Here is a 101,167-nt window from a genome sequence, read left to right on the forward strand (position 1 = left end):
CCCCAATGATCACGAAGCCCGTGCCTGCTCAGCTATGCCCCCCAACCAGTCACGGACCGACCAACCGCCCACCCCCGGAACTTGGCCAGGCCCTGATGTCGCACAGGACCGCGCAGGGAGGTGTCCGGCTCACGGTTCATCTCCACCTCCGGCCAGCGCGGCGAGGCGCCGTTCCGTGTGCAGCCACGCCGCGTTCCATCCGCGGCTGCGTCTGATCTCGTCGGCCTCGCGTACGACGGGGAGGCCCGACGGGTGGACTCCGAGCGCGAGGTCCAGCCAGCACAGCAGCAGGTGGTCGTCGGAGCCAGGTCGCCGTCTCCGCACCGCAGCCTGTGCCGCGGTGATCGCGGTGGCGAGCTGCGCGTCGGTGAGGAGGACGCCGGCGGCGCGGCGAAGAAGAGGTCTTGGAGCACGACATCGTGGAGGTAGATGTGCTGCCGGACCAGCGGTATCCGACCGCGACGCACGGCCAGTACCCGAACGGAGTCGGGGACCTGCACGTGGGGGTAGGCCACGGTGACGCCATCGGGGCGCACGGCCTGGTCGACGGTCAGCCGGACGCGGTCGCCGGGTCCTCCTTCGTAGAGGACCTGGCGATCTCGGGTGTGCTGCCACCTGCTGGTCATGGCGCCCACTGTGACGGTGTGGGCTTCGAGTTCGCTATCTGTCTGCGTGGAGCGAGCGCTGCCGGGTCGGCATGCCCGGGGCTGTTCGCCTCCCTGGTCCTCGGCTTCGTCACGTGGGTCGGGGCGCTGGATCCGGAGGGCCGGCGAGGGCCGCCTTGTTGAGCCCCATCATGAGTTCGCGGTTGGTGGCGCGGGCCGCCGCGAGGTCGTCGTTGCGTTCTTCCAGCTGGAGGCGGAGGTCGGCGCAGTCTTGTTCCAGGCTGGTGATGCGGCGCTGCATGGCGTCCATGTCGAGCACGGGGTCGCTTCCTGTCTGGGCGTCGTGCCACAGGTGCTGGCCAAGGACGCTGGAGAGCTTCTTCTCCAGCAGTCCCACCTGGATGGCGGTCAGCGTGTGCGGGGAGGCGGGGTGGATCACCGTGCCCGTGTCCTGTTCTCGGTGACCCACCCCGCCGGTGCCCGGGGGCGGCTGTCCCCCACAGAAGGCCGCCCCCGGGGGCTTCGAGCCGCCGGCTGCCGCAACAGCGCGCTATGGGAACATCGGTCTTGCCCTCACCGTTGCGGCATCCTTCGCCCTGGGCAGGCGCGACCGCCTGCGCGGCAAGGCTGGTGAATACGGATTCGATGAGGCCACGGCTGGCTTGAGTGAATGCTTCTACGGCTTCCGGGTCAGCGCCGAGGTCGGCGCAACCGCGACCGAATTCGATTAGTCCCTTTAGTGCTGTGGTGCATTGTTCGGTTGACGGCAGGGCAGGCATAGCCCCCATTCGGGCACCGACAAGGCGGTAAGAACGCTGGCCGTTGGGGGTGCGCTCAAGATCGCCGAGAGCGGCGAGCCGTTTGAAGTGATAGACCGTAGAGGACGTCGATTCGAGACCGACGGCGTCGGCGGTTTGACGGTGTGTGGGCCAGTTTCCGTAGGTACGGTGGTAGCTGCGGAAGAAATCGACAATTCTCTGCTGCCTTGGGGTGAGCACGTGGTCGGTGGAATTTCCGTGGTTCTCAGGCGGGTGTGTCATTGCGATTGCACCGTACTTGTGTCAGTGAAGTTGTCACGGTGGGCGGTTGCTCGGGTTCGGTTTTCAGATCTGGCGCGGTTGTCGAGTCGGCCGATTCGGCGGCGGCGTTTGGCAGGCCGCCTTTGTGCCCTGTCCCTGCCGTGTCGTCAGGGCGCTGCGGCCAGAGGTGGTGTCAGGGCGTCGATCAGCGCGTCGGCGTCCAGGCGCACACGCACGATGTGATGGTCGGACAGGTCGAGGGGGACTTCGATCACATCGACCGACGTGACAGCCGGCAGCAGCTCCCGTGTGGCGTAGACCCGGTCGATCCGCGAGGCCGGCCCGTGCGTGTCACTGGCGTTGACCGTCCGTGCCACCGCGCGTGGATCGCCGGCGAGGGCACGATGGCGGGCGACATCCTGCAGACCAGCGGTGCGCAGCGCTTCGTCCGGGCGCGTATCCATCCGCCGGGTACCGTCCGGGCCGATATAGGACCGGTGCAGGCGATGGGGCCGGTCCCGGATTTCTTCCAGTTCCGGTAGTGCCGGATCGCCGGGAACTCCCGGGACCGGAAAGGAGTTGTTGTCACCCCCCTTGAGCAAGGGCAAGGTGACGGACGGCCCGTGAGGAATCTGCCACTTCTTGTCGGCCCATGTGCTGAGCCACTCTGCCTCGGCGAGCCGATGGGACGGGCTGGCGTAGTTGAGGTGATAGGACACCGCAACGAAGGGAACCGCTCGCTCGCCGGCAGGCGTGTACCGCAGGGTCTGTGCGGTCGCGGGCAGCACGCACGGGAAACTGGTGGACCATTCCCGCACGGGCGTGAAGTCGTTGCTTGCGAAGATGGCCGTGCAACTGGAGGCGCCGAGGCAGCCTCGCATTCCGAGCAGGTCCTCGGCCTCGGACATGATCTGCTTGCCGTCCTGCCCCGCATCCCACATCTCCTGGCGGAACACCAGGTCCGGGCTCAGGCCGGCAAGCATCTGATAGCCATCACGGCGTCGCGCCGGATCTTTTTTCCCGTTGTCCTCGAAATTCCAGCTCAGGACAGTGATGACGTTCATGTTTCCCCCTCTGTTGAGGTTTTACTTAGCAGGGCAGGATTCAGTTTTCGTTGCGCCTTGCGCGGCGGACTGCGCCGCGCGGCCGGAAAGTCACTCCGGCTTCCTCAAGGAGCCTGTGTACGGTTCCGTAGGAGCGGCCGGAGGCGGCCACGAGGGTACGGATGCTCTGGTTGTTGTTGTTGTAGAGTTTGGCGAGTTCGGCCGCGTACTTCACGCGTGTTTCTCCGACTAGGGGTGTATTGGGGTCAGGTGGCGTGAATGCCATGGTGGTTTCCTTTTCCGTTGCGAAGGGGCGGAGGCTGCCGAATTCTGCATGTCAGGCGAGCCCGGCGCGGCTGGCCGGGGTTTCAGTTGATGAGTTCTCCATCGGCCAGGGGATCGATGGTCCGGCGCAGTGCTTCGACGAGCGCCGGCCGGGAGAGGATCACCTCAAGGGCGTGGTGGTCGCTGATGCCGGTCATGTCGATCACGTTGACGTCCTCTACGGCCTGCACGGTCCAAGCGTCCATGTAGCCGCGGTCGATGCGCCGGCCCCCGCCTTGACCGATGGCACGGTGCCCGGCGGTCGCGTTGAGGGCCTCTGGCTTGGTGTTGCGGCGTGCGGCGAAGCGAGCGGGGTCGTGCATGCCGCAGTCCGTCATCAGCTCGTCCAGGAACGTGCAGCTCTTCCACGTCCCGTCAGGCTGCCTGCGGGCTCGGTGACGCCGGTGCACGTGGTCGGTGATGTCAGGCGCGGTCCAGTCGGTCTCGGGTACGACCTCGCCGGTCGGTACCGGGTACTCGTTGGTGTCACCGAACAGCCAGCACCCGGCCCGGGTGCGGTCCGGGTCCCGGCCGTGCTGGGCTTTGACCTTGTCCACGAGGGCTGTCAGATCCTCGTACTCCCGCTCCCGGCCCTGGGGGGAGCAGAACGAGCCGTGGAAGGAGGCGGTGACGATCGGTGTCTCTGGCACCTCCGGCAGGCCGATGACCACGTTGGTGGGCGGGGTGCGCCAGATGAAGCGGTGTTCGTAGTCGGCGTGGATGGTGAACCTGCCCTCCCGGACGAACAGCCCGGTCGGGTTGCGGCTCTGCCCCATCGGCGCGCGGAAACCCCGCATGCCCAGGGTGCGTTGGGCGGCGTCCCACCGCCGGTTCGCGGCGGCGATGTCCTCGTCGTTCGCGTGGGGCCCGGTCTGGGAGTGCGTCAGCTCGGTGACCGCCAGCCAGTCGGGCTTCCTGGGCGCGAGGATTCCCTCGTACGCCTGACGCCACCGCGTAGGTAACACACCAGGGGAAGGTTCCGGCCCGCCGTCGTGCTCGACGTTGACCAGCATCAGACGCATCACGTCATCGTGCGTTTTCGTCATCAAAGCCCTTTCACTATGTGCGGCGCGCGGCTGCAGCTCGCCACGGCCTGGTGGACCTGATCGCGAGTGCGGCGCATGGCCGCCCCGCGAAGTTGAGCCTCTGGTGGACTCTTTGGTGTTCTGGTTCAACGGTGGTGCGGAGGGTCTGAGCTGCCGGTCGCCGGCCGCCGGCACACGAGGTGAAGGACGGCGCGTTGCTGCGGTGCCCCGCCGTCGAGAGCACCAAAGTGAGGCTGGTGGTTCACGCGCTGCCTCCGCCGACGATGCAGGGCGGTACGGGCTGGACGGATGGTGTTTCAGGCCGGGGGGCAGGTGGTGGCGAGATCGCAGCAGGACTCCGGCGCGGCGCGGGTGTGGACGGCTATGCGTGCCGGCTGGCGGCGCCGGCTGGCGCACCACCGGGTGGCCGGGCTTCACAGGTCGCAGTCCTGGTACGCCTCGCTCTGGACAGTCGATTGGGGGAAGTTCATCACCTCGGTATTGCGGACGAGGTAGCCGTCCCTGTAGCGGAGGCGGTCGTGGTCTACGCGTTTGCCCTGGAGTACCGCCAGGAGCTGCTCGGTGTACGAGGCGCCGGCGACATGGGCGTGGGCGAACGAGCCGGCGGCGGGTACGTCGTCGGCGTCGGTGAGGAATACACCCCCTTCGTCGCCTTCGCCGCGGTGGTGGATGACACCGGTCAGGTGGCACGCGCCGGTCAGGCCCAGCGCTTCGACGGCACGGGTGACCAGAGTGGTGACGTGGTTGTTGTGGAAAGTGGCACCGAGCAGGGACCGGCCGCCGCGGACCCACAGCCGGCGGCGCAGGATCACCGCGGTCCGGCCGTCGCGGTCGACCAGGCAGTCGGCGGTGAACTCATCGAACTCCTCCGAGCTGAAGTGCTCCTGGACGAAAGGTTCGGGCACGAGCTGGCACAGCACCGCGGCCTGGTCGCGGTGGTGGCAGGGGTAGACGGGGGCGTGGCCCCGACGGGGCCGGACCAGCAGCTCGGTCCCGTCCGGAATGGTGTGCAGGTCCGGCGGGTTCCAGAACCGTGGCGTGGGCAGGACCCGCGCGGTCAGTGCGGCCAGGAGCCGGGCCTTGTCGCCGCAGACGTCGATGGTCTGTTGCGAGGGCATCATGTGGCCCACGCCCGCGTCGGCCAGCGCGATCCGCATCTGCGAGAGCCGGCCCAGTTCGATAGTGCTCATCGGGATGATCGCATCCGGGCGGTGCTCGCGGCACAGGGCCACCAGCTCGGTCTCGTAGGCGGGGTCGGTTGCGTGCGGCAGGTGGTGCCGGCTCGCGCCGGGAGTCCACAGCCCGGGGGCACGCTCGTTGGCGTCGGCGACCAGGACGCGGGCGATGCGGGAGAACAGGGCCTGGGCGAGGTCGCCGCCGCCGACGGCGCCGACGGAAGTGACCAGGACTCGAAGAGAGTTGATCATTGCTCCGATTCAGAGAACGGGGAAGGTGGCCGCCCGCTGGCGGACGGCCGCTGCGGGCAAGTGGGTGATCAAGTGAGCTTCAGAAGAACGAGGGCGACGGCGAGGCTCACGACGGCGAGGATCGTGAACTGAACCGCGACCACGCCGACGCGGATGCGGCTGGCAGCCGGCGGGTCCCGGTCAGTCATCGCACTGCGCTGTCCGCTGCTGCGCGCAGACCGTCACCACGGCAGGATCAGGCGCGTGCATCGGACGACCCCCGCCTTACATCGGTGACGTGCCCCGGCGGTGCGGTTGCGAGAAGGTCCGGAAGTTGGGAGAAGTGCGCGAGGACCAGCGTGCCGTCGACCGCTACTGCCGGTGTGAGGTCGGGACTGGCCTGGGTATCGATCCAGGCAGCTCGCATACCTGCCTTGGTGGGCCCGAGCACATCGTTCTCCCGGTCATCGCCGACGACAAAATCCGGTCGGGCGGGACACCGGCGGCTCGGCTGACCTGGTGGTAGAAGCGGGCGTCCGGCTTTCCGTAGCCGACTTCGGAGGAGCACACCAGCCGCAGAAAGCCCAGGCCCGCGTCTTCCAGGGTCTGCTGCCGGAAGCGCTGGGGTCTGACCATGTTGGAGGCGAGGATCAGCGGCCACCCGCGGTCGTGAAGGTCCTGGGCTGCTTGCACCGCTCTCTCGTCCGGCGGGTGGTCTCCCACCCGAGGCCAGATTTCGGCGATCAGCCGGTCCATGTCGGGCAGTTCCACACCGTGGCGGACGGCGGTGGCATTGAGGAGGGACGGGATCGATTCGGCGATCGGGTCGGCGTAGGCGAGCGGCTTCGACAGGTCGAAGTCGGCTGCGAATCCGGCCGTGGTAGGAACGTCGAACGCGCTGCTGAGGATTTCCCGGATCATATCCCCTGTGGATTCCCGGCGGTCCTCCTGTGAGTGTCCGGTAGCACTCAACAGCAATTGCCTCGATCGGGCGGCGCTCCATTTCCCTCCTTGGTTTCCCATGCTTCGGCGGGTTACTGTCCGCGAGAATTTTCGCCAGTGCTTTCCATCGCGTATCCCCTGGGTTCAAGGTCCGAAATCACCGGGCAGCCTTCTCTTGCCCGGATACCCATGGCCTTGCTGTTCCTTGTTGCATTCCTGAGCTACGGGGCCAGTACGTTGTTGAGGAGGTCGAGCGTGAGCCAGTCGAGGCTGGACAGTACGGGCGTCCCGTCGGCCATGACCTCCGGAGGGCAGTTCGTGTCACGGCCGCGCTGGACGTGAGCGGCTTTCATTCCAGCCAGGCGCGGACGGGTCACGTCCCCGGTCCATGTTGTCGCCGATGAAAATGATGTGCTCGGGAGGAACACCGGCTGCCTGGATGACGGCGGTGTAGAAGGCGGAATCCGGCTTCGCGGCACCGATGTGGGAGGAGCACACCAGATCCATAAAGTCCAGCCCCGCAGCTTGCAGTGTCCGGGCCCTGAATTCCTTGGGCCGGCAGGTATTGGTGGCAAGCAGCATCGGCCACCCCGAGGCGTGGATTACCTGAAGCGCTTGAACGTTCGCCTCCGGGACCGGATGGTCACCGAGGTCGGTCCACATCCGGTGCAGCAGCGGTTCCATCGGCGGCAGTTCGACTCCCATGCGCGTGGCGACGGCCTGCAGGAGCCGGGCCATGGAGTCCGGGAGCGATTCCTCGTACCACGCCTTGCGGGACAGGTCGAAGCAGTCCGTGAACGCGTCTGGGGCGGGTATCCGGGTCCCGAAGTCGTTCAGGAGCTGCACGATGAACTCACCGTTTGGTCGGGCTCTTTTTTCCGGGTGGGTAAGGGTCCCGGCGAAGTCGACAGCGAGCATACGTGGACCTGATGATCCGCTCATGAAATTCCTCACTTCGGTTCATGGCCAGGCGATTGCGGAACCATGCGGCCGGCAAGATGCGGTCTCCCGTCGCCTGCCCAGGGCGCGGTGCCCGGTGGGCGCTAGTCGTCTCCGGCCGGCTTCGGGAGGGGAGCAGGGCCGAGGTCACCCATGACCGGCACCGTGTGGTTGGGTCTGTCCAGCCACACCCGGTGCGCTCCGTCGGTCGCGACAGCGGTCAGGCCGAAGCAGTCGGCCGGGGGCCGGCCCTGTTCGATCCACCAGTGAAGTGCCTGCTCGACGAAGATCCACACGGTGCGCGGGCCGTGGTGGCACACCGGGCCCGGGCCGCCGTCGGCGTCCCACGACACCGATGCCCAGGAGCGGTCGCTCAGGCTGTAGAGCGGGGCGTCGACACTGCCGTCGACCTAAGCCAGCCCAGCCTTGCCGCGCCTCGCGCCGGGGCGGCGCCTTCATGTGCTTGATCAACGTCAGGGTCCCTTCGGTGATTCGGGGTGCTCCGCCTGCCGGACGGAGCAGGCAGCAGGCAGCAGGCGGGGCCTTCCCCGACCGGGTGGGCGGTCACCCGGTCGGGGGCCCGCCCTGCCAGCGGCCGTGTCTACCGGCCCGCAGGGCGGGAGTTCAGTGCTCAGTGGGGGTCCGGGGGGTCGGATACGCGGTGGGACGCGGAGCGGGGGCGGGCCCCGCCGGCCGGTACGGGCCGGCGGCCCGGCAGTCCGCCGTCGCACCCCCACAGGGCGATCGGCACAGCCATGGTGTCCCCGGGACGCCCACCCGGCCGTCGAGCCGACCCCGAGGGTGTCGGCCGGTACGTCGTACGACGGGGCGCGTGCACCGCGAGGGCTGCGGCGGGTCGAGGACACAGCCGGGCGCCCGCGTTCCGCCGCTCGTACCAGCACGGGGGCGGGTCCGCTGAAGGTCGCCGGAGGGGGCGCGCGGTACGCCGTGTTGCTTCGGTGGACTGCTGCCGCGGGTCAGACACGGGCAGCGTGGTGGTGGGCGTTTGCGGGTGGGTGGTGGCCGCGCTGCTCCGGGTGACGCCGGGGATCGGCACGTCCGGAGCAGCGCGGTGGCCCGCGTGGCGGGCCGGTCCGCCCCCTACGGGGGGTTTGGGGGCGGAGTCTCGGTGAGGGAGGCGGGCGGCGGCCGGTGCCGCAGCGCAGAGGGAGGTGCCGGCGGCGCGTCCGGGCGCGGTGGGCCTAAGGAGCGCTGCCGTTGCGACGGCGGTGACGTCCGCGTGCGTGCGGGGGGTCATCACGGCGAGTGGACAGTTCACTTCGGCCCTGCTCCTCGGTTGTGGTGGATGGTGCCGGTGCCGGTTGGTTCAGCCTGGGCCGGACGTCGGTGGATGTGGGTCAGGACGCGAGGGTGGCCTTGATCGGTACGCGGGTCAGGCCGCGCAGGGTGTTGTTCAGGGCGCGTTGCGGATCGCCGGCGAGTTCGAGGGTCGTGCAGTAGGCGGTCACGGCGTTGAGCAGGCAGATGGCCTGCTGTTCGGCGAGGTGGCCGCCGGCGCAGCCGTGGGTGCCGAAGCCGAAGGCGAGGTGGTCGGCGGTGTACTTGCGCCGGACGATGAAGTCGTCGGCGCGAGCCCAGGTGCGTTCGTCGCGGTTCGCGGAGCCGAAGAGCAGCCAGACCTGGTCGCCGGCGGCGAGGTCGACGCCGTCGAGGCGGGTGTTGCGGGTGACGCGGCGGCCGAAGCCCTGGACGGCCGCGTCGTATCGCAACGCTTCTCGGAAGACGGCGTCGGCGGTGACGAGTCCGCCTCGGAGGGCGGCCCACTGCTGAGGGTGGGTGGCCAGGAGGTACAAGGTGGTGGACAGGGCGTAGATGGTGGTGTCCATGCTGGCCGTGGTGTAGGCGAGCATCAGCGGCAGGACGTCGCCTTCGTCTATCTCGCCGCGGTCGGCGGCCCGGTACAGGGCGTGCATCCAGGAGTCGGGCCGTACGGTGTCCGGGCGGACCGTGCTGCGCAGGAACTCGATCATCTCGAAGGCGACGGGTGTGGCGGTGCGCAGCCGCTGGTTGTCGGGGCCGAACAGGTCGAACATGGCGTGGGCGGTGGAGAGCAGCTTGTCGCGGGTGTCCTGCGGCAGGCCCATCAGGTCCATGACGGTGTCGGCGACGAGATTCCCGGCCAGTGCCGCGGCGTCGAAGGTACCGGGGACGTCCTGGTCGAGGTGGGCGTCGACCAGAACGGCGGCGCGCTTGTCGATCGAGTCACGCAGCCTGCGTACGGCGTCGGGACGTAGTTGGCGGGACAGCGGCTTGCGCAGGCGGCGGTGCTGAGGGTCGTCGGTGCCCAGCACCGTCCCGGCCAGGGCCGCTTCATTGGCCTGCTGGGTGAGTGCGACGCCGTTGTGGCTGGAGAATGTTTTGGGGTCGGCCAGCACAGCCTTGACCGCGCCGTGGCGGGTGATGGCCCAGATCTGGTGGCGGGTCATCCACACCGCGTGCCCCTGCTTGCGGAGGCGGGTGTAGCCGGGGTAGGGGTCGGTGAGCTGGTCGTCGCAGAACAGGTCGAGGCTGGACTGCGCGCGGGTCGCGGAGGTCATCGCGGCTCCTGTCCATGGTTCACGGTCGGGTGTCGGCCTGGAGGATGAGGTGGTCCAGCAGCTTCAAGAGCACGTCGCGGACCGCGGTCTTCTTGCGGGCGTCGACGGTCAGGATCGGAGTGCCCGGGTTGGTGTTGAGCGCGTCGGCGAGCTGAGTGGGGGCGAAGGGCTGCTGACCGTGGAAGGCGTTCGCGGCGACGACGAAGGGCAGGCCCCGAGCCTCGAAGTAGTCCACCGCGGCGAAGCTGCGCTCCAGGCGGCGGACGTCGACCAGGACGACGGCGCCGCGTGCGCCGGTAAGCAGGTCGTCCCACATGAACCAGAACCGTTCCTGGCCGGGGGTGCCGAACAGCATCACCGTGTCCTTGGCGAGGGTGATGCGGCCGAAGTCCATGGCCACCGTGGTGGCCGTTTTGTTCGGCACGCCCTGCAGGTCGTCGATGCCGGCGCCGATGGCGGACAGGCGTTCTTCGGTGCGCAGTGGGGGGATTTCGCTGACCGCGCCGACGAAGGTGGTTTTGCCGACGCCGAACCCGCCGGCGACCAGCACCTTCAGACCCTGGCCGGTGACGGCGGTGCCGCCGCGGCGGGTGGTGTCAGATGGCCTCAAGGCCACGGCGTACCCTCCTGAGGATTTCGATGTCGGCTATCTGGCCGGCCGAGGCGGGTTCCTGGCAGGTGACCAGGCCGCAGGCGAGGAGTTCGGCCAGCAGTGCGCGGGTCGGTGCCAGGCACATGCCCAGCCGGGCGGCGATCTCGGCGACCGCGACGCCCGGGCCGGTGCACCAGCGCAGTACCGTCTGCCACTCTGCGGGAGTGGCCTCGATGGCCACGGGTGAGGCGCTGGCGGTGATGAGCGTGTGCATCGACAACCCGGCCCCGCTGGCGCGGCCGGCCGCCAGGGCGTACGGCCGGGAGGCGCCCGCCGCTGATACGCCGTGGATCATGACCGGCGCGGGGCCGTGGCCATCTGGCTGCCGAAGGCGCCGGCGATCCGGATGATCTCGCCGATCGCCACACCGACTTTCGCTCCCCGGTGCACGTAGGCGATCAGGCTGCTGCCGTCTCCGCAGGACGTGGCGACGGCATGGTGCCCGTGCTCCCAGCTCAGCACGTTGTGCATCAGGGCCCCACTATCGAACGGGGCGGACAGACTCTTGCCCAGGCTGAGGATCCCGGAGCAGGATGCGGCGATCTTCTCCGCATCCTTTCTCTCCGTGCCGTAGGCGCAGGCGGCCAAGCCGTCTTTGGACAGCAGCACGATGGCGAACACGCCGGGGATCTGGGCGGCGTTGTTGCGCAGGTTGTCGTACGCACCCGCCATGCCCGGGTCGGCGACGGCGATGGCGTTGGACTGGTGCTGCAGACTGCCCGGGGCGCCCAGCGAGGACACAGTGGTGGTGTCGTTGTCGGGGGTCATCGGTGATCGGCTCCGTCAGGGGAAGGGGTGAAGTCGTCGGTCTCGTCGAAGGCGCTGAAGTCCGCGGCGATCTCCCGCGTGCTGCGCTGATCGGTTGGGGCCGGCCCGCGCACCCGCCGCCCGGGACGGCCAGGACGCCCAGGGGAAAGGTCGTGGCGCAGGGGCTCGGCCAGGTTCGCGCCACGCACCCGCCGCGGCAGCCCGTGCACCATGTCCCCCGCCAGACTGGCCGCCGCTGGCCCTGCGGCGCGGGGTAGGCGCATCTGCAGCCCGCCGGCCGTCCGCTGTGGTGCCGTCGTCGGTTCCGCTGCCGGCGCCAAGGGCGCGGCGGTGGGCGGTGCTTCGAAGTCGTGGTGCGGCTGGTCTTCCTCGGCGGCCGGCCGGGACACGAGCAAGGTGGTGGGCACCAGCACGACCGCGAGCAGGCCGCCGTAGACCGATTCGCGCAAGGTCACCTGGACGCCCAGCCGGTCCGCGAGCTTGCCGACCACGAACAGCCCGAGCTGCTGATCGCCCAGCTCCGCGAAGACAGCCTGCCGCCTCAGCCTGGTGTTGAGCTGCGCAAGGCGCTGCGGGTCCATCCGGCCGCCGCGGTCTTCGACCTCGACGGCCACGCCCGATGTCACCGGCACGGCACGGACGGTGACCTCCATCTGGGTGAAGCGCACCGCGTTGTCGATCAGTTCGGCGATCAGATGCGCCAGCGCTCCCGCAGCAGGCCCCGCGATCCAGCAGGCGGCGCCGAACTCCGGCTGCACCCGCTCCAGGTCATCCGACTCGCCGCGGGCGTTGACCATCACGTTCGCGATGTGCACCGGCTCGTCGTCGGGCAGGCTGAACTCGTGGTCGGAGTCGGACAGGATCAGCACGTTCTCCTGCAGCCGGCGGATCTTCGCCACCTGGTGATCCAGCTCGAAGAGAGCCTGCACCGCGCCGTCGTCGTTGCCGAAGCGGCGCTGCAGCTCATCCATCTGCGGCACTGATTGCCCGATGACGATCGCCAACGCGCGGTAGGCCAGGCCGCCGGCGAAACGGGCCACACCGCGACGCTCCTCATGGACCGTGCCGGCGGACTCGACGGCCTCGGCCGCTAAGGCGGCGACGGCGTTGTGGAGCTGGTCGAACTCATCGCGGACACCGCGCTCGGCCGGCAGCCAGGAGACATCCGCACGGCGGCCGTGCTGCATGTCCGCGACCACCTTCGGCAGCCGCACCTCGGCTACCTCAAGCGCCTCGGCGCTCACCTGCCGGCTGCGGCGGATGACGGTGCGCACCAGCCCGATAATCAGCGCTCCGATGAGGACGGCCACGGCAAGGCTGCCGCCGACCTTCCACAGCACCCCGGCGCGCACCTCATCCGCCTGCTGGTAGCCGGCGTCCAGCAGCCCCTGAGTACGGGAGGCGTTCAGCTCGGCGATCTGCTGCGCGACCGTCCCGTAGGCGGCGTCCCACTCCTCCAGCTCAGCCGGCAGGTCCTCCACCGCCCCGGTCGGCGTACTCGCAGGCGCGCTGATCAGCGCCTGCTCGATACGCTCCTTGGCCCGCCAGGCGCCGCTGCCGGTGATCTTCCGGTAAGCGGCCTTGTCCTCAGGTGGCAGGTACGGGCCGATCCACCGCCGGTACATCACCTCCTGCGTGCCGTACGCCTCCGCAAACGCCACCCGCAGCCGGGCACTCATCCGCCCCTCGGCACGAGCCTGCGCGATCAGCATGTCCTGCTGCGCCAACCCCTCCGACGCCCAGAACAAGCCCACCAACGGCCTCGTCTGCAGATTCAGCGCGGCATCGTCCATCTGGCTCAGCGCCTGATAGAACTCCACCATCGTGGCAAGCAGATCCGTGTAGTAGCCGGTGCTCTCCTCGACCGGCCCCCGGCGGGCATCGACCTGCCAGCGCACCTGTCCCAAGCGCTCAACCTCGGCGTAGATCCGCTCGACGTACTCCCACTTGCTCCGGTGCTCGTGTTCGAGGGCGCTGCCCGACAGCCGGCGGAACGACGCCAGGCCCTCGTCCGTCTTCCGCCGCACCTGCGCCAGCATCTTCTCCAGTTCCGGGCTCGGGCTGGGATCAGCCAGATACGCCGCAGTAACCTTCCGTTCCTGCTGCGCCCCGGTGAACAGCGGCAGGCTGGCCTTGCCCCCCAGATCACCGGTGCGGGTGTCGTTGCGCAACTCCACATGCCGCCGCCAGTCCGGCACCGCGCTGAGCAGCACGAAAAACACCAACCCGGTGATCGCAAGCACCGCGACCACAACTAGCCGGAACCGCACGTTCAAAACCGGCGCACGCCGCCGCCGGCGGTGAGAGCGAGGCTCAACAGCAGGAGTCGTCGTCATAGCTCCTCATACCCGGGAAAATTGGCCGTCAGCGGATCGGGCAGTAGCAGCCCGGCGAGCAGGCGCCGTGCTCGCAGCCGCCGTCAGCGCGGCAAACACAGCAGCCCGGAGCCTCCGCCAGCCGCCACCACGCCCTCGGCTCGCCAGCACCGGCCCGCCACCCGCGGGCCTCCCCCGCCAGCGTGTGCCCGCCATGCCCCACCCCCGCGCAGCGTTCACCGCGCCCCCAGCGAACCCGGCCGTGATCAGGAAGGCCGGCACAACCGGCTCCGGCAGCGGCATCATGCCGAGCGGCCCGACCGGCGCAGCCGGCGCAGGAGCGATCGGAACAGCCTGATCCCCGAAGGCGGCGCGGTCCTGGCCGGCGGCCGGGGCGGGCACCCCACACTGCGGTTCCACGTGACAAAACTCCGAAAGATATAGAAAAAGGGCGGCATAGGTGATGGGGTCTCAGGGTCGTTGGGTTCGGGCCTGAACACAGGTCAGGGCAGGGAAGCTTCAGCCGGCCGTCGGCCCGCGGGACACTGGTTCGACGGCTTGCATGTTGAGGTCTTCGGCCTGCCGATGGGCCTGAGCGATCGGCAGGTGCCGAGCCGCCTGCGGGTCGCCTCCTGCTCGGTGCGCGCGGGAGCCGGTCTCATCGACGACGCAGTAACCGGCGCCGTCGGACTCGGCCTCGATGACGTACGGCCCGCCGCTCCACTGCCGGCACCAGAGCACCAAGAGCCCTTCGGTGACGGCCCCGAGCCGGCGGGTGCGCTCCCACGCACGATCAGCGGAGAGATCGGCGAAAGAGAAAACCCCCATCAGCAGGTCCAGCCCTTCCCCCAGCAGATCCGCCCGCTTCTCCTCGTCCCGGTGCCCCGGAAGGCACTGCGCAAGGACGTTCAGATGATCAAGCAACTCGCGCGCATACCCGTACGTAACCCGCTCCGGCGGCGGCACCGTCCGGGGCACCGCCAGGCGGGCCAGCGTGTTCCCGATCACCGCCACACGCGGCAACTCGCCCACGACAACAGCCAGATCATCCGCCGGGCGCCACCGCGCCCCGGATGGCTCGATGCTCATGCTGCCGCTCCCCCGTCGCACCGGCCCAAGCCGCCGTATATCCATGCCCGCCCCGGCGAGCCGGCCTCAACCAGCTCCGGCCGCCACAGATCCACCGGCACCACACCCGGCTCCACCAGCTCACAGCCGCCGAAGAGCCCGAGGACTTCAGGATGGGAGCGGGTGGTCACCGACGCCGTCGCGTTGGACGACTCGTAGACCGCCGCTGCCGACCTGGCCGCAGCCGTGGCGAGATCCGCCGTGGCGTGCGAGAGCGCAAGATAACTGCCGGCTGGCAGGGGAGCCGACAGAGCCTGCACGACCTCGTGAGCCCTGACCAGGTCGGGCACAAAGTGCATGACAGCCGACATCACCAGCGCAACCGGGCGGGACAGATCGAGCGTGCCCCGCACTTCCGGGTGGGCCCAAATAGCCTGCGGGTCACGCATATCGGCGTCGATATAAGCGGTGCGGCCTTCATCCGTGCTGATCATCAACGCACGAGCGTGCGCGAGCACAATCGGGTCGTTATCGACGTACACCACCCGGCACTCCGCCGCGGCACCCTGCGCCACCTGATGCAGATTCGGCTCGGTCGGGATACCCGTACCGACATCCAGGAACTGCCGGATCCCCGCCTCCTCGACCAGGAAACGGACCATCCGGCGCATCCAGGCGCGGTTCGCCAGAGCCGACGGCCGCGCCCGCGGCGCGCGCCGCATCACGGCTTCCGCGAGATCGCGGTCGACCGCGTAATTGTCCTTGCCACCCAGGTAGTAGTCGTAGACCCGTGCAGGATGCGGCCGGGAGACGTCGATGGGATTGCGCAGCCGAGCCGACGGAAGATGGATCTTCCTCATGCCTCCGCCTCCCCTGGGCCAGCCGGCCGTCGCACGAGTCGGCCGCGGCGCGGCAGCACACCGTCGCTCCGCAGGCGTCCGGCCCGCACACCGCCGCTGTCGGCGACGTGCAGTCGAAGGGCTGTGAGATCGTCGGGGTCCACGCCGTGAGCATCTCGGGCGGGAGAGCGCAGCGGGATATGACAACCCGTGACACGAAGTTGATCACGGATGAGACGGTGAACCGGGCAGTGACCACCACGGGCACCCGCGCGATGCGGCATCGCCCGCACAGCGACTTCGCCGTCCCCTTCGGTGCCTACCTCGACCCCTTCGCCGCGGATGACGCAAGCGTCTTCTACCTCAGCGGGGCCAAGGGGATCAACGTCCTTGCCCTCACTTGGCTGGCCGAGGCCACGGGGGCTCAGCTCGTTGTCGTGGTACCAGGCACGCTCGACCAGCAACCCGTCGAGGCCCGCTCCGCTGTCAACTGCCGTCGAGGCGGCTAACGGCGGCTTTGGCTGCATGGTGCTCCCTCGTCTCCAACTCGGTTAACGGCACCACCATGTCGGGGACTTCGACTACGCACGAGGACTTTCAGGGGTCATACGAACGACCAGAAAGGGACTTTCCCTCATCTGTTCGAGAGCGAGCTAGCCATAAGGGGGGCGTGCTGCGACACTTATTGGACCGTACGTTTCGGAGGTACCGATGGCTCGACCGCCCGGCAATACGCGTCTCAAGTCCGCGCGCCTTGCAGCCGGTTACAGCTCCCAGCAAGCGCTCGCGGACGAACTCCGTGTCGGGGTGAGGCAGGTGAAGCGGTGGGAGTCCGCCAACCCCCCGTGGCCCCACCCGGAACTGCAGCAGGCCCTTACCCGCACGCTGGGGGTCAGCCTTGAGGCGCTCGGCTTCACACCACCCGCCGGCCACGACACCAGCCACCACGCGCGACGCGACCCCTTGACCGGGGTACCCAGCCTCGCTGCAGTGCCGAAGGCGGCATCGCAGACGCTCCAGCCCGCATCCGTCGCCGCGGACTTCAGCGCGGTCACCCAGTCACACCGGCACCTGTACTGGAGCGTGGCGCCCGCCACGCTTCACCCCGCCGTCGCTGCTCACGCTTCGCTCGGCTGTGCCCTGCTGGAAGAAACCGCCGGCGCGACACGCAAGGCCGTCGCGGCTGCGCTCTCCGAGACATGGCTCCTGGCCGGCCGGATCGAGTTCTTCGACCTGCAAGAACCAAGGCGCGCCGACGCAACCCTGCTGCGCGCCCTACAGGCCGCCGGTGAGGCGGACGACTCGCTGCTCGGCGCTGCCGTACTGGCGCACATGGCGTTCATTCCGGGCTGGTCGGGTGAGCGCGAAAAGGCCGTGGAACGCATGACGGCCGCGCGTACCTACGCCCGCCGCGCCGATGCCGCGGCCGAGTTCTGGGCGTGGCTGGATGCCGTGGAGGCGGAGTGCGAGACCCGGTGCGGGAACCCGCGGGCCGCACTCCACCTCATCTCTCATGCCGAGGACGTGCTCCGCGAGCCGAGCGGTGTGTGCCCGGAGTGGATGGACTGGTTCGGCAGGGCGCGGCTGGCCGCCTTCAAGGGCAATACGCAGTTGGCGGCCGGTCACCTCCCGCAGGCCCGCTCCACGCTCCTCGCAGTCCTGGACGACCTGTCACCGGATGCGGACAAGCAACGCACGGTCGTGCTCGGCGACCTGGCCGCCATCGAGGCAGCAGCCGAGAAGCCGGAAGAGGCTTGCCAGTACGCGATGCAGGCCCTGGATCAGCTACAGGTGACGTGGTATGCGACCGGCATGGACCGGATCCGTGAGTTGCGGCGGCAGCTTGTGCCACATCAGCACGAGCAGTGCGTACGGGAGCTGGACGACCGCCTCTACGGCTGGGCAACCACGGTTAGTGCCCTTGCCCGTTGAACCGGCGGATCAGCCCGGACAGTTCTAACAGAGACTCGACGCGGAAGGTTGGCAAGTTCAGAGCTTCCGGCGTGCTCCACTGGATGGTGGCCCACGGGCCGCGGTGCACGAGGGCAGTCTGCATGCCGGCGGCCACGGCAGGGCGTAGGTCGTTGTCGACGCGATCGCCGACGTACAGGATCTCGGCGGGCTCAACCGGAACGACGTCCGCGACGTGGTCGAAGAACGCACGGTCGGGCTTGCTGGCGCCCCAGTCGTCGGACGTCCCGATCAGTTCCACGTCTGCTGCGAAGAGGTCCCGCAGGATCTGGCCGGCACGCACTGTCTGGTTCCCGGCGATGCCGAGCCACAGACCGTCCGCACGCAGGGCGGCGAACGTGTCCCGCACGTCCGGATACAGATCCTCTTCGCCGAAGATCTCCGGGTGCCCCGCGGCGGTGCGCTTCTCGCGCTCCTCGTCGAGGTCGAAGCCGGGCCGGAATTCCTCGAACGTCTCGCGATAGTCGCGGCCCTGCGCGATGACGGCACCGAACATCGAGGCGAACGTGTGCCGGGGAATGCCAAGCCAATCTGCCCAGGTCCCGTACTCCCTTGTCTCGTCCACCAGGCATTCGCCGACATCGAAGACAGTTGCGCGAATCATGACGCGGATCCTAGCGGGGAGCGTTCACGGCGGTTACGGTGCATGAACCACCACGAGGCGCGCACGATCGGACACCGGCCCCACGGCGACTACACCTGGCTCTTCGACGCCAACCTCGCGCCCTACTTCGCCGACGGCGAGCGCGTCTTCTACCTCGGCGGAGCCCAGGGCACCGACAGCCTGGTCCTCCCATGGCTCGCCGAGACAACGGCGGCGCAGTTCGTCGTGGGCACATGCGAGTGACGGCTTTGCGGGTGCGGTTGGAGCGGATACCGTCCATGTGGTCGAGGGCGCGGTGCCAGGTAGCGCCCGGAGTTGGGCCGCCCGCCGAAGGTCAGGTTCTACCGCGCCGGCCGCGCGCCCATGCTGCGGATCCGCACTGCCGGCGCCTGGCGCGTCGGCATCTTGATGGCGCGACACGATTGGCCTGACGGCTTTATCGCCGTGCAGGTTGCGATCCGGCTTCCGGCGGGCGACCTCGGCGGCATGCTCCAGACGTTCTGCCGCACAACCGATGCGACCGCCGCACGACGCGCGTCCTCGTCGGTGGACGGTTCAGAGCGCACCGACACGGACAGCGAAGGCGCGTACGCCGGGTAGGTGGCGGTCGTGGCGCATCAGGCTCGCAGCGATGGTGCGTACGGAGCCGAGTCGGACTTCCTGGGGCGCTGCCTTCTCGGCGGCCAACAGCGCGTTGTAGCAGCGGCCGTGCTTGCCCCATTGGTCGAATGCACGGGCGACGTCGACGAAGTAGCGGGCCTGGCGTTCGGGGGTCGGCAGCGTGGCCGGGCGGATTCTGCGGGCGTGCTCGATGGCGGTGCCGGCGTCGCCCAGCAGGTAGCTGATGGAGATCTGGTGCAGGATCACCTGGCTGGGGCCGAACACCGCGCCGCCGGTGACCGCGTCGTGCCCTAGCTGGTCGGCGGTTGCGCCGGCTTCGGCGATCAGGTCGCGGGCCAGGTACCGGTCGCCCTGCTTGCCCGCGGTGTAGGCGGCGGTGGCGTACAGGTTGCCCTTCGCCGACAGCACTGCGGTGTCGTTGCTGCCGCCGGCGAGCTGCTGGGCGGCGGTGACGGCGACATCGGTAGCGCGGGTGTAGTGCCGGGCGCGGCGCCAGACGGAGGAGACCATGCGGTATGCCTCGGCGGTGGTCAGCGCTTCCGCGCCGCCGCGGCACGCGGTCAGCGCGCGGTCGGCGGTGGCGGCGGCCATCTCGTCCTCGCCGAGCTTGATGCACAGCCGGGTGGCGATGTTGTACAGCTCGGCGACCACGGTCGCGCCGGCCTCGGGGCGCCCGGCGCCGGTGAGGGCCTGGGCGAGGGCGAAGTGGCCGGGCAGCGCGCGGGCGAGGCGGTCGTAGCGGCAGGCGGCGAAGTCGCGCCGGGCAGCGTCGAGGGCCGCGGCAACCACAGCTGGCGTCGGCTCCGGGGCAGCCAGGGCCGGGGTGTTGCGGTAGAGGAGGACGTCCTCCAGGCCCGACAGGCTCGGCCGGGGCGCGGCGGTGGCCGCGGTAGGGGTGAGGATCACGCTGGTGGTGGCCCCGGCTACGTGGGCCAGGAGTTTGCGGCGTCGCACCGGGTCCTCATCCTCCTCGCCGATCGGCTCCCGGCCCACGCTATCGACGCCGCATGGGGCGGCAGGGCGGTATGAGACGATCGTCGCCTGATCGTGTCGCGGGGCAAGCCCGAGCAGACGCAGCGGGATGCCGGCCGGTGTTGTGAGCCGCTCGGTCGGTGTTCAGCCTGCCATTTCCCTGCGCAGTCGTGCAGTTCGGCGGACGCGGCGTCCTGGATGTCGGGGAGGGCGCCGCGGGTTGTGCACAGGATGCGCCGCAGTTGGTGTGGCAGGCGCTGGCGGGTGGCTTCGGTGATGGCTGCGGTCAGGCGGCCCCGGCCGCTCCGCTCTTCCACGCCCAGCGCAGCGCGACGGCGTGAGATTGCAGCACGACCGGGGCCGTGCTGCAGCCGCGCGCAATCGCGAAGCAGGTAGCCATGGGCATGATGATCATCTGCGGCTGCACTCGCGCTCGATACTCGAAGCAATGGCCGGCCACGGCGTGGGAAGCGGTTCGAAGGTCGTCCAATACTGGTGATAGGACCGGACGGCGGCGCTCACGCCCAGCCGCGCCTGCTCGGGCTCGATTGCGCGGATGACTCGGCGGGCTATTCCCCCAGCTCCTCGCGCGGCTGGGGCGATGCCGTTGCCGACAAGGAGCGTCGCCGTCCGGATCGCGTCCAAGGTCGCTGGAGGGGCAGTTCCTGATAGATGCGCGAAGACGAGTTGGTTCCAGTTCCCCATCACCTGTGCCCAGGCCAGGCGTTCAAGGCTCGTGCCGAGGTCGACCGCCAGGCGCTTTGGGTTGCCTGCGTTCCATAGGAGGACGATGTCGCCGAGAGTGAGATCGAGGTGTCGGAACCGCAGCGTGATTCCCGTGACCTGACGGCGCTGCCACACCGCGGTTCGGCCGTAGATGCTTATGTGCCGGGCGTGGAAGCCGAGCCGGGAGAGCACCGATAGCCATGCGTCGAGTGTCTCCCCGTACCCGTCGATGCCGTGGATGGGTTGAACGCAGGAGACGTTGACGAAAGACGTCAGGAAGCCGTCACGCAATTCGCCGGCCGCGGTGCGCTGGCCGGTGAAGCGCACGACAGGCTGAGGGATGAAACCCCTGCGGTAAGTGTGCCGGCGCCCGTCCTTGAGGAGGGGGTCGAGAGCCTGGACGGCCGAGATGGTTAGCTCCGTGTCTCGCCCCCACCGCAGGGGCAGACAGGCATCTCGCCGGATACCTTGCGCGGCGAAGCCCTCTTCGAGCGCCCGGAGCAGCTCTGCCCAGGAAGGCGGGCGACGGGGCGGGCGGTACGGGGTACCGCGATGGGGATGCCGGATCTCTAAGGCATCCCCATCGAGGGAGAATTCCCAGTGGGCCCCCAACGTGCGCCGGAGCGCCCCGGCTATCTGCGTGTTCGGGGCGCGGCTCAGCACGGGCGGGCTGCCATCGCCTCAAAGTGCCGTGCAGGGTCGAAGCGGTGTTGACCGATCGCCTGTACGTGGCGGTGGTCGAGGGCCTCGGCTTGCTCGATGGCGTCAGCGAGCCTGATCGCCGCCGTCTCGTCGTCTGCCTCAGGGTCGACGACCGTGATCGCCCCGGTCTGGTCACACAGGGCGGCCTCAGCACACGTACCCCCGCGCCACGCAAGGGCAGCGATCGGGGTTCCGGCTCGCAGGGATTCACCGAACACTGCGGCTCCGGCTTCCACGTACGTGCGCGCGCATGTGTAGACGAACGTGGATGCGTCTCGGAGAGCGGCGGTCTTCGCCGGGCCGCCAAGTTCGCCGGCCACCTCGACGTGGTCCGCGGCGAAGAGCTTGTGGTGGCGGTGTACGTAGTCTTCGTCGAAGACGGGACCCACGATGCGAATGCGACGGCCGAGTATCTGGGCTGCTCTCAGCGCGAGGTGCGGAGCCTTCTCTTCGTCTATGCGACCCAGCCATACGAGATCCCGCGCTGCGGCCGAGGGCGGTTCCTCCTCGTTGAGGCCGAGGTGAACGGCAAGCTCCGGGATCGGCTGGTGAGCTGCGTATCGCTCGGTCATCTCGGGCGAGTAGCAGTACAGCCGCGACCGTTTGCCGTCGAATGCCGTCTCGGTGTGCTGAAAGCCCGGCGAGTGCTGGAACGTGGCCACATCGCAATCGAGTTCGCCCCAGGTGCGGGCCCAGGGGGCAAGGGAGGGGTACTCGTGCCCGACTACGAGCAGGTCGTATCCGGCTCCGCGGAGGTCACGCTCTGCCTGGGATCCTGCGGTGACGTCTTCAAGGCGGACCGGCTTGCGGACCCATTCTGATTCGAGATCGGTGAGCCAGCCGGGTCCGAGGAGATGCACGTCGGCGCCTGCACGGCGGGCGCCTACGGCGACCGCCCATAGCCATCGTTCGATCCCGCCGTATCCGGCAGGGGGGAAAGCGTAGCTGCCTGGAAAGTCGCAGACGCCGACGAGCACTATGCCTCCGGGGTTCCGTCCGCCGAAATACGGCAGAAGCCGAGGTAGGGAACGAGTGATCCGGGCAGGACGATCGAGCCGTCTTCCTGCTGGCCCTGTTCCAGCACAGCAGCCAGGGTGCGGCCGACCGGGAGACCCGAGCCGTTAAGCGTGGCGACCGGCTTCGGCTTGCCGTCCGCGCCACGGGTACGGATGTTTGCACGGCGCGCCTGGAAGGTGCCGAAGTTCGAGACCGACGAAATCTCGCGGTACGTGTTCTGGCTCGGAATCCACACTTCCAGGTCGTACGTGAGCTGGGCGGAGAAGCCAGTGTCACCGGCTGCAAGACGGATCACACGGTACGCGAGGCCCAGCTCCTTCAGACACGCCTCAGCGTGGCTGATCATCTTCTCCAGCTCGGCGTCGGCTTCCTCGGGGTCGCAGATCCGCACCAGCTCCACCTTCGTGAACTGGTGCTGGCGGATCAGACCCCGGGTGTCGCGGCCGTATGAGCCGGCCTCCGAGCGGAAGCACGGAGTCTGGGCAGTGAGGGCGAGCGGGAGCGCGGCGGACGGGATGATCTCGTCAGCGTAGAGGTTGGTGAGCGGGACCTCGGCGGTCGGAATCAGGAACAGCTCGCGATCCGCGACCCCGGTCTTGAAGAGATCTTCTTCGAACTTCGGTAGCTGCCCCGTGCCGGTCATCGTCTTACGCGTGACCAGGTACGGAACAGAGTACTCGACGTAGCCGTGCCGGCGCGTGTGAATGTCGAGGAAGAGCGTGGCGAGCGCCCGCTCCAGGACTGCACCCGCTCCGCGCGAGACGGCGAAACGGGGACCTGAGAGCTTGGTCGCCCGAGTGAAGTCGAGGATGCCGGTGGTCTCGCCGAGGTCCACGTGGTCCTTCGGCTGGAACGTGAAGGCCGGCGGAGTTCCCTCGCGGCGGACCTCGACCGCGAATTCCTCCGAGTCTCCATCCGGAGCCCTGTCGTCGGGGATGTTCGGAATGCTGAGAAGGAGGTTGCGAAGCTCTTCCTGGACCTTCTCCTGGTCGGCCTCGACCTCCCGGACTTCGAGCTTGATCTCGCGAGCCCGCTCCGTCAGCTTGGAGATGTCTCCGCTCTGCTTCGCGGTCTGCTGGACTTCCTTGGCCACGCGCTTGGACTCTGCTCGCAGCTCGTCGGCGACGCGAATGCTCTGGATCCGCCGGGCCTGGAGGTTCTCAAGGGCGGGCAGGTCCAGGTCGTAGCCGCGTCGAGCGAGCCGACGTACCGCATCGGCCCCCATGTCGATCAGGGCGCGAGCATCATGCATGGCTGGGGTCCTTCTTCTCCGGGAGGTGGGCTACGGCTCAGACGGTAGCAACTGCCGGCAGGGCCTCGCCCCGCTACATCGCTGCGTCAACCCCGCCTATCCGGATCGTCGCGGCCCTCCGCATCAAGATCAGACAAGAAGCTCCGTGATCCAGTCGCCGAGCACGTCGTCCGTGACGTCGAGTGGCCGCACGCAGGGGGCCTCCGGGAAGACCAGCGGTAAGCCTCACCTCCGGAGCGTCCCTGCTGCCAGACCAGCACGGACAGGAGCAAGCCGTGGCCCACGACGAGCCGAGGGCCTGGGAGAGCCAGGTATTCCCTCAGCCCGCGGAGCGTCCGGCCGATCCCCTCCCGTTGTGATTCCGCGGCACCCGTGGGCCGGCGCCTCGCGCCATGTTGATCAAGCCAGTCGCCGTGAGTGAGCCACGGACCATCCTCGAACTCTCCGTAGTCCAGTTCGTTCAGCCGGGGCTCGACGACGAGCTTCCTGGCGGGTACACCCGTGAGCAGGACCGCGGTCTGCTGAGCCCGCGGGAACTCGCTGACCGCCCAGGTCTGCACGATGTCCAGCAGCAAGACTCCGAGGGGGCGCTGGCACGCCTGGACCCCCTCGTCGCGGAGCCGCACGAGGACCGTGGGGTCGCCATTGACGAGGTGCTTCGTGCTGTACTCCGTCTGACCGTGGCGCAGGACGTACGTCTTCACGACCTGCCTTCCACCCCTCCGGCCGGGAGGCGGGAGAGCACCTCCATCATCACCGGCGCCCGAGGATCACCGGTCTCCACGTAGTAGAGGAGGCCGTCCACGGACAGCAATCTGCACCACGCAGCCATCACGGGGACGGAGATGCGGGAGACCTGAGCGGCCTTCGTGAGCCGCTGGGCGGTCTGCCTGCCGAGGTCGTAGTACACGGTCCAGAAGGCCCAGTCGAACGCGGCGTCACCCACCATCGGAACCGGATCGATGAGGTGCGGACGGCCGTCGCTGTCGTACGGCACATTCTCCCGGTACAGATCACCGTGCAGAACGGTGGACCGCCCGGGCTCCTCCTTGAGGTCTGCGACTGCCCTGGAGGCTTCCACGACGACGGGTCGCCATGGTCCAAGATCGAGATTCAGCACCCGTTTCTCGATCCGAGGAAGCACCGCACAACGCAGGTAGTCGCTGAGAAGCGGGAGGCTGAGGGCGCGTGGCCAGTCCCGCCCGCGCAGGTGCAGTCCGCGCAGCGCGCCGGCCACCAACTGAGTCTCCCGCGGCCTCCACTCAGCCCCTCCGGGGCGTCCGCCCACCATTTCGAGGGCCGCCGCCGCGTGGTCGTCGTCCGCCTCCAACACATCGACCGTCGGCCCACCGGCCCACAACCGAAGGGCACGAATCTCGTGGTGGTGGCGCGCGGGATCAGCCCACGCCTTGATGAGCCGTGGACACCCGTCGGGGTTGGTTGCCGTGGCGATCACGGAGGCATGCCCAGCGTCGTGGTAGCCCTTGAGCGATAGATCCCAGCGGTGCGCCACCTGCCCCAGCACGCCGGGTACGGCGTCGAGCCAGCCTTCGATCTTCGGCCCGTAGTGCGCGATCAGCCGCTGCCGGCATCCTTCGGGCACCCGCCCGAGCGTCCGCGTAGTCATCAGCTCAGCACGATCCCGTCGTGGACGAGTTCGTCGGTGAGCGCCGGGAACTCGTCCAGGGCCCCGGTGACGAGAGCCTGCACTTTATCGATCTGGACATCGTGGCCGGTGAGGCGAACCAGGACCCTCCACGGCTGGTCCAGCCTCTGCCCGGTAGTGCTCACCAGGTGCACTTCGGCGTGCTCCCCCGTCGCTTCGTGGAGCCGGCGGGCCAACCGGAGCGCGGCGATGTTGTAGAGCTTGCCGACGTGGTAGACCGAATTCTTGCCGCTCGCGCCCTCCAGGTTCATCGGGCGCAGAGGAGTGATCAGGCCGTTGACGCGATTGCCCCGGCCGACGACGCCTTCGTCTCCGGACTCGATCGAGCTGCCCGTGTAGGTCAGGTACAGCTCATCCCTGTCGGGCACGTCGCGAGCGTTGAGACGGAAGTGAGCGCCCGCGCCGGGAAGCGCGATGCCGGCGAGACGGTGGCACTCGGCGAGAACCGCTTCGGTGTTGCGCACGTATGCTGCGCGACTCGCGACCTGACGCGACTTCTGAGGTACGCACAGAACGACATCCGCGTGCTGCCCGTCCCAGTAGCCCATGAGCTTCACGTCGGAGCCGCACCAGGCTTGTGCCCGCGTGAAGTCGCTGTCTCCGGAGAAGTGGTCCACAAGGTCGCGGACGAATGCCTCGAAGGGATTCTCCGGGGCCCAGCCCGTACCGAGTGACGTGTCGTTCGAGAGGCGTACACGGCGCTCACGGAGGTCTTCGACGGAGCGCGGGTTGAACCAGCGGGTACGGTCCGGTACGTCGTCACCAGTGAATACCGCACCAGGACTTGAGTTACTCGTGATGTTGAAGTCGATGTCGAGGTGACCAGAGACCTCCGGAAGCCGCTCGGCGAAGAACGCCTTCACCTCCGCTTCGACGATCTCTGTGACAGGTATCGTCTCGCCGCCGCACACAGGAGCGGCTCGGCCGTTCACTAGGACCCGGACCGGAGAGGTCATCCTCCCTCCGCCGTAGCGGACTTCGCTGGCGCCGCCGAGGAGGGCGAGCTTGTCGAAGTTGTGGTGCAGCACGGCGCCGAAACGCTGGACGGTATACCGGCTGTATGCCTGGGACAGACGCTCGGCGAGATGATCGGCGAGCGTGTCGGGGTGGCCGAGCCCCTTGCGCTCGACGATGGCCGTCGCGTCCGGCTGCGGTGATCCGGCCTCGATCACTATGCGGCTGTTGCCTAAGGTCGTGGCGACTCGGTTCATGGTCTACTCCTCGCAGAGCTGGAAGGAACATGCGGGAACTCATCCAGCCGGTGAGCCGGATGAGATGAGACAAGATCATCGCGGCACACCCTCAGTTCGCAAGAGTGCGATCAGTCGGGCCAATTGCTTGCAGGCCGCAGCGGGGTTGCCCTGTGCGGCAAGCTGTTCGAGGTCGCGAGCCCTGATAAGCTGGAGGTCACCGGGACGCCGGCGGTCGAGCCACAGGGCAAGGCGCCAAGCCAAGACCGGTCCAGACGGAGCGACCTGACTGATGACTTCGATCCCTAGCCGATGAAGCGGAACCGCCATGTAGATCAGGTCACGCAGGATGTGGAAGATGACGTCGGCGTGATCGGCAGCCGCAGGGCCGCGCCCGCTGGCCTCCCAGTCGACTATGTGGAGCCGATCGCCGTCGAACAGGAGGTGCTCGGGCTTGAGGTCTCCGTGCAAGTACACGGTGCGAGCTATGTCGCAAGGCTCAAGTGCGGCTTCGAGATCGTGCCACCAGGCGAGCTGCCGGCATCGATTCGAGAACTGGTTCAGTAAAAAATCCCGGTTGGACATGCGCTCCTCGCCGGAGTTTGAGCGCCACCCGCTTCCAGGACAGATTCCTTCAATCCCGATATGCAGTTTCCGAGTAACCCGGATAACAAGGCGAACGAAGTCCTGGACCGCCTGGGGTGTTCGTATAGAGCACGGCGTTCCAGGTACCGCCCCGAACGCGGCCCAGGGGTGATCCCCGTGGCTGCCCGCTGCGATCAAGACGGAACCGCTATCCCCCGATCTGAAGCGAGCCGGAGAGCGTCAACCTCGCGGCGCTGCCTTTCGCGGGGAGTGATCGTGCGGTAGATCTTGAGGAGTGACTTCCCGTCGAGAGCCCACCGCGTGATCGAATTGGGTTTCACCGACGCCGGCCCATAGGCCGAGAGTTGAAGATCCTCGGGGATGATCTGCTCCACGTCACTCGTCATGCTGTCGCCCTCCCCGTGAACGGCCCGGTATTAACGACCTCGTGCTCGGCTGAGGCCGGCGCACGTCCGTCCCCGCTCAACGGCGCGGTGCGCGCGCCGCAGGGCGAACGTCCTTTCTGCCTCCGCGCCTTGGGGCAGACTCTCAGGCGGTGCCAGCAGTCGTGGGTGCGCGGTTTGAGCACCCCCGACAACGTGGATGGTCACGGGGCCGATACGGGGCGGCGTTCCATGCAACGGGTCGAGCACAGGTTCGAGATGGGACGCGGCGGGCAAGCGTGATCGGCGCTCCCGCACGTTCGATTCACTCGTCGAGGGGGCAGCGGCGGAGGCGTAACCCGGGCGGGGGATTGCGTGAGGGCGTCGAAGCACTGGTCTCCTCGGCGGGGCGTGACAGGATCCGCAGGACGGAACCATCGCCCACGCCACTGACAACCAGGCGGGTGCGGTGCCGAGATCCGGACAATCCGAGCTGCCTGTCCGGCGTGGCATAACGGTCCTCGAAGCGGCCGGATGGCCTGGTACGGAACCGGGAGAAACCCCTCTCGACCGGTTGCTGAATCCGCAGCGTGGAGCAGTCGGCGAGTTGGCTTGACGGCGGCCGTGGAAAACTCCCCATAGGCGGCCATTTACGGCCCCACTGATGGCCAGCGGTTTCCCCGCGGACGGCCAGATATCTCCCCGCTCACAAGATCATGACGCCGGTCGGCGAGAGTCGGGCGGGTGAAGAACAGCAGGGAGATCATGGACATCCTGGAGGCATACGACCTCACGGGCAGTTACCGCGCGGCGGCCGAGCTGGCCGGGTGCGACCACCACACGGTGGCCCGCTATGTGAAGATGCGGGCGGCCGGGCAGGCCCCCGAGGCCCGCCGGCACCGGGACCGCGCGATCGACGCCTACCTGCCCAAGATCGAGGAGCTGGTGGTCCGCTCCGGCGGCAAGATCCGCGCGGACGTGGTCCACAAGCGCATCACCGCGATGGGCTTCACCGGCGGGGAACGCACCACCCGCCGCACCGTGGCCGAGGCGAAGGCCCAGTACCTGGCCGGGCGGCGGAGGATCTACCGGCCCTGGATCACCGAGCCGGGGCTCTGGCTGCAGTACGACTTCGGCGACGGCCCGGTGATCGGCGGCCGGAAGACCACTGTGTGGTGCGCGTGGCTGGCCTGGTCCCGGTTCCGGGTCGTGATCCCGATCTGGGACAAGACCCTGCCCACCGTGACTGCGTGCCTGGACGCCACGTTCCGAAGGATCGGAGGGATCCCCGCGTTCGTGCTGACCGACAACGAGAAGACGGTCACCACCGACCACGTCGCTGGGATCGCGGTGCGCAACCCCGAGATCGTCGAGGTCGCCCGGCACTACGGCACGACCATCCGCACCTGCCTGCCCGCCGACCCGGAGACCAAGGGCGGCTCGGAGGCCACAGTCCGCATCGCCAAGGCCGATCTGGTCCCCAAGGACGTCAACCTGCTGGAGGAATACCGCACCTTCGCCCAACTGGAAGCCGCCTGCCGCGAGTTCTGCACCGAGGTCAACACACGGGTGCACCGTGCCACCCGCCGCACTCCGGCCGAGATGCTCGCCGAGGAACGCCAGCGGCTCCACCCGCTGCCCCGGCAGCCGTTCACCGTCGCGTTCGGCACCACCCGCCGGGTGAACTGGGACGCGACCATCTCGGTGGAGGCGGTGCGCTACTCGGTCCCGCACGAGCTGATCGACACCCGGGTCTGGGCCCGGTTCCACGGCGACGACCTCGTCGTCACCGCCGTCGGCCCGGACGGCACCGCCGCCGAGGTTGCCCGCCACCCGCGCGGCACCCCCGGATCCCCGGTCATCGCCGCCGAGCACTACCCCCAGCGCGAGGACAAGGACGGCGAGCGCACCCCGAAGGCCACCAGCGCCGCCGAAGCCGCGTTCTTGATGATCGGCCCCGGCGCCGCGACCTGGCTCATCGAGGCCGCGACCGCCGGCACCCGCCGGGTGAAGGCCAAGATGGCCGAGGCCGTCGCCTTGTCAAAGCTGCACTCCCCGGAGGCAGTTGACCGCGCGCTGGGCACTGCCGCGGTCACCGGCCGCTTCGCCGAGAAGGACCTGCTGTCCATCCTCGACTACCAGGCAGGCCGGGACACCGCCGAGCCCACTCGCGCGAGTGAGACCCACAGCCTGCAGCCCGGCACCTCCGCCTGGGCCAGCTTCGGCCTCGCCCCGACCCCTATATCCGACACCGACACCACGAACAGCACCGAAGAAGAGGACCGCATCTGATGGCCACCCCGCTCCGCCAGGTCCACGGCTCCACCGGCGACCCGCTGGCCGAGGCGATCGAGCTCACCCGCCGCCTGAAACTCCCTCACATCCGCCGCACCCTCGCCGACGTGATCCCCACCGCGAAGGCCCAACGCTGGGACCCAGCCGAGGTCGTGCGCGTCCTGCTGGCCGAAGAAGCTGCCGGACGCGACCGCGCAAACCTGCACACCCGCCGCAAGCGCGCCGGGTTCCCGGCCGGGAAGACCTTCGGCGACTGGGACGAACAGGCGTCCTCGATCCCGCGCGCCACCCAGGACGCGCTCAAAACCCTGGAATGGGTCCGCCGCCGCGAGAGTCTTTGTGTCTGCGGACCCTCGGGCACCGGGAAGAGCCACTTCACCGAGGCGCTCGGCCAGGCCGCGGTCGAGGCCGGGATGACGGTCGCCTGGTTCACCATCGAGGACCTCGGGGCACTGGTCCGCCGCCACCGCGCCGACGACTCCATCGCCCGCGCTCTGGCCCGGATCATCCGCTCCGATTTGATCACCGTTGATGACATCGGCCTCCTCCCGGTCAGCCCCGAGGCTGCCGAGGGCTTCTACCGGCTGGTCGACGCCGCCTACGAACGACGCGCGCTCGCGGTCAGCAGCAACCTGCACCCCTCCAAAGCGCACATGTTCCGGCGAACTCGTGCAAGGTGCTGCCGAAACTTCACGGGTTCGGCAGGCGCCCTTCGTCGACGTGGTCGGCGAGATAGATCAAGGTGGCCTGCGGGTCCATGCCGAACGCTGCGGCGACGAGCTTGGGGTCCATGGTGTTCACCAGGTCGACCAGCCGGGTGCTGCGGATCATCCGGGGTGGGAAGCCGCAGTCGTCAAGGACGTGGGAGAGATAGGCAGTTGAGGCCGGGCTTCGCCCGGCCTTTGTTCCTTTGGTGACCATGACGTGAGGGTTGTCGGTCTGCCAGGACGAGCGGTGGGCCAGGCATCGCTCCAGCACGGCCCAGGAGGCCGGGTCGAGTGGAACAGGGTGGGGTCGTTTGCCGAGCCGGACCGTTCGGGTCTGCGCGTCCACGTCAATGACCTGCAGCATTCGAGCTTCCAGACTGGAAGCTCCGTGCAGCAGGGCGAGTATCCCGACCAGGGCCTCGTGGGGGTGGACATGCTCGTCGGTGGTCCAGCGCCGGAAGAGCTCGCGCTGCTGGTCGAGGGCGAGGGTCTGGCCGCGGAACCGGTTCGGCTCCTTGGCGGCCAGAGTGCGGGTCGGGTCGACCAGTAGCAGTTTCCGTGCACGAGCGAAGCGGAAGAACTGCCGCAGCACGATCAGCCGCCGCTTGCGCGCCTTGGGCAGTGTCGCGAGGAAGGCTTCGAGGTCGTGCACGTCGACGAGGGCCCAGGCGTCTTTGCCCCGTTCGGTGACGAGGAAGAGCGCGAGGTCACGCATGGTGGCCAGTGCGGTTTCCAGGGTGTGGTTGCTGCGAGGGCGGGTGCCGGCCCGGCGGGCCCGTTCCTGAGAACGCATCCGGTCGGCGTCGAATGCCGCCACGGCCGACCGCAGTGGCTCGGGCACGGCCTCGACGCGGCGGCGGCGACGGCCGGCGGCCAGCCGCTCGGCCTGGTCAGTGGGCAAGGCCAGTCCGCGAGGGGTGAAGAAGTCCTCCAGAGCACGGGCGAAGGAGCCCATCGACCGTCCGGGCCGACGCGATCTTTCCAGCAGGGCCTGCGGCGAGTTGGAGTGCTCGTCCTCCAGGAGCCGGCCGAGGTCGGTGACGAAGCCGCAGGCTCTCGCCACGCAGTGCCGAGCGGCGGCATGGGCGACGAAGGCGCCCAGCCAGGAAGGCGGTTCGGGAAGACGTTCACGGAGGTGTTCACCGCGGATGAAGGGGCGGCCGGGGTGCTTTTGCCAGCAGGGCGAGCACAGCCCCAACCCGGCATGGCGCCGCATTTGCCCGCACTCGCTGCAGACCCTCGGCGGCTTCTTCGGTGATCCCGGATGCGAGCATGGCCCGCACCAGCCGGTCGTCTCGCGCAGATAGCCCGGCTTGCCGCAGCGCAAACACGGCTGCTGAGCCGCGATTCGTCTGGCCTTGTTCCGGCAGTCCCGGCACAGGCGGTTCTGCGCAGACCGCACCGGATGACCGCACTGCTCGCAGACGCGCGAACACAGGATGCACCGGCCGGTGTCCGACTGCAGCACCCGGTCGAGACCGCAGGACGGGCACGTCGCCCTGGCCTGCGACTCCTTCATCCGGCGCCAGCACCGGCAGCAATGCTGCCGGTCGCGATAACCGACCGGGGCCCCGCAGGTGACGCAGTCGCGTTGCTTCTTGCCCATCACGGCCGCCGGGCGTCACAGGGGCGGCATCGACCGGCCTCGCGCGGAGGCGGCCTTGGGCAGGTCGGCGACAGGTCGAGGGGGTGCGACCGGCCGCTCGACGGGAGTGGTGTCGACCTCGATCAGGTCGTTGGGGGTGCACTCCAACGCGGTGCACAACGCGGCCAGCGTGGTCATCTTCACCTGGGAGGGCTCCTTGGTGAACAGCGCGGACACCGACGCCGAGGACAACTCCAGGCCGGCCTTCTCGGCCAGCAGCCGCCGCAGCTCGGTCCCGGTCCACACCTCACGCTGGGCGGCGGCCATCCGCAGCCGCCATCGGATCTTCATGCCGTGGTGTCCTTCCCGGACAGCTCCGCCAGAGTGCTGGCCACAGCACGCTGATAGGCGTCCTCGATGAAGGTCGCGGAGGGCCGGACATAGCGCATGGTCGAGCTGACCGTCCAGTGTCCGAGCATCTGCTGGATCGCCACGAGATCGACGCCGCGTTCGTAGTTGTGGGTCGCGCAGGCCCTCCGCAGGGCATGCGGACTGAACCGCTCGGCCGACGGGCGGCCTTCGAGTTCCATCAGATAGCGGAGCCGGTTGCGGACGGTCCCGCGATGCAAGGCGCCCCCAGACTCGTCGGCGAACAGCACAGGCGAGTCGGGGAACTTGGGCCGCACGTCCTGAAGGAACCATCGCAGCACCAGGTCCAGGCCGTCGAGCATGGGCACCCAGCGCGGACGCGGACCGGAGGTGTGGGCTCCCTTGCCGAAGCGGACGTGGAGCTTGCCGAACGGGCCGCGGGTGAAGTGCAGGTCTGGCTTGTCCAGCAGCGATGCCTCCTCTGAGCGGAGCCCAGCGTGATACAGCGTCCGGAACATCGCATAGTCCCTCGCGGCGGGTCCGTACTTCCTCGCGGTGGCGATCCGCTGCTTCATGAAGTCGAAGAACGCCGCCACCCGCTCCGGTGTCGGCGGCGGCACGAGGGCCGGGGAATCGTCGCCGACATGCCGCGACGCGTTGAACTCGTCGACCGGGCAATCCAGCCGGACGCCGAACGCGGCCTCGATCTCGGCCGCCTTGCGGGCCTGCAGGAACCGGTGGAACCCCTTGAAGACCTGCACATACTCACGACGCGTCGAGGTCTTGCGGCCCTTCATCGCGAGATCGCCAACGACCCGGTCGATGTCCTCCGGGGTCACCTCCCATGCGGGCCGACCCAGCGCGGACAGCGTCCGCTCCAGCAGACCGATGTCGTTGTCGATCGTCACCGGGCTGAAACCGCGGGCCCTCCACGAGGCGACGAACGCATCGACGCAAGCGGTCTGGAACTGCCACGGATCCACAACCAGTGGCTCCTGCGGAACGACCCCGCCCGCGATGACCTGGAGTCTCGCCTCGGCCACCGGCACACCTTCCTCGCACCAGAACGGTTAAGGCAGCACCTTGGAAACCTCGGCACCACCGCGAGAACCAACGAGGACCGCAGGAACGGGATACGGGCAGGCAGCAGCAGCAACTCCTATGAGGGAACAAGTGCCAGCCCCAGATGGGTTCGACGAGATCATGCCGAAGACCCTGGCCACGGCCACCGTCGACCGGCTCATGCACCATGCCCACATCGTCGTCACCCAGGGTGACAGCTTCCGGCTCGCCCAGGCCACCTCCGGCCAGGGCGTCAAGCCCTTCAGCTGACACCACACCACCCACGACGGGGAGATAACTGACCGCCGTCGGGGAAGCCCAAATGGCCGCCAGCGGGGAGAACTCCTGGCCGCCTACGGGGAGAACTTCAAGGCCATTGACATTGGCTGGAACTGCCCGGACCGTGATGATGTCAGCCGAGTCGGATTGCGCAGCGGCGGGCCACGCGCGGACGGACTGGCGACTACCGTCACTTCCGGCACCCACCGGGACCGCGTCAGGCCATGCCCATCAAGTGCCAGGGGCGCGACGCCGCACGGCCACAGAGGCAGCCGAGGCGCCGCTGCCTCGACTACACGGGCCTACTGTCGCAGGACGAGTGGGTGAAGGCGTGCAAGCGGGCTGCCCAATCGCCGGGAACGGCGGGCGCTATCCCGTGGCCCCCTGCCTGCTGTTCGAGCGGGTAAGCGTGCTGCCCGGCAGCCGCATGCCTCAACTCCCGCCCCAGTCCGTGCCTTTCAGAAGCGCCCGCAATCGATCCCCGTACCTGCTGACCCCGGAGCTCAAGCGGCTGCGGCGGGAGAACCGAGAGCAGCAGCAGACGATCGAGATCTTGAAAAAGCGACCGCCTTCTTCGTGAAGGAGATTCCCGTGGGGGCCGTACATCGGGCTGGGCGGCTACTGAGCCTGCCTCAGCGGTCGATCGGGAGGACCTGGTCCAGTCCGCTCTCGCGCAGGATCTGCTGAACCGTGTCGTCCAGGGTGCTGGTCGCGTCGATGACGGTCTCCAGGCCGCCGGACAGCAGGTCCTTGTCCCTGTACCAGTCGCGCAGGTGGACCTCGGTGACGTGCGCCAGGTACTCGGCATCGGGCTTCGTCGCATGCCGGACCAGCGTCTCCTCAAAGGACACATCGAAGTAGTAGCACCGGGAGACGCCTCGGTGGGCGCGCACCAGGTCCTGCAGCATCGTGCCGTACCGGCCGGAATACAAGATGCCCTCCACGACGACGTGGAAGCCGTTGTCCAGGGCGTAGCGGGCGGTGAGGTCGATCAGGCCAATGTTCGCTCCGCTGGGCCGGTCGCGTTCGCGCAGCACGATCCGGCGCAGGTTGTCCTGGCCGACGATCGCGAGGTTGCGGCCGAACTTCTCACGTAGGCCCGCCGCGACGGATGACTTCCCTGACGCGCTGTTCCCGCGCAAAACGATCAGGCGCGTGTCTTCGGTTCCCACCACGTCCGCACCCTAGCGGCAGTCACTGACACCCCTTGTCCCGTCACGTCGATCGCCCCAGGCTGGGAACCGGCCGGAGTCCTCGACGCCCCGATCAAGCACACGCCTGGATCTGACCGGCGCGCCCACCCACCTGCACCGCGCTCCCTTTCGACGCCTACGCCACGGGGCTCCTCCTGCTGCGCATGGCGGACCAGTACAACACCTGAGAGGCTCTGGCGAAGGCTCCCGCACCCCCCGGACTGCCTGGAACACCAGCCGACGAGACCGCCCCCACCCTGTGGTGATCCCGCGAGTGCGAAGCAAAAGGAAGCTACTGAACTTGAATTTGTGATGTCGGTCAGCCGGTCAGGGTCAGGCCGGTGCCGGCAAGGCAGCCGTCGCCCAGGTCCGGGCGGTACTGGATCTGCTTGAGCCGGTGTTTCACCGCCCGGGTGATCTGGGCCAGGCCGGCGGCGGGCGAGGTTGCCGATGTCGCGCTTGACCAGCGACCAGATGCCCTCCTGCGGGTTGAGGTCCGGTGAGTATGAGGGCAGCTGGAAGACGGTGAGCCAGTCGGCGTTCGCAGTGATGAACCCCCGCAGCGGGGCGGTCAGGTGGATGCGGACGTTGTCCCAGACCAGGACGATCTGGCCGCCGAGCTTGATGCGGGCCCGGGTGAGCAGGTCGCGGAAGTCGCGCCAGCCGAAGCCCTCCGGCTGGTCCTTGCGGCCGTTGTACTCGCGGACTGCGTAGAACATCCGGGACCGCTCGCCCGGCTTGTAGCAGGTCATGCCCGCCATCGACACCCGTCCGGAGCCCCGGCCCTTCACCTGCACAACCGGGGTGCGGCCGATGCGGCCCCAGGTCCTGGCGCGCGGCGACGTCATCGACTGGCCGGCCTCGTCCTTGAAGACGATCCAGCCGTCGCACGCCGCCGCGGTGCTCTTACCCGCGGCCAGACCTCCTTCTTCCACAGCTCGACCGCTTCCCCGTCGCGCTCGATCGCCCGTCGTGCGGGCTGCTGCCACGACCAGCCGTGCCGCTTCAGCAGGCGCCAGGTGCCCTGGACCGTGTACGACACGTGGAACAGCCGCCCGATCAGCGTCTTCACCCGCGCCAGCGTCCGTCGCTGGTCCGCCCAGCCATGGGCGAGCGGACCACGCTCCAATTCCCGTTCCAGCCTGGCGATCTGCGTCGGTCCCAGTCTCGGGCGGCCGGGCGATCCCTTCGTCAGGACCCCGGCCTCGCCGCGTTCGCGCCAGGCCCGCCGTCACCGCTCCACCGACCGCTCACTCACCCGCAACACAGCCGCGATGTCCCGGTTCTTCTCCCCGCGCCCGAAGCGTTCCACGGCCTCCAGCCGGATCCGCTCCCGCGCGTCCCTCCCAGCATCGGTCAGCCCGCCGCCCTGCGCGTATCTCACACCCCACAGCTACCGGAGGCCACCGACCACTGTCAGACGAACAGCGCCGACATCACCCGATCAAGTTCAGTACCCAGGTAGTCCTTCGGGCCTCGGCAGCCCCTGAGCGAGGCTCACCGCCGCCACCGGTGACAGGTCCCCAGGGTGCGGCGCAGGCGGTGGCGCTGCCGGGTGTCAAAGAAGCCCTGTCCGAGCTGCTGGCTGACGGTGTGATGGAGGAGCGGCTGCGGCAGGTGCTGCCCATCGTGGTCTTCCTCGCCATGGTGTCCGCGGTCGCGGCGGTGTGCAAGGCGCCGGCACTCGGCGAATGGGCAACTCAGCCCCTCGACTGCGAGCATCAGCACAGATAGAGGTCAACTTAGCTAACACTGATCGCATGACGCCACGAACGCGTGTCCACCTTCACGGGGGAATGCCCATCCGCAGTTGCGCGGCGACTTGTCTGTGTATCGTCGGGTCACGGAATCGCTCAGGGGGATCTTCTGTGTCTGCGGCAAACGGCGGCGTCCACTTCATTGCCCCGGCTGGGCTCCGGGATGGCACCCGGCCTAGCGGTGGAAACAACTACGACCTTGAACTCCTCCAGGAGCTGCCGCACATCGGGTGGCGAACACATCTACACGAGATTCCCGGTGCCTGGCCACACCCGGACGACGCCACCCGGGACCGGCTGGCCGAGGCCCTGGCCGCGCTGCCGCAGCGGTCGACGGTGTTGCTGGACGGGCTCGTGGCCTGCAGCGCCCCCCTCGTCCTCGAACGGGAGGCGGATCGTCTCCACTTGGTGATCCTTGTGCATCTCCCGCTCGCTGACGAGACCGGGCTCTCACCGGAGGCAGCCGCGGCCCTGGACACCGGGGAACGACGGGCGTTGGCGTGCGCTGCATCGGTGATCACGGTGAGCGAGTACCTGACCCGCCGGCTGATTGCAGAGCACGGGCTGCTGCCCGGCACCGTGCACACCGCCGTTCCCGGCGTCCGCGCTGTCGCTCTGGCACCTGGCAGCAGCTCGGCCGCGGAGCTGCTCTGCGCCGCGTCGATAACACCCCGGAAAGGACATTTACTGCTCGTCGAGGCACTTGCATCCCTGGCAGACCTGCCCTGGCGATGCCGTTTCGTAGGCGGCACCACGCAGGACCCCGGATATGTCACCCGCGTCCGCGACGCCATCGAGGAGCACAGGCTCGCCGGCCGCATTACCGTCGATGGCCCCCTGGCCGGCGAGGATATGCACACCGCCTACTTGGAGAGCGGCGTGCTGTTGCTCACCTCGTACGCCGAGCAGCGGCCCCTGGTTGTAGGCGAGGCCCTCGGTCACGGCCTGCCGGTCATCGCGTCTGACGTCGGAGCTGTCAGCGAGATCCTGGGCCACGGAACGGCTGGCGTCCGTCCCGGCCTGCTCGTCCCTCCGGGCGACAGCGCCCTCTTGTCCGACGCCCTTCGCGGCTGGCTGACCGACGCAGAGCTGCGCGCTGCCCTGCGGAAAGCTGCTGCGAACCGCCGCAGCCAACTCCCCTCGTGGCATGAGACGGCCCGGGCTGTGGCAAGAGCTCTGCGCGGCGAAGCACCGCGCCACTTGGGCAGCCAGCCGTCGATGTACGCTCCGACGCCCTCCGGTCGCTGCCGTACTGCAGGTCCGTGACGGTTCGCAGGACGGGCGGCTGAAGTTCGGCCGGTGTCCCGCACATGCCAGCGAACGTGGCCGAGGAGATTCACGGCAAGTGCGCCCGCCGGCGTCGCAGGGTACGGACTTTGCCGTCCTCGGCGCTCTGGCCGGAAAGGGCGGCGTTCTCCAGAGCGAACAAGCTGGCGGCAGTCGAGACCATCCGGAGCCGTTCTTCGAGGAAGCGGCGTCGGGCCTGCTGATCGGAATGCTCCTTCTTGAGTTCCTCGAAGGCATCGACAGTCCGGGAATGGGCGGCCCGCTTCGCTTCGTCCTGCGCGGTGTGCTTCTGGAAGAGGAAATAGCCGGCCAGCAAGCAGCGCAACCGGCACACCGCGGCTGACGGCTCCGTCTCCTCGCCGAACTCCGCCTCATTAACGGTGTCGCTCACTCGCTTCGCTCCTGGCCATCGGACGTACCGGCGGGCCGTCCATCCACAACACCGCACCACGGAACAGCTCGTTGAGCCCCTGAGAGTTGGGCTGAAGCACCGCCCGACGCGTCACACCTGACGAAGTCCGTGGTGAAGCGCCCGTCGTCGCCGATCCCGGTGATGACGGGCATCAGTCCGGGTTCTCGTCGCCACGGGTACGACGGATGGCGACGCATGGCCGGAGTGTCGGACATGACTTCGCCCTCCGGCGGGCTCGGTCGCGGACCTGCTTCCGCGGTCAGGACGTTGATGTGGAAGACGATGTTCTCCCGGTCGTACCGGGCTTCCTGGGGCCCGCTCTCCATGGTCTCCAGTGTCTGGGCGAGGCCGTACTCGATCCGTACCTGCGGCGGATCACCGGCGGGATATCCACCCGCGAGTAGGCGAAGGTCGACCTGCCAGAGCCGGAGGTGGTCGGCGATGTTCTGAAATCCTTTGGTGTCGCCTGGTTCGAGCGCCCGCAGCAGCTCGACGATGTCGCGGGCCAACTCCACGTTGGGACCTGTGTGCACGGAATTCCCCTCGCCCTGGTCGTTCCTGGTCTCGGGGGACCCAACGGTACGGCGCCCGCGATGTATCCGACATCTGTTTCCGCCAAGCGGGCCATACCCGAAGGAGATCACTTCGGCTTTCCCGTGGCGTTGGCGTGCTGGTCTTGCGCGTCGCGAGCGCTGTTGGTGTCATCCCGTCCCGGCCGGGGGTGGTGGTCACCGGCCGACGGGACGGGTGCTGCAGCCCGCGTCGTGGCATGCGAGCTGGGCCGACTGCGGGGGTGCGGGCGGCGCGGCCGGTCCGCTGTCCTTCTCCGCGGTGAGCGGACCGGGGGCCCGGGCGTCCTCAGTGGGCAGGGTGTCGGGAACGACGGCCGCCGTTGCGGCGAGCTGGCCGTCGCTCAGACCGACTGCAATGACGCCGAAGCCGATGAGGTTCGCGGCCACCAGGACAATGCCGGCGAACATGCCGTCCCCGTCCGGCCTCGGCCGGCGGTGGCGGGCGCTCACCTCTCCACCGCCGCAGCGTCGGCCGGCCGAAGCAACTCGGTCTCGCGGATGAGGGCCTGGCGCTCGGTGCCGTCATCCAGCCGCGCCCACAGGAAAGCGCGGTCCGCGTCCACCCCGGCGTAGCCGCTGCCGAGCTGGACTACGGTACCCTCGAACTCCTCGGACTTCTCCCTCCCCAGCCGCTCTGGCGGCACATAAGAGGTCCCGCATACGCGGTCACCGATCTCGAACGGGGCCCTCACCTGCCCAATCGCCGCGTCGCCTCCCGCTCCCCCTCCGGAGCGCTCCAGTTCCAGGTAGACCTCGAAGTCCTCAGCGCTCCAGGTGGCCGGGGCGTCGTGTGCCGCACGGAACGCAGCGGCCTCTACGGACGCCGGCTGCCTTGCCGACCGGTCCGAACATTCCTCCGGCTCGCTGGAGGTGGAGCTGGAGTGCAGGGACATGCCGCCTCCCAGAGAGTGAGCTGCCGTTGTTGAGGTGGGGGTGGCCTGCCCTGACGGGGAGGGGCAGGCAGCTTCATCGCGCCCGCCGGTATCCAACGTCCTGAAACCGGGCGCTCATTCACCGTGGCCGCAGGCGTAGTGGGGCCGCAAGTGAAACCGCACCGAAAACGTTGCTGCGAGGAAATTGGCACATGCCAGGGCAAGCGCATCGCTGTTTCAGCGCGCGGGTGTCGTGCCACACTCCGCACATCGCAGCGGCAGCGGACACATACGCCGGGGAGGCGAGCAGGTGCCAGCACGAGCCAGACCAACAGCGCGGCGCATCGAACTGGGCTACGAGCTGAGGGAGTTGCGCAAGCAGGCCGGACTCACCCTGGAAGAAGCTGTCCACGGGCTGCCGCTGTCCGACACCAAGCTCTACCGCGTCGAGACCGGACTCCAGGACCTGCGCAACGCAGGCGACCTGCGCAAGCTCCTCGCCCGCTACGGTGTGACCGAGGAAGAGGACATCGAGCGGCTGCTGGCGATCCAGCGCGCGGCCTCCAGCCGCGAGTGGTGGACCCAGTTCAAGGGCTCGATGCCCTCGGGCATGCCGCGCTTCATCGGCATCGAGTCCGCCGCCGTCGAGATCCAGGCGTTCCACCCCGTCGTGGTCCTCGGGCTGCTGCAGACCGAGCGCTACGCACGGGCCCTGTACGAGATCGCCAAGCAGGTCGAGGACACCACCAACGAGTTCATCGACCAGGGCGTCACCCTGCGGATGAAGCGCAAGGAGTACCTCATCCGCGACGAGGAACCCGGCAAGCTGTGGGCGATCCTGTACGAGCCGGCCCTGCGCTACCTCGTCGGCGGCCCCGACGTGATGCGTGAGATGTACGACGAGATCACTACCCTGGCCACGCTCGACAACGTGACCGTCCAGGTCCTCCCGCACACCGTGCGCGGGTACGTCGTGGTGAACGACTTCAGCATCCTTCACCTCGGCGACACGCTGCCGACCACGGTCCAGGTGGACAACGCGTGGGGCGCCTCGTCGGTCTCCGACACCCCACGCGAAGTCGCCAAGTTCTCACGGAAGTTCAACGCCCTGGTGGCGTCGTCCCTGCCGCCTGAGGACACCCCGAAGTTCCTGCACCAACTATCGCGAGAGATCACAGAATGACCACACACACCCGCACCCTCACGGCCCCCGACCTGGACTGTGTGGCCGCCTGGTTCAAGTCCTCCTACAGCAGCGGCTCAGGCAACAACTGCGTAGAGGTCGCCGACCTGACCCACACCGCCCACCACGCGATCGCCATACGCGACTCGAAGAACCCCGACGGCCCCGTCCTGCTGATCGAGCCCGACCGATTCGCCGCCCTCATCGAGGGCGTAAGCAACGGCCGCTTCACCGCCTGAGCCCGCCACCCGAGCCGCCCAGGCCCGGTCCGAGCAAAGCTGAGCACGCTCGGACCGGGCCGGGCATAAAGCTCCCCTGCAGCCGCCCCAACTCCCAGGTCCCCCCACCACGGCTGGCGGCGGAGAGCGTCTGCTGGCAGGTTTCGACAGCCTGCCGCGGTACGGGCGGTGGTGTCCTGGATGCGGCTGAGGAGTAAGGCTGCGGCTGCCACGGAGCAGGCGGAGGCCGTCAGGACGCGGCTGCGGTCCACTTCGTACGTCCAGCGGGTCGCTCCCGAGGGACAGTCCGATGGTGTCGTTCTCCCTGTCGGTTGGGGTGGGAAGGCCGAGCCCGGCGCGGGTCAGGAGGCGGCCCAAGCGCGGGCGAGGGTGACGGCGTCGGCCTTGAAGTCGAGCGAACAGACCTTCATCACCACAGGTGGCCACCCTCTCCCGACCCCACCAGGGCCGGGGTCAGGGCGGCCACCGCTCGGGGGAGGTCCCCGGATGCCTCGATCCGGTCGCGTTTCTGCGCCTGGTTGTCGTGGCTGCCGGGCGGGCAGAAAATACGGATTAGGCAGGACTGTGGGTTGTTGTGGCGTACGGCAATGCAGGAGATGAGTGCTGGCAGGGGAAGGGGACGTTCAGCTCCTGCCGAACGTGCTGCCTGCGGGTCTATCGTCGGCGCGCGGCTATTGGGCGGCATGGTGCGGGATACGAGGCTGGTGCAGACGGCTGTGGTCGGTGACGAGCACTCGGATGTGCCCGTTGTGCTGCCGACCGAGGCGATCGAGTTGGACGTGTTCCGTCGCGCGCATGGGCACGACACGTTCTGGTGTGGGATTCTGCTGGGCGGGTGCGGCGCCCAGCTCGCTCACAAGCTGTACGTCGACCGGCAGTGCCACTTCCAGCACTATCCGCAGGCCAATGGTGCACCGCATGCCTGCCGTCGGCCGAAGGTCGGCGAGTCCAGTGCCGACCATCTGTACGTGAAGTCGGCGATGACGCAGTCGCTGCTGGAACACGGTCGGGCCGGCCGGTTCGCTTTCCCGCCGCCGGTCGGGTCCCTGCTGGACGTGGACCTTGAGGAAGGCACCGCCTTGCGCGTCCACTTGGACGGGGCGGTTCTGCCCGACTGGGCTGGCAGCCGCATCCCCGTTCTGGGCCCCGGAGTGGTTCCGGACCCGGGCGTGTTCTCCCGCTGCCCGTACGTGTACCGGGTGCGGTGCGAGAGCGACGGCGCCAATCGTCGGGTGTGGATCGGCACCCAGAGTCTGGCCCACCCGACCGAGTGGGTCCCTGTCGCAGATTGCGCGTGGACGGACGACGGCTTCATCACTCCGGCCGCCGCCGAGATCTTGCGGCAGCATCCCCCCGCTGTTGGTCCTGCGCCGGCCTCGGCGGCACGCCGCTTGGGAGCCTTACCCAAGAGCGTGACTCGGTTCATCCGCGGGCTGGAGGCTGCCCAGCGCACCGGGACCGTTGAGCACGTCCGGCGCTTGTGCGACAGCAGCGGCCCCTTCCTTGAAAGCCTGGATGCCGCAGCCCGCACCGAAGCAGAGCTGGCACTTCAAGAAGCCCGGTCATGGCTGGCCGGCCACGAGGACTACCAGCGGCGCGTCTTCGCCGACCTCGCCAAGGCGGTCAACGAGAAGAGAGCGTTCGACGTGCGCTCCCAACTGCAGACCGCCACGAGACTGACCCGACGCGGCGCCAGCGCCTCCGAGCAGCGCGACCTGGCCGCGGCCCGCGCCTTCCTCCGCGAGCAGGACCACCTCCCCGACCCCCGATCGGGCCGAACCGTGCTCCACCCCCTCCTCCGTCCGTCGCCCTCCAAGCGCAAGCGACCCAAACCGCAGAGAGCCCTCAAGCCACGAAGGGTCCTCCGGACACAGGAAGCGCCGAAAGAGCGGAAGAGGGAACCGGACATCGCCCGGACGGAGCGGCGAGCACGCAACGCGGCCGTGCGCCAGGCCAGGAGCATTCTTCAACGCCTCGACCAGCGTTTTCATCTCTCCCCTGATGAGCAACGGAAGCTGACGGAAGAGCTGGCCGAAGCGGTGAAAACTGCTGATGACTGGCTATCCGATAGTGAGCTGCAGGAGGCCGGGTTCTGGATCAGGAGAATGTCCCGAAAGAAGAAGCAGACGCGGGAGCGCCAGGAGCGCCGTGAACTTGCCCCGCACGTCTTGGAATCCGCCGCTGCTGCCGTCCGCGGGGCGCTCAAGAAGGCCGCGCGCGAGCAGACCACCACTAGATGGGCCCGGCTGGAGCAGCAGCTCGGCTCCGCACTGCCCCACATGAGCCACGACGAACGTGTCCAGGTCCTGGCCCTCGTCGACCAGGCCACACCTGCCGACCAGGCCCTCCTGTCGTCCCTGGTCGCCGCAGGAGATCGGGACATGACAGCGGCCTACCGCGAGGTCGCCGGCGCGCTGGGCCTGGACGCCCCCGCAGACGACGACGTCCTGCGCGACGTACTCGAAGCCGACGTACAGCAGGTTCACCGCCACTGGCGCTACCAATAGCCGTGGGCCGCTGGGGAATTTGCCCAATCCGATCCCGGCGGGCACATGCCGCGCGTACGGTCACACCCGGGAATCGGTGACGGACTGGTCACGCCAGGTCAATATCCCCTGGGGAGGGAGCCGCATGGTCAATGCCCGCACGTACCCGCTGTGGCAGCAGCTCGCTGAGGCCGAAGGGCTCCCGGATGAGGCGCTGCCTGCGGTGATCGAGGCGCTGTGCACGCCGGCCGCCCGCGCCTTCTACAGCGTCGACGAGCGTGGCGAACAGCGGCGCACGAAGGCTTTCCGGGGCGCCCTGCCGGCCCTGCTGCAGCGTACGGTCGCCCCTGCTCTGCGCCACAGGCTTCTGGAGCAGGCAGAGGACCAGCAGCTCGCCGATCTCGCCGCCCAGGGTGTGATCACGGCGGCTGACCTTCCCGCGATCCTGCACACCCACGGCCCGACACCCGGTCTGGTCATCGGCCTGGCCCGGCACCCCGGCCAAGTCGACGATGCGATCGGCCTGCTCCCCGGCATGCACGACACAGACCTGGAGCGTGTCGTCAACGAATGGAACCCCCACCGCTATCACCCGGAGGCCGAGCCGTTCCCGCCCGTTCCGCCAGCCCTCCTCGATGCGGTGCTGGAGCATGCCCTCACGCCATTCGCCCGCCTTCTTCAAAACCCCGGCCGGCATCGAGGATGGGACGTGACCGTGCATCTCGACATGGGTTTGCCCCTCGAGTTCGGCGAGGGCGCCCCCTGGCGAATCCTGGCGACCTGTCCCGAACGGTGGCCCGCACTGGTCGAACACCCCACCCTCGGCGCCGCCGTCCAACACCTCCTGCTGGACCAAGCCGAAGCCGAGCAACGCCGCCGCAGCATGCTCGCCTCCGGCGGCTCCTACCTCGCCAGCGGCACGCACGAGGTGTCAGCCGAACAGAAAGAGCCGGCTCCAGCACTCACCAGCGACCTCCTGCGGGCCTGCCTGCCCGCCCTGTGCCTGCCGGAGATGGCCGACTTGACCAAGCCGAGCGTCACCGCCCGCCACCGCCTCCACCGCATCGCCCAACGGGCCCGTTCCAACCCCCGCCTCCTCGACATCGCGCCCGAGCAACTGAACACCGCCGCCGACGAATGCATGCGCCGCGGCAGACTTCTCACTCCGCCCCGCAACCCCAAGAAGAGCTACCGCCATCAGCTCACCACCGTGATCACAGACCTCGCTCTGCTCACTGCGAACCCCACACACCTGGCCAAGGCGTGCGCCCTGCTCACCACACTCAAACAGCCCGCAGTGGTATCCAGCCCGCCCAGCCCACGCATAGCCCGCATCTCCGCCGGTACAGACTGGGACAGTCCGGTCCGCCTCCTGGAGAGCGACCAACAGCACCGACGGGCCGCCACGCTCACCGCGCTCGCCAACAACCCCAACACCCCCCGCACAGCGATCACGGAGGCCCTCCCAGCGCTGCACCCACTCGAACTCTCTTGGATCGCCCGCCAAGACCACGCCCCCGACTGGATGCAAACAGCCGCTGCCGCCCTCGCCCCGGACGACGACAACGACGCCGTCCTGCGCCTGCTCACCGACGACGAACTCGACCGCCGCCCCGACCCAAGCGCCGTACTACAGTCCTGGCTCGACGCCCCGGAATCCGACGGCGTCTGGTCAGATGGAGAGGTGCACCACGCCGTCCTCAACTCCCGCCACCACACCCTGAACCATCTGCGCCAACTGCCCGCCGCCGATGTCATCGACTGGCGTGAAGCCAGCCTCGCCCTGCCCCACCTGATCGCCCAGTGCGGAACGCAGCCGGAGCGCTGGCACGCCCTGCTCACTGCACTCGACTACACCCCTGGTGACGAAAGGATCACCTTCGGGCAGCTCCTCGACAACATCCAATCCCCCTCCCCCGCCACGGCCGGCACCCCGTGACAGCAGCACCGCAATCCGACACCTCCACCCTGCTGCTCACGTCAGGCGATCCCCTCCAGTTCCACGGGCGCGGAGTCCCACGGCCGCGGAGACAGTCGACCCGGTACTGGGCCTCTCGGCGCCATGCAGGTCGGGTGGCGGCGTGCTGGGCGGCATATGCCGTCATGCGCAGTTCGCGGATACCGGCGAGCAACTCGTAGCCCTCCCAGTGCGTCACGTCGGCGCCGTATCCCGTGCTGATAAGCGTGGCCGACGGCTTCGGCGACAGTAACCGTGCGCGAACTTCTGACCCGTGCTTCCTTCGGTGAGGATCGTCAGTGTGCGGCGGGCGCGGTGGCGGCCCGCCGGTTCGGCCTTCGCAAGCAGGGGTGGCCGGTGGCCAGGCTTCAGACGATGGCTCGGAGTCGTTCGAGGAGTTCGCTGACGCCGGCTGTGTGTGCGTATCGCGACAGCTCCGGTTCGAGGTCGCGCACCATCGTCACGCACCTGGGCGCGTCGATCCGGCTGGCTAGGTCGAGGGAACGGGAAGCGGTTGCCGCGGCGATCTCCGGTTCGCCGTCGCGGAGGTATGTCTCGGCCTGGTAGGTCAGGAACACGGATGTGGTCTTGGAGCGGGTGGCGGTCAGCAGGGCGATGCCCTCGTCCATCAGCTGGTGGGCCTGGCGCCGCTGGCCGAGATCCGCGAGACAACGGCCGCCGTCTGCTGCGAGGTCTGCGGTTGACATCCACGAGCACCAAGCGGGGGCCGGATCGTGCGACGGGGTGTCGAGCGCCTTCTCGGCGGCGGTGAGGGCCCGGCGGCACAGGCCGCCCTCGTCGAGGGCGGCGAGTGCGCGGGCCTGGCGCAGGTGGAGGAGGGACCGCGCGGTGGGGTGCTGGGTGCGGGGGATGGCGTGTTCGAGGATGTCGGCCGCGGCGCGGGCATTCTTGAGCCACAGCAGTTGGTATGCGAGGTCGGAGAGGATGCCCGCGCCGAGGTCGCGCTGGTGGGCGGTGTGGGCGTTGTGGAGGGCGGCATGCCAGAAGCGCCCGGCGGAAGCATGGCGGCGTTCGTCGAAGTGCTGCCAGGCGATGGCCCGCGAGAGAGAAGCCGCCAGGGTGTGCAGCCGCTGTCCGGCGGCAGGGGTGTAGCGGGACTCGCTGATGAACTCGGTGACGGTGTTGAGGTGCGCGTCGAGCAGATGGCGGGTGCGGCGCCTGCGTTCGGTGGCGAGGCGGATCAGCTCCGTCCCGGTGGCCTCCAGCCAGTCGAGCATCTCGGCGTCGACTTCGCCGGGCGCGGCGATCCGTGTGAACCGGCCGGGTTCGGTGACAGCCCACTGGTGGGCGAGAACGGCCAGCGAGCCGCTGGTGTACGCGATGAACGACCGGCGGTCCAGGGAGGACATCAGGGCCTCTCGGAGTGAGGGGCCGGCGTTGAGCGGGCCGAGGGGCAGCGGTCTGTCCTGGCCCGGAAGCCAGTAGGGCCAGCCGAGATGGGCAACGGCTGCGTAGTCGATGCCGAGGACCTCGGCAATGAGCGGCTGGGACTCGTCTTCGTCGGGGTCGGCACGCCCGGTCTCCCACTTGGAGACCCGTGACCCTCTGGTGCCCGAGCGCAAACCACGACGTGCCGCGGCCTGCCGAATACGGCGGGCCAGCTCCTCCTGCGACCACCCGCGCTCCTTCCTGGCGTGCGCGAGGGGGTGGCGGATCTGGTCGTCCACCCGCCCATTGCACCACCCGCTCGGCGCCCGGGAGAGCTGTTCGGGGAGAGCGGGGATAGGGCGGGGATAGGGATTTCCTCTGGGCACCGGGGCCGACGCCCGCTGTACTCGTCGTGTTCTGCCCGGCACCCCGCGTGATCGGGCGGAGCGTGGCGACGACCGTTCGCTATGGCCTTGTCCCGCCCGCCGGGCTATGTCTCCCCGTCCGTTGGGCGAGGGCCGACCGGGAGTCGTCACCAACGCCGTACGCACGCCGTCACCGACGCACAGGGAGGGGCTGCCATGTCGTACGACCACTGAGCCCGAGAAGTTCGGGGCGGGCCCGCCCGATGGGGCGGGCCCGCCCTCCCCTCTCCGGAAGGACTCGCGATGCCGTCTGCGGCCGACCGCTACGACCCCTTGGACGCGGAGATTCTGCGCGATCCCTACCCGGTGCTGGCCGAACTGCGCGAGCACGCACCGGTATTCTGGCACGCGGGGATGGCCTCCTGGGCGCTGACCCGGTACGCGGACAGCGTGCGGGTGCTGCGCGATCACGAGACCTTCGCCCGCGACCCGCGGCGCACCGGGGGCACGGTGCGGGAGCCGTCCTTGAGCGTGCAGACGCTCGACCCGCCGCAGCAGAGCCGTGTGCGCTCCCTTTTCATGACCGCGCTGCGCTCCCAGGACCTGGCCGGGGTCGAGGACCGTGCCCGCCTCCTGGTGGCCGAGCAGCTCGACCATCTGGCCGGCGGGGGCCCGTTCGATGTGGTGTCCGAGATCGCGGTGCCGCTGTCCGTGGCGGTCGTCGCGGACCTGCTGGGTGTCGAGCCCCCGCCGTACGGGCAGTTCGCCGCGGTGTCGGACGCGATCATGCGGAGCATGGATGGCGGCCTCAACCCGACGCTCGTCGAACCGGGTCGCGTCGCCCGCCAGCAGCTAAGCGACCTGGTTGACTCCTGGTTCGCGGCCTCGGCCCGCCCCGGCCTGCTGGCCCGGGTACGGCAGGCCACGGCGTCCGGCTCGGACGCGCTGGCCCGGCTGTACGTGAAGAACACGGCGCGGGTGATGTTCCAGGGCGGCTACAGCACGATGGCGGCCTCCGTCGGCAACGCCGTCCACACCCTCCTCGCTCACCCGGGAGTCCTTGACCAGATGCGGGACCGGGCGCTGCTGGCCACAGGGGTGGACGAACTGGTGCGCTTCGACGGTCCGGTTCAGGGCACCACGCGCATGGCGGTGCGCTCCTGCCGGATCGGTCACGTCGAGATCGCCCCGGGGCAGAAGGTCGTCCCGCTGTTCGCGGCGGCCAACCGCGACCCGGCCGCCTTCACACGGGCGGACGACCTGGTACTGGACCGCACCCCGAACCGCCACCTCGGCTACGGATGGGGGCCGCACTCCTGCGTCGGGACGACCGTCGCCCAGGCGGGTCTGCGCGCCCTGGTTACGGCACTGAACGGCCACCCGGCCCGGCTGGCCACCGCCGGCGAAGGCGTACGGCGCCGGGCGGCGACCATGCGCGCCTTCGACACGCTGCCCGCCCTCCTCGTCTGATCCCTCCCCGCCCCCGTCTGCAGGAGCCCGCTGTGCGCATCCTCATCGGCAACCACATCGATCCGTCCATCCGCGAGCGCCACGACATGCGGGCCTGGACGCAGCGTCTGTTCTGGTTCGCCCGCCCCGGTGACCTGCTCATCCTGTGCTGCGAGCCGGACGCGGCGTTCGTCGACCATGCCCTGGCCCACACCGGTGTGAAGCACGAGGAGCTGACCGTGCTGGCGGCTCCGGGCGGAGCGTGGGGTGATCGGCTGCTCGATCCCGCCTCCCTGACCGTGCCCGCGTTTGTGGAGCAGGTGCGGGCCGCGCTCGGTCCGGCCGGGGCCGGCGGGGCGAGCGAGGTGTTCGCGCTGTGGCCGTCGGCCGCCGTTGCCCGGCTCGCCGATGCCCTGAGCGTGGCCGATCGTTTCCCGGGCGCGGCCTTCTTCGGGCAGGGCGGCGGGGAGATCGGGAACAACAAAGCGAACTTCCGGGCCCTGGCGGCGGCGGCCGGGGTGCCGATCCTGCCCGGCCGGATCTGCCGCAGCCTCGTCGAAGCGACCGAAGCGACCAGCGCGCTGCTCAAGTACTCCGCGTCGGGGGCCGTTGTGGTCAAGCAGGCCCACAACGGGGCCGGGGTCGGCAACCAGCTGCTCGTCCGTGAGCCGGAGATGGCCGTTGACCACGTCGGGGCCCGGCACCTGCACCACCTGGCCCCGGGCCGGGACGGCGTCGCCGCGTACTGGGCAGAGCGGTGGCCGTGGGCGAGCGGGAACGGCCGGTGGCCGGTCGTCGTCGAGGAGTTCGCGCCCGGCGCCGACGCGGTGTACTCCGAGCACTACGCTGCAGACGAGGGCACCCGGGCCACCGAGACGGGCCGCCTGCTGTACGTCGGACGGCGCCTGAGCCACCAGGTCGTGCCGCTGGACGGCGTCACCGAACCGGTGCGAGCGGCGCTGCTGGACGGCGGCACCCGGCTGGCCGACGCGTACCGGGCGATGGGCTACCGGGGGCACCTGAGCGCGGACGCACTGGTCCTGCCCAACGGGAACGTAGTGTTCACGGAAGTCAACGCCCAGGTATCCGGCAGCCTGCACATCTACCAGTCGATCGCCCACGGCATCGTCGACGTCACGGCCGAACCGCCGCGGCGGGTGGTCGAGTACCACGTCCCGCCCACCTGGGCGGTGCCCTCGTGGGCTGCTTTCCTGTCCGCGCTCGACGAGCTGGACCTGGCGTACGACCCGGCCACCCGGACCGGGGTGATCGTGTCGATGCCCGCCATCCCCCTCGCCCCGGGGGAACCGGTCCAGTTCGTGTTCTGCCTCGCCTACGACCCCGCCGAAGGCCACGCGGCCGTGTTCGACCGGCTCGACGCACGGTTCGCGTAAGTGCCCGCCAGCGCCTACGACGCCAGCCAGCACGTCGCCACCGGCGCCGTGTCCTTCTCCTCCTGACCGGAGCCTTTCCATGACCACCTCCCTCACCGCGGCCACCGAGGCCGCCCAGCTCTCCCCTGTCGTCGACGCGGACAAGCTCGCGGCCGAACTCGCGGCCGTCACCGACCACACCTGGAACGTGCAGCGCACCCACACCCACGGCGGGCAGGTCGGCCAGCCCGCCGCGATCGACTGGCGGGTCCTGCCGCTGCGCAGCCTCGGCGGCGATCCGGAACGCACCGACCCGGGCGGCCCCGGGCCTCAGCCATTCGCGCCGACGCGCTGGCTCGACCGACTGCCCTACCTCGGGGAGATCCTGGACTCGGTCCCGGCCCCGCTGAACGCGGTGCGGCTGATGGCGCTGGGGCCCGGCGCCGTCTCGGACCCGCACCGCGACCCCAAGTACCGGCTGGACCGGGGCATCGTGCGCCTGCACATCCCCGTCGTGACCGACCCGGGCGCCGTGCTCGTCCTGGACGGCGTCGAACACCGCTGGCAGCCAGGCACCTGCTGGTACGGCGACTTCTCCCGCGAGCACCTGGTGCGCAACACCAGCCAGACGGTGACCCGGGTCCACGTCGTGATCGACTCCCTGCTCACCGCCGACCTCGCGGCCTGGTTCCCGGACACCTGGCAGGAACTTCTCACCCACGGCGAGGTCCTGTTCAACCGCACCGGCCCGGCCAAGGTTCCCGCCTGGCCCGGCGAGCTGCCGTACGAGGCGCTGGTGCCGTCCGGGTTCGCGGACTTCGACTCACCCGCCCCGCTGGACGGCTCCCTCATCCCCGCCCGCATCGACCGCAGCGGCGACGTCCTCGCTCTGACGGTCGCCGGGCGCACCTTCGCGCTCGTCCCGGTCGACAACGCCGGGGAGTTCCGGTTCTCCGGCTGGAGCGAGCAGCGCACCCTCCAGCCCGACAGCAACGGCGGCGGACTGACCCTGCGAGTCCGCCGTGGCCGCGCGCTCGCCGACCGGCACGTGACCGCCGCACCCCGTGCCTCCTGACACGCCCCGCAGACCCCAGAGAAGGGGAACACCCCCATGCCCCGCCTGAACAGTCACGACGACTTCACCCCGCTCAAGGAGGTCGTCGTCGGGTCCGCCGCCAACTACCTGTCCCACGAGCGCGATGTCTCGTTCGAGTTGTTCCACCACGAGAACCTGAGCGGTTTCCGGTCGGACTGGGCCTACCCGCGCCTGACCCGGGCGGCGGCCGGCCACCGGGAGAGCTGGGCCATCAAGGAGCGGTACGCCGAGGAACTGCACGAGGACGTGGAGGCCCTGGCCGCCGTGCTCGCCAGGCTCGGAGCCGTCGTGCACCGGCCGCTGCCCCTGCATCCGGACGCGGCGCCCATCGCGGGCCTTGGCTGGGAGGCCGCCCCGACCCCGGCGCTCAACATCCGCGACAACACGCTGATCCTCGGCGACGAGATCATCGAGACGCCGCCCGCGATCCGCTCCCGCTACCTGGAGACCCGCCTGCTCGCCCCCGTCTTCACCGACTACTGGGAGGCCGGCGCGCAGTGGACGACGATGCCCCGCCCCACCCTCACCGACAACAGCTTCGACCTGTCGTACGCGCGGGACACCTCAACCACCCTGGGCGGGCCGACCGAGGCCATCGACGACCCGCAGCCGAGCCCGTACGACGTCGGCGTGGAGATGATGCTGGACGGCGCGCAGGTGCTGCGGCTCGGCTGCGACCTGGTCGTCAACGTCGCACAGGCCAACCACGCACGGGGTGCCGAATGGCTTCAGCGGCACCTGGGCGACCGGTACCGCATCCACCAGGTGTGGCGGATGGCGGACAACCACATCGACAGCATGGTCCTCGCCCTGAAGCCGGGGGTGTTCCTGGCCCGGCACGACGGCATCCGTGACCTGATGCCCGAACCCTTGCGCTCGTGGAGCTACATCGTGCCGCCGGAGCCGGACGCGGGCACGTTCCCGGTCTACGACGACTACGAGGACCTGGTCCTCACCAGCCCCTACATCGATCTCAACGTCCTGTCCGTCGACGAGAACACCGTGCTGGTCAACGAGGACTGCACCGGCCTGGCCAAGACCCTCGACGCGGCAGGCTTCACCACCGTGCCGGTACGCCACCGCCACCGGCGGCTGTTCGGCGGCGGCTTCCACTGCTTCACCCTCGACACGGTCCGCGAGGGCAACCGCGAGGATTACCTGAGGTGAGAGCGCCCCGCGTCCTGCTGCTGGAGGCGGCCGGCCCCGAGTCCGGAGAGATCGCCCGGGCCTCCTCCGCCGCCGGCTACCAGGTCCATGCCGCCACCGATCCCGCCACCCACTCCGCCTACGGCGCCGACCTCCGACGACTCCTGTCCGGCTGCCTGCTGGCCGACCTCTCGCGCCCCGACCACATCTTGAAGGACATCGTCGGCTACGCCCGCAGGATCGGCGCCGACGCGGTGCTCACCGCCAACGAGTACCTCACACCACTGCTCGCACAGGTATGCGCCGAGCTAGATCTGTCGGGCAACGACCCGGACCGTGCGATCACCGCCCGCGACAAGGCCGCCATGAGCGAGGCATTCGCCCTCTACGGCGTCGCTGCGCCCCGCACCCACGTCCTCGACAGTGAGGACGAACTGCGCCTGCTCCGCGCCGCCGGGGAGATCCGCCTCCCGTGCGTCATCAAGCCCGCCGACGGCACGGGCTCCGCCGGCGTCACCGTCGTCACCGACCCCGCCCGTGCGGCCGGTGCCTGGCGGGCGGCGGCCCGCTCCCCACGTGGCATGTACGGCCTGCCGCCCAACCCGCGTGTCCTTGTCCAGGACTACGTCGAGGGCATTGAGTACAGCGTCGAATCGATCACCCAGCACGGGACGACCACACACCTGTGCGCCACCAGGAAAACCGTCACCCCGGGCGCCCACCCAGTCGAAGTCGGTCACAGCCTGCCCGCCGCCCTACCCCCCGGCGCCGAGCAGGCCGTCTACCAGGAGGTGGAACGGGCGATCGGCGCGGTGGGCATCCGCAACGGCGCCTCGCACACCGAGGTCATCGTCGACGGGGACGGGCGTTGCTTAGTCATCGAGATCGGGGCCCGCCTCGGTGCCGGGCACATCGGTGTCCTCCTGCGGCATGCACTGGGAATCGACCCGTGGACGGTACTCCTGGACACCGCCCTCGGCCGCCCCGCGCACCTCACCCCGGCCCTCCGCGCGTACGCGAGCGTACGCTTCCTGACCAGCCCGCAAACCGGCCACCTGGCCGCGGTCACCGGCCTGCCCACGGAAGGCCCCGGAGTGCCCGCCGTCCACCTACGCACGGCCGTCGGCCAGACCGTCGGACCAGCACAGACCAACCGCGGGCGCCTCGGCCACTTCATCGTCACCGGCCCTGATCCCGCCGCCGTCGAGCGCCAGGCCGAACAGATCCTCGCCCGGATCACCGTCGTGGTCGACTCCGACGGCGCGCCGAACCACGCCGGACCACCCGCTATCCCCGGGCCGGACCCGGAAAGGGAGGCAAGCCGTGCACCGTGAGCCGAGCACCCTGCACATCAGGCGAGAAGACCCTGCGACGATCGCGCCGGGTGAGTTCGACGCGCTATTCCACGGCGAAGCCCGCTCCGGAGGCTTCAGCCGGGTAGCCCAGATCGTCGATCCGGCGCTGCCCCCGGAGGCCGAACCGTTCTCCTTCCTCTGCGCCGACCTGCTGCACCACATCGCCGCCGAACTGGCACTGAAGAAGGGCGAAATGCTAGCCGATCTCGGCTGCGGGCGCGGCGGCCCCGGTCTGTGGCTAGCCCGCGCGGCACACGCCGACCTGGTCGGCGTCGACTTCTCGCCGGTCGCGGTGGACCACGCCCGGCAACGGGCCGCCACCTACGCGATGAAAAGCAATGCACACTTCGTGGTGAACGACCTGACCGCTACCGGGCTTCCCCGCGCGAGCGTATCAGCGGCCATCTCCATCGACGCTCTCCAGTACGCCGGCGACCGCGCCGCAGCAGCCCAGGAGGCCCGCCGGATTCTCCGCCCAGGCGGACGTCTCGTCCTCACCGGCTGGCACCCGCTCAGCCCCGGCGACCCACGACTCCCAGAACGGCACCGCCACAGCGACTGGCCCGCGGTGCTGCACGCCGCCGGGTTCACCGCCGTGCACTGCCACGCCCGGCCAGCGTGGATCGACACCTACCAGAACATCTACCGCGTCGCGCTCCGGCTCAGCGATCCGGGCCCGGACACCGCGCTCGCCGGCCTGCAAAGCGAAGCCCGCCGGCGCCTGCCCACCGCCCACCTCCTGCGCAGAGTCGCCGTCACCGCCGTATCCGGCTGAACGTCAGCTCAGGTCGGCCAGAACGGCGGCCATGGCGTCGTAGGTGTTCTCCACCCCGGCGGCGTTGCCCAGCCGGTGACGCTCCAGACGGACGGCACCAAGGTGGCGGGCCTCGTAGACCAATGAACGCCACACCACGGCGGGAGAGCGGTCCCGCTCCCCGTACGCCTCCCAGAACGCCACCCGCTCGTCCTGTTTCGCCAGCGCCATGCGGATCGTCCAGTCCGCGGCCGGGTCCCCGAACCAGGTGCGGTCCATGTCGAGGACCCCGGTGATCGTGGGCTCCGCGGCCCCGGCGTCGAGCATCACATTGACCGTCCACAGATCACCGGTCAGCAGCCCCGGCTCGGTGACCTCGTCGAGCACGGCACGCTCGTGCGCAGCCACGGCGGCGGCCTTCCGCACGTCGGCAGCGTCCAGGCCGACGCCGTCCAAGTCAGCGGCGATCTCCTCCAGCGACGCGATCACCGCCTCGCTCCACGTCCCGTATCCCGGGCGGCCGACGGGCCCGAAGGACGGACCCCGCACGTCGTGCACGGAGCGGGCGATGGCGCCCATCTGCCGGAAGAACGCCGGCCACGCCGTACGCGGATACGTCCCCAGGTGCTCCGGAGCCGGGACACCCTCCAGGTGGGTCTGGATCATCCAGTCCCGGCCGATCACCTCGTGCGACCAGTCCGCCGCAAGGACCTGCGGCATCAGCGGCGCGATCACAGTCAGCCACGGCACGCTGCCGTACTCGTTGCGCATCAGGTAGCGCTCACTGCGGAACTGGCGGCCCTCTTCCGGTGCGACCCGCAGGATCACCGGCCGGTCCCGCCCGGGCAAGGTCACGCGATACACGTTGTTGTACATCCCCGTGCCCAGCTCGACGGCGGACACCGGAGTGGCGGCGCCCCCGAAGGCCCGCCGGCAGACCTTCCCGATCTCCTCCGCGGTCAGTGACTGCTGGAACGCCTCCGAGGAGCGCTCAACCGGCTGAAAGTCCATGCCGCCAGGATGCCCCTCCCGACGGCCGCTCGTCACATCCATCACGTACAGCGGTACGTCGGATATCACTCCGTCCTGGTGACACGGCTCCAGCCGAAGATCCGTCACTTCATGCGCCCAGGCAGGGAAGAGCGACGGATCCCCGTCCGGCCGGCCCCCAGCCGCGCGGTCAGCGCACGGTCTGAAGGGGGATGAGGCGCGTTGCAGCAGGAACCACCGTCACAGAGGGGGCATCGGGTTCGCTCTCCCGCAGCAAGCACGAGAACCACAGGTGGCTGCGGCGGACCTGCCGGTTGGTCCAGTGAGCGAGTTCGATACCCGAGCGGTGCCGCCCCTGACGAGGACGGTGGGTGCCGCGCCGGCATCCTGCTACGAAATGCTGACGCAGACGCAGCGGAATCCGGTGTCGTTGTCCTGCATGGTCGCGTCCGCCGCGTTCTTCAGGAACGGGGCGGCGCGCTCGACCGGCGAACTGAAAGCCGAGCCCTTCAGCTCGTACCGGCCATTGCCGGGCCGTTCTTCGGTAGCGCACCATTCCCACACATTGCCGCACAGATCGTAGGCGCCGTACGGGCTGACGCCCGACTGGTAGCGGGAGACGGGTGTTGTGGCGTCTATGCCGGTCTCGGCGACGTTGCACTTCGCAGCTGTGGGGTCGTTGCCCCACGGGTAGAGACGTCCCCGCGGGCCTCGGGCCGCTTTTTCCCACTGCTGGGAGGTGGGCAGCGTCTTGCCGGCCCAGCGGGCATACGCAGTGGCGTCGTGCCAGGTCACCCACACCACCGGGTGAGTTGCGAGATCGTCGGGGCAGCGGCTGCCGGCCCAGTGCCGAGGCGGCTGGTGGCCGGTGGCGCGGACGAACGTCGCGTAGTCGGCGTTGGTCGTCGGGTAGACGTCGATGCGGTACGCCTCCAGCCACACCGACCGGCGATCTGGTCCGGAGAGGAAGATGCCCTCGTCAACGAAGGTCATCGGCTTTCCGTCGACGGGATGCCGGCTGGTGCGCGTGTCGCGGCGCAGCAGTTCCTCGACACGCTCGTCGTGCTCGGCGGCAGCCCGTTCGGTGAGCAGTGCGGCGAAGCGCCGCTGAACGGCGGGGTCGGCCTGTGCGAGGACGGTGTCGAGGGCTGCTTGGTTGGCGAGGCTGAGTTCCAGGGTTTCGCCCCTGCCCTCCCACCGAGGGATCTGGCGTGGGGTCACGCCGACCAGTTCAGCAAAATTCTTGCCCGTCTTGCGCATGGCCTTGCGCAGCAGGCCGGCCTCACGGCCAGTCCATCTGGTCACCGCCGCCATAATCGTGCTCTAGGGAGTCTCGCCGGGGACCGACAGGTACGCGTCCTGAAGCCGGTCCAATACCGGGTGCTCGGTGGACAGTTCAGCTTCGTCGATCGACGCCAGGGCGCGGACTCCGATGCTCGTGTTCGTCGCGAACGCGGCTGCCATGCCCTTGGCCTGCTCCAGGGTGACCGTAGCGACCCGGTACTCGGCGAGCTGCTGGAGCAGCGCCATGGTGACGCCGGGAAGCACCGGGGCCTGCGGCCACACAACCGTGCCGTTCTCGTCGACGAAGCCGACGTTCCAGGTGCCGCCTTCGGAAACGAGTCCGTCGGGGCCGACGAACAGCGCATCGCCGTACCCGGCGAGCTGCGCAGTGCGGCGGGCGTGCAGCGCACCGAACAGCCCGACGTGCTTGACCTCAGGAAGATCACGCTCGTACACCACACTCATCGCACGCAGCGGCGCCGGCGGCATCGCGCCGGCGCTGCGCACGGAGACCAGGATGTGCGGCTCGTCGGCGTCGGCCGGTCGTCCCATGTCGGCCGTCGGGTCGTAGACGGTGACGCGGACGACGCACGGCAGGCTCTCCCCCTCCAGGGCACGGCGGACGTAGTCACGCACGCGCCCGGCATCCAAGTCAGCGCCCCAGACCACCTTGCAGTCCCGGACCAATCGCTCCATATGCAGTCCCAGGCCGCGGATACCGCCGGACTCGTCGACACGCATGGACGTGAAGTGCCCGAGGTCCGTAAGGGCCAAGGGGAGCAGGCCATCGACAGATGCCGGCGCTCCGTTGAACGTCACCATGCAGCCCAGCATGTCAGGGCCTCCGCCTCCAGCGGCACCCCCAACAAGGCTACTGACGGGTCAACGTCATTGGGAAGTCATTCCCATGCCACAGGCGCCGGGTGTTCGCTGGTCACCGCCAGGACACGCTCGGTGACCGATAACCTGGGGCGTTCCAAACGGCATTCCCCCGCCCGATGCCGCACGGTCACCCGCATGAACCACCTGGGAGGCTCCCGATGACCCTCGCCGCCCCCGCCACGCCGGTCAATGCGGACGTGCCTTGCTCGTACGCCTTCGACGTGGAATGTGCACCGGACCGGTCGCACGTCAGGCGCCTGCGCCAGATCACCGCAGCCCACCTGGGTTTATGGGCGATGCCCGCTTCCGTGGCTGACGACGTTGTGCTCGTCGTCTCCGAGCTGGTGTCCAACGCCGTGCTGCATGGCAAGGGGGATGTCAGGCTCCACGTCCGGTACACCGAGGCTGATCTGCTGATCGAAGTCACCGACGCCAACCCCGTCCCGGCTGAGCTGCAAGGTGCCGGCGACGACGAAGACTCCGGCAGGGGTCTGGTCCTCGTCGCGGCCCTCGCGCTGGACTGGGGCGTCAGAAACGGCGGCAGGACCACGTGGTGTCGCGTCCGTGTACCCCGCGGGGCGCGGTGATGGCCGCCCTGACCCGTAGCGCTGCCGTCGGGCCCACAGGCCGCCTCTCGCCGTACGGCCCCTTGGTGTCTCCCGGTGCTTGTCCGGTAGATGAACAGTCTCCCGGCGCAGCCGCGGCGGGCGTGTGCACGTTCGGTCTGCGCGGTGCGCCAGTCCGGCGATACCTCTCCGGTCGCCGCCCCTTTGCCGCATCCGCTCGACCGTTCACCACGGCGGATGATGATGGGCGGTCACATGCGGGCGTACCAGTCCGGGATCGAGCGTTTCCAGCCGTCCGGCATCGGCAACCACGGGACGTCGTTGGCCGCGAAGAGGACGATCTCCTGGTGCTCGTGGCTGGCCTGCGGGATCGACTCGGGGGTGAGCACCCAGCAGCCGTAGGTGACGGTGAACACCTGGTGCTCGGGCTCGCAGCGCATGTGCTGCCCAACGCGGAGGACGCACCCGCGGCGCTCTCCCCCGCGGACACAGTGATGATTGCCTCGCCCGTGGTCACGGCCGAGGCCCGAGTCGCCGACGAAGGTGCATGCCGTGAGGTTCGCGAGGAGGTCGGCGTCCGCGTCGAGCCCAGAGACCTTGAGCTGAGCTGCAGCGCTCACCCTCTCGCCCCGAGCGGGCAGCGCCGCCTCGCACTGCTGTTCACGACACAGTCTTGGACCGGAGAGCCGTACAACCGCGAGCCGGAACGGCATAGCGCACTGGTGTGGGCCGAGCCTGGGGAGCCGCCTGCGGATGTCCACCCGTTCACACGTGAGTTGCTGCGGCAGTTTGTCGCCGGTACGCCACGCGCCAACATCAGCATCGTCGTCGGCGAGGGGGACTGGGCATGACTGACTTCCTCGATGCTCCTCGCCCGGAAACCTCCCCTCTTCCGGCCGATCCGGACCTGGCCCGGTACCTGGCAGCGCACCCCGCCCCCGTGGCCGCTGTGGACGCCGTGATCCGCGACAAGGACGACCGCCTGCTGATCGTCGACCCGGTCTACAAGCCCGGCTGGGACCTCCCGGGCGGCATGCTCGGCGACGAAGGGCCGGTCGACGGGTTGCTGCGCGAGCTCCGTCAGGAGCTGGGTCCGTTCCCGGCCCGTGTGGGTCGGCTCTTGGCCGTCGACACGGTCCCCAAGAACGTCTTCGGCCGCACCCTGATCGCCTCCATCTACGCAGTCCACCTCGACCGCCCTGTGCCCGCGGAGGAGTTTCGTCTCCAGGCCGAGGAGGTGCGCGCGGCGCAGTATGTGCCTGCGGCGGAGGCTCTTGTCCGCCTTCCGGAGCTGCTGCGGCGGAGGGTGCAGGCCGCGCTGGACGCCGAAGACGGGGCGGGTACCGCGCATCTGCGAGGCGGCAAGCCGGTGGAGACCAACCAGCGTGATCACTACGCGTTGTTGCCGGCGCCCCTGATGTCCGCGACCGCCCTCGTCTTCGACCAACTGGGCCGAGTCCTGGTGGTGGAGCACACTTACGACCACGGCGACGGGATCTTCTTCGGGGTGCCCGGCGGCATGGTCCTGGCCCACGAGTCGCCGCGGCAGGGCACCGCCCGCGAGATCGCGGAGGAACTGGGCCTGGACAACGTCCCGGTGGGTCGGCTCCTGGCTGTCGACCATGTGCCCGCTGACCGCTACGGGCGCACCGTGATCCTGCACGTCTTCCATGTCGGACCGCTCACCGAGGAGCAGATCGCCGGCCTCCACTTCGCCGACGGGGAGATCAGCGCGGCGCACTGGCTCTCCCCGGGCGAAGCGGCCGAGCGGCTCCCCCGGCGTGTCGGGCGCCGCGTGAGCGCCGGCGTGAAGGCTCTGCGCGGCGGGAACATCGCGCACCTGGAGGAAGGCGTGCCCCACCGCGGGTCGCCTGTCGGACTGACGCCTGCTGAACGGGCACGCCTGGAGCAGAGCGGCGGCCTGGGGGCGGCTGATCACCTCGCGGTGCGGCCGAAGGCGCTGGCCGCGTCGGCGGTGCTGTTCACGGATTCCGACGGTCGGGTCCTGACGGTGCGCCCCGTCTATCGCCGTGACGGGCGGTGGTTGTTGCCCGGCGGCGCGATCGACTGCGATGCCGGCGAGACGCCGCGGCAGGCTGCTGTGCGCGAAGTCCGCGAGGAGCTGGGGATCAGCGTGCCCGTGGGACCGCTGCTGGCCACCGACTGGGTCCGGCAGCCGTCGCGCCCGGCAGAGGTCGTCCACGTCTACGACGGCGGCGTGCTGTCCGCGCATCAGCTGGCGTCGATCCGGCTGCCGGAGCACGAACTGGCGCAATGGCGCCTGGCGGACAGCGAGGAGGACCTGTCCGCCCTGGTGCCCGACGGAATCGCTGCCCGCATCCGGTCCTGCCTGGTGGTGCGTGCCGCCGGCGCGGGCGCGGTGGAGCTGGTCAACGGCCGTGCGCTGGCCGAGGGCGCGGTGGCCATCGTGTACCGGCCAGAGGGCGGCCCCTCCCCGGCACGGGGGCGATCATGAACGAGCACAAACCCCCGCATTCCGATGCCGATCAGAGTGAAAGGGCGGTGTCGGAGTCGGAGAAGCTGCTGTTCGGCGGTCAGCTTGAGTACGACATGGGGTGGAATGCCCACCATGGGGCCGGGCTGCGCCTGTCCTTGTGGTCGATGGCCCGCCAGCTTCCCCGCCTGGTGGCCACGTCGGTGCGACTGGCGCATCGGGCGGACCGCCGGGCACTGCGGACGGTGGCGGCGGCCGAGATCGGCTCGGGCATCACCCAGGCGATCAGCCTGGTGGCCGTCAATGCGGTGCTGGCCCATCTGCTGGGCGCGGGGGCGATCACGGATCGGATCACCCAGGCTCTGCCCGTCCTGGCCGTCGCGGCGGTGATGGGAGTTGTCGGGGCCCTGTGCGCGGCGGCATCGACGTCCGCGACAGGCGTTCTGGAGCCGAAAGTTCAGCGGGTGGCCACGGAGCGCTATCTGGCGCTGGTCTCACGAGTGGAGCTGAAGGCGGTCGAGGACGACGAGTTCCACCGGCTGCTGGATTCGGCGTCCTGGGGCGCGGAGTCGGCCCGCCGGATGGTGAAGTACACCACGAGCGTGGTCAACGCGTTGATCTCGCTGATCGCCGCTGCCGGGGTTCTGACCGTGTTGCACCCGGCGCTGCTGCCGCTGCTGGCCGCGATGACGCTGCCCAGCGCGTGGAGCGCGATGGCCAAGGCCCGCCGCCGGTACGTCAGTTTCCATCAGTTCGTGCAGCACGCACGTGCCGCTCAGCTACTGACCCGGCAACTGATCAGCCAGGAAGCCGCGGCCGAGATCCGTCTGTACTCGATGGGCGGCTTCCTGCTGGAGCACTTCCGGGGCATGGCGGACACCAGTGAGCGCGAGCAGTCGCGGCTGGCCCGGCTCGATGCCCGTACCGGTCTGCTGGCCGCTGCTGCGACCGGGGCCGCCACCGCGGCGACGTACGGCATGCTCGGCGTGCTGCTGTGGACCGGGGCGATGCAGCTATCCGTCGCCGGGACCGCGGTGCTGGCCATCCGCGCGGGCTCCTCGGCGCTGCGCCAGTGCGTCCTGCAGATCTCCGACGTCCACCAGGAGAGCCTGTTCGTCGGGGACTTCGAGCGGCTGTGCACCGAGGCCGAACGCCGCACCATCCCCGAAGGCGGCCAGGACCTTCCCGAACACGTACAGGAGATCCGCTTCGAGCAGGTGACCTTCGCCTATCCCGGCAAGGACAAGCCGGCGCTGTCCAAGGTGGACCTAGTGCTGCCCGCGGGCAAGACGATCGCGCTGGTGGGCAGCAACGGGTCGGGCAAGTCGACCCTCGTCAAGCTGCTGTGCGGGCTGTACGCACCCGACGAAGGACGCATCTGGTGGGACAGTGTGGATGCCGCCTGCGCCGACCGCGCTCAGATCTTCGACCGCGTCGCCGCCGTCAACCAGGACTTCTACCGATGGCCCTTCACCGCCCGCGTGAACATCGGCATCGGCTGCCCCAGCCGCCTCTTCGACGACCAATCGATCATGGAGGCCGCCCGCTACTCAGGGGCGGATGCCGTCATCGACGAGCTGCCCCACGGGCTCGGCACGCTCCTGCAACGCGGCTACAAGGGCGGGCAGCAAATCTCCGGCGGACAGTGGCAGAAAATCGGCATCGCCCGCGGGAGGTTCCGCACGGGCCAGCTACTCGTGGTGGATGAGCCCACCAGTTCCCTGGACCCGGCCGCCGAGCAGCAGGTGTTCGACCAGATCCACGCCCTGGCCGGCGAGGGGCAAACCGTCGTCCTGGTCACCCACCGCATGCACAGCGTCCGCCACGCCGACACCATCGTCGTCCTCGACCACGGCCGCGTCATCGAGCACGGCACCTTCGAGCAGCTCATGGACCCTCGCACCGGCAAAGGCGCCTTTCGCGATTCCTACCTGCTGCAATCGCGCGCCTTCGACCAAACCGTCCCTGCCCCAACCGCGGCACCGGACTCCACCCCGGCCTCCTCGGAGCCGACATGACCTCATCCGCACCCAAACCTGCGCAACGCCGTGCTCACCGACGCCAGCACCGTCAGCGTCTTCGACTTCGAGCGTTCCGAGCCACGACAGCGGGGCCACGACTTCGTACGCCTGGCCGATCTCTGGGACGGCCGCGAAGACCTCCGCGCGGCCTTCTTCGCCGGCTACGGCAGATCCCTGACCCGGCTGGAGACCGAGCACATGGAGTGCGAGGCCGCCCTCGACGCCCTCAGCGGCATCGCTTTCGGCCTCACCCACGACGACCCCGAGGTCGTCGGGCGCGGTCGGCGAACCCTGCGACGTCTCCAGCAGACCCACTCCTGCTGACCACCAACCCCCCTCGACGCAAGGAGCAGCCTCGGTGGGATACATGCACCAAGCCCAATGGCACGACCACTACGCCCGCGGCGGGAAGTTCCGGGCGCTGACCGACTTTGAACGCACCGTGCTGGACAACACTCTTCGCCCTGCCGGTCCCGCCGTAGCCCTCGACGTGGGCTGCGGCCTGGGCGAACTCGCCCTCTACCTCCACGAGATGGGGTATTCGGTCGACGCCGTCGACTACGCGGAATCAGCCATCGAACTCGCCGCCGCACAGGCCCCGGACGACGTCGACGTACGCTTCCTGCGCCACGACATCGAACACGACAACCTCGCCGACCTGCCCCATGACGTGTACGACCTGATCACCCTGCGCCTGTGCTACGCCTTCCTGCACAACTGCACATGGCTCCTCAACCGCCTTCGTGAGCGTCTGCGCCCAGGCGGAGCGGTCTGCATCATCACCCCACTCGCCAACACCGTCCCCGCGGACCGGCGCAACATCGCCCTCGACGAGGACGACATCGCCCTGGCCACGGCCGGATGGGCCACCACCGACCGGCACGACGCTGACGGCTTGGCCGTGCTGGTACTCCGAGGGCCCGCCACGGGCCCCGTGTCGTTCGCCGACAAGCGGCGGCCCGCGCCGCAGGGCCTCATCGGCGCGGGGGTAGTGGTCACCGACGAGCAGGGCCGCGTGCTGCTGGGCCGATCCGTACGCGGAGTCTGGGAGCTGCCCGGCGGCAAACCCCACCCGGGGGAGTCCTTCGAGCAGGCCGCCGTACGGGAGTTGGCCGAGGAGACCGGGCTGCACGCCTCGGCCGGCGACGCGCAAGTGCTCGCTGTCCTGATGGACACCACCTACGACACCCCCCGTCTCACGGCCGCCGTCCGCGTCACAGCGCACAGCGGCGTCCCCACCGTGGCCGAGCCTGACCTGTTTCACCGTTGGGAATGGCACTGGCCCACGGACCTCCCCGCCCTCACCGGGACCCTGTTCACACCGTCCGCGCACGTGCTGGACTGCGTCTGGCCCGGCCTCCTCCCAGACCTGCCGCCCGTGCACCGCAACCGCGTCCTCCAACCCATCGCGCCCGAGAACCCCCAGCAGGCGCGCGAGAGCCACCGGCTGCGCCAGGAGATGACCGGCGAGCTGATCGAACAGGGCTACATCGACGATGCCTCCGTCGAGGCCGCCTTCCGTCGTGTGCGCCGCCACCTCTTCGTCCCCAAGGTTCCGTTGGAGACGGTGTACGCCGCGGCCGACGCGGTCGTCACCACCAAGTACGACGGCGGCGGCCGGGCCACCAGCACGGTCTCGGCGCCCTGGCTGCAGGCCGTCATGCTCCGCGAGGCCGCCCTCGGCGTCGGCCAGACCGCGCTGGAGATCGGGTCCAGCGGCCCCAACGCCGCGCTCATGCAGGAACTCGTCGGACCCGACGGGCGGATCACCACGCTGGACATCGACCCGTTCATCGCCGAGCGCACGGCTCGGTTCCTTCCCGCCGCGGGTTACGACCGGGTGCGCGTCCTGCTCGGCGACGCAGAGCACGGTGCTCCCGGCCTCACCGACGAGGGCTCACTCGACGCGATCATCGTGACCGTCCAGGCTCCCGACATCCCGCCGACCTGGGTCACCCCGCTCGTCGAGGGCGGGCGCTTGGTGGTCCCGCTGACTATCCACGGATACAGCTGGGCCTTGGCGTTCGAGAAGCGCGGCGACGTGCTGGTCAGCCGCTCCTACACGGTATGCGGCTTCGTCCCCATGCAGGGGGCCGGGGCCCGGGTGGAGGACGTCGTGTCCCTACGGGGCGGGGAGATCCGCGTGCGGTTCCACGAGGGCGGCACGGCGGACGCCGAACTGCTCACCCAGGCCCTTAAGGCGCCGCGTCTCGAACGCCGGACCGGCGTCACGGTGCCCGGCCACACCCCTTTCGACAAGCTCATGCTGTGGCTCGCCACCACGATGGACGGCTTTTGCCGCCTGGCCGTCGACCCACACCTCGACACCGGGATCGTCGAGCGCCCCAGGGGCTGGGACGCGGCTGCTGTGACCCGCGGCGGCTCCCTCGCCCGCCTGCTGCTCCAGCAGACCGGCCCTTCGACATGGGAGTGGGTCATCCACGCCTACGGACCGGCCGCCGAGCAGCTCGCAGAGGAGATGACACAGCAGGTCATCATCTGGGACCGCGACCACCACATCCGCGACGCTCCCCGCTTGACGATCCGCTCTCGCCTCAACGGCGACACCGAACCGACCAGCGCCCGCACCCTCGCGAAGCACCACACCGTCCTCGACTTTGACTGGACGCACCCTCACCGCACCAGCCTCTGACGCCTGGCCTGTCACAACCCCGCACACGGTCTCCGCCACTCCCGGAAGCCCCTCGGTACGCCATCCGTCGCCCCCCGCCAGCGTCACCCCGCCGCCGACAGCACCTCGCCGTAGAACGTCCCCGGCCGGCACCAGGCCGGCCTACCCGAACCGATCCAGGAGGCACACCATGGACCAGCCCGTCCCGTGGCAGCGGCTCTTGCGCGAGGGCACCGCCCCAGTACAGCAGGAGATCATCGACCAGTACCGTGCCGTCCGGCACAGCCGCGCGTGGCTGCCCACCATGATCTGGGGCACCCTCCAGACCCGCGCATACGCGGCCGTCATCCTCCGCCAAGTCGTCGACTTCCTCGGCACCCCCGACGATGTCGAGGCAGGCGCCGCTGCCCGGATTCAACGCCAGCAGGTCCTCTACGAACCTGGACGCCGCTTCGACGTCCTCCTCGGCGAGCAGGCCCTCTACACCAACGTCGGCGGCCCGACGGTGATGGCCGGCCAGATGGACCGCCTCCTGGCCGACTTCGACCAGCCTGCCCTGCGACTGGGCATCCTCCCGCGCACGGCACAGATGCCGACCCTTGCGTTCAACGCCTTCAACCTCCACGACAACACCGTCGTCCACGTCGAACTGGTCTCCTCCGGCCTCGACATCACCAGCCCCGCCGAGGTCGCACTGCACCTCACAGCCTTCGGCTTGCTCAACGACGCGGCCGTCCACGGCGACGCAGCCCGCGCGCTGATCGAGCAGGCCGGCATCCACTGGCGCCGCGCCACCACCGTCCACACCACGTAAGAGCCCGGCACCGATGATCATCAGGACGAGAACACGGAGGACACCATGAAAGACTTCTTCGCGGCAGTGCAGAACCGTGAGCAGCCCTGGCCCCCGGGCCGCGAGGACCTGCACTGGCACCTGCTGCCGCCGGCGCCGGTGCGCCGCGCCCTGACCGAACGCTACCGGGCCGCGGCCACCCTTCCCGGGATGGCTGCAGTCACCCCCGAGGATGTGCACCTCACCGTCCAGCACGCGGCACCGCTCGACGAGTACCGGCCGGGGGAAATCGACGCGATCAGGGCGCGGATCACCGAGCAGGCACGAGCCATGGACCCGGTCGAAGTGGTGCTCTCCCGACCCGCTCTCGGCACCGTGGCCCTGGAGTGCGGCGGACATCCGGGTGAACCCGCGCGGCAGGTCTGGAGGATGGTCTGCGACGTCCACGACAAGGTCACCAGCGGCCGGCTCCCCCGGATCTCCGCGACGTACGACCCGCACGTGACCCTCGCATACGGGACAAGCGACGCCCCCCTGCTCAACCGAGCCGAAGCCAAAGCGGTGCTGTCAGACCTGCCCGGCGACCCGCTGGTCCTGCTGCTCGACACGCTCATCATGGTGGCTCAGTCGCACGATGGCCGGCACATCACTTGGCGTGAGCTGGCCAGCGTCAAACTGGGAGCGGCATGACTGCCTGGACAGTCGCCTTGAGGGCACGGCCCCGGCCCACTCGGCGCCGTCCGGCCCGGGGCGCCCCACCTCGCCGGGCAGATCGACGAGGAGGGCCGGCTGCCGCAGATGTGACAGTTCGTGCGCGGCCTGCGCTGGCCACCACGAGCAGCCGTCCATGCCATACACCCCGTTGCCGAGACGGGTTTTGCTCCCACCAGGCAGCTTCCGCAAGGATGACCACATGGCCTCGTTGAAACAGTTCGAGCCCGCATCCGGGACGCGTGATTTCCTTGCCGCTGAGTACGAGACACGTGAGCGTGCGTTCGCGCAGATCCGTACAGTGTTCGCCCGGTACGGCTTCCAGCCCCTTCAGACTCCCGCGTTCGAGCGGCTCGACGTTCTCACCGGCAAGTACGGCGACGAAGGTGACAAGCTCATCTTCAAGATCCTCCGTCGTGGCGAGCATGAAGCCACGGGGGAGGCTGATCTCGCTCTCCGCTACGACCTCACCGTGCCGTTGGCCCGTGCCGCAGCGGCATACGGCAGTCAGCTCCCGTCCCCGTACAAGCGGTACGCCATCGCCCCGGTTTGGCGTGCCGACCGGCCCGGCAAGGGCCGGTTCAGGGAGTTCGTCCAGTGTGATCTGGACATCGTGGGCTCCGCATCGCCACTGGCGGACGCCGAGATCGTGCTGGCCCTGCACGATGCACTGGACGCGCTCGGCGTCCCGGAGTTCCGGTTCCTGATCAACTCCCGGCACGCGCTGTTCGGTCTGCTGGAGGCGTACGACGTCCCAGACGACCTTGGGCCGGGCGTACTGATCACTCTGGACAAACTCGACAAGCTGTCGCCGGACGCAGTCGTCGGCGAGTTGGTCACCAGCCGGGGCCTTGACAACGGTGCCGCACACGGGCTGGTGGCCGACCTGACCGCGCAGGATGCGGTGGATCGCATCAGGACCCGTCTGAAATCCAGTGAGACGGGTCAGACCGGCCTGGCAGAAGTCGACCAGTTGCTGGAACTCACCAAGGACACGATCCCCGCAGACCGCATCGGTTTCGCCCCGAGCCTGGTCCGTGGACTCGACTACTACACGGGCATCATTTTCGAGGTCACCGCCCCTGGCATGCCCGGCTCCATCGCTTCCGGGGGACGCTACGACACCCTGATCAGCCGTCTCGGCGGCAAGGACTCGCCCGCCTGCGGCGGATCACTCGGAATCGAGCGCATCCTGCCCCTGCTCCGGCAGGCCGACAAGGACACCTACTCACAGATCGATATCGCAGTCACGGTCATGGACCAGAGCCTCACGGCCGACACCTTCCGGCTGGCGGCTCAAATCCGTCGCTCTGGACTCCGCACGGGTGTTTATCTGGGAACGAGTGGGAAGTTCGGCAGGCAGATGAAGTGGGCCAATGATCAAGGTGCGCGTTTCTGCGTGATCTACGGGACCGCAGAGCACAACGCCCGGACTGTCACCCTCCGGGACATGGTGACCGGCGAACAGGATCAGGTCCCATTCGACCAAGCCGCCGCTGAACTCGCGCGGCGCTGCACACCGCACAATTGATCGCCCCGACAGCTCCCATGGCAACTGACTCCAGGAGGAAAGAATGGGACAGCAAGGCGAGCACATCTTCCGCTTAACGGCCGAGCAGGGGTTTCCCGACCCATGGCTGAGCTTCGGGGACTCGCTCTGTGACGAGGCGGCTCTCAGCACCGAACTGACCCGCGCCATCAGCACGGCACGCAAGGAGCCCGCTGAGGCGAGCCGCGCCGAGGTGGATCGCGTCTTCGCCGCCAAGAAGGCGAACCTCATCCGCTGCGCCGGCATCCTCGATCAGGTTCTCAGCGACTACGACCAGTCAGGCATGTGGGACGTGCTGGACGCACGCGCGAACCGACTGGACATCCCAGACGTGCTGGAGACCTGGGCGCATACTCAAGCCCTCCACCCGTTCCCGGTCGTCCTCAAGAGTCTTGAGTTCAACTGGGGCTACATGAAGGAGCACGGTGTCCGCGCATTTTACGAGATGACGCGCGGATACATCTCCCGCCTCCAGGAGAACACCGACCGGTGGCTGACCGCTTGGGCGGCCGAGGTGGCCACCGGCGAAGTCGACCGCATCACCTCCATCGAATGCGATCTGGCGAGCATCGAAGCGCCGATGCACTGTGACGTGTGCAAGAAGACCATCACTGCCCTGCTCTACCTGGACGGCTGATCGCCAAGAACGTTGAGAAGGCCCCCGCCAGAGTGCGGCGCAGGCGGTGGCGCTGCTGGGCGTCAACGCCGTCCTGTCCGAGCTGCTGACTGACGGGGCGATGGAGGAGCGGCTGCGGCAGGTGCTGCCCATCGCGGTCTGCCTCCCTGTGTGGACCGCGATGCAGAGCACGGCTTCCACCACCTGCTGGAGAGCGCGCGGTACGGCACCTCTCTTGCGCGCGCCGGATGGTCGACCAAGGCGGCCCTGGGCCGCCGGCGGTCGGCCATCCGGTCGGGAACACGACGCGCACGCTCCGCAGTGAGACAGGCTGCAACGAACATGCGGATCACCAGGAGTGCCGCCGGCACGGAAGGGCAAGGAAACCCATCGTGAAGGACTTCTTCGAAGCAGTGGAGAGCCGTGAACACGCCTGGCCCGCGGGCCGCGAGGATCTGCACTGGCATCTGCTGCCGCAGCCCTCGGTCAGCAAGGGCCTGACCGAGGGCTACCAGTCCGCGGCACGTCTGCCGGGCATGGCCCCGGTCGCCATGGAGTGGTTCCACATCACCGTCCAGCACGGGGCGCCGATGGACGCGTACCGCGAGGGTGAAGTCGAGGCGATCAAGGCCGGTGTCGCCGAGCGGGCGCGGGCGATGCGGCCAGTCGAAGTGTCGCTGGCCCGGCCCGCGTTCGGCACGGTAGCGCTGGAGTGCAGCGGGCACCCGGGCGAACCGGCACGGCAGGTGTGGGAGATGGTCTGCGACGTACACGACGAGGTCACCGGCGACCGGTTCCCCCGGATCCCGGCGCTGTACTACCCGCACGCATCTCTGGCTTACGGAACGAGCGAGGCACCGTTGCTCGACCGCGCCCAGGCGAAGGTCGTGCTGTCGGACTTGCCGGGTGACCCGGTCGCGTTGAGGCTGGACACCCTTACCCTGGTGGCACAGTCACACGACCGTCGGCACATCACGTGGCGGGAGCTGGCCAGCGTGAAACTGGGAGGCGCATGATTCCCCTGAGCAAGCACGCGTACGCGTTAGAGCTGGGCTACCTCCTTCCCTCCAGCGCACCACCGCGGTGGAAGCCATCCCTGCTCTACGCCGGCAAGATCCTGGCCAAGCACATGCGGTCAGCCGGCCCGCAGAGCGATCTGGCGACGCTCGCCCTGGTGATCTTCACGCTGGCCGGGGAGCAGGACACCGAACCGCGACACCTCACGCTGCCGGAGATCAGGGACGCACTCCGACAAGATACCGACGCCGACCACTCCACCCTGCGCAGCAGGATCAGGGACCAGGTCGAGCAGGCTCACGGCGAACGGGGCCCTGCGGCTTCCGTCAGCCCTTGGTCCACAGGTCTGCGCAAGCTGGTCCGCGAACTGTCCGCCATCCCCGGTGAAGATTCCATTGCCTACGAATGGGGCGATTTCAGGTTCAGCCCTCCGGAGCTGCACCATGCGATGGACAGGCTGGCGCCGGTGCTTGACCGCCTGTCCGCCCGCCGCATCTCCCGGCTTCCCGATCCACCGACTCCCGTGGGCCCACTGCGGATCGAAGCCGGCGAGGTCAGCCTTTTCAAAGAGCACAGTTCCCTCTTCGGGCCGGCCATCGCGCGCTGCGAGCGCTGCGGACTCGACGCGGACCCGGAAGAGGCTCTGCGGATACGCGTGGTGGCCGTTGACGGGTCGGATGTCTGGCTGGAGTGCCCGGCCGGGCACGTCAGCTTCGTGGACACCCCCACGGCAAGGCAGGTGCGCAGCGCGCTGGCGCACCAGCAGCGCAACCCGGCCGCCGCGCGCTGCGAGGGTCGCCTCCAGATCGACGGCGAGCTGTGCATCGACTCCGTCCACCGGATCCACCGGATCCACCGGCGGCCTGACGAGGGTCGGCGCCACGCGCTGTCGCCTCTGACCGCCCGGATCGGCGCCCGCGGATCGAGGGGCTTGTGGCGGTGGCCTATCGGTAAGAAGTCCGAGCACGACAGCAGGTCGGGAGCAGCGCGATGAACGGTGATCCGGCCCGGGGATGACACCTGGTACGCGCTGGAGCTGTTTGGCCAACCTCTCCCTGTTTCGAGGCCGCCTGGCTCGGCACGTGCGGTGTCCGGCCGCTTCGCCAACCACGCCCCCGGAGGGAGCCCTTCGCCGCCTTCGGCATCGAATCACTGCGCGCCTTGGGCACCTGCGTCGGGCTGATGTACGTTCGCCGCTGACACCCACCGCACTTTTTAGGAAGCAGCAGCTATGACCGAGGATGGAGCAAGAGGTGACGAGCGGCTGGACATGCCGATCGATCCGACACGTCCGCACCAGGCCCGCGTGTGGGATTACTGGGTCGGCGGCAAGGATCACTACGCCGCCGACCGCGAGATGGCCGCCCAGGTCATGGATGTCTTCCCGGGCATCGTCGATGTGGCCCGGCAATCCCGCGGGTTCCTGCGGCGCGCCGTTCGCCATCTGGTCGGCGAAGCCGGCATCCGTCAGTTCCTCGACATCGGCACCGGATTGCCCACGGCGAACAACACCCACGAGGTCGCCCAGGCGGTCGATCCCGTCTGCCGGATCGTCTACGTCGACAACGACCCGCTGGTCTTGGCCCACGCCCGTGCGCTGCTCACCTCCAGCGCGGAAGGCGTCACCGAGTACGTTGATGCCGATGTGCGCGACGTGGAGCGTCTCCTCGACGAGGCGGGCAGGACGCTGGACTTCACGCAGCCCGTGGCGGTGATGCTGCTGGGTGTCCTGGGCAACATCCCCGATTACGACCAGTGCCGCGACGTCGTCACGCGCCTGCTCGGCGCGGTGGTGCCGGGCAGCTACCTGGTGATCAACGATGGCATCGACACCGAGCAGCGGATGCAGGCCACCGAGGAATACAACGAGAAGGCCGCGAGCCCCTACACCAACCGCAGTCCGCAGCAGATCGCCGACTTCTTCGACGGTGTGGAGCTGCTGGATCCCGGGGTGGTCTCCACCTCCCTGTGGCGTCCCGAGGCCCAGCAGATCGGCGGTCCGCCGGCAGAGGTCGCTGCCTGCTGCGGCGTCGGCCGCAAACGCTAGCCACTGGGCCGCGAAGCACGAGTTGGGTGGTTTCGGACGTGGCACGGCACAGGGGGCGGACTGACCGCTGACGTTGGCACCCGATGGGCCCGCCGGCGATGTGCTGGCCTGGGGAAGGTGACGAAGGAGCGCACGATGGCGATTCCCCACCCCCATGTTCACGACGTGGTCACCGCCTACGTCCGTCGTCATCCTGCCGAGCGCGCGCTCCTCGACCCGTTCCTCGACCTGTTGGCGGCCGGGCGCATCGACGTCGGCGGCCACGTGAGGACCTCGGGCGTGGTCGTCAACGACGGCGACGAGGTCCTCCTGCTTCACCATGCAGCATCCGGGCGGCGCATCCCGCCCGGAGGTTCGTGCGGGCCGGCCGATCGCACTCTGGCCGGCGCCGCACAGCGGGTGATCGAGGAGAAGACCGGTATCGCCGGCCTTACGCCGCTGTGCGGCGGCGAGCCGCTCCACATCGAGGTCGAGACGATCGAAGCCGGCCCGGAGCCTCACGAGCCGGCACACCAGCGCATCGTCGTCCGCTTCCCCTTCCGCACCCGCGGCACTCCCGACGTACCCGTGCACACCGCCGAGCCGGTCCGGGCCGAATGGTGCGGGCTCTCGGAACTGGGCGACACGGGGTTGCGTGCCCGTGTCCTGAGCGCGCTGGGGCGCCCGCAGCACGACCGCCCGGCCAAAGAGGACCCGTATGGCACCTTGGTGGTGGTCACCAACGAGGCCGGTGAGGTCCTCATGCACCTGCGGGACGACAAGGAAGGCATCTGGGCGCCGGGCACCTGGGCACCGCTGGGCGGCGGCGCCGAACCCGGCGACGCCGACCCCCTGGCCACCGGCGTCCGCGAACTCCACGAAGAGGCCGGCCTGGAGGGCGTCGCGCTCGCTGCGATGTTCCGCGTCGACTCCGACGGCTACCCCGTTCACGTCTTCCACGGCCGGTGGAACGGCGATGCGAAATCGCTGGTCCTGGGCGAGGGTACCGATCTTGCGTTCATCGCGCCGGCAGACTTCGACCACCTGCCGATGAACACGTCCGTGAAGGATGACACCCGCCGCGTGCTGGACCTGATCACTGCGAAGGCTCCCCCGTACGGCTACGGCACCCTCGCGCTGATCCGCAACACCGCGGGACACCTGGTCATGCACCGCAGGGACGACAACCCCGCCATCTGCTGGCCCGGCACCTGGGCGCCCAACGGCGGAAAACCCGAAGCCGACGACGCCGGCCCCGCCGCCACCATCCGCCGCGAAGTCCTCGAAGAGATCGGCCTGCGGCTACCGCTGGAGCACCTGTTCACCCACACGTCCGAAACCGCCCACCGCGCCTACGTCTTCCAAGGCGAGTGGGACGGCGACCCCGACACCCTGGTCCTGACCGAGGGCACCGACCTCGCCTTCATCGACCCCCGCGACATGCACGGTCTGCCGATGAGCCCGCTGGCCCGCTACGCCGCGCTGCGCGGACTCTCAGCCGATCTGGAGGACCAGGCCCATGCCGACGGCGTCCGCGACCTGGCCTCCGCGGCACTCATCGTCCACGACGACGCGGTCCTGTTCGTGCGGCGCCCGCCGGATGACTACCTCGGCGGTACCTGGGAACTCCCCGGCGGGCACTGTGAGAAGAACGAATCCGTCCTGGACTGCCTCACCCGGCAGGTCCGCAGAACGACGGGCCTGACCCTCAACTCGGTCGACCGATACGTGGGCCACGTCGACTACACAGAACGCCTGCGGCGGCCTGAGCCGCCGGTTCGTCTTCACCCTGACCGCCGATCAACCCGGCCCCGTCCTCCTCACCGAGCACGACCGCCACCAGTGGGTCCCCCAGACCGACGGGCTACCGTCCACCGCGCATGAACTTCGATCCTGCCTGCGGGCCGCTCACAAGCCGTGAAGCTGAAACACGCCCACGCATCGGCTCAGGTGCGCCGGGCGAGGCGCCGGGGGTTTGAGGTCCGTAGCTACTCAGGCCGGGGACCGAACCCGCGGAGCGCGGACTGCCGCAGCTTGTCGAACATAGTCATGACGTCCGACTCGGTGGCGGCTTCGCTAATGGCGACGAGAAATCCGGTGACCGCGCGGGCGATAGTCTCAGTGTTCTCAGGCGTACCGCGCGATGCGAGCGTCTTGAGCGTTTCGATAAGTACGCGGGAGACCCGCACGGTCGGATCGGCATCCATTTTCTCTGCTGCGGCTTCGAGTTCCTTCGCGGTCAACCCGTCGTGGATACCAAACTGGGCGGGGAAAATCCACTGCATGAGGTTTTCACCGAGGTCGGTGAGCAGAGTTGCCGTCGGCACTTCCGCGGGCTCGTGCTGCAGCAGAGCAGCCATGGCCGCCGTATCCGAGCGCCAGACCGCTTCCATGTACGCACATGCGCGAAGGGCGTCATCGGGCGTCATCGGGTCAGCCACGTCGCATCCTCCCTTCCACCCGCGGTCTGGTGCCGGCCCTGCTCACCAGCCGGTGCTGGTCCGCACGCTGAAGCCGTTGTGTTGCACAGCACTCTACGGGCCGCAAGCACGACGTACGCGGCGATCACGACCAGCGACGGCCCCCCGCCCGGAGCGAGGGCCGGTGCACCCAGCAGTGGCGGTAGCCTCCCCATAACCCGCCCCGGTTCCGTACGGTTCGGTGGATGAGCGAGACTACGGACCGGTTGAGCGAGATCGCACGGTCGCTGAACAGCCGCCACTGGCAGCCGACCAACGAGGAGATCGAACTCGCCAGGGCCTTCTTCGAGGTCCTGGCGAAGGCACCGGCGTCGGCGGCCCCGGTCTTCCCACGGGGGGTGGATCAGTGGGACCGCCTGCAGACGGAGAACTTCGCCGAGCTGGCACGGCGGGTCGAAGCGGTGCAGGCAGATCTGCTGCCTGCCTGGCGGCACCGGCTGGACGACTCGCCCATGGTGGAACTCGTCGAACTGTATGTCGGCGCAGCACAGCCGCTGCTCCCCCACGCGGAACGTCTCCTCACCGCCTGGGAGAACACTTCCTTCCCCACGCCCACCGCTCGCGAAATCGTCGACGAAGCGCGGCGACTGAACATCACCGCAGCGCAGGGGGAGGCCAATGTGAAGTATCTGCATGCCACTACCTGGGAGGAGAAGCACTATCCGCCTTCCCTGCACCAGGTCTTGCTTCGGGATTGGACTCGCCTGCTCTCGGTGACCTCCGTGATGACGGCCGCAGCGACCGGCGACACGGAGTTCTGATCACACCAGCCGACGGGGTGCCGAGCGACGCTGCGGCAACTGACCTCACACGGGAATCGGGGTGAGGACGCCGATTTGGTGGGACCGGCGTCCCGACGGGTAGAGCACTTGGATGGCGATCTCGACGCACTTTCCTTCGTGGCAGGGGAGCCGTAGGTTGAAGCGCTCACCGCCGATGTCCTGTTGGGTGTCGGTGCGTTCTGCCCACATAGGGCGCAGTGTCGCGTCGGCGGCTACGTGTTCCACGATATCCTCGACGTCCGGGTGGCCGGCGTGCATTGCCTGGGCTTGACGCAGCATCCCGAGCCAGCTCCTGGTGTGCTGGCTCCAGTCGGCGATATGAACTCTGGCATCGGGGTGGCTGAGGCACCACCGCAGGATATTGGCTCGGGGTTGGCGGACAAAGGGGAACCAGTTCGCCATTGCGTTGTTGAAGACCACGACGTTCCAGGCTGCGTCGAGCACGACGGCCGGCGTCGGATCGAAGCAATCCATCAGCAGTTGCGAGTCTGCGAGGATCGCCGCGTCGGCGGATTCGCTGGTTTCGGGCATTCCCCGGGTGGCCAGGAGGAACAGGGTGGTCCGCTCACCGTCCGAGAGCCCGAGGAGAGTTGCCAGACGCTCCGCATGGCCAGGGGTGATGAGGGGACGGCTGCGGCCTGCTTCCAGATCCTGGTACTTGCTCAGACCCAGGCCGGCTCCTTCGGCCAGTTCTTTCTGGGTGAGGCGCCGCGGCAGGCCGCGTCGGCGGTGGGCGCTCTTCCGCCAGGACTTGAGAAGTTCCCCCAGTTGAGGCTGCGAGACGCGGAGTGGCTTGTCCTGCATTCCAGCATGATCATCCATTGAGGTCGGATACGTCGCCCCGGCACGCCGGTACCGGGTATCCAGAACCCCTGTACAGCACTACGCGATTCCAGGCTCCGTCCTCGAAAATCAACGCCTCCGGAGGGGTTCTCGGGAAGGTGATTGACCGCCCTCCGCTCGCGGTTCGCGCCCGTTTCCCGGGTATTGTCCACACACCCTCCCTCCTCATCCACGGCGGCTTCTGTCCTCCAACGCGGGAACAGGTGTGATCGGGGTGAGGACGCCCAGTCTGTAGTGCGGGGCCGCCGTCGGGTGGAGTACGTGGACGACGACCTCCACTCGTTTCCCGCCGTAGCAGGGCAGGCGCAAGGCGGCGCGCTCGCCGCCGAGGTCCTGCCGGACATCGCGGCTCTCCTGCCAGACGGGCCTAAGGTCGGGGTCGGCGTCGATGATCGAGAGAATCTCCTGCACACCTGGTGTGTCGGTGCCGTATACCGCCAGGTAGTTGCGGAGTATGGCGAACCACAACCGCACGTACTGCGACCAGCCGACGATCTGCTCTCTGGCGTCGGGATGGCTCAGGCACCAGCGCACCAGGTTGGCGTGGGGCTCGCGGACGTAGGGGATCCACGTGGCCATTGCGTGGTTGTGCATGTGGACGGTCCCCATCGCGTCAAGCAGGACTGCCGGTGTCGGCTCGGCGCTGTCGAGGACGAGGCGCAGGTCGGCCAGCACAGCCGCATCGGGGACGGCGGCATGGGCAGGGCCCGGCCTGACCCGGGCGGCGAGCAGGAAGAGCAGATCACGCTCGTCGGCTTCCAGGTCGAGTTCTCTGGCCAGCCTGTCCGCGGTGTCGGGCGAGAGCCGCCTGCGTGGCTCGCCCAGCTCCAGCCCTTGATAGATGCGGGCGGCTATGCCGACGCGTTCAGCCACAGCCTTCTGGGTGAGCGGGCGGCTGCCGCCGAGGCGGTACTGGGCACGCTTCCGCCATTCCTTGAGAAGCTCGCCAAGCCCAGGCTGGGAGACGTACGAATCATCGGCCACCCCTGCATGATCAGCACCATTCCGGCATATGCGGCAATGACACGCCGAATGCGACACGCGAGCCTCATTCTCACAGGCGTTATGAAACTGAGATCGCCTGCTGCGGGCAGAAAATACCTCAGCGCTGACGCATCCACCCCAAAAACGTCCACGATGTGAGACAGGAAAGCGGTGGTCCACCCGTTCAGCCGGGTCTCCGGAACAGATTGCTCACCCTTCGCGAGCCCCAACTCCGTGTCGGTCCAAATGAGTTGATGCAGCCCTCCCCATCCTGCTGCTCAGCGGGCAGGGAGAAAGGCTTGCTGATGGAATTCCACGCGTTAGTGGTCTTGTCGCACGTTGACGCCCTGTTGGAGGGCTTTTAGGGTCACCTGACAGCCGACGCCGACACCGGCCGGCGGCTTGGAGGGAGGGGTAACGGTGGGCACTGCCAGAGGATTTCACGTGGATAGTCCTCAGCTCGTCGCCAGCCCTTCGCCGGGTACGCCCGGGCACCCTCAAGTGGGCGGCAGATCAGCTACGGCGGCGGCGAAATTAGGCCGGGCCATGCGCGAACATTCATGACGCTTCGCATACGCCGGCTGATCCCGCCCTTGTAGGGCTGGGGGATTTCCTCTCACCCCGCCGCGTGTGGCACACCAGCGCAGGACCTGCCTCTCGTGAGCAGTGCGCAGTTCTGCAGGCCGGCAGTTCTGTACAGCCTTCAGGTCTGCGACTTGAGCGTGTCACTCTCACTGTCACTGTGTGCGACTAGTACAGGGTTTTAGAGCCAACTCTGGATCTCTCCAGCGGGGTGTGCGTATGTTCGTCGTCCCCTGGGGGAGCCCGTCCGCTCCCGCGGATGAAGGGAACGACCGGCAATGCGGTCGGGATCCCGGGGGCGAATGCAGCGTGGGCGTCCGAGAGCGGGAACTCCCGGACGCCGACGCCCACGGCGTAACCCGCCCTGCCAGGGGCGGAGTTTGCCCGACATCACCATGCTGATCCCATTCCACCGGGCACGTCAGCGTGGCGACACTGAAGAGGAGATTCTTGCATGCCCTGCGCACCGTGTAAAAGGCACATGCGCGTCGCCGCTGTCACAGCCTGCGTCCCGGCTGCTTCTCGCCGCGGCGCGTGGCGCCCTGCCTCGGCCTCGAACTCCGGAGTTTCCCGTGCCGGGGCCGGGAGCCGCCGGTGAGCACCGATGCCCGCGAGTGGGTGTGGGAAAGCAGCTCCAGTCGCGGGACCGCACGGCTGGTGCTGCTGTCGATAGCCGACCGTGTAGCCGACGAACAGTGTGTGTCCTGGGCTTCGTTGACTTCTCTGGCCGCCCGCACGAACGCGTCCGTTTCAACGGTTCGCGAGGCGATCGGCCGGCTTGTCGAGGCCGGGGAGTTGGAGCAGATCGATGACCTGACCGGCCCGCAGCGCAGCACCGTCTACCGCCTTCCTTTGGCCGCCCTGGCGATCGCACAGGCCCTGCGACAGCAGCAGGACGGCGATGAGGGAGCGCCCGGTGAGGATTCCAGGGCCCGGCCCGCGTTGCGGCTCTCGGCGCTCGGGCAGTACGGAATCCGTCCGCGGGAGGTGCCGGTTTCCCCCGCGAGGTACCGGAAACCGGCAGCACCGGAAACCGGCACCTCCCGCGGTAAACCGATACCCCGAGGTACCGGAAACCGACACAGCGAGGTACCGGAAACCGGCACCCAGAACAGTAGTGAACCTGAAAGGAACGGTAGTAAGAGCAGGAGTGCTCCTGGCTCGGTCACGCCGGCTGCCGGGTGGCAGCCCGACCCAGCCACCCGGGCCTGGATCCGCGAGCAGGGACACCTCGACCGCCTCGGCGAGCAGGGCCTGAAGGCCGCCGATGCGAAGTGGCGCGCCCATCGCGCCGACTTCGCCCCCCGTCCCGCCGGGGCGTGGGCTGCGGACTGGCGCTCCTGGATCACCCGGGAGCACTCCCCCCACCGCCCCGGCCTGTACGCCGTACCCGCCAACTCCCCTGCCCTGCCCGACAGGATGACCCGGGCCCAGGCCCACACCGCCGCCCTGCTGGCCGCCCTCGACGAGCCGACCGGAACGGAGTAGCCGTGGATCGACGTGAAACCGCCGCCCTGCTCGCCTACATAGGCCGCCTCGACCCCCGCACCATCCGTACCGACCAGGGCGAAGCCCGCGACCAGCTCGCCCAGTGGCACGAGCTGCTCGGCGACGTGCCGATGGCCACCGAGCACGGCTGGGACGCCTGCGCCGCCGCCCGCCGGCACATCCGCGTCTCGCCGTACCCGATCGTTCCCGCCGACGTCGCCCGCCCGTGGGAGAGCTACCGGCGCGACCGCTTGCTCCGCCACACCGAGCCCACCCCGCCGGTCGACCCCGACGACCAGGCCGCGTGGACCGCCGAGCTGGCCCGTGCCCGCCGCGCCGTTGCCGCCGGCACCGCCCAGCCCGCCCGGCACCGGGCCATCGCCCGCGGTCGCGGCCGGGTGGACCCGGTGCTGGAGGCGCGGCTGCGGGAGGTCGGTACCTGCATCCCGCCCGCCGCCCGAGATGCCCTCGCCCCGTACCGGCCCGCCCGCGCGGCGCGCGAGGTGGCCGTCGCCGAGGGCCGGCCCGACGCCCTGGCGGTGTGGTGCGAGTGGTGCCGGGCCCAGGCCGGGCAGCCGTGCCGCCGCCGGCGGATCGGCCCCGACGGCTCCACCCGCGGGATCGCACCGCGCGCCACCGTGCACCCCTGCCGTCTCGACCTCGCCGCCGAGCAGCATCGCGAGCAGCGTGAGGCGTCCTGACAGACCGCACATCCGGGCGGCCTCCCGCCCCGGACATGTCCCCTCACCTCTGCTGCGGCACCCCCTGGTGATGCCGCAGCAGAGTCCGACATCGCGTCCGCCCCACGTGCAGCCCATCGGAGACCGTTGCCTTGCGATACATCACCACCCACGACGCGCCGGCCACCGGCCTGCGCGGCATCGCCGACACGAGCTGGCACAGCCGCGGCGTGTGCTACGGCCTGGACCCGGCCGACGCCGACGAGGTGTTCTTCCCACCTCCGCGGGACCACATCGCCATCGCCGAAGCGAAAGAACTGTGCGCCCTGTGCCCGGTGCGCACCGACTGCCTGAACTACGCGGTGGAAAACGGCCTCAAGGACGGCATCTGGGGCGGGCTGACCGAAGCCGATCGGCGTCCGTGGCACGACGGTCTGCACCGGCGCCTGGACTACCGGCGCGTGCACGCGTTCTTCAACGGACGCGACGTGCACCTGACCGAGGCCGAGCGGCAACTCGTCATCGACCACGCCTACCTCCGCGGCTGGCGGCCCGACCGGCTCGCCACCGCCCTGCAGATCAGCCACCGCCACGCCCGGGACCTGCTCCGGCAAGCCGCCGTGAAGGTCTTCGACCGCGACCGGACCTACGGCGTCCCCCAGCCGCGAAGGAAACGGCCCAGGACCAGCCCGGCCGTGGCCGCTCCCGCCCCGAACAGGCCCCGCACAAGCCAGCCGATATCCCGAACAGCCGCGTCGAGCACCGCATCCGCCCCTGATGGAAAGGCCCTATGACCGCGGCCCTGACCCCCGCTTCTCTCCCGGAACCCGATCTCCGGTTCGCCACCGCGCTGCTCACCGCCATCGCCATCGTGCTCACCGCCCGAGTATTCCGGCGGCGCAGCACCCGGGCCCGGGAGCGTCGCGGCAGCGCGGCGGTCACCATCGCCGCAGTTGCCGCCCTGGGATGCACCGCCTACAGCGCGGACACCTCCTGGCGGTTCGCCGCGGACTACCTCGACATGGCCGGCACCGCCGAGCGCGCCGGCATGTTCGCCGCGGCCGAGCTGGCGCTCTTCGCGACCGCGCTGATGGCCCGCCAGAACCTGACCGCTCTGGGCGCACCCGGCCTGCCCGGCACGCTGATCTGGATCATCACCGGGGTCCAGGTGATCCCCGCCTACGCCGAAAGCGGCCCGGTCGGCGGCACAGTCCGCGCCTTCGTCGGCCCCATCATGGCGGCGGTGCTATGGCACCTGGCCATGGGCATCGAACTGCGCCTGCGCACCCCCGGCGCCACCTCCCGCTCCCTGATCGCCACCCTGGGACGCGAAGCCCGCGAACGCCTCCTGTCCCGTCTCGGCATCGCCGCCCGCGACCGCGACGCCGCGCAGATCACCCGCGACCGGGCCACCGACCGCGCGGTCGCCCTGGCCGCCCGGCTCGCCGAGCAGACACCCGAGCAGCAGCACAGCCGCCGCGGCCGGCGCCTGACCCGCCGGCTGTCGAAAGCACTCGGCAAAGCCGCCGTCGGCACCGACCCCCACCAACGCGCACGCCTGCTCAGCCAACTCGCCGCCCGCCGCCACGCACTCGCCCTCGCCACCATCCCCCTCCCCTCCCCCTGGTCCCCACCCCTGGCCAACACCCTGGACGCCGCGGTCCCCGCACCGACGGTCCCCGACCGGTCGGTCCCCGTGCCCGGTCCCCGCACCCCGTCCGACGACGGGGACCAGGGACCGAACCCGCCACCGGGACCGGTCCCCGCACAACCGCAACACCACCCGGGGACCGGTTCGGGACGAGAGGGCCGTGCACCGGGGACCGCGATGATGACGGACCGGGGACCGGTCCCCGCACCCACAGATACCCAGGTCAACCCGCCCACGGTCCCCAGCACGCCCGTCCCTGCGCACGGTTCCCACACCCCGGCCGACGACGGGGACCGGGGACCGAACCCGCCACCGGGACCGGTCCCCGCACACACACAACACCACCCGGGCACCGAGCACACCGCGCACCCGGGACCGAGCCAGGACAAGGGACCGAACCGGGACCGGGGACCGGGGACCGTAAGGCGCAAGAAGACGGCCACGAAGAGCAAGGGCAAGCGCAGCAGCCGGTCCCGCACCCCTCACACCCAGCGCCAGCAGGCCCCGCCGTTGCCGGTGGACCATCTCGTCCAGCAGGTGCGGCCTCACGTCCCGGACGTGCTCGCCCGCGACGGGAACGCCGCGATCACCCGCGTCCAGCTCCGGGAGATCCTCCGCCGAGAAGGACTCCAAGGCTGCCGGAACTCCCAACTCAGCCACGTCCTGCGTGAACTGCGCAGCGACGACCAAGCCACGACGACGAAGGGCACCACGTGATCAAGACCTGCGCCGGCTTCGCCGCACTCCAGGCTGTGTACGAGCGGGAGATCGGCTACCTGACCGCCCACTCCGCACGGCACGAGGGCCGGCCGGCAGCGAGATGCAGCGCGACACAGGCCGCATCGACGAAGGCGCGCATGGCCCGTGCCCTCAACGGCCACCTCGAACGCTGCCCAGAGTGCGGCTGATGACGACTCCGGCGCCGAACGGGAACACCCCCCACCGTGACGACGGAGTCAACTCGGTTGCGGGGCGAGCAAGTTGGGGCGGAAGCATAGCTTCCGCCGAACCCGCCCCCGAGGGGGCGGGCCAGGACCTGCACCGGGGGGAGCAGGTCCGGCAGGCTTCGGCCGAGGGCGGATCGAAGCCGGGGAAGAAGGAGAAGCCCGCCGTCCGCCGCGCACGCCGCCAGCGCGCGCCTCGTGCGCGTCAGCGCCCGCGTCAGCCGCGTGAGAAGAAGCGCTTGCACCAGCCCGCCGCCCGCTTCAACGACGACGAGATCGCCCTGATCAAGTCCGCCGCTGCCCGGTGCAACCTGTCCGTCGCCGGGTTCCTCGCCCGCTCCGCGCTTGCCGCCGCCCGCGACCTTGAGCGCACCAGTGCCGAGATCGCCGACGAACGCGAAGTGATCGCCGCCCTGTTCGACTGCCGGCGCAGGCTCGGCTGGGCCGGCAGCAACCTCAACCAAGCCGCTAAGGCGCTCAACTCCGGAGCGGACGCGCCCCACCTGGAAGCGGCTGTCGCCGCCGTACGGCGAGCGGCCGACACCACCCGCGAAGCCGCCGCACGGCTCATCGAGCGCCGCAGTTCGTGATCCCCAGCGTTAACTCCTCGGGTTCACGGACTATCGGCCTCCTCGCCTACCTCTACGGCCCTGGCAAGGCCGAGGAGCACACCGACCCGCACCTCGTGGCGTCGTTCGACGGCATGTCCCCCGACCCTGGCCGCGACCCGAACGCCACCCTCGCGGACCTCCAGCAACTCCTCGACCAGCCCGTGATGGCCCTCGCCGCACACTCCCGCCCCGCCAAGCACGTCTGGCACACCTCCGTACGCGCCGACCCGAGAGACCGAGTCCTGTCCGACGAGGAATGGGCCGACATCTCCCGCCGCATCGTCGCCTCCACCGGCATCGACCCCGGCGGCGGACAGTCCGGCTGCCGCTGGGCCGCGATACGGCACGCGGACGACCACATCCACATCGTCGCCACCCTCGTCACCGAAGACGGACACCGCCCCGACGACTTCCGCTCCGGCGCACGAGCGCAGGCCGAAGCCCGCCTCGTCGAGAAGGAACTCGGCCTGCACCAGGTCGCCCCCGGCGACGGCACCGCAGCACAGCGGCCCACCAGCGCCGAACGCCACAAAGCCAAACGGCAGGGCCGAGAGCGCACTGCCCGCGAAGAACTCCGCGAAACCGTCCGGCGGGCCGTGGCCGGCGCCACCAGCGAAGCCGAGTTCTTCGATCGGCTCGCCGACGCCGGCCTGCTGATCCGCAAGCGGGCCGCACCCTCCGGGGACCTCCTCGGCTACAAGGTCGCCCTACCGGATGACCGCAACGCCCAGGATGAGCCGGTGTTCTACCCCGGCGCACGCCTCGCCCCCGACCTCTCACTCCCCCGCATCCGCGAACGCTGGACCGTCGACGCCCCACACCAGGACAGCCAGTGCCCTCGGCCGCAAGAGGGCGACCGTACAGCTCCGGGCGCCCCGGCGACCGCCCGACGGCACACAGCGTCTGCCGCGTGGCAGGCCCTGCTCGTCACCGAGACTGGGCCAGACGCGGTCACCGCCGCCCACATCGCTGCGGCCGGCGAAGTCCTGGACGCGCTCGCGAAGACGTCCGCCGCCCACACCCGCCACGAACTACAAAACGCGGCCCGCGCCTTCGAACGCGCCTCACGCTCCCACATCCGGGCGCTACGCGGGCGCGACCGCGCGCTGCGCCAAGCGGCCCGGGACCTCGTCCACGGCGGTCCCGTGCTCAGCTACGGCGAGGATGGCGCGACGACCGCGATGGCCATCGACATGCTGTTCTTCCTCATCATCGCCGCCGCGCACTGGCACGCGAAGAAGGGCCATGCACAGCAGGCCGTCGCCGCCCGCCTGGCTGCCCAACACCTGCGTGCTGCTTACCAGATGGCCGCCGCCCAGTCCTTGGGCGTGCTCTACCAACGCGGCCGGAGCCTGAGTCAACCGGCCCTCCAGCGGCAAACAGCGACGCTGCGGGAGGCACTGCCCGACCTGGCCGAGCAGATCCTCGCCGAACACGGGTGGTTCGCCCTGGCCGCGACACTCGACGAAGCCGAGGCCGCCGGCCACGACCCGACCGCCCTCCTGTCCAGCGCGGCCGGGCGCCGCGAACTCGACACCGCGGACTCCGTGAGCGACGTACTGGTCTGGCGACTGCGGCGGCAGGCACGACTACCAGCCGCCCCCGCCGAACGGAGCCAGAACGTGACGAAGACCAATCCATCCGCCGGGCGCCCGTCCACAGCCCGGAACTCTGCTCCGCACAGACGTCTGGGCGACGAGGCCAGGGGCAAGACGCCATGAGCCCGCCTCGATCACGGGGACCTGTTGCTGTCCGTGCTGCTGGGGAGTCAAAGCCCGTCGTCATTGTCGCCGGCGTTGCGGACATAGATGACCGGCGGGTTGCCGCCCCCCTGGTCACGTTTGTCCACATCGAACAGACCGGTCGCTTCCATGAGGGGCATGAGCTTGGGGAAGCCGTAGCTGCGCGGATCGAAATCGGGCTGCCGCTTCCTGACGATGACGCCGACGGCACCGAGGTGAGCCCAGCCGTCGTCGTTCGAGGCGTCGTCCACGACACTGCGCAGCAGATCGACCAGACCGGCATCCCCCAACTGCCGTGCCGCTTCCCGAGCCGTCCCCGCTGCCTGCCAGGACATCGTGCCGGAACGCCGAGCAGGGCTCGGCATGTAGGTGAGGTTCTCGGTGTAGATGAACTTGTCGCACGCGGAGACGAACGGCTTGGGTGTCTTTCGCTCCCCGAACCCGTATACCGTCAAACCGGATTCGCGGATCCGACTTGCCAGGCGGGTGAAGTCGCTGTCGCTGGAGACGATGCAGAAGCCGTTGAAGCGGCCGGTATACAGCAGATCCATCGCATCGATCACCATGGCCGCATCGGTGGCGTTCTTTCCCGTGGTGTAGGCGAACTGCTGAATAGGCTGGATCGACTGCCTGAGCAGCTGGTCCTTCCAACCCCTCAGGGAAGTGCCGGTCCAATCGCCGTATGCCCGCTTGACATGCGCAGTTCCGTACTTTGCAACCTCAGCCAGCAGACGCTCGACAATCGTCGCCTGGGCATTGTCAGCGTCGATCAGCACCGCCAGCTTGGCGGCATTCTCATTTTCCATGCGACTCCTTGTCTTGACCAGTTCAGGGCGGACTTCTGTTGACGGCGACCAGGACGGCCACCTGTCCGAGTTGATGCTTCTCGGAGAACATTGAAAGTGATCACGATCAGTGCGGAACGACGTGAGGGGGACATCAGGGTGTTTCACCGGAAACGGCGACGGGCGGCCCAGTCCAGCGAGGCCGAGCGCCAGTTCTTCGAGCTGGCGGCGCGGCTGGACGGGCAGGTTCCGCCGGAGGTTGAGCGGATGCGGGCGGAACTTCAGCGCGCCGTAGCAGCACCAGCGGTGGACGACTTCCTTCCGCCGGAGCTGCGGGTGCCCAGCCACGACCAGCTCGACGGCAGGATGATGCCGTGGAAGCAACCGCTCGTCCTCGACGGCGAAATGGTGACCTGCGATGACTGCGGCACTTACCGGGACTGGCTGGTCCTGTCCACCCGCGATCTGGTCTGGCTGCGGTGCCGGACAGGCCACCAGCAGCACGAGACACGCCTGGACACCGCCTGGTACAACCGCCACGCCGGACCCCCGGACGCCACCCACGCGACGTTCGAAGACTGCCTGCGCCACCTCGGGCACTGACCTGCATCTCTACGACTTCACCGTGCCCATAGGCCCGCATCGACCATCCGCCTTCCAGGAGTGCATCAGCCTTCAGCTTCCCCGCACACCTCGGCGACGCGGCGACCGCGCGCGGACCGGATACGTCGATTCGCCCCTCCGCTACCTCGCGCTCGCCAGCATCGGCCGACGTCGGCCGCTCCTCCCGCCCGCTCAGCTCGGGCACCGCGGCGTTGCCGACGTCCGTCCCCGGACGCGGACGGCTGGCCTGTTCTCCGTGCTCCTCGGCGTCATTGCTACCCGGCATGGGCGAGGGCATCGCAGGACCGCCAGCGGAACTCCAACAGGCCGTCCACGGTCCTGGCCTCCCCTCCCGACCACGGCGTCGACCACGTCGCTACCGCGATCCGTGCCACCTGCCGGGGGAGCACTCGGAAGGCCAGCTCACAGCTAGGATAAGAAGAGACTCCACCACGTTACGGAGGAAGGCTGCATGCCCAGCTCCGACGTACCGGCCGCGGCGTCGGCGCTGACAGACGATGCATCCCCACGGTGTGCGGGCGACTGCGACACTGCGCCGCCTTGCCCCAGATGCCTGCTCTTCCCATCCATGCCTCCGCGATCCCGGCAAGCCGCGGCAGGCGCGACATCCAGGGCGAGCAGAGGAGTTGTCCACCGCGCGAGCGGCTCACTCCGGTGTCGGTCGGATCTCTGGCTCGACCAGTTGTCCCGGGATCCGTCGGCCTCGTGCGAGGCTCCGGCCTGCGACCGAAGGTCTGCGCCGAATCGGACGTTGTGACGAGACGGGAGGACAGCCGCGGGGAGATGCGAGAAGCCCGGCCTCCCCTGAACGGGAGACCGGGCTTACAGCGAGTTCTGGAAGTCGAGAATCTCGCCGGCGTGCAGACGCCGGGTGGTGGCGAGACAGTGTGGGCTGTGGGCGCCAGGACGACGAGTGGGCACGCGAGGCCGGTCCGTATCGTCGGCCTGCGCCCATGTCGCCGAGACGTCCTTCCGCTCCCCGGACGGAGCGCCGCGGCGTTCGATGTCCTTGCCGTCCCTTGTCCCGCGGCTCTGCGCAGTGGCGGTGACCGGCGGCCGGTCAGTGCGCGGGGCGGTGCTCGATGAAGAGCGCGGCGGCCTGCTTCCACCAGGTCTCGCGCAGCGCGGCGTTCTCCCGGGCTTGGCGGCACAGCCCGCGGTGCTCGCCCATCTTCCCGGTGAGCGGGGCCAGGAGGTGCGGGACGGACGGGCGCAGCAGTTCGACGTAGTCCCGGCCGCCGAGGAAGAACACGTCAGCGTCGAACATGCCGCAGCTACCGGTGTGCCCAGCCATCTTCTCCGCGGTGATTGCCCGCTTGTCGCCCAGGGTCACGTCGTACGGGTGCAGCGGGCGGTCGAGCGGGACGAGCCCGTGGAGCGCGGACGCTATGCGGATCAGGTCGGGATGGGTCAACGCATCGGCTGCGCGCCGGAGTGAGCGGTGGTAGTGCCCGGTGTACAGCTCGCCGGCGGGCCAGCCGTGCCGCTGGCCCTAGGGTATCGGGCGCTTCTTGTCCCCACAGGCGGAAGCACATGGGTTCCAGGAATCCTGAAGGGATCTTAGTCGAAACCCGAACCAGGCTCCGGTCTCAACGCCTGCTTGGGAGCGGGTTCGTTCGTGCTACGGCCTCGGGACTGGTAAGGCAGCATGTTCATACATCGAGTATTCGCGAGCCGTCCGACATGTTGATCACGGTGAGTGATGCTCTGGCGGCGGCGTGGCGATCCGACCTTCCTGAGCGTCCGCAGTCAGGTGAGTCGCAGATGGTGGCTTCGGCCTCATGAAGGAGGAAGTCGGTCGTGTTCTCATCGCGGGGCCCCTACAGTCGCTCTGTGACAGGCACATGGAGACGACTGACTGACCGTCTGGCGGGGAAGACCGAGCCGGAGCCCCTGTGGACAGAGGGCGTGCCGGACCACCTCGACGTGCCCATCCGTGAATGGCTGTACGAGGTGCTGCGCACGTACGACATGGCGACCCCCGTAGCGGTGCGGCTGAAGCTGCCGTCCAGAATCCTCAAGAGCCGCGACCCATACGGCGAGCTGGCCACTCTCGACGACCGGATGAACCCGATGCTGCGCCTGGAAGTCATCGACGCAACGCTGGGCTGCGTACAGCAAGCGCTACAGGGGGCAGGCTGGCAGCACCAACAAACGGCCGCTTCCCACGTACGTCAGCTGGAAGGCATCCTGCGCGAGGGCGACTCCGCGTTCACCGTCTCCGAAGACGGCGGCAGGCTCGAACGCAGAATGGACGAGACACTCCACGCCACCTACGAAGAAGCCGTGGACGCCGGAGCATCGAAGGCAGCGACGGCCGCCGATCATCTCCGTGCAGCGTTCACTGAGGCGTACGGGATCAGGCCAGACCCGAGTGCTGCCTACTCTCGTGCCATCAAGGCCGTTGAGGCCGTCGCCAACCAGCACTTCCTTCCCAACGCGCCCGAGCCCACCCTCGGCAAAGTGCGCGATCACCTGGACCAGGGACGGCACAAATACGAGATGGTCATCGCCGACAGGACGGGGGCGCCCGCAGACATTGAGGCGGTCGTCGCGATGATCAGCCTGCTCTGGCGCGGGCAGCGGGACCGTCATGAGGGAGGACCCACCAGCGCCCCCGTGACCCAGGAGGCCGCGGAAACGGCCGTACACATGGCGGCGATCCTGGTCCACTGGATCTCCAACGGCAGCATCCGAAAGAAGTAGTCGAGGGAGCTAGCCCCCTCGACAACACGCGCTTACGAGTCGAGCGGCTGGCCCAGATCCAGGTAGCAGCACAGCCGTACGCCGGGTTGACCCACATCCCGCGTCGTACGGTCCGCCGGCACCGTCGCCCACGGTGCGGCGAGTGCGAGCCTGGACGGCGAACACCGTCGCGTCGCGCCCGCCCCGGAGCTGCCGGACACTCTCGACACGCCCGGCAAGGTCGCCGACTACCTCCGCACCGCTGAACTGGAGGCCGCCGAGCGCGCCGCGCTCGACCACGAGGCGACCGTACGGTGCGGCCAGGGCTACACCCTGCGCGTCAGCGCCGTCCCCGCCGTACACCGCCAGTTCCTCGCCTGCTGCCAGCCGCTCGATGGCGACCGGGGCCTCCCCCGCGGTCCGGGCCCAGCGCAAAGCCCGCCGAGAGTACGGGGACCGGGTCATCGCACTCACGCCCTGACCATGATCGTTCTCAGAACAACCGCTGTACCGATGTTCCCCGAGGCCGTGCTAGGAATGCTCTCTGGGTGTCGGAATGATCTGAGGGACAGCGAGATGCCGCCAACAAACAGTAAGACTGTCAAACTGGAGCTGACCCCTCTTGGTAGTCGCCCATGGGGATGCCCCCACGCGGCCCAGGGAGCTTGGGGGTACCTGGTCGGTGCTCACGCCTGCGTCTCGGGCCTGTTCGACACACTTCACGTCCTTCGGTTGAAGTCCGCAGAAGAGAGCGACCCGCGGGGGCGGCTGTCGCACGATCAGACCGACCAGCTGCGAGCTGCCCTCGTCTTCACGTCGTCCGGCCTTGATGCCTGCCTTCGCCGGCTACTCCGTGATGCCCTCCCCGTGCTCGTGAACGGCAACCCGGCCGCCGAGGGAAAGTTCAAGGCGTTCGTGAACGACCAGCTCACCGCGGGGAGAGCAGCAAAGCCATTCAGGGCCGCGCTGATCGACCGCGATCCGAGAAGCCAACTGATCGAGTTCTACGTCGATTCGTTGACGGGCTCCAGTCTTCAACAGGTCTCCGACCTGAGCAAGGTCAGAGACGCCCTAGGAATAGATGCCACCGACATCACCGATGACACGTTGTCGCAAGTCGGCTCGTTCTTCACCGCCCGGAATGAGATTGCCCACGAACTGGATCTTGAAGACCCCTCTGGACGCGGGAAGACGACGCGTCGAGGCCGCAGGATGGCCGATGTTCGAGACCAATGCGACGAGGTTCTCCAACTCGTTCGGGAGTTCGTCCGTAATTCGGCGAAGCTAATCCGGCAGATATCCGATCACGAGCATTCATGAATCTCACCTAATCCGGCCCGCCGTTCTTTCGGGATGGGCCGCGGTGATGTACCGCATCGCAGTGGTTGCGCTGATTCCGAACAGGCGGATCAGATGCAGCGGGTCTTCGGTCTCGTAGGCTTCGTGGAGCATTCGGTCCTGGCGCGCGGTCTGCATCGATACCCCGGCGTGCTGGAAGGTCCCGTGCAACGCGGCGGTAGTAATTGCCGCGTTCGGGTCGACTGCGGTCCAGCGGTTGATCAGCAGATGCGGGTTGGCGGAGGCGGGCCAGCGGCGGTGCCGCTCCCGGGTCCACTCCGCGGCGCTGCGGTAGGTGGTCTCGTCGAGGTAGATGACGTGCCGGCGGCCCGGCCGACGGACGAGGAGCCGCTCACGTGGTAGATCGAGGTCGGACAGGAGCAGGCGCCGGATATCGGTGCCGTTCAGCGCGTGGACGCAGACCAGGAGGATGACGACGCGGTCGAAGACGCTGCGAGCGCTGTCCAGTAGTCCGGCCAGCCGGTCGGAGGGGACCGACGGCGGCACCGTGGTGATGCCGGAGAACACGAGTCCGCGGGTGGGGTCACGGAAGATGAGGCGTTCCTGGCGAAGGGCACGGAAGACGTTGCGGAGCACGATGTGGATGGCTCGGGCCGGTGTGCCCGTCCGGGTGGCGATGGCCTCTTCGATGTCCTCTCGGGTGACGGTCCGGAGGCTGTCTATGCCGCTGTCGATCCATCGGTCCAGCACGGGCTTGAGTACGCCGACGTAGCGGGCGATGCTGTGGTAGCTGCGCCCGGGTCGCTCCCATCTGCCGTCGCCCCGGACAGCGCGCACCCACGCGCGCAGCTCGCGGCCGATCGTTTCCGGGAAGGCGGCCAGCTCGCGCTCCACGCGGTCTTGGTCGCTGTCCCGGTGGAGGTTCGGGTCGACGATGAGCAGACCGCGCTCGTGCAGGAAGCGGGCTGCGCGCCGGGCGCTGAGATGCTCCTTGGTTTGGGCCAGGTCGTGCAGGTCGGTCTCCCGAACGGGGGCGTTGGCGCCAAGCCAGGACAGCAGGATGGTCAGCGTCCGTCGGGTGGAGGTGACGGGGCCCTTCTCCCACCGTTCCCGTTGCGCCTGGGTGGCGAGTTCGGCCAGCAGCATTTCAGCAGCCGGCGTCAGCGTCGGCAGCAGATGAGCGGGCGTGTGGGCGAGTTGGCGCCAGTCCCGTCGTGCCTCGAACAGCGTCTCCTGGCCAGGGGCGGCCAGGTGCTCCGATACCGGTCGTCCGCCGTGCTCGGTGGCGGCGGACGTGGAAGGGCGGCGTAGGAGAGCGAGGCCCGTCGGAAGGGGTTCGCCGAACCAGAGCTGGGTGAAGGACTCGTGCTCGGCGCCGGGGTCGTGAACCGCGATGTGAATGCGGCAACCGCGGCACCGCCCTTCGACGAGAGGCCCCGCGGGACGTCGGCAACGACCGCAGATCGCCGCCGCGACGCCGAGCCCGCCCGCCTGACTGCACCGCAGGCACCGGCCCCGTCGCGAGGCGGTGAACCAGCAGTCGCAGAGCACGCACGACCGCGGAGTCGGATCCGGCTGTGTTGGAGCACGTAGGGGTCGAACGCGGCGCTGGGTAGAGCGGGGCCGCAGGCTAGGGGCGGGGTGGTAGAAGGGCGGAAGCGGTGGCTCCGGCCGCAGCATCTCGGCCCGCTGCAGGATCGCTCGCACCGAGCGGGTGAAGTTGGGGATGTCGCCCAAGACCCGCTCGTCGACCAGGTCGTCGCCGTCGGCATCGCGGACGGCGAGGGCAAGTCGGAGCATCTCGACCAGCTTGCGCTGCATCGGCTTGCCGATACCGGTGTCCGCGGCGAAGGCGGCGGTGTGCTCGACCAGCTCGTCGTAGCCGTCCAACGGGCGTTGCAGTATGCGGCGGCAGACCTGGATGGACAACTGATGCCGCACGGGGAAGAGGGAGAGCTGCCCTCGCAGCACGGGGGGCAGCACGGCCGGGTCGTCGCGGCAAGGACCCTGACGGGCGTTGCGGGCCTCCACCCAGTGCAGCCGCTCGCGCCCGCCGACCGTGCGCCGGCCGTACTTGCGCAGTGGCTGCGCGTGCGTCGGGGCCAGGCCGTAGAAGATCATCAGAAGCTGGAGGTCACGGGGCCGGCAGGTCTGTGGGGCTGAGACCCACTCGGAGTCCCTCTCCAGCCGGACCGCGTGGAGACACGCTCGGCACAGCGGGTCGGAGTTCAGATGCCGGGTGTGACGGCAGCGCGGGCACCGCCCTCGCTGCGCGTGAAGCTGGCGCCACGCGCAGCAGCCGTGGCAGACGCGCTGCCTGCCTAGCGGCCCCCACCCCAGGCACTCCCGGCACTGCCGGGGTTCATGCGCAGCCGCCATGCTCAGTTCGGCGGCAGCGAGCGCGGGCCGCTCTTCTTACGCGGGCTGGGGCGTACCGGGCCGGTGCTCGGTTCGGGAGCGCCGACCGCCCGGGCCTCGGGCAGCGTCGTCTGGCCGTGCTCGGCCGAGAGTGGCTCGGCCTGGAGCAGGTCGCCCACGGTGCACTCCAGCACGGCACAGATCTTGTCCAGGTCGTCCAGGCGGACGGTGACCGGCTTGCCGCTCCACATCGCGGCGACCTTGCTCAGCGATGGCGTGAAGTCCACCGTCTTGAACGCCTCCAGCAGCTCGGTGGGGCGCCACAGATCGCGCTGGGCGGCCACCATGCGCAGATTCCACTTCACCGAAGGTTCCCCTTGTCCATCACCAGCCGCCGGGCCGCGCGGCTGCTGGCCGCCAAGCTCGCATCCTCCGGATCCGCATGGGCGGTCGCCATGTACCGGACCGTGGTGGTCGCCCAGTCGTGCCCGAGGACGCGCTGGACCTCCCACAACGTCATCCCACGCTCGTAGTTGTGCGTCGCGCACGCGTGCCGCAACAGGTGTGGGAACAGGTCGGTGACGGGCCCTCGTAGATGCGCGGCTGCCGCGTTGTGCAGCAGCCGGCGGAAGGCGGGCGGCTGGAGTGCCGGCGCGATCGGGATGTTCAGTGCGGCTACCGCCTTCGGGCTGCGTTCGGAGGGCCACAACGGCGCCCGCGGGTGCTCGGCATCATCCCCGAACTCTCCCCGTACCTCCTCGACATACCACCAGAGCAGCTCTCGGCCCTCCCGGAACATGTATGCCTCGCGCGGTCGGGGCCCGGAGCCATGCGACCCCTTGCCCTGCACGACGAATCGGCCCCATTGGCCGTTCTCCCAGTGCACGTCCCCCATGCACACCCCGCACAGCTCCGCCGCCCGCACACCGGACAGGTAGGCGAGCTTCGACATGACGTAGTCGCGGCAAGCCACCAGGTACTTCCGGGCGAAGGGAAGCTGTTCCCGCCAGCGGGAGAAGAAGTCCTTCATCGCCGCCTGCGACGGCGGAATGCGCAGCCCGAAGTCGCCCCGGTGATGGGGCCGGTTGAACGGGTCGATCGGCGACTCCACCGGGCGCCCGAAGCGCATCAGGATCTCGTGCGCGTAGCGCTGTTCGAGGAATGCGAAGTACGCATCGATGTGGTTGCATTTCTGGCGCATCGTGGAGCGGGCACGCTTGCCTGGCCCGGCGAAGTACTTGTCGACCTCGCGCGGCGAGAGCTGCCAGGGGACCGTGCCGTAGAAGTCGCAGACCTCGATAACGGGCTTGACCAGTTGGTCGATCGTCGACGGCGCGAGGCCGGCCGCGTCTCGGGCCCACTGGTATTCGGTCAGGGTATCGACGAAGAAGCTCTCCTCGTCCTGGTCCGAGATCCGGGCCTGGCGACGCCGCTGGAGGGTGACGACGTCTGCCAGCCCCGTCTCGATCGGTCCCGGTACCTCATCCGCCGGCCCCGCCGGGGGCACGAGCGTGAGGGTGCGACTCTCGGTATCTGCCACGAAGCCGCAGATTACGCGGCTAGGTCGCAGATTCTGCGAGTTACTGCGGAGATCCCACACCAACGAGTGACGGCTCCGACTGGGGGATTGACCTGGTGAAAGGCTGCTTGATCCCTCTGAACAGCCGCCGGGGAACCAGTACGTACTCCACTAATGATCACCACCTTGCGGCGGTGCACATCAATGTTCCCGCGCAGTCGGGCGTAGTTCCGGCCGGCGGGGGTCAGGTGCAGCGGGCCGCCCACGCTGATACCCCAGTTGGTGTCGCCGTGGTGCCAGGGCTGTGGGAAGGGCGCTGCGTAACCGGCGGCGTAGACGGCGGCGAGCGTGCGGCCGTTGGACCACGGCTCGCCTTTCCAGTACGCGCGGTCGTCGCGACCGGCGACGAGCTGGTCGGGTCGCTGGGCGGCGGTGAGTACGGCCTGGTGCTGTTTCGCGGGGAGTTTCGGCGGGAGGGTCGGCAGGCCGGTGCGGGTGCCGCGCCCGGAGTTCGCCTGTCGCCAGGTGTCCAGGGCGGCGCGTCCGTTGTCGGTGAGCCGGTAGCTGCCGCCGCCGGGGCCGCGGTGATGGGTGATCAGGCCGTCGGCTTCGAGCTTGGCAAGGGCGGCGCCGTGGCCGGTGACGACGCCGTTGTCGTGGGCGTGGAGGATGCGTGCGCCGGTAGGGGTGAGGGTCATCGCTTCGTCACCTTCCTGAGGCCGGGTACGGCCGGTAGGTGGACTGGGGCAGTCATCGACGGCGGCCGGCGGCGGCCAGCAGGGTCGTGTTCGGCCATCGCGGCATCGGCTGCGGCTTCGTGCACGCCGGGGTGCCGCGGGATGTGATCGGCGCCGCTGTGGCGACGGCTGGCCTCGTCACGAAGGGCATGCCACGGGGGCCGGTTCGCCGACGGGCGCCAGGTTGACGGGGCAGTAAGTAGGACTTCGGCGAGGCGGGCGGGGCCCGTGGGCGCCATTCCCACGGAAGGGCTCATGGCCCGGGGATTGATTCGGGCGTACCGCGGTCCGCCCGCCTCTCCCGCTCCGACCGAGAGCGGGGGCCTTCACCGCCTCACGGTGAACGCCTCCGCTCTCGCATCGAGCGGCTGCCAGCAGCCGGCAGCCGGTCATCGTGGCCGGGAGCGGCCGAGGACGTGTCGGTAGATCGTCTGTGTGCTGACCCCGAAGCTGCGTGCCGTTGCGGTGACGGTGCTGCCGGGGGTGGCGAGCATGTCGCGGGCGCGCGCGATCTGTCCGTCGTCCAGCGGCCCTGGCCGCCGACGCGCGGCTGTCCCGTCCTCGGCGGGGGTGTAGCCGAAGGCGACGGCGTCCCGGTACGGCGTGCCGGAGGCCATGCAGTGGTAGACGCTGAGAATGATCTTGCGACCGACCTTCCGCAGCGCCGTGGTGTGCGCATCACCGGCGGACCGGTGCCGGTCGTAGTACGTTCGGGCCCCCGAAGAGTGGTTGATCACGGAGAAGGCCAGCGCGTGCAACGTAGCGCGCATGTCCTTCGATGACGCCCGGCGGAACGAGACCCGCACGGTCTGGCCGGAGGCCCAGGTGACCGGGGCCACGCCCGCGTAGGCGGCCAGCGAGCGTCCGCTGCCGAACCGTTCGACGGGCCGGTCTCCGATCTCCGCCAGCAGGTAGGCGCCCAGGATGGGGCCGACCCCGGGAATGCGGGACACCAGGTGATGGTGCGGCTGGGCGGCGTAGTGGTGATCGAGTTCGAGCTGCAGGGCGTCGGTTCGGGCGACGGACTGGTCCAGCGCGGTGACCAGGTGCCGGATGTGCAGGGCCTCGGCGCTTTCGACGCGGGGGGCGAGGAGCATCACGGGGCGGCAGAAGATCATGTGGAGTCTCTCGGCTTCGTCTTCCACTGTGCGCTGCCTGCCTGCCGCACTGAGCAGGGCGGCCAGGGCCGTGCGGTCCAGCCGGGCTGCGGCCCGGGGTGTGGGGGCAGCGGCCAGGACGGCTCGTGCCTGAGCACTGCGCAGCCCGCCAGTACTGGTCGGCCACGCCGATACGGCAGCCGGCCAGATGCGCATCAGCGCCGCCCGCAGGGCGTGCTGGGCTTCGACACGGTGGGCTACGGCCGCCCGGTGGGCACGGCCGACGATCCGCAGCGCCTGCGCCTGCGGCGAGGAGGCAACGAGCGGACGACACTGCCCCGCCAGGGTCATCGAGGCGATCAGCCTGGCATCCACACGGTCGGACTTGGCGGACCCCAGGGCCGCGCGGTGCCGGGCGGCGCGGGCGGGGTCCACATGAGCGATCTTCATCCCCGACGCCGCCAGTGCCCGGGCGAACAGCAGGTCCACGTCCTCGATCCCGGTCACCGTCGCCCGCCACCGGCGCCCCAGTGAAGCAAGAAACTCCCGGTACTGGACAACGGGGTCGAGGCTGTCGGCATAGACGATGCGCGTTTCCCCGACGATCTCCCCCGACCGGTCCAGGACAGCGAAGTCCAGCCACCGATCCGACCAGTCACACCCCGCGACCAGCAACAAACCACCTCCGAAGCAGAAGACGACAAGCGGCACCGAACGGCGACCAGACCCGGTGTCCTAGCCGGCGGGCGTCCACAGCAGCCGCTCGCGGGTCGCCTCGGGCACCACCCGGCGCAGGACCGACTCCGTTGAGCTGAGGGAGGCGGCGAGCGCGGCCACGAGGTCGTGCGGGACGGAAGCGGAGAAGGACACCGCCCACAGGCACGGCGCGCCCGGTGCGGGCTGGGCCCACGCCTGCCAACCGTCCGGCCCCGGCTCGTCGGGTCCGGCGGCCAGGGTGCGCGGGTCGCCATCCTGGATGAGGGGCGGTACCTCGCCGAGGCTGACGTGCGAGATGAACGTGGGGTCGGTCGCCCCCGCGCTCTGGTCGGCGTCGCGGAGCCATCCGTGTGCGGTGACGGCGTCGAGGACCAACTCGGGGCGGTCAAGCGGTACCGCAGGGTGGGGGCGGGCGTCGAGGGCGGTGAGGAAGTCGGCCACCGCCTCGCCGGGCACGTCGGGCGTGAAGTATGCCGACCACTCGGCCGGGCTGCTGGTGTCCGTACGGGCGCAGACCTGCCAGGCGATCGGCAGGTCCCCCAGGTGGAACGGCTCGTCCGCAAGCACCCACTGCGCCCAGCACAGGGAGTCCGGGCTGATGTGCAGGACGGTGCTGCGCAGGACCTGGCGGTCCTGCGGCTCCTCGTCCGGCTCCTGCCGTCCCCGGACGATCGTCAGGCTCGTCCAGCCCAGGCCACCGAGCGTGTCGGCGACGGTGTCGTAGAGGAGGCCGTCGTCTCCGGCCAGATGCCGGGGACCGACCCAGTACGCGCCCTGCCCGCTGATCGAATCGGACGGGTCGAGCGGGAAGCCGGAATACAGGGGCGCCTCCAGATGGGGGGTCGGTTGCGATTCATCTGCCGGCGGTGCCGCCGGCAGGGCACGGGGGCGGCTGGACAGGGACCTGCCAGGCCAGGGCCACCGCCACCTCGGGTGACAGATACCCGAGTTGGCTGTCTTCGTCCCGTCCTTCGGCGAGGTAGACGACGTGCCGGCAGGTCTCGACCACGGACGGCACGACCTGCGCGAGGCGGTGGCCCATCAGGAAGAAGGGGATCATCGCTTGGCGGACTGGGGGGCATCCCTATCGGAGGCGGACGCCAAGGTGATGGGTTCGCCGACGGTTACCTCCGGGCGCTCACCGGCCGCACAGCCGGGGAACTAGTCGAACAATCGTTGCCACCGTGCGCCGCGGTCACGAGCAATCACCTCTCCGACCTGGGGTATTCGGCAGGGTCGTCGATGTTGACATGCCCGTGCCCCACATGGCCAGTCCTTCCGCGATCTTTCCTGTCTGCCGGCGGCGAACTGCAGTTCACGGCCGCCGACGAACCCGAACGCCGTGTCCCGGTGCATGATCCGAAGGCAGGCAACGGGGCACGCAGGACACGGCGTGGAAAGAGAGCGCGTCGGACAAAGGGAAGCGGCTCAAGCGACTGAGGTAAGCGGTCGGGCCACGGCAGCCAGTTGGCAGCTCGACCTCGTACGGCTCACGGTAACTCTGCGAGGGCGGCCAGATGCCTTTCGGTCTGCAGCCACGCCGCTTTCCATCCGCGGCGGCGCCGGATCTCGTCGGTTTCGCGTACGACAGGGAGCCCTTCCGGGAGGTCTGCGAGTACGAGATCGAGCCAACACAGAAGGAGGTGATTGTCGCACCGGGGTTGCCGTCTTCGTACGGCGCTTTGTGCCGCGCGGACGGCAGAGGCGAGAGAGGCGTCAGCAGGAGGGATGTCGAAGTTGCGACGGAACAAGGCGTCGGTGTAGTGGACGGCGGCGAGAGAGGAGGCATCGGCGGGCACTCCCGCGACTCCGGTGGGCGTCACAAGCTCGTACCACTTGCTCCATCGGGTGGTGACGTCCTCGCCCGGCTCCAGGGCCGGCGCTGTGGACTCCAGGGCGTGAGCCAGGTAGAGATGCACGGATTCGGTGCAGGACGAGCGGGCAGTGACGACGGTGCCGAGCTGATGCATCCAAGCGGCGTATACACCTGTCTCCTCCAGGAGTTCCCGGCGGGCAGCCGCCTGTGGGGACTCACCGGGGTCGATCAATCCGCCCGGGAGATCCTGGAGTACGGCGTCGTGCAGGTAGATGTGCTGCCGGACCAGCGGAATCCGGCCGCGCTGCACGGCCAGTACCCGCACCGAGTCGGGGACATCGACGTAGGGGTAGGCCACGACGGCGCCATCAGGGCGCACAGCCTGGTCGACGGCTAGGCGAACGCGGGCGCCAGGTCCTCCTTCATAGAGGACTTGACGGTCTTCCGTGCGCTGCCAGCGGCCAGCTCCGGCGGCGCCCGGATCGTGGCGGTTCAGGTCCCTAACCGGCGTCGGACGGTCACGTCTCTTCCCGAGTAGGGGATGAGAGCATCGTGCACGCGGTCGAGGAGCGGCACTACGAAAACCGCCGCGCTGATCGCTGCCTCCTCGTGCTGCCACCCGCGGAGGAGGTGGCCCCCGAAGTCGAGACTCATATCCAGCTCCTGCTCCGTCACGGTAAGGCGGTGGCCTGCCAGGCGGGAAGTGTGGACGGCGATCCAAGCCGGTCGCAAGTCGAGCAGCGGTTTCAGCAGGCGACGTGCCTGATCCACGAGTTCAGCAAGTTCAGCCGACACACGGCACGCCGCGAGGTCGCGCAGCGCCGCGTCGATCTTGTCGCTGTGTGCCAGGAGCGGGCCGGTGATGGTACGGGGGGGCTCGGCAGGGTCGGTAGGGCTGGGTCCTTCGCTCGCTGACTGCACCCAGGCCATATGGCCCGGGTTGAGCGCTATCGCCGTCTGAGCCCGGTAAGCAGCCTGCTGTACGTAGCCGCCCGAGGGGCTGCCGAGCCACGCCATCGCCACCCCCTCGTGGTCCGTGGTCTTCAGCGTACTGCGAGTACCCACGGGTGTGGGTGACGCACCTGGCCGCGGATGTCATTTCGAGGGGGACGGGGACTTCCCATGCGACCGGAACGATGTCGGTGAGGACGGACGTCGCCCCAAGGCTGGACGGACGCTGTGCAGCGGACCGCCCTCGCCCGCGGGACAGGACCGAACTGGAGCACCCCCGCTGGCCAGTTGAGTCAGCGCTCGATCGCGCAGCCGTCGCCGACACAGCCGATCAGCGCGGCAGGGAAAGCGGCGCCTGCGATCCTGGCGACAGACCTGGAACCCTCCTTGATCATCCGGGCAGGGAGGTCAGGTCATCGACTCCGGCCTGCGGGTGGTGCCGTCGGAGGCGGGGCGGGAGACAGTTCGCTGGGGGACGACTTGACGTCCGCGGTGGCGAGGTAGAGGTGTTGACGGGTCTGAACGGGGACGCCCTCGACGGGGCGGTTGAGCGGTTCGGTGGAGACCAGTGAGGCGGTGAAGGCGGCGACGAGAGCGGTGGGTGTCCCGTAGGAGAAGCGTGCCCGCCAGTACGGCTCGCGGTAGGGCCCGCCCCAGACCCGCCAGGTTGGCCCGTCGAAACCGGAGGTGGCGTAGCGGTGCCGTACGCCGGCGAGCCCGTCCGGCGCAAGGAAAGTCTGGGTGCCGTCGGTCTTCACGCGATGGCTCCAGCCGCGGGCGAGCAGCGGTGCATACGTCTCGTGCGGTTGCACGCCGGCATCGGACAGCCATTCGCGATCGCTGCAGCGGTCTTCGAGGTAGAGGTCCAGAAGCTCGGCGTGCAGGTCGCGTATCACCTCGACGGGCGTGGTGGTGTCGAAGGTGACCCGCCAGGCCGTCGGGCCAAGCGGGGCACGGTCGAATCGGGTGGTCCACTTCCCTGTGCCGCCCTTGTCTGGCCGGGGGTCGAAGGAGGCCGCAAGCCGCTCGCAGGGGCGGTGGGCGTAGGCACTTTCGTTGTCGATCTGGATCAGTGACGGTCGAAGGCGTGGGGGTTGAAGGTTGAGCAGGTGGCGGCGGCCGTGCGGGATGACGCCACCCGGCTGCCGATGGAGATCAAGGAAGAGCTGCGCCGCCGTGCGGAGTGATCCCTCCTGGGCTCCTCCAGGCGGTATCGTGCCCGGCCCGAAGCCGGGTACGGCCAGGGCCGGGCACGGGCTTCAGGCCGCTGTCAGCCCGCCTTCTCGAAGGTGACCGTGGCATCCGGGCAGCCGGCGGCGCGCTCGGTCAGCGCGGCGAGTTCGGCGTCATCGACGCTGAGGCCCCAGCGCAGCTTCGTGGCGGTCCACTCACTCAGGTACCGGCACGACGCCCCCTCGGCGGAAATCCACCACGTCGCCGGGTCCTGGTCGCTCTTGCTGCGGTTCGAGCGGGCCGTCACCGCCACCAGGCTCGCGTCGGCGAGGTCGTTGGCGTACGCCTCCCGCCGCTCGGCGGTCCAGTTCGAGGCCCCTGAGTCCCAGCTTTCGGCAAGGGGGACCATGTGGTCGATGTCCAGGGCCTGGCCAAGTTCCGGGGGTGGGCGGTTGGTCGGTCCGTGACTGGTTGGGGGGCATAGCTGAGCAGGCACGGGCTTCGTGATCATTGGGGTGTCTAAGCTCAACGATCACGAGGTGGCCCGTGCTTGCCGCTGTATCTTCTCCCATCCCGCCGGTGTTGGCGAAGCTGGGCCGACTGGATGTCAGCGAGGTCGCTGGCCTGCGGTCTTTCCTGGATCTGGTGCCCGATCCGCGTTCGCGACGGGGCCGCTGGTACT

At 69.1% G+C, this 101,167-nt stretch carries 94 protein-coding genes and 6 pseudogenes; 42 read left to right on the plus strand and 58 right to left on the minus strand.

Features of this window, described 5'->3' with window-relative positions; all coding sequences use genetic code 11:
• Positions 1-129: 129 nt before the first annotated feature.
• The 17 genes and pseudogenes from B124_RS20635 to B124_RS20715 all read right to left on the minus strand — a co-directional run bounded on the left by B124_RS20635 (position 130) and on the right by B124_RS20715 (position 15,545).
• Entirely contained in the window at positions 130-324 is a 195-nt protein-coding gene (locus B124_RS20635) for a hypothetical protein (protein WP_496504369.1), read from the minus strand.
• A gap of 411 nt (positions 325-735) precedes the next feature.
• Entirely contained in the window at positions 736-1,044 is a 309-nt protein-coding gene (locus tag B124_RS20640; protein WP_496504462.1) for a hypothetical protein, read from the minus strand.
• Positions 1,045-1,429: 385 nt separating this feature from the next.
• Positions 1,430-1,645, minus strand: a pseudogene (locus B124_RS20645) (LexA family protein); the annotation flags it as partial.
• A 146-nt stretch (positions 1,646-1,791) separates the two neighbouring features.
• Positions 1,792-2,688 carry an endonuclease/exonuclease/phosphatase family protein gene (locus B124_RS20650; protein WP_496504370.1) on the minus strand — a complete coding sequence of 299 codons (897 nt, stop codon included), beginning with the start codon at positions 2,686-2,688 and terminating at the stop codon, positions 1,792-1,794.
• Between the two features lie 40 nt (positions 2,689-2,728).
• Positions 2,729-2,953 carry a helix-turn-helix domain-containing protein gene (locus tag B124_RS20655; protein ID WP_496504371.1) on the minus strand — a complete coding sequence of 75 codons (225 nt, stop codon included), beginning with the start codon at positions 2,951-2,953 and terminating at the stop codon, positions 2,729-2,731.
• 82 nt (positions 2,954-3,035) lie between these two features.
• Complete coding sequence (locus B124_RS20660) at positions 3,036-4,013, minus strand: endonuclease/exonuclease/phosphatase family protein (protein WP_496504372.1); 978 nt, start codon at positions 4,011-4,013, stop codon at positions 3,036-3,038.
• A 437-nt stretch (positions 4,014-4,450) separates the two neighbouring features.
• Positions 4,451-5,464 (minus strand): ATP-grasp domain-containing protein, encoded by a 1,014-nt coding sequence (locus B124_RS20665; protein ID WP_496504373.1) that lies wholly within the window; start codon positions 5,462-5,464, stop codon positions 4,451-4,453.
• Between the two features lie 351 nt (positions 5,465-5,815).
• Positions 5,816-6,364, minus strand: a complete 549-nt coding sequence (locus B124_RS20670; protein ID WP_496504374.1) for an HAD family hydrolase — start codon at positions 6,362-6,364, stop codon at positions 5,816-5,818.
• Positions 6,365-6,706: 342 nt separating this feature from the next.
• The gene (locus B124_RS20675; protein ID WP_496504375.1) at positions 6,707-7,303 is read right to left on the minus strand and encodes an HAD family hydrolase; all 597 of its coding nucleotides are present in this window, start codon (positions 7,301-7,303) and stop codon (positions 6,707-6,709) included.
• A gap of 125 nt (positions 7,304-7,428) precedes the next feature.
• Entirely contained in the window at positions 7,429-7,677 is a 249-nt protein-coding gene (locus B124_RS20680) for a hypothetical protein (protein WP_496504376.1), read from the minus strand.
• Positions 7,678-8,682: 1,005 nt separating this feature from the next.
• Positions 8,683-9,882: a cytochrome P450 gene (locus tag B124_RS20685; RefSeq protein ID WP_496504377.1), complete on the minus strand. Its 1,200-nt coding sequence runs from the start codon at positions 9,880-9,882 to the stop codon at positions 8,683-8,685.
• A gap of 19 nt (positions 9,883-9,901) precedes the next feature.
• Positions 9,902-10,492, minus strand: a complete 591-nt coding sequence (locus B124_RS20690) for a GTP-binding protein (protein ID WP_496504378.1) — start codon at positions 10,490-10,492, stop codon at positions 9,902-9,904.
• On the minus strand, positions 10,479-10,829 hold the full coding sequence (locus B124_RS20695; protein ID WP_496504379.1) for a DUF742 domain-containing protein: 351 nt from the start codon (positions 10,827-10,829) through the stop codon (positions 10,479-10,481). The genes B124_RS20690 and B124_RS20695 overlap by 14 nt, the downstream gene beginning before the upstream one ends.
• Positions 10,826-11,302 (minus strand): roadblock/LC7 domain-containing protein, encoded by a 477-nt coding sequence (locus tag B124_RS20700; RefSeq protein WP_496504380.1) that lies wholly within the window; start codon positions 11,300-11,302, stop codon positions 10,826-10,828. The genes B124_RS20695 and B124_RS20700 overlap by 4 nt, the downstream gene beginning before the upstream one ends.
• Positions 11,299-13,638: a sensor histidine kinase gene (locus tag B124_RS20705; RefSeq protein WP_496504381.1), complete on the minus strand. Its 2,340-nt coding sequence runs from the start codon at positions 13,636-13,638 to the stop codon at positions 11,299-11,301. The genes B124_RS20700 and B124_RS20705 overlap by 4 nt, the downstream gene beginning before the upstream one ends.
• Positions 13,639-14,136: 498 nt before the next feature.
• On the minus strand, positions 14,137-14,706 hold the full coding sequence (locus B124_RS20710; RefSeq protein WP_496504382.1) for a hypothetical protein: 570 nt from the start codon (positions 14,704-14,706) through the stop codon (positions 14,137-14,139).
• On the minus strand, positions 14,703-15,545 hold the full coding sequence (locus B124_RS20715; protein ID WP_496504383.1) for an SAM-dependent methyltransferase: 843 nt from the start codon (positions 15,543-15,545) through the stop codon (positions 14,703-14,705). Before B124_RS20715 ends, B124_RS20710 begins: the two co-directional genes overlap by 4 nt.
• A 218-nt stretch (positions 15,546-15,763) precedes the next feature.
• Here B124_RS20715 and B124_RS20720 point away from each other — a divergent pair, with 218 nt between their 5' ends.
• Together B124_RS20720 and B124_RS20725 are read left to right on the plus strand one after the other, a co-directional pair.
• Positions 15,764-16,033 carry a hypothetical protein gene (locus B124_RS20720; RefSeq protein WP_496504384.1) on the plus strand — a complete coding sequence of 90 codons (270 nt, stop codon included), beginning with the start codon at positions 15,764-15,766 and terminating at the stop codon, positions 16,031-16,033.
• A 202-nt stretch (positions 16,034-16,235) separates the two neighbouring features.
• The gene (locus B124_RS20725) at positions 16,236-17,456 is read left to right on the plus strand and encodes a helix-turn-helix transcriptional regulator (protein ID WP_496504385.1); all 1,221 of its coding nucleotides are present in this window, start codon (positions 16,236-16,238) and stop codon (positions 17,454-17,456) included.
• Here the strand turns inward: B124_RS20725 and B124_RS20730 are convergent.
• Positions 17,437-18,099, minus strand: coding sequence for an HAD family hydrolase (locus tag B124_RS20730; protein WP_496504386.1), 663 nt, complete (start codon positions 18,097-18,099; stop codon positions 17,437-17,439). The genes B124_RS20725 and B124_RS20730 overlap by 20 nt on opposite strands.
• Positions 18,100-18,141: 42 nt before the next feature.
• Here B124_RS20730 and B124_RS20735 point away from each other — a divergent pair, with 42 nt between their 5' ends.
• Positions 18,142-18,342, plus strand: coding sequence for a hypothetical protein (locus tag B124_RS20735; protein ID WP_496504387.1), 201 nt, complete (start codon positions 18,142-18,144; stop codon positions 18,340-18,342).
• A 312-nt stretch (positions 18,343-18,654) separates the two neighbouring features.
• On the opposite strand, the gene B124_RS20740 is transcribed toward B124_RS20735, so the two are convergent.
• The 9 genes from B124_RS20740 to B124_RS20780 all read right to left on the minus strand — a co-directional run bounded on the left by B124_RS20740 (position 18,655) and on the right by B124_RS20780 (position 27,237).
• Entirely contained in the window at positions 18,655-19,674 is a 1,020-nt protein-coding gene (locus tag B124_RS20740; RefSeq protein ID WP_496504388.1) for an XRE family transcriptional regulator, read from the minus strand.
• 429 nt (positions 19,675-20,103) lie between these two features.
• On the minus strand, positions 20,104-20,745 hold the full coding sequence (locus B124_RS20745) for a hypothetical protein (RefSeq protein ID WP_496504389.1): 642 nt from the start codon (positions 20,743-20,745) through the stop codon (positions 20,104-20,106).
• 329 nt (positions 20,746-21,074) lie between these two features.
• On the minus strand, positions 21,075-22,097 hold the full coding sequence (locus tag B124_RS20750; protein ID WP_496504390.1) for a glycosyltransferase: 1,023 nt from the start codon (positions 22,095-22,097) through the stop codon (positions 21,075-21,077).
• Entirely contained in the window at positions 22,097-23,389 is a 1,293-nt protein-coding gene (gene serS / locus B124_RS20755) for a serine--tRNA ligase (protein WP_496504391.1), read from the minus strand. The genes B124_RS20750 and serS overlap by 1 nt, the downstream gene beginning before the upstream one ends.
• A gap of 86 nt (positions 23,390-23,475) precedes the next feature.
• Positions 23,476-24,093 (minus strand): histidine phosphatase family protein, encoded by a 618-nt coding sequence (locus B124_RS20760; protein WP_496504392.1) that lies wholly within the window; start codon positions 24,091-24,093, stop codon positions 23,476-23,478.
• A complete protein-coding gene (locus B124_RS20765; RefSeq protein WP_496504393.1) occupies positions 24,090-24,992 on the minus strand; it encodes an aminoglycoside phosphotransferase family protein in 903 nt (300 codons plus the stop codon). The genes B124_RS20760 and B124_RS20765 overlap by 4 nt, the downstream gene beginning before the upstream one ends.
• 23 nt (positions 24,993-25,015) lie before the next feature.
• Complete coding sequence (locus tag B124_RS20770) at positions 25,016-26,266, minus strand: methionine adenosyltransferase (protein ID WP_496504394.1); 1,251 nt, start codon at positions 26,264-26,266, stop codon at positions 25,016-25,018.
• A gap of 75 nt (positions 26,267-26,341) precedes the next feature.
• Positions 26,342-27,028: a phosphotransferase gene (locus B124_RS20775; RefSeq protein ID WP_496504395.1), complete on the minus strand. Its 687-nt coding sequence runs from the start codon at positions 27,026-27,028 to the stop codon at positions 26,342-26,344.
• Positions 27,025-27,237: a hypothetical protein gene (locus tag B124_RS20780; RefSeq protein WP_496504396.1), complete on the minus strand. Its 213-nt coding sequence runs from the start codon at positions 27,235-27,237 to the stop codon at positions 27,025-27,027. The genes B124_RS20775 and B124_RS20780 overlap by 4 nt, the downstream gene beginning before the upstream one ends.
• A 720-nt stretch (positions 27,238-27,957) precedes the next feature.
• Between B124_RS20780 and istA the strand changes: the two genes are divergently transcribed.
• Positions 27,958-29,505, plus strand: a complete 1,548-nt coding sequence (gene istA / locus B124_RS20785) for an IS21 family transposase (RefSeq protein ID WP_496504397.1) — start codon at positions 27,958-27,960, stop codon at positions 29,503-29,505.
• Positions 29,505-30,152 (plus strand): annotated as a pseudogene (locus B124_RS20790) (ATP-binding protein); the annotation flags it as partial. The gene istA and the pseudogene B124_RS20790, both read left to right, overlap by 1 nt.
• Positions 30,153-30,198: 46 nt before the next feature.
• Here the strand turns inward: B124_RS20790 and B124_RS20795 are convergent.
• From B124_RS20795 to B124_RS20805, 3 genes are read right to left on the minus strand one after another with little or no spacing between them, the layout of a single operon-like run.
• Positions 30,199-31,821, minus strand: coding sequence for a site-specific integrase (locus tag B124_RS20795; RefSeq protein WP_496504398.1), 1,623 nt, complete (start codon positions 31,819-31,821; stop codon positions 30,199-30,201).
• Positions 31,822-31,836: 15 nt separating this feature from the next.
• A complete protein-coding gene (locus B124_RS20800; protein ID WP_496504399.1) occupies positions 31,837-32,151 on the minus strand; it encodes a helix-turn-helix domain-containing protein in 315 nt (104 codons plus the stop codon).
• Positions 32,148-33,212: a tyrosine-type recombinase/integrase gene (locus B124_RS20805; RefSeq protein WP_496504400.1), complete on the minus strand. Its 1,065-nt coding sequence runs from the start codon at positions 33,210-33,212 to the stop codon at positions 32,148-32,150. Before B124_RS20805 ends, B124_RS20800 begins: the two co-directional genes overlap by 4 nt.
• A 139-nt stretch (positions 33,213-33,351) precedes the next feature.
• Here B124_RS20805 and B124_RS20810 point away from each other — a divergent pair.
• Positions 33,352-33,501, plus strand: a pseudogene (locus tag B124_RS20810) (ATP-binding protein); the annotation flags it as partial.
• 641 nt (positions 33,502-34,142) lie between these two features.
• Here the strand turns inward: B124_RS20810 and B124_RS20815 are convergent.
• Both B124_RS20815 and B124_RS20820 read right to left on the minus strand, forming a co-directional pair.
• Positions 34,143-34,685 (minus strand): AAA family ATPase, encoded by a 543-nt coding sequence (locus tag B124_RS20815; RefSeq protein WP_496504401.1) that lies wholly within the window; start codon positions 34,683-34,685, stop codon positions 34,143-34,145.
• Positions 34,686-35,022: 337 nt separating this feature from the next.
• Positions 35,023-36,087: pseudogene (locus tag B124_RS20820) on the minus strand (IS630 family transposase).
• A gap of 128 nt (positions 36,088-36,215) precedes the next feature.
• On the opposite strand from B124_RS20820, the gene B124_RS20825 reads away from it, so the two are divergent.
• Both B124_RS20825 and B124_RS20830 read left to right on the plus strand, forming a co-directional pair.
• Positions 36,216-36,437 carry a hypothetical protein gene (locus B124_RS20825; protein ID WP_496504402.1) on the plus strand — a complete coding sequence of 74 codons (222 nt, stop codon included), beginning with the start codon at positions 36,216-36,218 and terminating at the stop codon, positions 36,435-36,437.
• Between the two features lie 134 nt (positions 36,438-36,571).
• The gene (locus B124_RS20830) at positions 36,572-37,726 is read left to right on the plus strand and encodes a glycosyltransferase family 4 protein (RefSeq protein WP_496504403.1); all 1,155 of its coding nucleotides are present in this window, start codon (positions 36,572-36,574) and stop codon (positions 37,724-37,726) included.
• Between the two features lie 70 nt (positions 37,727-37,796).
• On the opposite strand, the gene B124_RS20835 is transcribed toward B124_RS20830, so the two are convergent.
• The 4 genes from B124_RS20835 to B124_RS20850 form a co-directional block, all read right to left on the minus strand.
• Positions 37,797-38,138, minus strand: a complete 342-nt coding sequence (locus B124_RS20835) for a hypothetical protein (RefSeq protein ID WP_496504404.1) — start codon at positions 38,136-38,138, stop codon at positions 37,797-37,799.
• Positions 38,135-38,674 (minus strand): hypothetical protein, encoded by a 540-nt coding sequence (locus B124_RS20840; protein ID WP_496504405.1) that lies wholly within the window; start codon positions 38,672-38,674, stop codon positions 38,135-38,137. Before B124_RS20840 ends, B124_RS20835 begins: the two co-directional genes overlap by 4 nt.
• A gap of 213 nt (positions 38,675-38,887) precedes the next feature.
• Entirely contained in the window at positions 38,888-39,139 is a 252-nt protein-coding gene (locus B124_RS20845) for a hypothetical protein (protein ID WP_496504406.1), read from the minus strand.
• A gap of 38 nt (positions 39,140-39,177) precedes the next feature.
• Positions 39,178-39,624 carry a hypothetical protein gene (locus B124_RS20850; RefSeq protein WP_496504407.1) on the minus strand — a complete coding sequence of 149 codons (447 nt, stop codon included), beginning with the start codon at positions 39,622-39,624 and terminating at the stop codon, positions 39,178-39,180.
• Between the two features lie 289 nt (positions 39,625-39,913).
• Here B124_RS20850 and B124_RS20855 point away from each other — a divergent pair, with 289 nt between their 5' ends.
• From B124_RS20855 to B124_RS20870, 4 genes are all read left to right on the plus strand, one after another.
• Entirely contained in the window at positions 39,914-40,786 is an 873-nt protein-coding gene (locus tag B124_RS20855; RefSeq protein WP_496504408.1) for a helix-turn-helix domain-containing protein, read from the plus strand.
• Positions 40,783-41,025 (plus strand): DUF397 domain-containing protein, encoded by a 243-nt coding sequence (locus B124_RS20860; protein ID WP_496504409.1) that lies wholly within the window; start codon positions 40,783-40,785, stop codon positions 41,023-41,025. The genes B124_RS20855 and B124_RS20860 overlap by 4 nt, the downstream gene beginning before the upstream one ends.
• A gap of 674 nt (positions 41,026-41,699) precedes the next feature.
• Complete coding sequence (locus B124_RS20865; protein WP_496504410.1) at positions 41,700-43,532, plus strand: hypothetical protein; 1,833 nt, start codon at positions 41,700-41,702, stop codon at positions 43,530-43,532.
• 124 nt (positions 43,533-43,656) lie between these two features.
• Positions 43,657-45,450: a hypothetical protein gene (locus B124_RS20870; protein WP_496504411.1), complete on the plus strand. Its 1,794-nt coding sequence runs from the start codon at positions 43,657-43,659 to the stop codon at positions 45,448-45,450.
• A 386-nt stretch (positions 45,451-45,836) separates the two neighbouring features.
• Here the strand turns inward: B124_RS20870 and B124_RS20875 are convergent, their stop codons facing one another.
• Positions 45,837-47,156 carry a helix-turn-helix transcriptional regulator gene (locus tag B124_RS20875; protein WP_496504412.1) on the minus strand — a complete coding sequence of 440 codons (1,320 nt, stop codon included), beginning with the start codon at positions 47,154-47,156 and terminating at the stop codon, positions 45,837-45,839.
• A 369-nt stretch (positions 47,157-47,525) separates the two neighbouring features.
• Between B124_RS20875 and B124_RS20880 the strand changes: the two genes are divergently transcribed.
• The 6 genes from B124_RS20880 (at position 47,526) to B124_RS20905 (ending at position 54,416) form a co-directional block, all read left to right on the plus strand.
• Positions 47,526-48,692: a cytochrome P450 gene (locus tag B124_RS20880; protein WP_496504413.1), complete on the plus strand. Its 1,167-nt coding sequence runs from the start codon at positions 47,526-47,528 to the stop codon at positions 48,690-48,692.
• A 32-nt stretch (positions 48,693-48,724) separates the two neighbouring features.
• Entirely contained in the window at positions 48,725-50,065 is a 1,341-nt protein-coding gene (locus tag B124_RS20885; RefSeq protein WP_496504414.1) for a preATP grasp domain-containing protein, read from the plus strand.
• Between the two features lie 79 nt (positions 50,066-50,144).
• Positions 50,145-51,119: an aspartyl/asparaginyl beta-hydroxylase domain-containing protein gene (locus B124_RS20890; RefSeq protein ID WP_496504415.1), complete on the plus strand. Its 975-nt coding sequence runs from the start codon at positions 50,145-50,147 to the stop codon at positions 51,117-51,119.
• Between the two features lie 36 nt (positions 51,120-51,155).
• Entirely contained in the window at positions 51,156-52,307 is a 1,152-nt protein-coding gene (locus B124_RS20895) for a glycine amidinotransferase (protein ID WP_496504416.1), read from the plus strand.
• Positions 52,304-53,620: an ATP-grasp domain-containing protein gene (locus tag B124_RS20900; protein ID WP_496504417.1), complete on the plus strand. Its 1,317-nt coding sequence runs from the start codon at positions 52,304-52,306 to the stop codon at positions 53,618-53,620. The genes B124_RS20895 and B124_RS20900 overlap by 4 nt, the downstream gene beginning before the upstream one ends.
• The gene (locus tag B124_RS20905) at positions 53,610-54,416 is read left to right on the plus strand and encodes a class I SAM-dependent methyltransferase (protein ID WP_496504418.1); all 807 of its coding nucleotides are present in this window, start codon (positions 53,610-53,612) and stop codon (positions 54,414-54,416) included. The genes B124_RS20900 and B124_RS20905 overlap by 11 nt, the downstream gene beginning before the upstream one ends.
• Before the next feature lie 3 nt (positions 54,417-54,419).
• On the opposite strand, the gene B124_RS20910 is transcribed toward B124_RS20905, so the two are convergent.
• The 3 genes from B124_RS20910 to B124_RS20920 form a co-directional block, all read right to left on the minus strand.
• Positions 54,420-55,406 (minus strand): phosphotransferase family protein, encoded by a 987-nt coding sequence (locus B124_RS20910; protein ID WP_496504419.1) that lies wholly within the window; start codon positions 55,404-55,406, stop codon positions 54,420-54,422.
• Positions 55,407-55,775: 369 nt separating this feature from the next.
• The gene (locus B124_RS20915; RefSeq protein WP_496504420.1) at positions 55,776-56,699 is read right to left on the minus strand and encodes a formylglycine-generating enzyme family protein; all 924 of its coding nucleotides are present in this window, start codon (positions 56,697-56,699) and stop codon (positions 55,776-55,778) included.
• A gap of 9 nt (positions 56,700-56,708) precedes the next feature.
• Positions 56,709-57,491 (minus strand): aminotransferase class IV family protein, encoded by a 783-nt coding sequence (locus B124_RS20920; RefSeq protein ID WP_496504421.1) that lies wholly within the window; start codon positions 57,489-57,491, stop codon positions 56,709-56,711.
• 218 nt (positions 57,492-57,709) lie between these two features.
• On the opposite strand from B124_RS20920, the gene B124_RS20925 reads away from it, so the two are divergent.
• Entirely contained in the window at positions 57,710-58,138 is a 429-nt protein-coding gene (locus tag B124_RS20925; RefSeq protein ID WP_496504422.1) for an ATP-binding protein, read from the plus strand.
• A gap of 230 nt (positions 58,139-58,368) precedes the next feature.
• Here the strand turns inward: B124_RS20925 and B124_RS20930 are convergent, their stop codons facing one another.
• Positions 58,369-58,737, minus strand: a complete 369-nt coding sequence (locus B124_RS20930; RefSeq protein WP_496504423.1) for an NUDIX hydrolase — start codon at positions 58,735-58,737, stop codon at positions 58,369-58,371.
• A 320-nt stretch (positions 58,738-59,057) separates the two neighbouring features.
• On the opposite strand from B124_RS20930, the gene B124_RS20935 reads away from it, so the two are divergent.
• The 12 genes from B124_RS20935 (at position 59,058) to B124_RS20990 (ending at position 73,821) form a co-directional block, all read left to right on the plus strand.
• Entirely contained in the window at positions 59,058-60,593 is a 1,536-nt protein-coding gene (locus tag B124_RS20935) for an NUDIX hydrolase (protein WP_496504424.1), read from the plus strand.
• A complete protein-coding gene (locus B124_RS20940) occupies positions 60,590-62,590 on the plus strand; it encodes an ABC transporter ATP-binding protein (protein WP_496504425.1) in 2,001 nt (666 codons plus the stop codon). The genes B124_RS20935 and B124_RS20940 overlap by 4 nt, the downstream gene beginning before the upstream one ends.
• A gap of 30 nt (positions 62,591-62,620) precedes the next feature.
• Positions 62,621-62,917 carry a hypothetical protein gene (locus tag B124_RS20945; protein WP_496504426.1) on the plus strand — a complete coding sequence of 99 codons (297 nt, stop codon included), beginning with the start codon at positions 62,621-62,623 and terminating at the stop codon, positions 62,915-62,917.
• 43 nt (positions 62,918-62,960) lie between these two features.
• On the plus strand, positions 62,961-65,246 hold the full coding sequence (fxlM, locus tag B124_RS20950) for a methyltransferase, FxLD system (RefSeq protein WP_496504458.1): 2,286 nt from the start codon (positions 62,961-62,963) through the stop codon (positions 65,244-65,246).
• Between the two features lie 169 nt (positions 65,247-65,415).
• The gene (locus B124_RS20955) at positions 65,416-66,039 is read left to right on the plus strand and encodes a DUF5753 domain-containing protein (RefSeq protein ID WP_496504427.1); all 624 of its coding nucleotides are present in this window, start codon (positions 65,416-65,418) and stop codon (positions 66,037-66,039) included.
• A gap of 45 nt (positions 66,040-66,084) precedes the next feature.
• Positions 66,085-66,708 (plus strand): 2'-5' RNA ligase family protein, encoded by a 624-nt coding sequence (locus tag B124_RS20960; protein WP_496504428.1) that lies wholly within the window; start codon positions 66,085-66,087, stop codon positions 66,706-66,708.
• Between the two features lie 223 nt (positions 66,709-66,931).
• Positions 66,932-68,260 carry a histidine--tRNA ligase gene (hisS, locus tag B124_RS20965; RefSeq protein ID WP_496504429.1) on the plus strand — a complete coding sequence of 443 codons (1,329 nt, stop codon included), beginning with the start codon at positions 66,932-66,934 and terminating at the stop codon, positions 68,258-68,260.
• Positions 68,261-68,303: 43 nt separating this feature from the next.
• Positions 68,304-68,915, plus strand: coding sequence for a hypothetical protein (locus B124_RS20970; protein WP_496504430.1), 612 nt, complete (start codon positions 68,304-68,306; stop codon positions 68,913-68,915).
• Positions 68,916-69,286: 371 nt separating this feature from the next.
• Entirely contained in the window at positions 69,287-69,910 is a 624-nt protein-coding gene (locus B124_RS20975; RefSeq protein ID WP_496504431.1) for a 2'-5' RNA ligase family protein, read from the plus strand.
• The gene (locus B124_RS20980) at positions 69,907-70,905 is read left to right on the plus strand and encodes a hypothetical protein (protein WP_496504432.1); all 999 of its coding nucleotides are present in this window, start codon (positions 69,907-69,909) and stop codon (positions 70,903-70,905) included. Before B124_RS20975 ends, B124_RS20980 begins: the two co-directional genes overlap by 4 nt.
• A 237-nt stretch (positions 70,906-71,142) precedes the next feature.
• Complete coding sequence (locus tag B124_RS20985) at positions 71,143-71,958, plus strand: SAM-dependent methyltransferase (RefSeq protein WP_496504433.1); 816 nt, start codon at positions 71,143-71,145, stop codon at positions 71,956-71,958.
• A gap of 135 nt (positions 71,959-72,093) precedes the next feature.
• On the plus strand, positions 72,094-73,821 hold the full coding sequence (locus tag B124_RS20990) for an NUDIX domain-containing protein (RefSeq protein ID WP_496504434.1): 1,728 nt from the start codon (positions 72,094-72,096) through the stop codon (positions 73,819-73,821).
• Positions 73,822-73,925: 104 nt separating this feature from the next.
• On the opposite strand, the gene B124_RS20995 is transcribed toward B124_RS20990, so the two are convergent.
• Positions 73,926-74,378: a hypothetical protein gene (locus tag B124_RS20995; RefSeq protein WP_496504435.1), complete on the minus strand. Its 453-nt coding sequence runs from the start codon at positions 74,376-74,378 to the stop codon at positions 73,926-73,928.
• A gap of 224 nt (positions 74,379-74,602) precedes the next feature.
• On the opposite strand from B124_RS20995, the gene B124_RS21000 reads away from it, so the two are divergent.
• Complete coding sequence (locus B124_RS21000; RefSeq protein ID WP_496504436.1) at positions 74,603-75,178, plus strand: hypothetical protein; 576 nt, start codon at positions 74,603-74,605, stop codon at positions 75,176-75,178.
• A gap of 45 nt (positions 75,179-75,223) precedes the next feature.
• On the opposite strand, the gene B124_RS21005 is transcribed toward B124_RS21000, so the two are convergent.
• Positions 75,224-76,003, minus strand: a complete 780-nt coding sequence (locus tag B124_RS21005; RefSeq protein ID WP_496504437.1) for a helix-turn-helix transcriptional regulator — start codon at positions 76,001-76,003, stop codon at positions 75,224-75,226.
• A gap of 204 nt (positions 76,004-76,207) precedes the next feature.
• Complete coding sequence (locus tag B124_RS21010; protein ID WP_496504438.1) at positions 76,208-77,026, minus strand: helix-turn-helix domain-containing protein; 819 nt, start codon at positions 77,024-77,026, stop codon at positions 76,208-76,210.
• Positions 77,027-78,202: 1,176 nt separating this feature from the next.
• Between B124_RS21010 and B124_RS21015 the strand changes: the two genes are divergently transcribed.
• The 7 genes from B124_RS21015 to B124_RS21045 all read left to right on the plus strand — a co-directional run bounded on the left by B124_RS21015 (position 78,203) and on the right by B124_RS21045 (position 84,703).
• Positions 78,203-79,096, plus strand: coding sequence for a helix-turn-helix domain-containing protein (locus B124_RS21015; protein ID WP_496504439.1), 894 nt, complete (start codon positions 78,203-78,205; stop codon positions 79,094-79,096).
• 2 nt (positions 79,097-79,098) lie between these two features.
• Positions 79,099-79,797 carry a zinc finger domain-containing protein gene (locus B124_RS21020; protein ID WP_496504440.1) on the plus strand — a complete coding sequence of 233 codons (699 nt, stop codon included), beginning with the start codon at positions 79,099-79,101 and terminating at the stop codon, positions 79,795-79,797.
• Positions 79,798-79,928: 131 nt separating this feature from the next.
• Positions 79,929-80,570 (plus strand): WhiB family transcriptional regulator, encoded by a 642-nt coding sequence (locus B124_RS21025; protein WP_496504441.1) that lies wholly within the window; start codon positions 79,929-79,931, stop codon positions 80,568-80,570.
• On the plus strand, positions 80,567-82,144 hold the full coding sequence (locus tag B124_RS21030) for a hypothetical protein (RefSeq protein ID WP_496504442.1): 1,578 nt from the start codon (positions 80,567-80,569) through the stop codon (positions 82,142-82,144). The genes B124_RS21025 and B124_RS21030 overlap by 4 nt, the downstream gene beginning before the upstream one ends.
• The gene (locus tag B124_RS21035; RefSeq protein ID WP_496504443.1) at positions 82,141-82,335 is read left to right on the plus strand and encodes a hypothetical protein; all 195 of its coding nucleotides are present in this window, start codon (positions 82,141-82,143) and stop codon (positions 82,333-82,335) included. The genes B124_RS21030 and B124_RS21035 overlap by 4 nt, the downstream gene beginning before the upstream one ends.
• A gap of 275 nt (positions 82,336-82,610) precedes the next feature.
• Positions 82,611-82,961 (plus strand): mobilization protein, encoded by a 351-nt coding sequence (locus B124_RS21040; RefSeq protein ID WP_496504444.1) that lies wholly within the window; start codon positions 82,611-82,613, stop codon positions 82,959-82,961.
• On the plus strand, positions 82,958-84,703 hold the full coding sequence (locus B124_RS21045) for a relaxase/mobilization nuclease domain-containing protein (protein ID WP_496504445.1): 1,746 nt from the start codon (positions 82,958-82,960) through the stop codon (positions 84,701-84,703). Before B124_RS21040 ends, B124_RS21045 begins: the two co-directional genes overlap by 4 nt.
• Positions 84,704-84,750: 47 nt before the next feature.
• Here the strand turns inward: B124_RS21045 and B124_RS21050 are convergent, their stop codons facing one another.
• Positions 84,751-85,530 carry an NYN domain-containing protein gene (locus B124_RS21050; RefSeq protein ID WP_496504446.1) on the minus strand — a complete coding sequence of 260 codons (780 nt, stop codon included), beginning with the start codon at positions 85,528-85,530 and terminating at the stop codon, positions 84,751-84,753.
• Between the two features lie 138 nt (positions 85,531-85,668).
• On the opposite strand from B124_RS21050, the gene B124_RS21055 reads away from it, so the two are divergent.
• A complete protein-coding gene (locus tag B124_RS21055; protein WP_496504447.1) occupies positions 85,669-86,112 on the plus strand; it encodes a hypothetical protein in 444 nt (147 codons plus the stop codon).
• A 1,081-nt stretch (positions 86,113-87,193) separates the two neighbouring features.
• On the opposite strand, the pseudogene B124_RS21060 reads toward B124_RS21055, so the two are convergent.
• A pseudogene (locus tag B124_RS21060) lies at positions 87,194-87,604 on the minus strand (DUF6884 domain-containing protein); the annotation flags it as partial.
• 437 nt (positions 87,605-88,041) lie between these two features.
• On the opposite strand from B124_RS21060, the gene B124_RS21065 reads away from it, so the two are divergent.
• Positions 88,042-88,839, plus strand: coding sequence for a hypothetical protein (locus B124_RS21065; RefSeq protein WP_496504448.1), 798 nt, complete (start codon positions 88,042-88,044; stop codon positions 88,837-88,839).
• A 32-nt stretch (positions 88,840-88,871) separates the two neighbouring features.
• Here the strand turns inward: B124_RS21065 and B124_RS21070 are convergent, their stop codons facing one another.
• Entirely contained in the window at positions 88,872-89,048 is a 177-nt protein-coding gene (locus B124_RS21070; protein ID WP_496504449.1) for a DUF6207 family protein, read from the minus strand.
• A gap of 253 nt (positions 89,049-89,301) precedes the next feature.
• Here B124_RS21070 and B124_RS21075 point away from each other — a divergent pair, with 253 nt between their 5' ends.
• Positions 89,302-90,138, plus strand: coding sequence for a hypothetical protein (locus B124_RS21075; protein ID WP_496504450.1), 837 nt, complete (start codon positions 89,302-89,304; stop codon positions 90,136-90,138).
• A 3-nt stretch (positions 90,139-90,141) separates the two neighbouring features.
• On the opposite strand, the gene B124_RS21080 is transcribed toward B124_RS21075, so the two are convergent.
• From B124_RS21080 to B124_RS21130, 11 genes and pseudogenes are all read right to left on the minus strand, one after another.
• A complete protein-coding gene (locus B124_RS21080) occupies positions 90,142-92,238 on the minus strand; it encodes a site-specific integrase (RefSeq protein WP_496504451.1) in 2,097 nt (698 codons plus the stop codon).
• 260 nt (positions 92,239-92,498) lie between these two features.
• The gene (locus tag B124_RS21085) at positions 92,499-92,840 is read right to left on the minus strand and encodes a helix-turn-helix domain-containing protein (RefSeq protein ID WP_496504452.1); all 342 of its coding nucleotides are present in this window, start codon (positions 92,838-92,840) and stop codon (positions 92,499-92,501) included.
• Positions 92,837-93,982: a tyrosine-type recombinase/integrase gene (locus tag B124_RS21090; RefSeq protein WP_496504459.1), complete on the minus strand. Its 1,146-nt coding sequence runs from the start codon at positions 93,980-93,982 to the stop codon at positions 92,837-92,839. Before B124_RS21090 ends, B124_RS21085 begins: the two co-directional genes overlap by 4 nt.
• Before the next feature lie 44 nt (positions 93,983-94,026).
• A complete protein-coding gene (locus B124_RS21095) occupies positions 94,027-94,692 on the minus strand; it encodes a PadR family transcriptional regulator (protein ID WP_496504453.1) in 666 nt (221 codons plus the stop codon).
• Between the two features lie 428 nt (positions 94,693-95,120).
• Positions 95,121-96,539, minus strand: a complete 1,419-nt coding sequence (locus tag B124_RS21100) for a transposase (protein WP_496504454.1) — start codon at positions 96,537-96,539, stop codon at positions 95,121-95,123.
• Between the two features lie 24 nt (positions 96,540-96,563).
• Entirely contained in the window at positions 96,564-97,379 is an 816-nt protein-coding gene (locus B124_RS21105) for an SPDY domain-containing protein (RefSeq protein ID WP_496504460.1), read from the minus strand.
• Between the two features lie 19 nt (positions 97,380-97,398).
• On the minus strand, positions 97,399-97,605 hold the full coding sequence (locus tag B124_RS21110; protein ID WP_496504455.1) for a hypothetical protein: 207 nt from the start codon (positions 97,603-97,605) through the stop codon (positions 97,399-97,401).
• A gap of 430 nt (positions 97,606-98,035) precedes the next feature.
• Positions 98,036-98,719, minus strand: coding sequence for an NUDIX hydrolase (locus B124_RS21115; RefSeq protein ID WP_496504456.1), 684 nt, complete (start codon positions 98,717-98,719; stop codon positions 98,036-98,038).
• 134 nt (positions 98,720-98,853) lie between these two features.
• Complete coding sequence (locus tag B124_RS21120; RefSeq protein WP_496504457.1) at positions 98,854-99,378, minus strand: hypothetical protein; 525 nt, start codon at positions 99,376-99,378, stop codon at positions 98,854-98,856.
• Between the two features lie 347 nt (positions 99,379-99,725).
• On the minus strand, positions 99,726-100,442 hold the full coding sequence (locus B124_RS21125) for an SPDY domain-containing protein (protein WP_496504461.1): 717 nt from the start codon (positions 100,440-100,442) through the stop codon (positions 99,726-99,728).
• Between the two features lie 140 nt (positions 100,443-100,582).
• A pseudogene (locus tag B124_RS21130) lies at positions 100,583-100,909 on the minus strand (HNH endonuclease family protein); the annotation flags it as partial.
• Positions 100,910-101,167 lie beyond the last annotated feature (258 nt).

This window comes from Streptomyces sp. CNP082, assembly GCF_059570535.1.

Excerpts from the sequence above, each read along its gene's own strand:
- B124_RS20660 (WP_496504372.1), bottom strand. The coding sequence starts at position 4,013 with ATGCGTCTGATGCTGGTCAACGTCGAGCACGACGGCGGGCCGGAACCT.
- B124_RS20960 (WP_496504428.1), top strand. The coding sequence starts at position 66,085 with ATGAAAGACTTCTTCGCGGCAGTGCAGAACCGTGAGCAGCCCTGGCCC.
- B124_RS20670 (WP_496504374.1), bottom strand. The coding sequence starts at position 6,364 with ATGATCCGGGAAATCCTCAGCAGCGCGTTCGACGTTCCTACCACGGCC.
- B124_RS20910 (WP_496504419.1), bottom strand. The coding sequence starts at position 55,406 with ATGGACTTTCAGCCGGTTGAGCGCTCCTCGGAGGCGTTCCAGCAGTCA.
- B124_RS20725 (WP_496504385.1), top strand. The coding sequence starts at position 16,236 with ATGGCTCGACCGCCCGGCAATACGCGTCTCAAGTCCGCGCGCCTTGCA.
- B124_RS21080 (WP_496504451.1), bottom strand. The coding sequence starts at position 92,238 with ATGATCTTCTACGGCCTGGCCCCGACGCACGCGCAGCCACTGCGCAAG.
- B124_RS20695 (WP_496504379.1), bottom strand. The coding sequence starts at position 10,829 with ATGATCCACGGCGTATCAGCGGCGGGCGCCTCCCGGCCGTACGCCCTG.
- B124_RS20780 (WP_496504396.1), bottom strand. The coding sequence starts at position 27,237 with ATGACGAGTGACGTGGAGCAGATCATCCCCGAGGATCTTCAACTCTCG.
- B124_RS21110 (WP_496504455.1), bottom strand. The coding sequence starts at position 97,605 with ATGATCCCCTTCTTCCTGATGGGCCACCGCCTCGCGCAGGTCGTGCCG.
- B124_RS20845 (WP_496504406.1), bottom strand. The coding sequence starts at position 39,139 with ATGTTCGCCGGCATTGTCCTGGTGGCCGCGAACCTCATCGGCTTCGGC.
- B124_RS20710 (WP_496504382.1), bottom strand. The coding sequence starts at position 14,706 with ATGAGCATCGAGCCATCCGGGGCGCGGTGGCGCCCGGCGGATGATCTG.
- serS (WP_496504391.1), bottom strand. The coding sequence starts at position 23,389 with ATGCATGATGCTCGCGCCCTGATCGACATGGGGGCCGATGCGGTACGT.
- B124_RS20955 (WP_496504427.1), top strand. The coding sequence starts at position 65,416 with ATGGACCAGCCCGTCCCGTGGCAGCGGCTCTTGCGCGAGGGCACCGCC.
- B124_RS20715 (WP_496504383.1), bottom strand. The coding sequence starts at position 15,545 with ATGAGGAAGATCCATCTTCCGTCGGCTCGGCTGCGCAATCCCATCGAC.
- B124_RS20895 (WP_496504416.1), top strand. The coding sequence starts at position 51,156 with ATGCCCCGCCTGAACAGTCACGACGACTTCACCCCGCTCAAGGAGGTC.
- fxlM (WP_496504458.1), top strand. The coding sequence starts at position 62,961 with ATGCACCAAGCCCAATGGCACGACCACTACGCCCGCGGCGGGAAGTTC.
- B124_RS21000 (WP_496504436.1), top strand. The coding sequence starts at position 74,603 with ATGAGCGAGACTACGGACCGGTTGAGCGAGATCGCACGGTCGCTGAAC.
- B124_RS20655 (WP_496504371.1), bottom strand. The coding sequence starts at position 2,953 with ATGGCATTCACGCCACCTGACCCCAATACACCCCTAGTCGGAGAAACA.
- B124_RS21120 (WP_496504457.1), bottom strand. The coding sequence starts at position 99,378 with ATGGCGTGGCTCGGCAGCCCCTCGGGCGGCTACGTACAGCAGGCTGCT.
- B124_RS20925 (WP_496504422.1), top strand. The coding sequence starts at position 57,710 with ATGACCCTCGCCGCCCCCGCCACGCCGGTCAATGCGGACGTGCCTTGC.
- B124_RS20800 (WP_496504399.1), bottom strand. The coding sequence starts at position 32,151 with ATGAAGATCCGATGGCGGCTGCGGATGGCCGCCGCCCAGCGTGAGGTG.
- B124_RS20890 (WP_496504415.1), top strand. The coding sequence starts at position 50,145 with ATGACCACCTCCCTCACCGCGGCCACCGAGGCCGCCCAGCTCTCCCCT.
- B124_RS21030 (WP_496504442.1), top strand. The coding sequence starts at position 80,567 with ATGACCGCGGCCCTGACCCCCGCTTCTCTCCCGGAACCCGATCTCCGG.
- B124_RS20650 (WP_496504370.1), bottom strand. The coding sequence starts at position 2,688 with ATGAACGTCATCACTGTCCTGAGCTGGAATTTCGAGGACAACGGGAAA.
- B124_RS20685 (WP_496504377.1), bottom strand. The coding sequence starts at position 9,882 with ATGACCTCCGCGACCCGCGCGCAGTCCAGCCTCGACCTGTTCTGCGAC.
- B124_RS20860 (WP_496504409.1), top strand. The coding sequence starts at position 40,783 with ATGACCACACACACCCGCACCCTCACGGCCCCCGACCTGGACTGTGTG.
- B124_RS20920 (WP_496504421.1), bottom strand. The coding sequence starts at position 57,491 with ATGGTGACGTTCAACGGAGCGCCGGCATCTGTCGATGGCCTGCTCCCC.
- B124_RS20980 (WP_496504432.1), top strand. The coding sequence starts at position 69,907 with ATGATTCCCCTGAGCAAGCACGCGTACGCGTTAGAGCTGGGCTACCTC.
- B124_RS20915 (WP_496504420.1), bottom strand. The coding sequence starts at position 56,699 with ATGGCGGCGGTGACCAGATGGACTGGCCGTGAGGCCGGCCTGCTGCGC.
- B124_RS20990 (WP_496504434.1), top strand. The coding sequence starts at position 72,094 with ATGGCGATTCCCCACCCCCATGTTCACGACGTGGTCACCGCCTACGTC.
- B124_RS20985 (WP_496504433.1), top strand. The coding sequence starts at position 71,143 with ATGACCGAGGATGGAGCAAGAGGTGACGAGCGGCTGGACATGCCGATC.
- B124_RS20730 (WP_496504386.1), bottom strand. The coding sequence starts at position 18,099 with ATGATTCGCGCAACTGTCTTCGATGTCGGCGAATGCCTGGTGGACGAG.
- B124_RS20870 (WP_496504411.1), top strand. The coding sequence starts at position 43,657 with ATGGTCAATGCCCGCACGTACCCGCTGTGGCAGCAGCTCGCTGAGGCC.
- B124_RS20940 (WP_496504425.1), top strand. The coding sequence starts at position 60,590 with ATGAACGAGCACAAACCCCCGCATTCCGATGCCGATCAGAGTGAAAGG.
- B124_RS20795 (WP_496504398.1), bottom strand. The coding sequence starts at position 31,821 with ATGGGCAAGAAGCAACGCGACTGCGTCACCTGCGGGGCCCCGGTCGGT.
- B124_RS20700 (WP_496504380.1), bottom strand. The coding sequence starts at position 11,302 with ATGACCCCCGACAACGACACCACCACTGTGTCCTCGCTGGGCGCCCCG.
- hisS (WP_496504429.1), top strand. The coding sequence starts at position 66,932 with ATGGCCTCGTTGAAACAGTTCGAGCCCGCATCCGGGACGCGTGATTTC.
- B124_RS20675 (WP_496504375.1), bottom strand. The coding sequence starts at position 7,303 with ATGCTCGCTGTCGACTTCGCCGGGACCCTTACCCACCCGGAAAAAAGA.
- B124_RS20705 (WP_496504381.1), bottom strand. The coding sequence starts at position 13,638 with ATGACGACGACTCCTGCTGTTGAGCCTCGCTCTCACCGCCGGCGGCGG.
- B124_RS20735 (WP_496504387.1), top strand. The coding sequence starts at position 18,142 with ATGAACCACCACGAGGCGCGCACGATCGGACACCGGCCCCACGGCGAC.
- B124_RS20970 (WP_496504430.1), top strand. The coding sequence starts at position 68,304 with ATGGGACAGCAAGGCGAGCACATCTTCCGCTTAACGGCCGAGCAGGGG.
- B124_RS21005 (WP_496504437.1), bottom strand. The coding sequence starts at position 76,003 with ATGCAGGACAAGCCACTCCGCGTCTCGCAGCCTCAACTGGGGGAACTT.
- B124_RS20850 (WP_496504407.1), bottom strand. The coding sequence starts at position 39,624 with ATGTCCCTGCACTCCAGCTCCACCTCCAGCGAGCCGGAGGAATGTTCG.
- B124_RS20880 (WP_496504413.1), top strand. The coding sequence starts at position 47,526 with ATGCCGTCTGCGGCCGACCGCTACGACCCCTTGGACGCGGAGATTCTG.
- B124_RS20770 (WP_496504394.1), bottom strand. The coding sequence starts at position 26,266 with ATGAACCGAGTCGCCACGACCTTAGGCAACAGCCGCATAGTGATCGAG.
- B124_RS21075 (WP_496504450.1), top strand. The coding sequence starts at position 89,302 with ATGATCGTTCTCAGAACAACCGCTGTACCGATGTTCCCCGAGGCCGTG.
- B124_RS20665 (WP_496504373.1), bottom strand. The coding sequence starts at position 5,464 with ATGATCAACTCTCTTCGAGTCCTGGTCACTTCCGTCGGCGCCGTCGGC.
- B124_RS21050 (WP_496504446.1), bottom strand. The coding sequence starts at position 85,530 with ATGGAAAATGAGAATGCCGCCAAGCTGGCGGTGCTGATCGACGCTGAC.
- B124_RS21095 (WP_496504453.1), bottom strand. The coding sequence starts at position 94,692 with ATGACCCTCACCCCTACCGGCGCACGCATCCTCCACGCCCACGACAAC.